At 41.4% G+C, this 115,343-nt stretch carries 123 protein-coding genes, 1 pseudogene and 1 riboswitch (1 of these 125 running past the window's edge); of the genes and pseudogenes, 9 read left to right on the top strand and 115 right to left on the bottom strand.

Features of this window, described 5'->3' with window-relative positions; all coding sequences use genetic code 11:
* From G586_RS0107325 to G586_RS0107260, 13 genes and pseudogenes are all read right to left on the bottom strand, one after another.
* Positions 1-317: the 5' portion of an AAA family ATPase gene (locus G586_RS0107325; protein ID WP_026527230.1), read on the bottom strand. Its footprint begins 172 nt before the window's first position; 317 of the gene's 489 nt are visible here — the first part of the coding sequence; its start codon is at positions 315-317; the stop codon falls past the left edge of the window.
* 12 nt (positions 318-329) lie between these two features.
* The gene (locus G586_RS22085; RefSeq protein WP_035772714.1) at positions 330-926 is read right to left on the bottom strand and encodes a GNAT family N-acetyltransferase; all 597 of its coding nucleotides are present in this window, start codon (positions 924-926) and stop codon (positions 330-332) included.
* Between the two features lie 284 nt (positions 927-1,210).
* On the bottom strand, positions 1,211-1,627 hold the full coding sequence (locus G586_RS0107315) for a GNAT family N-acetyltransferase (RefSeq protein ID WP_026527229.1): 417 nt from the start codon (positions 1,625-1,627) through the stop codon (positions 1,211-1,213).
* A 54-nt stretch (positions 1,628-1,681) separates the two neighbouring features.
* Positions 1,682-2,116, bottom strand: coding sequence for a GNAT family N-acetyltransferase (locus G586_RS24755; RefSeq protein ID WP_051204625.1), 435 nt, complete (start codon positions 2,114-2,116; stop codon positions 1,682-1,684).
* Positions 2,117-2,397: 281 nt separating this feature from the next.
* A complete protein-coding gene (locus tag G586_RS0107305; RefSeq protein WP_081674264.1) occupies positions 2,398-2,994 on the bottom strand; it encodes an L-2-amino-thiazoline-4-carboxylic acid hydrolase in 597 nt (198 codons plus the stop codon).
* 11 nt (positions 2,995-3,005) lie between these two features.
* Positions 3,006-3,767 carry a GNAT family N-acetyltransferase gene (locus tag G586_RS0107300; protein WP_026527227.1) on the bottom strand — a complete coding sequence of 254 codons (762 nt, stop codon included), beginning with the start codon at positions 3,765-3,767 and terminating at the stop codon, positions 3,006-3,008.
* A gap of 274 nt (positions 3,768-4,041) precedes the next feature.
* Positions 4,042-4,340 (bottom strand): annotated as a pseudogene (locus G586_RS22075) (DUF5680 domain-containing protein).
* A 331-nt stretch (positions 4,341-4,671) separates the two neighbouring features.
* Positions 4,672-5,070, bottom strand: coding sequence for a 30S ribosomal protein S9 (rpsI, locus tag G586_RS0107285; RefSeq protein ID WP_022761304.1), 399 nt, complete (start codon positions 5,068-5,070; stop codon positions 4,672-4,674).
* A 20-nt stretch (positions 5,071-5,090) separates the two neighbouring features.
* Positions 5,091-5,519 carry a 50S ribosomal protein L13 gene (gene rplM / locus G586_RS0107280; protein ID WP_022761305.1) on the bottom strand — a complete coding sequence of 143 codons (429 nt, stop codon included), beginning with the start codon at positions 5,517-5,519 and terminating at the stop codon, positions 5,091-5,093.
* Positions 5,520-5,797: 278 nt separating this feature from the next.
* Positions 5,798-6,541, bottom strand: coding sequence for a tRNA pseudouridine(38-40) synthase TruA (gene truA / locus G586_RS0107275; protein WP_026527226.1), 744 nt, complete (start codon positions 6,539-6,541; stop codon positions 5,798-5,800).
* Between the two features lie 72 nt (positions 6,542-6,613).
* Complete coding sequence (locus G586_RS0107270; protein WP_026527225.1) at positions 6,614-7,414, bottom strand: energy-coupling factor transporter transmembrane component T family protein; 801 nt, start codon at positions 7,412-7,414, stop codon at positions 6,614-6,616.
* Between the two features lie 37 nt (positions 7,415-7,451).
* The gene (locus G586_RS0107265; protein ID WP_026527224.1) at positions 7,452-8,297 is read right to left on the bottom strand and encodes an energy-coupling factor transporter ATPase; all 846 of its coding nucleotides are present in this window, start codon (positions 8,295-8,297) and stop codon (positions 7,452-7,454) included.
* Positions 8,298-8,356: 59 nt separating this feature from the next.
* Positions 8,357-9,205: an energy-coupling factor transporter ATPase gene (locus G586_RS0107260; RefSeq protein ID WP_026527223.1), complete on the bottom strand. Its 849-nt coding sequence runs from the start codon at positions 9,203-9,205 to the stop codon at positions 8,357-8,359.
* Between the two features lie 190 nt (positions 9,206-9,395).
* Here G586_RS0107260 and G586_RS25995 point away from each other — a divergent pair, with 190 nt between their 5' ends.
* Positions 9,396-9,572, top strand: a complete 177-nt coding sequence (locus G586_RS25995) for a hypothetical protein (RefSeq protein WP_155834048.1) — start codon at positions 9,396-9,398, stop codon at positions 9,570-9,572.
* 61 nt (positions 9,573-9,633) lie between these two features.
* Here the strand turns inward: G586_RS25995 and G586_RS0107250 are convergent, their stop codons facing one another.
* From G586_RS0107250 to rpsJ, 31 genes are all read right to left on the bottom strand, one after another.
* Positions 9,634-10,170, bottom strand: a complete 537-nt coding sequence (locus tag G586_RS0107250; protein WP_026527222.1) for a bL17 family ribosomal protein — start codon at positions 10,168-10,170, stop codon at positions 9,634-9,636.
* A 156-nt stretch (positions 10,171-10,326) separates the two neighbouring features.
* Positions 10,327-11,289: a DNA-directed RNA polymerase subunit alpha gene (locus G586_RS0107245; protein ID WP_026527221.1), complete on the bottom strand. Its 963-nt coding sequence runs from the start codon at positions 11,287-11,289 to the stop codon at positions 10,327-10,329.
* Positions 11,290-11,399: 110 nt separating this feature from the next.
* A complete protein-coding gene (rpsD, locus tag G586_RS0107240; RefSeq protein WP_026527220.1) occupies positions 11,400-11,993 on the bottom strand; it encodes a 30S ribosomal protein S4 in 594 nt (197 codons plus the stop codon).
* Between the two features lie 154 nt (positions 11,994-12,147).
* Positions 12,148-12,546 (bottom strand): 30S ribosomal protein S11, encoded by a 399-nt coding sequence (gene rpsK, locus G586_RS0107235; protein WP_022761314.1) that lies wholly within the window; start codon positions 12,544-12,546, stop codon positions 12,148-12,150.
* Between the two features lie 63 nt (positions 12,547-12,609).
* Complete coding sequence (gene rpsM / locus G586_RS0107230; RefSeq protein ID WP_022761315.1) at positions 12,610-12,978, bottom strand: 30S ribosomal protein S13; 369 nt, start codon at positions 12,976-12,978, stop codon at positions 12,610-12,612.
* 168 nt (positions 12,979-13,146) lie between these two features.
* Positions 13,147-13,260 carry a 50S ribosomal protein L36 gene (gene rpmJ / locus G586_RS0107225; RefSeq protein WP_022754357.1) on the bottom strand — a complete coding sequence of 38 codons (114 nt, stop codon included), beginning with the start codon at positions 13,258-13,260 and terminating at the stop codon, positions 13,147-13,149.
* Between the two features lie 184 nt (positions 13,261-13,444).
* Complete coding sequence (gene infA / locus G586_RS0107220; protein ID WP_022761316.1) at positions 13,445-13,663, bottom strand: translation initiation factor IF-1; 219 nt, start codon at positions 13,661-13,663, stop codon at positions 13,445-13,447.
* Positions 13,664-13,703: 40 nt separating this feature from the next.
* Positions 13,704-14,462, bottom strand: a complete 759-nt coding sequence (gene map / locus G586_RS0107215) for a type I methionyl aminopeptidase (RefSeq protein WP_026527219.1) — start codon at positions 14,460-14,462, stop codon at positions 13,704-13,706.
* An 18-nt stretch (positions 14,463-14,480) separates the two neighbouring features.
* Positions 14,481-15,122 carry an adenylate kinase gene (locus G586_RS0107210; protein WP_026527218.1) on the bottom strand — a complete coding sequence of 214 codons (642 nt, stop codon included), beginning with the start codon at positions 15,120-15,122 and terminating at the stop codon, positions 14,481-14,483.
* 92 nt (positions 15,123-15,214) lie between these two features.
* Positions 15,215-16,531 (bottom strand): preprotein translocase subunit SecY, encoded by a 1,317-nt coding sequence (gene secY, locus G586_RS0107205; protein ID WP_026527217.1) that lies wholly within the window; start codon positions 16,529-16,531, stop codon positions 15,215-15,217.
* Positions 16,531-16,971, bottom strand: a complete 441-nt coding sequence (rplO, locus tag G586_RS0107200; protein WP_026527216.1) for a 50S ribosomal protein L15 — start codon at positions 16,969-16,971, stop codon at positions 16,531-16,533. Before rplO ends, secY begins: the two co-directional genes overlap by 1 nt.
* A gap of 15 nt (positions 16,972-16,986) precedes the next feature.
* Positions 16,987-17,190, bottom strand: a complete 204-nt coding sequence (gene rpmD / locus G586_RS0107195) for a 50S ribosomal protein L30 (protein WP_022761321.1) — start codon at positions 17,188-17,190, stop codon at positions 16,987-16,989.
* Between the two features lie 32 nt (positions 17,191-17,222).
* Positions 17,223-17,732, bottom strand: coding sequence for a 30S ribosomal protein S5 (gene rpsE / locus G586_RS0107190; protein ID WP_026527215.1), 510 nt, complete (start codon positions 17,730-17,732; stop codon positions 17,223-17,225).
* Positions 17,733-17,748: 16 nt separating this feature from the next.
* Positions 17,749-18,117: a 50S ribosomal protein L18 gene (gene rplR / locus G586_RS0107185; protein WP_026511458.1), complete on the bottom strand. Its 369-nt coding sequence runs from the start codon at positions 18,115-18,117 to the stop codon at positions 17,749-17,751.
* A 19-nt stretch (positions 18,118-18,136) separates the two neighbouring features.
* The gene (rplF, locus tag G586_RS0107180; RefSeq protein ID WP_026527214.1) at positions 18,137-18,676 is read right to left on the bottom strand and encodes a 50S ribosomal protein L6; all 540 of its coding nucleotides are present in this window, start codon (positions 18,674-18,676) and stop codon (positions 18,137-18,139) included.
* A gap of 15 nt (positions 18,677-18,691) precedes the next feature.
* Positions 18,692-19,093 (bottom strand): 30S ribosomal protein S8, encoded by a 402-nt coding sequence (gene rpsH, locus G586_RS0107175; RefSeq protein WP_026527213.1) that lies wholly within the window; start codon positions 19,091-19,093, stop codon positions 18,692-18,694.
* Positions 19,094-19,179: 86 nt separating this feature from the next.
* Positions 19,180-19,365, bottom strand: a complete 186-nt coding sequence (locus G586_RS0107170; protein WP_022761326.1) for a type Z 30S ribosomal protein S14 — start codon at positions 19,363-19,365, stop codon at positions 19,180-19,182.
* Between the two features lie 18 nt (positions 19,366-19,383).
* Positions 19,384-19,923, bottom strand: a complete 540-nt coding sequence (gene rplE, locus G586_RS0107165; protein ID WP_026527212.1) for a 50S ribosomal protein L5 — start codon at positions 19,921-19,923, stop codon at positions 19,384-19,386.
* A 21-nt stretch (positions 19,924-19,944) separates the two neighbouring features.
* Positions 19,945-20,256 carry a 50S ribosomal protein L24 gene (gene rplX / locus G586_RS0107160; RefSeq protein ID WP_026527211.1) on the bottom strand — a complete coding sequence of 104 codons (312 nt, stop codon included), beginning with the start codon at positions 20,254-20,256 and terminating at the stop codon, positions 19,945-19,947.
* Between the two features lie 11 nt (positions 20,257-20,267).
* Positions 20,268-20,636: a 50S ribosomal protein L14 gene (gene rplN / locus G586_RS0107155; RefSeq protein ID WP_026527210.1), complete on the bottom strand. Its 369-nt coding sequence runs from the start codon at positions 20,634-20,636 to the stop codon at positions 20,268-20,270.
* A 33-nt stretch (positions 20,637-20,669) separates the two neighbouring features.
* Positions 20,670-20,924, bottom strand: coding sequence for a 30S ribosomal protein S17 (gene rpsQ, locus G586_RS0107150; protein ID WP_022761330.1), 255 nt, complete (start codon positions 20,922-20,924; stop codon positions 20,670-20,672).
* A gap of 23 nt (positions 20,925-20,947) precedes the next feature.
* Entirely contained in the window at positions 20,948-21,151 is a 204-nt protein-coding gene (gene rpmC, locus G586_RS0107145; RefSeq protein WP_026527209.1) for a 50S ribosomal protein L29, read from the bottom strand.
* Positions 21,141-21,578 (bottom strand): 50S ribosomal protein L16, encoded by a 438-nt coding sequence (rplP, locus tag G586_RS0107140; RefSeq protein WP_022761332.1) that lies wholly within the window; start codon positions 21,576-21,578, stop codon positions 21,141-21,143. The genes rpmC and rplP overlap by 11 nt, the downstream gene beginning before the upstream one ends.
* Complete coding sequence (gene rpsC, locus G586_RS0107135; protein WP_022761333.1) at positions 21,578-22,249, bottom strand: 30S ribosomal protein S3; 672 nt, start codon at positions 22,247-22,249, stop codon at positions 21,578-21,580. Before rpsC ends, rplP begins: the two co-directional genes overlap by 1 nt.
* A gap of 20 nt (positions 22,250-22,269) precedes the next feature.
* Positions 22,270-22,656 (bottom strand): 50S ribosomal protein L22, encoded by a 387-nt coding sequence (gene rplV, locus G586_RS22070; RefSeq protein WP_035772712.1) that lies wholly within the window; start codon positions 22,654-22,656, stop codon positions 22,270-22,272.
* 40 nt (positions 22,657-22,696) lie between these two features.
* The gene (gene rpsS / locus G586_RS0107125) at positions 22,697-22,978 is read right to left on the bottom strand and encodes a 30S ribosomal protein S19 (protein ID WP_022761335.1); all 282 of its coding nucleotides are present in this window, start codon (positions 22,976-22,978) and stop codon (positions 22,697-22,699) included.
* A gap of 33 nt (positions 22,979-23,011) precedes the next feature.
* Complete coding sequence (gene rplB / locus G586_RS0107120; RefSeq protein WP_026527208.1) at positions 23,012-23,854, bottom strand: 50S ribosomal protein L2; 843 nt, start codon at positions 23,852-23,854, stop codon at positions 23,012-23,014.
* A gap of 88 nt (positions 23,855-23,942) precedes the next feature.
* Positions 23,943-24,242, bottom strand: a complete 300-nt coding sequence (rplW, locus tag G586_RS0107115) for a 50S ribosomal protein L23 (protein WP_022761337.1) — start codon at positions 24,240-24,242, stop codon at positions 23,943-23,945.
* On the bottom strand, positions 24,242-24,865 hold the full coding sequence (rplD, locus tag G586_RS0107110; RefSeq protein ID WP_026527207.1) for a 50S ribosomal protein L4: 624 nt from the start codon (positions 24,863-24,865) through the stop codon (positions 24,242-24,244). Before rplD ends, rplW begins: the two co-directional genes overlap by 1 nt.
* Before the next feature lie 26 nt (positions 24,866-24,891).
* On the bottom strand, positions 24,892-25,575 hold the full coding sequence (rplC, locus tag G586_RS0107105) for a 50S ribosomal protein L3 (RefSeq protein WP_022761339.1): 684 nt from the start codon (positions 25,573-25,575) through the stop codon (positions 24,892-24,894).
* Between the two features lie 145 nt (positions 25,576-25,720).
* The gene (gene rpsJ / locus G586_RS0107100) at positions 25,721-26,032 is read right to left on the bottom strand and encodes a 30S ribosomal protein S10 (RefSeq protein ID WP_022761340.1); all 312 of its coding nucleotides are present in this window, start codon (positions 26,030-26,032) and stop codon (positions 25,721-25,723) included.
* 599 nt (positions 26,033-26,631) lie between these two features.
* On the opposite strand from rpsJ, the gene G586_RS0107095 reads away from it, so the two are divergent.
* Positions 26,632-27,501, top strand: a complete 870-nt coding sequence (locus G586_RS0107095; protein ID WP_026527206.1) for a class I SAM-dependent methyltransferase — start codon at positions 26,632-26,634, stop codon at positions 27,499-27,501.
* A gap of 189 nt (positions 27,502-27,690) precedes the next feature.
* Here the strand turns inward: G586_RS0107095 and G586_RS22065 are convergent, their stop codons facing one another.
* From G586_RS22065 to G586_RS0106980, 23 genes are all read right to left on the bottom strand, one after another.
* Positions 27,691-28,548: a GTP pyrophosphokinase gene (locus G586_RS22065; protein WP_081674260.1), complete on the bottom strand. Its 858-nt coding sequence runs from the start codon at positions 28,546-28,548 to the stop codon at positions 27,691-27,693.
* Positions 28,549-28,696: 148 nt separating this feature from the next.
* Complete coding sequence (locus G586_RS0107085) at positions 28,697-29,926, bottom strand: BTAD domain-containing putative transcriptional regulator (RefSeq protein ID WP_026527205.1); 1,230 nt, start codon at positions 29,924-29,926, stop codon at positions 28,697-28,699.
* A 161-nt stretch (positions 29,927-30,087) separates the two neighbouring features.
* Positions 30,088-30,780 (bottom strand): acylneuraminate cytidylyltransferase family protein, encoded by a 693-nt coding sequence (locus tag G586_RS0107080; RefSeq protein WP_026527204.1) that lies wholly within the window; start codon positions 30,778-30,780, stop codon positions 30,088-30,090.
* Between the two features lie 82 nt (positions 30,781-30,862).
* The gene (gene neuC, locus G586_RS0107075) at positions 30,863-32,119 is read right to left on the bottom strand and encodes a UDP-N-acetylglucosamine 2-epimerase (protein WP_026527203.1); all 1,257 of its coding nucleotides are present in this window, start codon (positions 32,117-32,119) and stop codon (positions 30,863-30,865) included.
* 122 nt (positions 32,120-32,241) lie between these two features.
* The gene (gene neuB / locus G586_RS0107070) at positions 32,242-33,246 is read right to left on the bottom strand and encodes an N-acetylneuraminate synthase (protein ID WP_026527202.1); all 1,005 of its coding nucleotides are present in this window, start codon (positions 33,244-33,246) and stop codon (positions 32,242-32,244) included.
* A gap of 100 nt (positions 33,247-33,346) precedes the next feature.
* Positions 33,347-33,991 carry an acetyltransferase gene (locus G586_RS0107065; protein ID WP_026527201.1) on the bottom strand — a complete coding sequence of 215 codons (645 nt, stop codon included), beginning with the start codon at positions 33,989-33,991 and terminating at the stop codon, positions 33,347-33,349.
* Positions 33,992-34,085: 94 nt separating this feature from the next.
* A complete protein-coding gene (gene rfbG, locus G586_RS0107060) occupies positions 34,086-35,162 on the bottom strand; it encodes a CDP-glucose 4,6-dehydratase (RefSeq protein WP_026527200.1) in 1,077 nt (358 codons plus the stop codon).
* 39 nt (positions 35,163-35,201) lie between these two features.
* Complete coding sequence (gene rfbH / locus G586_RS0107055; RefSeq protein WP_026527199.1) at positions 35,202-36,542, bottom strand: lipopolysaccharide biosynthesis protein RfbH; 1,341 nt, start codon at positions 36,540-36,542, stop codon at positions 35,202-35,204.
* 71 nt (positions 36,543-36,613) lie between these two features.
* The gene (rfbF, locus tag G586_RS0107050) at positions 36,614-37,387 is read right to left on the bottom strand and encodes a glucose-1-phosphate cytidylyltransferase (RefSeq protein ID WP_026527198.1); all 774 of its coding nucleotides are present in this window, start codon (positions 37,385-37,387) and stop codon (positions 36,614-36,616) included.
* A 162-nt stretch (positions 37,388-37,549) separates the two neighbouring features.
* A complete protein-coding gene (locus tag G586_RS0107045) occupies positions 37,550-38,989 on the bottom strand; it encodes a flagellin N-terminal helical domain-containing protein (protein ID WP_026527197.1) in 1,440 nt (479 codons plus the stop codon).
* 336 nt (positions 38,990-39,325) lie between these two features.
* Positions 39,326-41,404, bottom strand: a complete 2,079-nt coding sequence (locus tag G586_RS0107040) for a glycosyltransferase family protein (protein ID WP_026527196.1) — start codon at positions 41,402-41,404, stop codon at positions 39,326-39,328.
* A gap of 117 nt (positions 41,405-41,521) precedes the next feature.
* On the bottom strand, positions 41,522-42,070 hold the full coding sequence (locus G586_RS0107035) for an SIS domain-containing protein (RefSeq protein WP_242831981.1): 549 nt from the start codon (positions 42,068-42,070) through the stop codon (positions 41,522-41,524).
* A gap of 185 nt (positions 42,071-42,255) precedes the next feature.
* Positions 42,256-43,812 carry a PfkB family carbohydrate kinase gene (locus G586_RS0107030; RefSeq protein ID WP_026527194.1) on the bottom strand — a complete coding sequence of 519 codons (1,557 nt, stop codon included), beginning with the start codon at positions 43,810-43,812 and terminating at the stop codon, positions 42,256-42,258.
* A 136-nt stretch (positions 43,813-43,948) separates the two neighbouring features.
* On the bottom strand, positions 43,949-44,944 hold the full coding sequence (locus tag G586_RS0107025) for an SDR family oxidoreductase (RefSeq protein ID WP_026527193.1): 996 nt from the start codon (positions 44,942-44,944) through the stop codon (positions 43,949-43,951).
* A gap of 29 nt (positions 44,945-44,973) precedes the next feature.
* Positions 44,974-45,546 (bottom strand): D-glycero-alpha-D-manno-heptose-1,7-bisphosphate 7-phosphatase, encoded by a 573-nt coding sequence (locus tag G586_RS0107020; protein WP_051204623.1) that lies wholly within the window; start codon positions 45,544-45,546, stop codon positions 44,974-44,976.
* A 24-nt stretch (positions 45,547-45,570) separates the two neighbouring features.
* Positions 45,571-47,136, bottom strand: coding sequence for a hypothetical protein (locus G586_RS0107015; RefSeq protein WP_207640719.1), 1,566 nt, complete (start codon positions 47,134-47,136; stop codon positions 45,571-45,573).
* 20 nt (positions 47,137-47,156) lie between these two features.
* The gene (locus tag G586_RS0107010) at positions 47,157-48,071 is read right to left on the bottom strand and encodes a transketolase family protein (protein ID WP_026527190.1); all 915 of its coding nucleotides are present in this window, start codon (positions 48,069-48,071) and stop codon (positions 47,157-47,159) included.
* Between the two features lie 83 nt (positions 48,072-48,154).
* The gene (locus G586_RS22060) at positions 48,155-49,036 is read right to left on the bottom strand and encodes a transketolase (RefSeq protein WP_081674258.1); all 882 of its coding nucleotides are present in this window, start codon (positions 49,034-49,036) and stop codon (positions 48,155-48,157) included.
* A gap of 16 nt (positions 49,037-49,052) precedes the next feature.
* The gene (locus G586_RS0107000) at positions 49,053-50,168 is read right to left on the bottom strand and encodes a radical SAM/SPASM domain-containing protein (protein ID WP_026527189.1); all 1,116 of its coding nucleotides are present in this window, start codon (positions 50,166-50,168) and stop codon (positions 49,053-49,055) included.
* Between the two features lie 67 nt (positions 50,169-50,235).
* Positions 50,236-51,297: a radical SAM protein gene (locus G586_RS0106995; protein ID WP_026527188.1), complete on the bottom strand. Its 1,062-nt coding sequence runs from the start codon at positions 51,295-51,297 to the stop codon at positions 50,236-50,238.
* Between the two features lie 34 nt (positions 51,298-51,331).
* The gene (locus tag G586_RS0106990) at positions 51,332-52,891 is read right to left on the bottom strand and encodes a glycosyltransferase (protein WP_026527187.1); all 1,560 of its coding nucleotides are present in this window, start codon (positions 52,889-52,891) and stop codon (positions 51,332-51,334) included.
* A 42-nt stretch (positions 52,892-52,933) separates the two neighbouring features.
* Positions 52,934-54,736 carry a motility associated factor glycosyltransferase family protein gene (locus tag G586_RS0106985; RefSeq protein WP_026527186.1) on the bottom strand — a complete coding sequence of 601 codons (1,803 nt, stop codon included), beginning with the start codon at positions 54,734-54,736 and terminating at the stop codon, positions 52,934-52,936.
* Between the two features lie 35 nt (positions 54,737-54,771).
* Positions 54,772-56,634 (bottom strand): motility associated factor glycosyltransferase family protein, encoded by a 1,863-nt coding sequence (locus tag G586_RS0106980; RefSeq protein WP_026527185.1) that lies wholly within the window; start codon positions 56,632-56,634, stop codon positions 54,772-54,774.
* A 149-nt stretch (positions 56,635-56,783) separates the two neighbouring features.
* On the opposite strand from G586_RS0106980, the gene G586_RS24750 reads away from it, so the two are divergent.
* Entirely contained in the window at positions 56,784-58,238 is a 1,455-nt protein-coding gene (locus G586_RS24750) for a glycosyltransferase family 2 protein (protein ID WP_026527184.1), read from the top strand.
* On the opposite strand, the gene G586_RS0106970 is transcribed toward G586_RS24750, so the two are convergent.
* The 25 genes from G586_RS0106970 to dinB all read right to left on the bottom strand — a co-directional run bounded on the left by G586_RS0106970 (position 58,218) and on the right by dinB (position 88,917).
* Positions 58,218-60,050, bottom strand: coding sequence for a motility associated factor glycosyltransferase family protein (locus G586_RS0106970; RefSeq protein ID WP_026527183.1), 1,833 nt, complete (start codon positions 60,048-60,050; stop codon positions 58,218-58,220). The two genes, G586_RS24750 and G586_RS0106970, sit on opposite strands and share 21 nt — an antisense overlap.
* 34 nt (positions 60,051-60,084) lie before the next feature.
* Entirely contained in the window at positions 60,085-60,387 is a 303-nt protein-coding gene (locus G586_RS0106965; protein ID WP_155834046.1) for a hypothetical protein, read from the bottom strand.
* Positions 60,388-60,397: 10 nt separating this feature from the next.
* Positions 60,398-60,964 carry a Uma2 family endonuclease gene (locus G586_RS0106960; protein ID WP_026527181.1) on the bottom strand — a complete coding sequence of 189 codons (567 nt, stop codon included), beginning with the start codon at positions 60,962-60,964 and terminating at the stop codon, positions 60,398-60,400.
* Between the two features lie 149 nt (positions 60,965-61,113).
* Complete coding sequence (locus tag G586_RS0106955) at positions 61,114-62,520, bottom strand: flagellin N-terminal helical domain-containing protein (protein WP_026527180.1); 1,407 nt, start codon at positions 62,518-62,520, stop codon at positions 61,114-61,116.
* A 287-nt stretch (positions 62,521-62,807) separates the two neighbouring features.
* The gene (locus G586_RS0106950) at positions 62,808-63,890 is read right to left on the bottom strand and encodes a nucleotidyltransferase family protein (RefSeq protein ID WP_051204621.1); all 1,083 of its coding nucleotides are present in this window, start codon (positions 63,888-63,890) and stop codon (positions 62,808-62,810) included.
* Between the two features lie 57 nt (positions 63,891-63,947).
* Positions 63,948-64,517, bottom strand: a complete 570-nt coding sequence (locus G586_RS0106945) for a hypothetical protein (RefSeq protein WP_155834045.1) — start codon at positions 64,515-64,517, stop codon at positions 63,948-63,950.
* Positions 64,518-64,598: 81 nt separating this feature from the next.
* Complete coding sequence (gene fliW / locus G586_RS0106940; RefSeq protein WP_026527177.1) at positions 64,599-65,054, bottom strand: flagellar assembly protein FliW; 456 nt, start codon at positions 65,052-65,054, stop codon at positions 64,599-64,601.
* A 108-nt stretch (positions 65,055-65,162) separates the two neighbouring features.
* Positions 65,163-66,158: a hypothetical protein gene (locus tag G586_RS0106935; RefSeq protein ID WP_026527176.1), complete on the bottom strand. Its 996-nt coding sequence runs from the start codon at positions 66,156-66,158 to the stop codon at positions 65,163-65,165.
* Positions 66,159-66,166: 8 nt separating this feature from the next.
* Positions 66,167-66,625: a flagellar protein FliT gene (locus tag G586_RS0106930; protein WP_196811555.1), complete on the bottom strand. Its 459-nt coding sequence runs from the start codon at positions 66,623-66,625 to the stop codon at positions 66,167-66,169.
* A 57-nt stretch (positions 66,626-66,682) separates the two neighbouring features.
* Positions 66,683-67,123, bottom strand: coding sequence for a flagellar export chaperone FliS (gene fliS / locus G586_RS22050; RefSeq protein WP_242831980.1), 441 nt, complete (start codon positions 67,121-67,123; stop codon positions 66,683-66,685).
* A gap of 116 nt (positions 67,124-67,239) precedes the next feature.
* The gene (gene fliD, locus G586_RS0106920; RefSeq protein ID WP_155834044.1) at positions 67,240-68,859 is read right to left on the bottom strand and encodes a flagellar filament capping protein FliD; all 1,620 of its coding nucleotides are present in this window, start codon (positions 68,857-68,859) and stop codon (positions 67,240-67,242) included.
* A 198-nt stretch (positions 68,860-69,057) separates the two neighbouring features.
* Positions 69,058-69,534 (bottom strand): flagellar protein FlaG, encoded by a 477-nt coding sequence (locus G586_RS0106915; protein ID WP_026527173.1) that lies wholly within the window; start codon positions 69,532-69,534, stop codon positions 69,058-69,060.
* A 196-nt stretch (positions 69,535-69,730) separates the two neighbouring features.
* Positions 69,731-72,331, bottom strand: a complete 2,601-nt coding sequence (locus tag G586_RS27360) for a flagellin N-terminal helical domain-containing protein (protein WP_026527172.1) — start codon at positions 72,329-72,331, stop codon at positions 69,731-69,733.
* A gap of 176 nt (positions 72,332-72,507) precedes the next feature.
* The gene (csrA, locus tag G586_RS0106905) at positions 72,508-72,726 is read right to left on the bottom strand and encodes a carbon storage regulator CsrA (RefSeq protein WP_026527171.1); all 219 of its coding nucleotides are present in this window, start codon (positions 72,724-72,726) and stop codon (positions 72,508-72,510) included.
* A 57-nt stretch (positions 72,727-72,783) separates the two neighbouring features.
* Positions 72,784-73,248, bottom strand: a complete 465-nt coding sequence (fliW, locus tag G586_RS0106900; RefSeq protein WP_026527170.1) for a flagellar assembly protein FliW — start codon at positions 73,246-73,248, stop codon at positions 72,784-72,786.
* 73 nt (positions 73,249-73,321) lie between these two features.
* Positions 73,322-75,508 (bottom strand): flagellin N-terminal helical domain-containing protein, encoded by a 2,187-nt coding sequence (locus G586_RS24745; protein WP_051204620.1) that lies wholly within the window; start codon positions 75,506-75,508, stop codon positions 73,322-73,324.
* Between the two features lie 106 nt (positions 75,509-75,614).
* On the bottom strand, positions 75,615-77,471 hold the full coding sequence (gene flgK, locus G586_RS24740; RefSeq protein WP_026527169.1) for a flagellar hook-associated protein FlgK: 1,857 nt from the start codon (positions 77,469-77,471) through the stop codon (positions 75,615-75,617).
* A gap of 21 nt (positions 77,472-77,492) precedes the next feature.
* Entirely contained in the window at positions 77,493-79,178 is a 1,686-nt protein-coding gene (gene flgK, locus G586_RS0106885) for a flagellar hook-associated protein FlgK (protein WP_026527168.1), read from the bottom strand.
* Between the two features lie 212 nt (positions 79,179-79,390).
* Entirely contained in the window at positions 79,391-79,912 is a 522-nt protein-coding gene (locus tag G586_RS0106880) for a flagellar protein FlgN (protein ID WP_026527167.1), read from the bottom strand.
* A 154-nt stretch (positions 79,913-80,066) separates the two neighbouring features.
* The gene (gene flgM, locus G586_RS0106875) at positions 80,067-80,348 is read right to left on the bottom strand and encodes a flagellar biosynthesis anti-sigma factor FlgM (RefSeq protein WP_026527166.1); all 282 of its coding nucleotides are present in this window, start codon (positions 80,346-80,348) and stop codon (positions 80,067-80,069) included.
* A 340-nt stretch (positions 80,349-80,688) separates the two neighbouring features.
* Positions 80,689-83,136, bottom strand: a complete 2,448-nt coding sequence (locus tag G586_RS0106870) for a YfhO family protein (RefSeq protein WP_081674255.1) — start codon at positions 83,134-83,136, stop codon at positions 80,689-80,691.
* A gap of 2 nt (positions 83,137-83,138) precedes the next feature.
* Positions 83,139-85,358 (bottom strand): transglutaminase TgpA family protein, encoded by a 2,220-nt coding sequence (locus tag G586_RS0106865; protein WP_026527164.1) that lies wholly within the window; start codon positions 85,356-85,358, stop codon positions 83,139-83,141.
* Positions 85,355-86,521, bottom strand: coding sequence for a DUF58 domain-containing protein (locus tag G586_RS0106860; RefSeq protein WP_026527163.1), 1,167 nt, complete (start codon positions 86,519-86,521; stop codon positions 85,355-85,357). Before G586_RS0106860 ends, G586_RS0106865 begins: the two co-directional genes overlap by 4 nt.
* Positions 86,511-87,464 carry an AAA family ATPase gene (locus G586_RS0106855; protein WP_026527162.1) on the bottom strand — a complete coding sequence of 318 codons (954 nt, stop codon included), beginning with the start codon at positions 87,462-87,464 and terminating at the stop codon, positions 86,511-86,513. The genes G586_RS0106860 and G586_RS0106855 overlap by 11 nt, the downstream gene beginning before the upstream one ends.
* Positions 87,465-87,624: 160 nt before the next feature.
* Positions 87,625-88,917 carry a DNA polymerase IV gene (gene dinB / locus G586_RS22035; RefSeq protein WP_035772703.1) on the bottom strand — a complete coding sequence of 431 codons (1,293 nt, stop codon included), beginning with the start codon at positions 88,915-88,917 and terminating at the stop codon, positions 87,625-87,627.
* 209 nt (positions 88,918-89,126) lie between these two features.
* Here dinB and G586_RS22030 point away from each other — a divergent pair, with 209 nt between their 5' ends.
* Entirely contained in the window at positions 89,127-89,894 is a 768-nt protein-coding gene (locus G586_RS22030; RefSeq protein WP_035772701.1) for an HD domain-containing protein, read from the top strand.
* On the opposite strand, the gene G586_RS0106840 is transcribed toward G586_RS22030, so the two are convergent.
* The 4 genes from G586_RS0106840 to G586_RS0106825 all read right to left on the bottom strand — a co-directional run bounded on the left by G586_RS0106840 (position 89,891) and on the right by G586_RS0106825 (position 93,397).
* On the bottom strand, positions 89,891-91,204 hold the full coding sequence (locus tag G586_RS0106840; protein WP_155834043.1) for an MATE family efflux transporter: 1,314 nt from the start codon (positions 91,202-91,204) through the stop codon (positions 89,891-89,893). The two genes, G586_RS22030 and G586_RS0106840, sit on opposite strands and share 4 nt — an antisense overlap.
* 103 nt (positions 91,205-91,307) lie before the next feature.
* A complete protein-coding gene (gene bcp / locus G586_RS0106835) occupies positions 91,308-91,772 on the bottom strand; it encodes a thioredoxin-dependent thiol peroxidase (protein WP_026527160.1) in 465 nt (154 codons plus the stop codon).
* A gap of 131 nt (positions 91,773-91,903) precedes the next feature.
* Positions 91,904-92,545 carry an MBL fold metallo-hydrolase gene (locus G586_RS0106830; protein WP_026527159.1) on the bottom strand — a complete coding sequence of 214 codons (642 nt, stop codon included), beginning with the start codon at positions 92,543-92,545 and terminating at the stop codon, positions 91,904-91,906.
* An 84-nt stretch (positions 92,546-92,629) separates the two neighbouring features.
* Complete coding sequence (locus G586_RS0106825; RefSeq protein WP_026527158.1) at positions 92,630-93,397, bottom strand: inositol monophosphatase family protein; 768 nt, start codon at positions 93,395-93,397, stop codon at positions 92,630-92,632.
* A gap of 190 nt (positions 93,398-93,587) precedes the next feature.
* Between G586_RS0106825 and G586_RS0106820 the strand changes: the two genes are divergently transcribed.
* Positions 93,588-94,157 (top strand): hypothetical protein, encoded by a 570-nt coding sequence (locus G586_RS0106820; protein WP_026527157.1) that lies wholly within the window; start codon positions 93,588-93,590, stop codon positions 94,155-94,157.
* Between the two features lies 1 nt (position 94,158).
* On the opposite strand, the gene G586_RS24735 is transcribed toward G586_RS0106820, so the two are convergent.
* Together G586_RS24735 and G586_RS0106810 are read right to left on the bottom strand one after the other, a co-directional pair.
* A complete protein-coding gene (locus G586_RS24735; RefSeq protein WP_026527156.1) occupies positions 94,159-94,695 on the bottom strand; it encodes an alpha-hydroxy-acid oxidizing protein in 537 nt (178 codons plus the stop codon).
* Positions 94,673-95,542: a sugar phosphate isomerase/epimerase family protein gene (locus G586_RS0106810; RefSeq protein ID WP_026527155.1), complete on the bottom strand. Its 870-nt coding sequence runs from the start codon at positions 95,540-95,542 to the stop codon at positions 94,673-94,675. Before G586_RS0106810 ends, G586_RS24735 begins: the two co-directional genes overlap by 23 nt.
* A gap of 248 nt (positions 95,543-95,790) precedes the next feature.
* Between G586_RS0106810 and G586_RS22020 the strand changes: the two genes are divergently transcribed.
* The 3 genes from G586_RS22020 (at position 95,791) to G586_RS0106795 (ending at position 97,008) form a co-directional block, all read left to right on the top strand.
* The gene (locus G586_RS22020) at positions 95,791-96,120 is read left to right on the top strand and encodes a hypothetical protein (protein WP_051204619.1); all 330 of its coding nucleotides are present in this window, start codon (positions 95,791-95,793) and stop codon (positions 96,118-96,120) included.
* Positions 96,121-96,290: 170 nt separating this feature from the next.
* Positions 96,291-96,665 (top strand): YccF domain-containing protein, encoded by a 375-nt coding sequence (locus G586_RS0106800; RefSeq protein ID WP_026527154.1) that lies wholly within the window; start codon positions 96,291-96,293, stop codon positions 96,663-96,665.
* A gap of 100 nt (positions 96,666-96,765) precedes the next feature.
* A complete protein-coding gene (locus G586_RS0106795; protein ID WP_026527153.1) occupies positions 96,766-97,008 on the top strand; it encodes a GlsB/YeaQ/YmgE family stress response membrane protein in 243 nt (80 codons plus the stop codon).
* 67 nt (positions 97,009-97,075) lie between these two features.
* Here the strand turns inward: G586_RS0106795 and G586_RS0106790 are convergent, their stop codons facing one another.
* The 9 genes from G586_RS0106790 to G586_RS24720 form a co-directional block, all read right to left on the bottom strand.
* The gene (locus G586_RS0106790; RefSeq protein ID WP_026527152.1) at positions 97,076-98,803 is read right to left on the bottom strand and encodes an Ig-like domain-containing protein; all 1,728 of its coding nucleotides are present in this window, start codon (positions 98,801-98,803) and stop codon (positions 97,076-97,078) included.
* Between the two features lie 62 nt (positions 98,804-98,865).
* Positions 98,866-99,123, bottom strand: coding sequence for a hypothetical protein (locus G586_RS0106785; protein ID WP_026527151.1), 258 nt, complete (start codon positions 99,121-99,123; stop codon positions 98,866-98,868).
* A 49-nt stretch (positions 99,124-99,172) separates the two neighbouring features.
* A complete protein-coding gene (locus G586_RS0106780; RefSeq protein WP_026527150.1) occupies positions 99,173-99,556 on the bottom strand; it encodes a hypothetical protein in 384 nt (127 codons plus the stop codon).
* Between the two features lie 343 nt (positions 99,557-99,899).
* Positions 99,900-100,181 carry an MATE family efflux transporter gene (locus tag G586_RS0106775; RefSeq protein WP_026527149.1) on the bottom strand — a complete coding sequence of 94 codons (282 nt, stop codon included), beginning with the start codon at positions 100,179-100,181 and terminating at the stop codon, positions 99,900-99,902.
* Positions 100,174-101,388 (bottom strand): alpha/beta hydrolase, encoded by a 1,215-nt coding sequence (locus tag G586_RS24730; protein WP_026527148.1) that lies wholly within the window; start codon positions 101,386-101,388, stop codon positions 100,174-100,176. The genes G586_RS0106775 and G586_RS24730 overlap by 8 nt, the downstream gene beginning before the upstream one ends.
* A 234-nt stretch (positions 101,389-101,622) precedes the next feature.
* Positions 101,623-102,015, bottom strand: coding sequence for a hypothetical protein (locus G586_RS0106765; protein ID WP_026527147.1), 393 nt, complete (start codon positions 102,013-102,015; stop codon positions 101,623-101,625).
* 239 nt (positions 102,016-102,254) lie between these two features.
* Entirely contained in the window at positions 102,255-104,183 is a 1,929-nt protein-coding gene (locus G586_RS0106755; protein WP_026527146.1) for a DUF2971 domain-containing protein, read from the bottom strand.
* A gap of 113 nt (positions 104,184-104,296) precedes the next feature.
* The gene (locus tag G586_RS24725; protein ID WP_051204618.1) at positions 104,297-105,883 is read right to left on the bottom strand and encodes a BspA family leucine-rich repeat surface protein; all 1,587 of its coding nucleotides are present in this window, start codon (positions 105,881-105,883) and stop codon (positions 104,297-104,299) included.
* On the bottom strand, positions 105,880-107,322 hold the full coding sequence (locus G586_RS24720; RefSeq protein WP_026527145.1) for a BspA family leucine-rich repeat surface protein: 1,443 nt from the start codon (positions 107,320-107,322) through the stop codon (positions 105,880-105,882). The genes G586_RS24725 and G586_RS24720 overlap by 4 nt, the downstream gene beginning before the upstream one ends.
* A gap of 121 nt (positions 107,323-107,443) precedes the next feature.
* Here G586_RS24720 and G586_RS0106740 point away from each other — a divergent pair, with 121 nt between their 5' ends.
* Entirely contained in the window at positions 107,444-108,208 is a 765-nt protein-coding gene (locus G586_RS0106740; protein ID WP_026527144.1) for a hypothetical protein, read from the top strand.
* A gap of 46 nt (positions 108,209-108,254) precedes the next feature.
* On the opposite strand, the gene ybaK is transcribed toward G586_RS0106740, so the two are convergent.
* The 8 genes from ybaK to ribD all read right to left on the bottom strand — a co-directional run bounded on the left by ybaK (position 108,255) and on the right by ribD (position 114,690).
* Positions 108,255-108,740, bottom strand: coding sequence for a Cys-tRNA(Pro) deacylase (gene ybaK, locus G586_RS0106735; RefSeq protein WP_026527143.1), 486 nt, complete (start codon positions 108,738-108,740; stop codon positions 108,255-108,257).
* Positions 108,737-109,888 carry a GDSL-type esterase/lipase family protein gene (locus tag G586_RS0106730; RefSeq protein WP_026527142.1) on the bottom strand — a complete coding sequence of 384 codons (1,152 nt, stop codon included), beginning with the start codon at positions 109,886-109,888 and terminating at the stop codon, positions 108,737-108,739. The genes ybaK and G586_RS0106730 overlap by 4 nt, the downstream gene beginning before the upstream one ends.
* A 118-nt stretch (positions 109,889-110,006) precedes the next feature.
* Positions 110,007-110,552, bottom strand: coding sequence for a histidine phosphatase family protein (locus G586_RS0106725; RefSeq protein ID WP_026527141.1), 546 nt, complete (start codon positions 110,550-110,552; stop codon positions 110,007-110,009).
* 19 nt (positions 110,553-110,571) lie between these two features.
* Positions 110,572-110,742 carry a hypothetical protein gene (locus tag G586_RS0106720; protein ID WP_026496171.1) on the bottom strand — a complete coding sequence of 57 codons (171 nt, stop codon included), beginning with the start codon at positions 110,740-110,742 and terminating at the stop codon, positions 110,572-110,574.
* A gap of 404 nt (positions 110,743-111,146) precedes the next feature.
* On the bottom strand, positions 111,147-111,614 hold the full coding sequence (gene ribH / locus G586_RS0106715; RefSeq protein ID WP_026527140.1) for a 6,7-dimethyl-8-ribityllumazine synthase: 468 nt from the start codon (positions 111,612-111,614) through the stop codon (positions 111,147-111,149).
* A 119-nt stretch (positions 111,615-111,733) separates the two neighbouring features.
* On the bottom strand, positions 111,734-112,927 hold the full coding sequence (locus G586_RS0106710; protein ID WP_026527139.1) for a bifunctional 3,4-dihydroxy-2-butanone-4-phosphate synthase/GTP cyclohydrolase II: 1,194 nt from the start codon (positions 112,925-112,927) through the stop codon (positions 111,734-111,736).
* A complete protein-coding gene (gene ribE / locus G586_RS0106705) occupies positions 112,899-113,552 on the bottom strand; it encodes a riboflavin synthase (protein WP_330363247.1) in 654 nt (217 codons plus the stop codon). Before ribE ends, G586_RS0106710 begins: the two co-directional genes overlap by 29 nt.
* A 1-nt stretch (position 113,553) precedes the next feature.
* On the bottom strand, positions 113,554-114,690 hold the full coding sequence (gene ribD, locus G586_RS0106700; protein ID WP_026527137.1) for a bifunctional diaminohydroxyphosphoribosylaminopyrimidine deaminase/5-amino-6-(5-phosphoribosylamino)uracil reductase RibD: 1,137 nt from the start codon (positions 114,688-114,690) through the stop codon (positions 113,554-113,556).
* A 277-nt stretch (positions 114,691-114,967) separates the two neighbouring features.
* Positions 114,968-115,082: riboswitch (FMN riboswitch) on the bottom strand.
* Between the last annotated feature and the right edge of the window lie 261 nt (positions 115,083-115,343).

Here is a 115,343-nt window from a genome sequence, read left to right as displayed (position 1 = left end):
TCAATATAATGCCATTCATAGCTTACATCACATGATTTTAAATATGTTGAAATATCGGTTCTGTTCTCTTTAGTCCAAAATCCCCAATCCAATATAACATTGGCGCCTGCTTTACAGATCTCTGCAGCTTTCTTTTTCAGATAATTATTCACACGCTGAGCAAAAACATTATAGAATTCTCCCTGCTCATTATTAATCAAATCATACGTCACCTCATCTGTTGATAGAATGACTGCGTTGTATTTCTCTTTAAGTGCTTTCGCATAATATGTTTTTCCACTACATATTTTCCCGCATATCAAATATACTTTTCCCATTAATTCTCCATTTTAATCAATAAATTGCTGATCAAATCTTCTTACAGCATTTCGATTCAATTCATCATTATAGATGTCAGATTCATAAAATCTTCCGCCTCTAACATCTCCCAAGTATCCGGGAATCAACTCCATTCCCATAAAAGATGGGTAGTTGTATCCTTCAGAATCGCTTATCCCAAAGGTTTCTGCTTCCACAAAACCAAACTGCGGATAGTATTCAGGTCTCCCAAAAAACAAAAATGCTCCATGGCCTTGTTCCTTTGCATTCCTGATCAATTCATTTATCAAAGCCTTCCCTACGCCTTGTTTCTGATACTGCGGCAAAACACTGATAGGACCAAGATTCTGCACCGCTTTTTCATTTTCGTCGTTCTTAACTATGGCATTGCTGCAAATGACATGCCCGATAATCTCCCCTCCAACGGTTGCTACCAGGCTAAGGTCCTTCACCCCGTCTCTTTTGCGAAGTTCATTCACCATCCAATGTTCATACGGGCATCCTATCCCGCCACGCTCTATCCTTTCAGGATAGCCAAATGCCTGCCTCGTAGCCTCTTCAACCTTTCTGAAATCATTCGACGTCTCTTTTCGAATGATGATCTCCATAGGCTTCCTCCCTAAGTAAAGAAAAATTGACAACTCCCAATTTTTCCTTCTCATTTACAAATTATACTCATAATAGCTCTAATTATATTTGAAATATATTGCTTTCATCAACACTTAAATACAGAAAACAAGGGCGTTTTCACGCCCCTGCTCTGCCTGTTTGGTCAAGTCCTTTATTTCCCACGACGACCTCCTTTAGTCGCTTTAATAATAGGAAACAAAAATCCTGGTTTTCTTGAATTTATTTACTCTTCAAAATCCCTTAACAACTTCCGGTAGTTCAACTATTCTAATTCTTTTGTGTAATAATGCCTCTTACCTGTATATGGATATTCATTGAGAGAAAAGACCTCTTTATATCCATGCTTTTTATAGAATTCAGGAGCCTGGAATGAAAAGGTATCAACAAACGCATATTTACATCCACGTTGCTTAGCTTCCTTTTCTGCAGCTGCTAATAAGTCACTTCCTATGCCCATCTTCCTTAATTGTTCTGCAACAAAAAGATAATGAATACAAAGCCAATTACCAAAAGTTTCGCCGGTGAGTCCAGCTAACTTCTTGTTATTTTCATCCTCATAAAATATACCGATAGGTACATTCTTTGAAGCCTCACGATTACTGAGGTTATATTCCTTTAGCATTTCATGAATCTCGTTAATGTCTCTCTTGTCTCCATCATCGGTAATTCTAATTTTCATATCCATTCAAATTTATCCTCGCAATGTCATATGCAACCTTATTAGTTTTGTCCATCACATCATCCTTAATATATGCGCATTCATTTTGAATCCATATTTCTCATAAAACTTTATTGCATTATTCCCGTCTGCGACCTTTATTTCTATTTGATCCACACCACGTTGTTTGAATTGGTCCATTGCCCAATTCATAAGCATATCTCCGTACCCTTTGCCACGGAATTCCTTAAGTACGATCAGGTAGTCTATTTTTCCCTGGCCTTCGCAAACATCTATTTTGCAAAAACCCAGGATCTCGTTTTCAGACTCAATGACCATGATCTTTGATTTTCCGCTTTTTACATCTGTCTCAAAGGATTGAAGAGTCTCGCTGTAAGGTCTTTTGGGATATGTCCCGGGAAAATTAACAGAAACCATGTTGTGGTGATCAGCAAGTGCTTTAAGGCAGCCTTCCAGTTTATATATTTCGCTGCACGGCAGTTCTTTCATATTCCCCCCTTATTGTTTAAGCCATACGAATCCGGTTTAATACATTAGCGCACAGCAAAAAACGGACATATGACATACACGGATATAGGCCTGTTTTTCACTGCATTTCCCTCGCGTCTAGGTCACTTTTTCCATTTTTAGACCATTTTGCGCCAGATCGACAAACTCCTCCTAGACAAATGGAATTTATTGAACTCTTTTCCTAAGCTGACAGCTCGACAAATGCCGATTCATCTGTTTATCTGATGCATTTGCAATTTCATGATATTTAAGATCTCCAATTATCTTCTTTTAAAAGTATAATCGCACATAGTACCGCCGGTACCTATCTGCTGAGTATACAGAAAAGCCGCACGCGGCAGATCACTGTACAGAATATCATCCACCTTGCAGAATATCGCTGTCATCTCAGGCATACCGTATTTTTCAAATATCTGACGGAAAATGCATTTATGTGTAGTCATAGAAAACTCATCTTTGCAACTTTTCGGAAACTCCACATCCCAGCCATAGCCAAGAGATTTCTTGAACATCAAGGGCATTGTAAGCTTTAGCATAGGAACAAACCATCCATGGCTCGCAAGCTTTTTCATGGATTTGACCTGCGGCTCTAGGAACTCATACATTGCATCGGCCGCATATTGCTGTGCCTCTTTTATGGGCATGCCCTTACTTTCCAGCACCTGAACGATGGCAAGAGATGTAAGAAGATTACACAAAAACCCGTAATTCTTAGAATCGGTATACTGGGAGTTCTCCTGAATGAGGGTATTCATTCTGTCAATTAAAAGAGCTCTGTAATCCTCGTTCCATTTGTTATACAGGTCTATGAACCGGCTTTGCGATATCATTTGCTGTGGTATATATTTCTTGCTCATAAGCTCACTATCTACCCTTCATATTTGTACCACGGATGCGTTCCGGTTATTTCAAATCCGACGGAACAGGCAAGTCGCATGGATGCTTCATTTCTTGTATCACAGTCCCACACAGGGAGTTTTCCCCTTCGAAGAATTTCTTTTACCATTGCGTAAGCAACGATCTTGCCATATCCTTTTCCGCGGCACTCTTCTGCTGTTTCTACTCCGATATCCACATAATCCTTGGAGACTCCCGAAGAAAATGCGCAGGCTGCCATATGTCCGTCTTTGATCAGGCAGTATCCGAATCCCTTTTCTAAAAATGTGCGCTTATCCTCCCAGGAAAATGTAGGTATTATCTTTCCGCTCATCAGATCGTAGTTATCGGGGATTATTTCTTCCGGCTTTGATTCCATGGTGGGTGAGATGATATCTCTTTTCCCAGTGAAATCGAAAATATACCTATCATATTTAGAAACTCCCGGAGTCTTCAGTGTCATTTCCTGCAACCGGGGATCGTTTTCTGCTTGCAGCGCCATGCGTCCAGAGTGACCCTCCGGCGGATTTAGCATCATTGTCATGGTTTCTTCAATGAATTTCTCATTATAATTCCCCAGGATATTGGCAAAGCCGCAGTAGTGCCAGATTAGTGCAGCATTCGGAGCATCAGTATCATCAACATATATCTCGCCACTTTGAATCCCCTCTAATATTGAGAGCGGGTATACTTTTTCAACGCTGATCTGATCGGTCAAATGCCTGATCTTCTTGTAGTCTGTAAGTTTTTTCATGGTCATCCTCTCTTGTAATTATATATTAACGTAAAATAAAAAACAGACCAGCTCCGTACACGGATTTTGGTCTGTTTTTCACCAATTCTTATTTCTGCTCTATTCTTTTCATAACAAATCCGAAGACATTTCTTACCAGCGGTCCTGCGAAAAAGATAAAGTTCTGCATTCCGCCAACATTCAGTGAAATGTTGTAGCATATCTCATTTTTTGTCAGCAATTGCTGATTATTACAGATATTTTGTTTTCGTGTAAGTCTTTTTATTCCTCCTGACTACTTCATTATTCCCCCATGGAAATAGCATTCATAAACTCTGGTATTATTGCAATAAATCTCCTCGTATCCCTGAAACCAGCTTAATCCCCGGTAACGCAGCACTTATAAGTATATTCACCGGACTGAAAATACTCAGGTCCTCTGTAAGGCATATTCTTATCAGCTTTTCTAAGAGCTTCTTTTAAGAAATCTCCGCTAAACTGCTGATCCAGTACTCGTCCCAGATGATTCATGGCGTACTGAATCTTACCATCAAGCCATATTGCCTCTTCTCCGGCAAACTTCTCGCCGCCCACATATGTGTCATGATAGGTATACGGTCCGCTCCAAGACTAATGTAAAGGAAATCATTGCAAATAAACATCAGTCATTGGTTGCTTTTTTCTGTGTTTCACCGAGGCTGAATACAATTATAGACAAAAGAAAAACCCCAGAAACACTGAGTACAACGAGGCACCTCGTTGTTTCGCAAAAATCATCTCTTTGTGAACTGCCGACACGTAAAAAACCGTGCCAGTGGCACGGTTTTAGTGTCGGATCTTCGAAGCTATGCTGAGAAGATTCCTCAGTTCACAGAGATAATCAAAAAAATCCCTGCAGCAAGTGCTGCAGGGAATAATTTTTTGATTATCTCTTTGAGAACTGAGGAGCGCGACGAGCCTTTTTGAGACCGTACTTCTTTCTCTCCTTCATTCTAGGATCACGTGTAAGGTATCCAGCCTTCTTAAGTGCAGGTCTGTACTCATCAGAATCAGCCTGAAGAAGTGCTCTTGAGATACCGTGACGGATTGCACCAGCCTGACCTGTTGTGCCGCCACCGCGAACTGTTACGTTAACATCGAACTTATCAAGAGTATCTGTCAGTACAAGGGGCTGACGAACAATAACCTTGAGAGTCTCAAGTCCAAGATACTCATCGATGCTTCTCTTGTTGATAGTGATATTGCCCTTACCGGGTGTAAGATAAACTCTGGCGATAGACTTCTTTCTTCTACCTGTGCCATAGAAACTTGCTGCTTTAGCCATTTTCAAATTCTCCTTTCAGATTAGAATGTAAGTACTTCGGGCTTCTGAGCTGCGTGATCGTGCTCAGGACCTACATATACATGAAGCTTTGTGTACATCTGTCTGCCAAGAGAGCCCTTGGGAAGCATTCCCTTTACTGCATGCTCGATAACACGCTCAGGGTGTGTCTCCATCATCTGACGAAGAGTGAACTCCTTGTGGTGTCCAACGTAATCTGTGTGGTGCCAGTACATCTTCTGGTCCATCTTCTTACCTGAAACCTTGATCTTCTCAGCGTTGATTACGATTACATAATCACCTGTATCAATGTTGGGTGTATAAATCGGCTTGTTCTTTCCTCTAAGTACGTTAGCTACATTAGAAGCAAGACGACCGAGTGTCATATCTGTTGCGTCTACAACATACCATTTCTTCTCAACAGAAGAAGCATTAGGCATATATGTGTTCATTCTAATTACCTCCATAACAAGTTAACAGTTAAATCTCTGGTGCGAAGAACCCTTCACCTGATCCGTTCGCTTGTATATATAGATGCACGCCTCATAACTTACCGGGATTATTCAGCGATTATCGTCACACAGTCATATATTATATGCTCATTTTTGCAAATTTGTCAACCTCAAATCCGCCCCCGAATATAATAAAATTCTTATTAATTCAATACCTCAAATTTACAAATAATAATTTTTTCAAAAATAACAAATCTCTGAAAAATAATATGCTTAAATCAAAGATCCTGGAATTCATATTTTATTAAAAATAATCCCTGCGGAGGGGCTGTAGGTCCTGCCGACGCTCTGTCCTTCGCCTCGATCATGGCTTTTACATCCGAAGGTTCGCCCTTCCCTCTGCCAATCTCCATAAGAGTACCTGCAATGATTCTCACCATATTGTATAAAAAGCCATTGCCGGTGATCCTAATTACAATCTCATCACCGTTTCGATTGACTTTAGCAGAAACTATCCTTCTAACATGAGTCAGCGCCTGCGATCCCGCTGCACAAAAACTTGAAAAATCATATTCACCCACAAAATACTGCGCAGCCTCATTCATTCGCTTTTCATCAAGCGGATAGCTATTATGACACGCATATAGTCGCTTTGTAGGTACCATCGTCTTAACATTAAGTATCCGATACTCATAGGTCTTCTCAGAATGACACTTTCTCGGATGGAATCCTAAAGGAACCTCTTCGGACTTCATAATCCTGATATCTTCAGGTAATTTGTTGTTGAGGGCAGGTGCAAAGCTCTCAGGTGGAATCGTGGATGAGGTATTAAAAACCACGATATTTCCATATGCATGAACTCCTGCATCCGTTCTGCTGGCTCCGATAATCTCCGTATCCTCACCTGTAAGTGCATCAACTGCTTTTTTCAGCTCACCCTCAATAGTTTTGGTATTTTCCTGAAAAGCGAAGCCATGATATCCGCTCCCATCATATGCAACTGTCAGCATTATGTTTTTCAAGACAAATTCCTCATTCACAAACAAAATTATTACTTTCCATAGTGGCAAAGTTATATTTGATCAAAACTCACATCAGAATATTATTCCTACAGCTATCATAAGACATAAATAAAGTAAAATAACCACATAAGTGATAATGTCCTGCTGCTTGTATTTAAGCGGTTTCATCTTTGTTCTGCCCTCGCCGCCTCTGTAGCACCTTGCCTCCATTGCCATAGCAAGATCTCCGGCTCTTCTGAATGCTGAAATAAACAGTGGAACAAGAAGAGGAATCAGGCTCTTAGCCCTCTGGATCAGAGATCCACTCTCAAAGTCCGCGCCTCTTGCCATCTGGGCCTTCATTATCTTATCCGTCTCTTCCATAAGTATAGGAATAAAACGCAAAGCAATCGACATCATCATTGATATCTCGTGAACCGGCACATGAAGTGCTTTTAAAGGGTTCATGAGGCTCTCAAGACCATCAGTAAGCTGATTCGGTGTGGTGGTCAGTGTCATGATAGACGATCCTGTGATAAGGAAAACCAACCTCACTCCCATCATTATCGCAATCTTAAGACCTTCCTTCGTAATTTTCAGCTTCCAGAAAGTAATAAGCGGCTCTCCAGGCGTCAAAAACAGATTAAACACCATAGTTATCGCCAAAAGAAAATAAATAGCCTTCATGCCCTTAAAAATGAATTTTACGGGCACATTTGATCGCATAATCGCAACAGCCAATATTAGCGCCGCTATTAAATATCCTATAAAATTATCAACTACAAAAAGGGATACAATATATACCAGCGTTGCAACAATTTTTACTCGAGGATCCAGCCTATGCACATAGGAATCCGTCTGGTAATATTGCCCCAAAGTTATATCTCTAAGCATTTAAGCTCCTGTTTCATCTAAATTCGGATCTAATTTCTTACTGAAAAATCCGCATTATTTCATCAGCTGCCTCTTCGATAGTGGTAGCATCGGTATTTACATTAAAACCGGCTTCTCTGAGTTCCTCCATCACATAAGTAACCTGAGGTGCCGCAAGTCCTATTTCTTCAAGCTCCTTATAATGAGAAAAAACTTCCTTAGGAGCACCGTCGAACACGGCTTCTCCCTTATTCATTACAATTATTCTGTCAACATAGTTTGCAACATCCTCCATACTATGAGAAACCAGAATAACTGTTATCCCCAGGGTATCATGCAACTCAGATATAAGATCAAGAATCTCATCCCTTCCCTTAGGATCAAGTCCCGCTGTGGGCTCATCAAGAATAAGAACATCGGGCTTCATTGCCAAAACTCCGGCTATCGCAACTCTTCTCTTCTGTCCGCCGGATAGATCAAAAGGCGATTGATAAAAGTACTCATCAGGAAGCCCAACTTTTTTCAAAGCATCATATGCCCTTAGCTCAACTTCCTTCTGAGACAAACCCAGATTCTTAGGTCCAAAGCACACGTCCAAAAAACAGTTTATTTCAAAAAGCTGATGCTCCGGATACTGAAAAACAAGCCCAACCTTTGCCCTAAGGTTCTTCCTGTCATATTCCGGATCATTGATATCCTTGCCATCAAAATATACTGCCCCGGATGTTGGTTTCATAAGTCCGTTTAAATGCTGTACTAACGTCGACTTACCGGAACCGGTGTGACCTATAAGACCGATAAACTGGCCATCCGGAATCTGTAAGGACACATCGTTAAGTGCCACCCGGGCCATGGCCGTTTCAGCTTCATATATATAATTTACGTGGTCAAGTATTATAGCCATGCCTCTCCAATATCTAAATTACTGTCTTATCAGCAATCACAAAAATCAAATTCTCAAAATCAATATCTCAATCCCTTCAGGGCACTGACAAGTTCTTTCCTATCAAGAATGCCATCAGGTATGTTCAAACCTCGCTTCTGAAGCTCATGCGCAAGCAAAGTAACCTGCGGAACTCCAAGTCTTAACTCCTTAAGCTTATCAACCTGTGAAAAGATCTCCCTGGGTGTACCCTGCATAGTAACCTGTCCCTTGTCCATTACAAAGACCTTATCCGAGTAAATAACCTCTTCCATATAGTGAGTTATAAGAATTATTGTAATCCCCTCAACATCATTCAAAGCTCGTGCTGCGCGGATAACCTCTTTTCTTCCATTTGGATCAAGCATCGCAGTCGGCTCATCAAAAACTATGCATTTAGGATGCATTGCTATTACGCCTGCTATCGAAACTCTCTGCTTCTGTCCACCCGAAAGATGGTTGGGTGAGCTCTTTCGATACTCATACATTCCTACTGTCTTGAGACTCTCTTCAACTCGTTCCCAAATTTCTTTAGTCGGAACTCCCATGTTTTCAGGACCAAACCCCACATCCTCCTCAACAACCTGACCTATGATCTGGTTGTCAGGATTCTGAAAAACCATTCCGGCTTCCTGTCTCACATCCCAAATGTTCTTGGCATCTGAAGTATTCATTCCATCCACCCATACTGCCCCTTCGGTTGGGAACAATAAAGCGTTAAAATGCTTTGCAAGTGTAGATTTTCCTGAACCATTATGCCCAAGAATAGAAATGAATTCTCCCTTTTTTACCTCGAGATTGACACCGTTTACAGCAGTTGTTATGCCCTCAACGTTTCCTTCTTCATCTCTTCTAATATATTCAAATGTCAGATTCTCCGTACGGAGCATAGTTTCTGAACTCATGTCGCCTCTTAATTTGTATTACGGTTTATTGCTGTATATCTTATCTATTTTATTATATGAACTACTGAAAAACAAGCGCAGCTGCGCGCTTTTTTCAGTCATACACTTATTAAAAACCGTAAAAATGTAATCACTTTTTGTTTTTTTCATTTTCAAAGTCTGATACAATGTGCATATGTCTAAAGAAAACCTTAAACCATTTATTATTATATTTGCACTTATTATTTTATGCGCCATTTTGGCTCGATTTGTCGGAGGCGGCGAAACATTGGCCGAGTATGCCTCCAAACACCCTGATAAGGCATATGGAACAACTACAGAGGCCGTCTCTGATGATATTTCAGATCCATGATTAATAATTAAAAGCGATACGACCTAAATCGTACCGCTTTCTTTTTTGTTAATTATAAGACTTATACAAGCTCAAGAACAACCATCATAGCTGCATCGCCCTTACGCTGACCGATCTTAACGATTCTTGTGTAACCACCGTTACGGCTAGCATACTTAGGACCATACTCTGTGAAAAGCTTCTCAACGAGGTCGATCTGCTTTGTGTTCTTCTTTCTTCCAGCGCCTTCCTTCGGAACCTCAGTTACAGGATAGAGGGTCTTGAGGATCTGTCTTCTAGCGTGCATACGTGAAGGCTTATCCTTTTTGATCTCCTTCTGAACAGTATCATAAACTGTTACCTTCTTGCCATCCTTAACTTCCTTAACGCGCTTGCCGTCCTTATCTTTGCGAGCAACCTTTGCCTCAACAGTAACTGTCTCGTAGTTGTCTCTCTCTTTAGCTGCAAGAGCGATGATAGGCTCAACGATCTTCTTTACTTCCTTAGCTCTAGCCTCGGTTGTAACAATCTTACCATTGTAAAGAAGCATTGTTGCCTGGTTTCTGAGGAGTGCTCTTCTAGGCTTTGTTGCCTTGCCTAACTTTCTGTACATTGCCATAATAATTTACTTCCTTTCTCAATCGCAGAGTTCCCTCTGCTGTGGTGCATACCGGAATACTCTTTGGCTTTACTTCCGATATGTTGTATTTTTACCTAATGAGAATCCGCATCCGTACACATTGGATTTACCATCAGCGAATACTAACTAATTTGATCAGTTCTGATCTTCACCTGTTCTGAGTGCAAGTCCAAGCTCATCAAGCTTAGCAAGAACTTCCTCAAGAGACTTACGTCCAAGGTTACGAACTTTCATCATATCATCGGGAGTCTTATTTGTAAGTTCCTCAACGGTATTGATTCCTGCTCTCTTGAGACAGTTGAAGGAACGAACGCTGAGCTCAAGCTCATCGATGCTCATCTCCAGGACCTTTTCCTTCTCATCATTGTCCTTCTCTACCATAACTTCTGCAGTCTTGGCATTTTCAGACAAATCGATGAAGAGGCTAAGATGCTCACTAAGAACTTTTGCTGCAAGGCTTACAGCCTCATCGGGAGCAAGTGTTCCGTTTGTGTGAACATCAAGTGTCAGCTTATCATAGTCAGTTACCTGACCTACACGTGTATTCTCTACACTGACATTTACACGTTCAACAGGTGTATAAATAGAATCCACTGCAATAACGCCGATAGGAAGATCTGCAAGCTTATTTTTATCTGAGCTTACATATCCTCTGCCCTTTGTGATGGTAAGCTCCATGTAGAGCTTTGCATCCTTACCGGACAGTGTTGCGATCACCTGGTCAGGATTTGTGATTTCGATATCCTGATCAACCTGAATATCCGCAGCTGTAACTACACCCTCGCCTGAATACTCGATGTATGCTGTCTTGGGCTCATTAGTCTCAGAATTATTGCGAATAGAAAGATTCTTGATATTCATTATGATCTCAGTTACATCTTCCTTTACTCCGGGAATAGAACTGAACTCATGCAGTACACCTTCGATTTTGACCTGACTTACTGCTGCTCCAGGCAAAGAGGAAAGCATAATTCTTCTGAGTGAATTACCAAGAGTAATTCCATAACCTCTCTCGAGAGGCTCCACAACGAATCTGCCGTACTTCTTGTCCTCTGAAATCTCAGCAACTTCAATATTTGGTCTTTCAAAATCAAACACTGACATACCCTCCTTATGGTTTTATGGTGTTTCTAAAATATCAAACAATTCAGGGCCACACTTGAAAATGCATGCATCCTCAAGTAATGGCTTCTCTGAATCATTTTAAATTACTTAGAATACAACTCGACGATAAGCATCTCGTCTACAGGAACGTCGATGACATCTCTTGAAGGGAATTCTTTAACTGTACCGCTAAGGTTATCCTTGTTAACATCAAGCCACTCAGGAACGATTCTGCCTGCTGTGATCTCTGCGATATCCTTGAATCTCTGGATGCTTCTGGAAGCTTCCTTAACTTCGATAACATCGCCAGCTTTGATGAGGTAAGAAGGAATATTAACTACCTTACCATTTACAGTGATGAACTTATGAAGAACAACCTGTCTAGCTTCTCTTCTTGTTCTTGCAAAGCCCATACGGAAAATTACATTATCAAGTCTGCGCTCAAGAAGGACCATAAGGTTCTCACCGGTCTGTCCCTTCTGACGATCAGCCTTGTCGTAGTAGTTACGGAAAGGCTTCTCAAGAACGCCATAAATGAATTTTGCCTTCTGCTTCTCACGGAGCTGAAGACCATACTCACTCATCTTCTTGTTTGCTCTGCTGTTTGTTCTCTTGGACTTCTTGTCATATCCAAGGAATGTAGGATCCAAATCAAGTGATCTGCATCTCTTAAGTACTGGAACTCTGTTTACTGCCATTATAGGCTCCTTTCTTGTTCAGGATAAATCCTGACTGTTGTTTACAGCGCGACACAAATGCGCCTTCTTCCAACGAGTAAATGTTAATAGTGTCTATATACTCCATCAGAGCCAGACGTAAAAACGCAGGCTCTGAGTGAATATCATAATAGGATTATACTCTGCGGCGCTTGGGCGGGCGGCATCCGTTATGAGGTACGGGAGTTACATCCGTAATACTGGTAACAGTAAGACCACTTGCAGCAAGAGCTCTGATAGCAGCTTCTCTTCCTGAACCCGGTCCCTTTACAAAGACATCAACAGTCTTAAGGCCATGAATAAGTGCAGCCTTTGTTGCTGTCTCTGCAGCCATCTGTGCAGCATATGGAGTAGATTTCCTTGAACCTTTAAAACCAAGACCGCCGGCACTTGCCCAGCTAAGAGCGTTTCCTGCAGCATCTGTCAATGTAACGATTGTGTTATTGAAAGATGACTGGATATGTGCCTGTCCGTGTTCAACGTTTTTCTTGACACGCTTCTTTGTTTTTGAAGCACTGGATTTCTGATTTGCCATTTTAAACTAACCTACTTTCTTCCTATGAATTATCTAAAGTTACTGTTTATATAATAAGAATAATTACTTCTTCTTATTAGCGATTGTTCTCTTGGGACCTTTTCTTGTTCTAGCGTTGGTCTTTGTTCTCTGACCACGAACAGGAAGTCCTCTTCTGTGACGGATTCCTCTGTAGCATCCGATTTCTGAAAGACGCTTGATGTTCATAGCGATCTCTCTTCTAAGATCACCTTCTACGTCATAATCGTTACCGATGATCTCAGCAATCTTCTTAACCTCATCATCTGTAAGATCACGAACACGTGTGTCGGGGTTTACATTTGCAGCAGCAAGTATTTTGTTTGAGCTTGTTCTACCAATACCATAGATGTATGTAAGACCAATCTCAACTCGCTTATCTCTAGGTAAGTCTACACCTGCAATACGAGCCATTTTAAAATTCCTCCATTTAATAAAAAAGATTTGTTTGCGGAAATCAAATGTTTCCGAATTTAATGTTACTTGTTTGATTGGGGCGAATACTCAGCCCAATCGGACAGTAGTTAATCCGATCTTTCCAATACGCATTGGTATCAAAAAGTAATGTCAAAATGACTCGAATCAGCCCTGTCTCTGCTTGTGCTTAGGGTTTTCGCAAATTACACGAATAACGCCTTTTCTCTTGATAACCTTGCACTTTTCGCACATAGGCTTAACAGAAGACCTAACTTTCATTTGTAACTCCTTTCTGGTATATACGCGTATAAAAGGGCATACTTATACCCTTTCAAAAACGACCGCATTCAATAATAACATATATAGAGTTTATTTACAAGTACTATTTTAAAAGAAGTTTTGCTTTCGCTTCACTTACTAAAATCAAGTAATACAAAAGGCTCGAAAGGACCTAGCCAAGTGATTACTTATCTCTCCAAATAATTCTTCCCTTTGTAAGATCATAGGGTGAAAGCTCAAGTGTTACCTTGTCTCCGGGAAGAATACGAATAAAGTTCTGTCTGAGCTTACCACTGATATGAGCAAGAACGATGTGACCGTTCTCAAGCTCAACTCTGAACATTGTGTTAGGAAGCTTCTCAACAACTTTTCCTTCAATTTCAATTACATCTGCTTTAGACATCTAATTTAACCTCATTTCTGTATCACATTATTTACATGGTTCATTTTAAAATTGTCAGTATCTCGGGTTCTCCATTAGGAGTAACTGCAATAGTATTCTCATAATGTGCTGCCAAAGAACTGTCAAGCGTTACAACAGTCCACTCATCATCAAGGAATGCAATATTTCTTTTTCCCATTGTGATCATTGGTTCAACGCATAGAGTCATTCCAGGCTTAAGAAGAATTCCTCTTGTCAGTTTCCTGAAGTTTGGGATATAAGGTTCCTCATGAAGCTCTCTGCCAATCCCATGGCCGGTAAGTTCTCTTACTATTCCATAACCATGAGGCTTGATATATTTATCAATCGCCTTGGAAATGTCATATAGATGATTACCTGCCTTGGCATATTTGATGCCTTCAAAGAAACTTTCCCTTGTGACATCTATCAGCTTCTGAGCTTCAGGAGATATTTGTCCTACTCCCCAGGTCCTGGCCGCATCCGAATGAAATCCTTTATATATCAGCCCTGTATCAAAAGAAACAATATCTCCTTCTTTTAATATTGTTTCCGCTTTGGGTATTCCGTGTACGACCTCGTCATTCACAGAAATACATACTGAAGCGGGATATCCTTCATAATCTTTGCAGTTTGGTATTCCACCAAGTTTCCGAATAGCTTCTTCACCGATAGCATCCAGCTCCAATGTGGAAATCCCGGGTCTGAGCGCATTATGCAGTTCTTCATGAACCTGTGCCAGCAGCTCACCTGCTTTTCTCATGAGGTTCAATTCTTCGTCTGTTTTAATAGTAACCGGCATTACTTGCTACCTCATCGGTTAACCGAGAATACCTGTAATCTCATTAAAGACTTCCTGCATATCCTTAGTTCCATCGACTGTCTTAAGAATATTCTTCTTTGTATAGTAGTCAATGAGAGGCTGTGTCTGCTCATGATAAACGTTAAGACGGTTCTTAACTGTCTCCGGCTTATCGTCATCTCTCTGAACAAGCTCACTTCCGCAGGTATCACAAATTCCTTCCTGCTTCGGAGGAATGTGCTCAATATGATATGTAGCGCCGCACTTAAGGCAAGCTCTTCTACCTGACATTCTACGAATAATGTTCTCATCCGGAACATCAACATTTATTGCAAAATCGACCTTGTCGCCAAGCTTTGTAAGCTCTTTGTCAAGAACATCAGCCTGAGGAATTGTTCTCGGGAATCCATCAAGAACATAGCCATTCTTGCAATCATCCTGAGCAACTCTGTCAAGAAGAATCTCAACAGTAAGTTCATCCGGAACAAGCTGACCCTGATCCATATATGACTTAGCTTTCTTTCCAAGCTCAGTTCCGTTTTTGATATTTGCTCTGAAAATATCACCTGTAGAAATATGCGGAACCTGATACTTGTCGGCAATCATTTTTGCCTGTGTTCCCTTACCTGCACCGGGTGCACCTAACATTATTATTTTCATACTTTAGATTACTCCTATAATTGTATTTTCTTAAATGTACAATAAGAGGTTAGGAGACACACCTTTCGGTATGCTCCAAAACCTCTCAAGTTTTAATCATCTAAAAAACCTTTATAATTACGTACCAACATCTGTGATTCAATCTGTTTCACCGTTTCAAGAATAACACTTACAACAATGATAAGGCTCGTACCACCGAATGATACGTTTGCTCCAAATACACCATTGAAGAAAATAGGAAGGACACCAATAATTGTAAGTCCTACAGCTCCTATGAAAATGATGTAGTTGAGAATGTTTGTTAAATAATCACTTGTGGGCTTTCCGGGACGAATTCCAGGAATAAAGCCACCCTGCTTTTTCATATTATCCGCAATCTCAAGTGGATTGAAGGTAATTGATGTATAGAAATAAGCGAAGAATATAAGTAGTAATATGTATACAACAAGACCTACTGAATACTTAAGATTTTTGGTATCGCACCAATAACCCTGATTCAAGAATTTAAGGATCTCACTCCATGCACCTGTTCCCTTATAACCAACAAGCTGGCTGATAACGATAGGGAACTGGAAGAGAGACATCGCAAAAATGATAGGCATAACGCCTGCGGTGTTGACCTTGAGCGGAATCTCTGAATGATTACCACCATAAGTCTTTCTCCCCTGAATCTTCTTTGCATACTGTACCGGAATCCTACGCTCTGCGCCGTTCAGAAGAACAACCAGAACTACCATTGCTACAATTACTGCAATGATAATGATTACTGATACCACTCCTCTAGCAATATTCTTACCTGTTACGAACTGTGTAAACAAACTGCTCAGATCAGAAGGCATTCTTGAAATAATATTGATAGTAAGTACGATAGATATACCGTTTCCTACACCATTATCTGTTATACGCTCACCGATCCACATAAGGAATGCACTACCGGCAGTAAGCGCTGCAACAATCTCTACTACATACAAAGGTGATTTCTCAATGAGGAATCCACTTCTGTAGAAGCCGATAGCCATAGCAACTGACTCAATAAGAGCAAGTGCTACAGTGATATAACGTGTGAGTGCTGCAAGCTTTTTTCTCCCATCCTCTCCGTCACGCTGCCATTCCTCAAACTTAGGAATAGCAATCGTGAGAAGCTGGATAATAATAGAAGATGTGATGTAAGGTGTGATATTGAGTGCCAAAATTGACATATTCTCAAATGATCCACCAGTGAATCGATCCATAAAACCAAAGGCATTGTTTTTGGACAGTTCAGCAAACCACTCCTGGAAGACACTAACATTCATTCCAGGTACAGGAATTGCTGATCCAAGTCTAATCACCAAAAGCATTGCAAATGTGAATAATAACTTTAATCGAATATCTTTGATTTTGAATGCGTTCTTAATTGTTGTGAACATCAAATCACCTCTGCCGTTCCCCCAAGAGCCTCGATTTTCTCTTTAGCAGATGCACTGAATGCATTTACTTTAACCGTAAGCTTTTTGGTAAATTCACCGTTTCCAAGTATCTTTACACCATCATACTCATGTTTGATAATGCCGTTATCCTTAAGAGCCTGAACGTCTACAACGGTACCGTTTTCGAAACGCTCAAGTGAACTTACATTTATAGCTACGATCTTCTTTGAATTGATGTTTTTGAATCCTCTCTTAGGAAGACGACGGAAAAGGGGCATCTGTCCACCTTCAAATCCGGGTCTCGGAGCACCTGAACGAGCCTTCTGTCCTTTGTGTCCCTTACCTGCAGTCTTGCCATTTCCTGAGCCATGACCGCGGCCTCTTCTGAAATTGTCACTCTGAACAGAACCCTCAGCAGGTCTCAAATTAGATAATTCCATGACTTTCCTCCTTTATTAGTTCAGTTCTTCGACCTTAACGAGATGTCTGATCTGCTGGATCTGACCTCTGGTTGCAGAGTTATCCGGCAGTTCAACACTGCTGTTAAGCTTCTTAAATCCCATTGATTTTACCGTAGCAACCTGCTTCGGAACAGCACCAATAGTGGACTTAACCAATGTGATTTTAAGCATCTTTCCACTTTCTTTATTAGCTGCCATTGATTTTCTCCTTTACTAGATGTTGCCTTAGATTAAGCGATAACTTCTTCTACAGACTTACCACGCTTCTTAGCAACTTCTTCCGGTGTCTTAAGGTTTGCAAGACCATTGATGGTTGCATAAACTACGTTCTGCTTGTTGTTAGAACCAAGAGACTTTGTACGAATGTTCTTGATTCCGGCAAGCTCACATACAGAACGAGCAGGACCACCAGCGATGATACCGGTACCTTCAGGAGATCTCTTAAGCAGAACCTCTGCGGAACCGAACTTACCAACGAAATCATGTGTGATACTGTTGTTCTCATCAAGCGGTACACAGATGAGGTTCTTTGTAGCATCCTCCTTACCCTTGCGGATAGCATCAGGTATTTCGGTTGACTTTCCAAGACCTACACCTACGTGACCATTTCCGTCACCAACTACAACGAGTGCGGTGAACTTCATGTTACGTCCACCCTTTACAACCTTAGTAACTCGCTTGATGGTAACGACTTTATCTGTTAATTCAAGCTGACTTGCATCAACGATTGTACGCTTCATTATCTTTCTCCCTTCCTTAGAATTCTAAGCCTGCTTTTCTAGCTGCCTCAGCCAGTGCTGCTACCTTACCATGGTAGATGTAACCGCCTCTGTCGAAAACAACAGCCTTGATACCCTTCTCCATTGCTCTCTTAGCAACAACATCACCAATATATGCAGCGGCTTCAACATTATCTGTAACCTTCAGAGCTGACTTAATGTCCTTCTCAAGTGTGGAAGCAGAAACGAGTGTCTTACCGGCAACATCATCGATAACCTGAGCATACATATGATTATTACTTCTGAAAACTGCAAGACGCGGTCTTTCAGCAGTGCCGCTGAAACGATTGCGAATTCTCAGATGCTTCTTTTCGCGACTTTTCTGTCTGGATTCTTTACTAACCATTTTTTACTCTCCTTATCTCTTACTTCTTACCGGTCTTACCAACCTTGCGGCGGATAACTTCATCAGCGTACTTGATTCCCTTGCCCTTATACGGCTCAGGAGCTCTCTTCTCTCTGATGATTGCTGCATGCTGGCCAACCTTTTCTTTGTCTATTCCCTTGACGATAATAGCGTTACCTTCAACAACTGTCTCGATTCCTTCTGGATCGTCAAGCTCAACCGGATGTGAATAACCAAGTGTTAAGGTGAGTTTCTTACCATTCTTAGCTGCTCTGTAACCTACACCATTAACTTCAAGCTTCTTCTCATAACCGCTTGTTACACCAACAACCATGTTATTAAGAAGACTTCTTGAAAGTCCGTGAAGTGCTTTGGTCTTCTTCTGATCATCAGGTCTCTTTACTTCGATCTGACCGTCTTTTTCCTCAAACTGCATCTCTGCAGGGAAAACTCTCTCAAGAGTGCCCTTAGGACCCTTAACAGTCACCTTATTATTTTCTGCGACTTCAACTGTTACACCAGCAGGAATCGCGATTGGCATTTTTCCAATTCGTGACATGCCCGTACCTCCAATTTACCATACAAATGCAAGAACTTCGCCACCAACCTGGAGCTCTCTTGCTTTTTTATCAGTTACAACACCCTGGTTTGTTGAGATGATAGCGATACCGAGACCACCAAGTACTCTCGGAAGCTCCTCTCTACCTGCGTATACACGCAGACCGGGTTTGGAAATTCTCTTCAATCCGGTGATAACCTTATCATTTCTGTCAGCACCGTACTTAAGTGTGATGTGAAGATTCTTGAAACCATTCTCTTCAACAACGTCAAGTTTCTTGATATAACCTTCTTCAAGAAGAATGTTTGCGATTGCAAGCTTCATCTTTGATGAAGGAACGTCAACTGTGTCATGCTTTGCAGTATTAGCATTACGAATTCTTGTAAGCATATCTGCAATAGGATCATTCATTGCCATTTTTGAAAAAGCCTCCTTAATTTTCTATTATTGCTCCGCCTTACTGTGCCCGTCTGCACAGAGACACGAAGCCGCAATGTTTTTTATTACCAACTAGCCTTACGTACACCCGGGATCTCGCCCTTGTAAGCTAACTCACGGAAACAAATTCTGCAGATTCCGTATTTTCTAAGATAAGCATGGGGACGACCGCAGATTCTGCAACGGTTGTATGCACGTGTAGAAAACTTCGGTTTCATCTGCTGCTTTACCTTCATGGATAATTTAGCCATGTGTTCGATTCCTCCTTATTACTTAGCGAAAGGCATGTTGAAGAGTGTTAAAAGCTCACGAGCCTCTTCATCAGTCTTGGCAGTTGTTGTGAAGATGATATCCATACCTCTTGTCTTATCAACCTTATCGTACTCGATTTCAGGGAAAATAAGCTGCTCCTTGATACCAAGAGCATAATTTCCTCTGCCGTCGAAAGCGTTAGGGTTAACACCACGGAAATCACGTACACGAGGAAGTGCAAGGTTTACAAGGCGATCCATGAACTCGTACATCTTCTCACCACGAAGAGTTACTTTACATCCGATCGGCATACCTTCTCTAATCTTGAAGTTAGCGATGGACTTCTTTGCCTTTGTATAAACAGGCTTCTGACCGGAGATGATCTGCATATCGTTTGCAGCATTCTCAAGAACCTTAGCGTTCTCCTTAGCTTCACCTACAGCCATATTGATTACGATCTTATCGAGCTTCGGAACTTCCATGACGTTCTTGTAACCGAACTTCTTTGTCATAGCGCTCACGATCTCGTCTTTATATAAATCTCTATATCTACTCAAAGCTCCTTACCTCCTTTCCTATCAGTCAATGACATCACCAGTTGATTTTGCAATGCGGACCTTCTTACCATCCTCAACCTTGAAACCAACACGTGTTGCCTTTCCCTTATGAACATACATAACATTGGAGATGTCCATGGGAGCTTCCTGCTGAACGATACCGCCGTTGGGGTTAGCTGCTGAGGGCTTTGTGTGCTTTGTAACCATGTTAGCACCCTCAACTACTACCTTACCATTCTTTGTGTCAACGGAGAGTACCTTGCCTTCTTTATCTTTGCTCTTACCAGCGATAACCTTAACGGTGTCGCCCTTCTTAATCTTACTTGTAGACATTCGGTGCCTCCTTATAATACTTCCGGAGCGAGAGAAAGAATCTTCATGTATTTCTTATCACGAAGCTCTCTTGCAACGGGTCCAAAAATACGAGTTCCCTTCGGGTTACCTTCATCGTTGATGATAACTGCAGCGTTCTCATCGAAACGGATGTAAGAACCATCCTTACGGCGAGTCTCCTTAACAGTACGTACTACAACTGCCTTAACAACATCACCCTTCTTTACAACGCCGCCTGGTGTTGCTTCTTTAACCGAAGCAACAATCACATCGCCGATTCTCGCATATCTTCTTGTAGAACCGCCCATAACACGGATAGTCAAAAGCTCTTTTGCACCGGTGTTATCAGCAACTCTAAGTCTGCTTTCCTGCTGAATCATGTTATTTCTCCTTTATAATCAACTATCAGCTAATTACTTAGCACGCTCAATAATCTGAACCAGTCTCCATCTCTTGTCCTTAGAGATCGGTCTTGTTTCCATAACCTTGACTGTATCACCTATATGGCACTCATTGTTCTCATCATGAGCCTTCAGCTTATAGGTTCTTTTTACGATCTTCTTGTAAAGAGGATGCTTTACATGATCTTCGATGGAAACAACGATGGTCTTATCCATCTTATCGCTTGTTACTTTACCAACACGCGTTTTTCTTAAATTTCTTTCCACGATATACTCCTTTCAGGATTCCATTACTGTGCTGCTTTCTGTGTGATCACAGTCTGAATTCTAGCAATATTCTTTCTAACCTCAGTAATTCTTGCTGTGTTATCCAGCTGGTTAGTTGCATTCTGGAATCTCAGATTAAAAAGTTCCTTTTTAGCTGATACAAGCTCCTGGCTGAGTTCCTCAGCAGACTTAGCTTTCAGCTCTTCTACATACTTATTAGTTTTCATTGGATGCACCGCCTTCCAAATCAGCCTTTGAAACGATCTTGCACTTGCAAGGAAGTTTGTGTGTTGCAAGACGAAGTGCTTCTCTTGCAACTTCTTCATCGACTCCGCCGATTTCAAACATTACACGTCCAGGCTTAACAACTGCTACCCAGTAATCTACAGAACCCTTACCGGAACCCATACGAGTTTCAGCAGGCTTTGCTGTAACAGGCTTGTCAGGGAAAATCTTGATCCAAACCTGACCACCACGCTTGATGAAACGAGTCATAGCGACACGGGCTGCCTCGATCTGATTTGAACGAATCCAGCAGGGCTCAAGCGCTACTATTCCATACTCACCGTATGCGATTGTGTTGCCGCGTGTAGCCTTACCAGCCATAGAACCGCGGAACTGCTTACGATGCTTTACTCTCTTCGGCATTAACATTATTTATCGCTCCCTTCCTTATCTGAATTCTCGGATGCTTTGGTGGGAAGTACTTCACCCTTATAGATCCATACCTTAACACCAACCTTACCATAGGTTGTATCTGCCTCAGCAAATCCATAATCAATATCTGCTCTAAGTGTCTGAAGCGGGATTGTGCCCTCGCTGTAGAACTCGCTACGAGCGATATCAGCACCACCAAGACGTCCGCTGCAGCAAGCCTTGATACCCTGTGCGTCTGTCTTCATAGTTCTGCTCATGCAGGACTTCATAGCACGACGGAAGGATACACGATTCTCAAGCTGCTGTGCAATGTTCTCTGCAACAAGCTGAGCGTCCTTATCTGGCTTCTTGATTTCTTTAATATCAACAAGAACCTTCTTGTCTGTAAGCTTTGAAAGCTCTTTCTTTGTAACTTCGATCTCAGCACCACCCTTACCGATAACGAAACCGGGCTTAGCTGTGTAAACGATAACCTTAACGCGATCGGATGCTCTCTCGATCTCGATCTTGGAGATACCAGCTGCGTAAAGCTTCTTCTTCAGAAACTTTCTGATCTTGTAATCTTCAACAAGGTTGTCTGCGAACTCATTGTTCTCTGCGTACCATTTGGAATCCCAATCTGCAATGATGCCGACTCTGAGGCCATGAGGATTAACTTTCTGTCCCATTGAACTTACTTTCTCCTTTCTTATCTCTCATCCAGAATTACAGTCAAATGGCTTAATCTCTTCTGAATTCTGTAAGCTCTACCCTGAGCTCTAGGCTGAATTCTCTTCATAATCGGGCCATTGCTTGCATTGCACTCTGCAATGTACAGATTTGCTCTGTTCATGCCGTTGTTGTTCTCAGCATTTGCAATTGCAGAATTAAGTAACTTATAAATAACGCTGGAAGCGTATCTCGGATTGTACTCCAGGATAGCAAGTGCTGTCTCAACGTCTTTACCCCTGATGGCATCCATTACGAAGCATGCCTTCTGAACAGGGATTCTTGCGTAAGATAATTTTGCTGAAGGTCTTGAATCCTTCTGAGCATTTCTCTCTCTCTTTACTTGAGATCTATGTGCTGTTGCCATAGATTTGCCTCCTTTCAATGTTGAACCAAGTCACACGGACTTAGCGAACTCCGCCCTTCTTCTCGGCGCCTGCATGACCTCTGTAGGTTCTTGTAGGAACGAACTCACCAAGCTTGTGACCAACCATATCTTCCGTTACATATACCGGAATATGCTTTCTTCCGTCATGAACAGCGATTGTGTGTCCAACGAAGGAAGGGAAAATCGTGGAACGACGGGACCATGTCTTAACGATTTGCTTCTGATTCTCTGCATTCATTGCATCGATCTTCTTAAGCAGACTAGCATCTGCGAAAGGTCCCTTTTTAAGTGATCTAGACATTGTCATTCTCCTTTTCTATCAATCAGGCATCAATTACTTGATAGCCTTACCATCTCTTCTTCTAATGATCATCTTGTTAGAAGCCTTTTTCTTCTTACGTGTCTTGTAACCAAGAGCAGGCTTACCCCAAGGTGTGCTAGGACCAGAACGACCGATAGGTGCTCTACCTTCACCACCTCCGTGCGGGTGATCATTCGGGTTCATAACTGATCCACGAACTGTAGGACGAATGCCCATGTGACGCTTACGACCAGCTTTACCGATGTTGATAAGGTTATGATCAATGTTACCAACTGTACCAATTGTTGCACGACACTCGATCGGAACAAGTCTCATCTCGCCAGAAGGAAGACGAAGTGTTGCATACTTACCTTCCTTAGCCATAAGCTGAGCGGAGTTACCAGCTGAACGAACAAGCTGACCGCCTCTTCCGGGATAAAGCTCGATGTTGTGTACGCTTTCACCGACAGGAATGTTTGCAAGAGGGAGGCAGTTACCAATACGAACCTCGGCTGCAGGACCATTCATGATTGTCATGCCATCCTTAAGTCCCTGAGGAGCAAGGATATAAGCCTTTGTGCCATCCTCATACTCAAGCAGTGCGATGTTTGCAGTTCTGTTAGGATCGTACTCGATACCGATAACCTTTGCTGTGCACTCATCTTTGTAACGCTTGAAGTCGATGATTCTGTATTTTCTTCTTCCACCGCCACCGCGATGTCTTACAGTGATTTTACCCTGGTTGTTACGTCCAGCCTTAGAATTCTTAGAAACAAGGAGGCTCTTCTCAGGTGTTGTCTTTGTGATCTCTGAGAAATCAGAACCTGTCATATTTCTTCTGGACGGTGTATATGGGCCGTATTTCTTAATTCCCATGATTCTTCTCCTTTTAGATATCACGCACGGTTATAAACCCGGATCCGGACTTTGCATTGATCCTGTGCGTATAGTTAATTAGTTGTTATCAAAGTCCCTGGAAAATCTCGATGTCCTTGCTGTCTGCAGTAAGCTGAACGATTGCCTTCTTGATCTTAGCAGTTCTGCCGTAGGTCATTCCGCGTCTCTTAAGCTTGCCGTTTGCGTTAAGTGTGTTTACCTTAGAAACCTTAGCGCCATCGAACATCTTCTCAACTGCTTCCTTTATCTGAGTCTTGTTAGCTTCAGGATGAACGAAGAAAGTGTATTTCTTTTCGCCCATGGCATTCATGCTCTTCTCTGTAAGTACAGGCTCAAGGATTACGTCATAGTACTGTAATGCTGCCATTATGCATACACCTCCTCAATCTTTGCAACTGCGTCCTTTGTAAGAACGAGTGTATGAGCGTTTACGATATCATATACATTGATTGTGTTTGTAAGCGCTGTCTTAACCTCAGGAAGATTGCTTGCTGACTTAACAACCTTAGCATCGTTGTCTGCAACAACAACAAGTGCCTTACGTGTAGCCTTGAGGTTGTTCATAACCTCTGCAAACTTCTTGGTCTTAAACTCATCCATCTTAAGCTCGTCAAGAACGATAAGCTTACCTGTCTGAACCTTATCTGTGAGTGCAGACTTAAGAGCTGCTCTCTTCTCCTTCTGGTTCATCTTGAAGGAATAATCTCTCGGAACGGGTGCGAATACTACACCGCCGCCTGTCCACTGAGGAGATCTTGTTGAACCCTGTCTTGCATGACCGGTTCCCTTCTGTCTCCAAGGCTTACGACCACCTCCGCTAACTTCGGAACGTGTCTTTGCCTTCTGAGTACCCTGACGATTGTTAGCAAGCTGCTGAACAACTGCCAGATGTACAAGATGTTCATTTACTTCAACTCCGAAAATGGCATCATTAAGATCGATGCTGCCAACTTCTTTGCCTTCCATATTGTAAACAGATACGTTAGCCATCTGTATGTTCCTCCTTTCGTGAAAAGTTATGCCTCAACCTTTGTGGTTTCCTTGATTGTTACAAGTCCCTTCTTAGGTCCGGGTATTGCGCCCTTTACAAGGATCAGATTCTTGTCAGCGTCTACGCGAACAACTTCAAGATTCTGAACAGTTACCTTTACGCTTCCCATGTGACCAGGCATTCCTTTTCCCTTGAATACACGGCTCGGATCAGAACTGGATCCGTTAGAACCCTGATGACGGTGGAACTTAGAACCATGAGCCATGGGTCCTCTGTGCTGACCATTCTTCTTGATGGCGCCCTGGAATCCCTTACCCTTGGATGTTGCTGTAGCATCAATCTTGTCGCCTGCAGCGAAGATATCTGCCTTAATCTCACTTCCAAGCTCGTACTCAGCTGCGTTCTCAAACTTGAACTCGCGAACGAATCTCTTGCATGATACGCCAGCCTTCTTGAAGTGACCCTGCTGAGCCTTATTTACACCATGTGCATGTACGATTGTCTTCTTGCCGTTCTTGTCTCTGTTGATGATCTTTTCTTTCTTATCAACATAGCCAACCTGAACTGCACTGTAACCATCGTTCTCAACGGTCTTGATCTGTGTTACTACACAGGGGCCTGCCTGTAAAACAGTTACAGGAACAAGTGAACCGTCTTCGTTGAAGATCTGTGTCATACCGATCTTCGTAGCTAAGATAGCCTTCTTCATTGTATTTACCTCCTTATTACATCTACAGCGGATGCTTAAATCGTTCGAAATGTCGCTTTAATTGCACATTGGCAACTCTCCAGTTTTCACGGCATCATTCGTCTCGCATCATACTAGTAGAGGTTTAACATTAGTTATCGATGAATTATTTCATCTTGATGTTGATGTTGACACCTGCGGGCATCTCCAGTCTCTGAAGGGCCTCAACAGTCTTAGGTGTAGGTGTGATGATGTCGATCAGTCTCTTGTGAGTTCTCTGCTCGAACTGCTCTCTGGAATCCTTGTACTTATGTACAGCACGGAGAATTGTAACTACTTCCTTCTTTGTCGGAAGCGGTACAGGTCCGCTAACCTGAGATCCGTTCTTCTTTACAGTCTCAATGATCTTCTTAGCAGAAGCATCAACGAGCTGATGATCATACGCCTTCAATGTAATTCTCATTACCTGATTTGCCATAAAAAAAGTCGCCTCCTTTTCGCACTTTAATTAGATAAGTACGACAAGCGGTGACTGTACACTCTCCCGTGTGTGTCATGGACCCGAACCATTCGCATCCCGTTCTCACACGTCGTTTCTACTCGCTAAGCTTCGTAGACAATTTGTTTGTACAGTGACTTGTCGTCAGATTGTCTGACCTTGCGGTCTCTTGACATTCGCTCCACGGAAAACCTGCCTCACTGGATAAGGCAGCAACCTCACGCTTCACAGCTATCATGTCACAGCATGGATAACTATATCCTATTTTTTCATTTCATGCAAGCGTTATTTTCAAAATTAATCACTTTTTTATAAATATAGGCAATTTTAGCAATTCCGACTTGATGTTTTTTAATCTATTTTATGCATACGCTAGCATTTTATGCATTTTCGGATACAATCTATATTTGTTTCTTCTATTATTAATAGAACAAACCATATACTTTTATCAAAACAAACGTGGTACACTTGTTTTAACATTTAAACTATTGCATTATACCACGTCGGATCTAAATGGCAATCCTATTTCTTCTATATAATAGGAAGCCGACACATAAGCAGATAAGGAGTCACAATTTATGTGGATTGCAGAAAATTGGAAAGATTACGAAGTAATAGATACTTCAGGTGGCGAGAAGCTCGAGAGATGGGGCGATTATATGCTTGTTCGTCCCGATCCCCAGGTAATCTGGAATACCAATAAAAAACACATGGGCTGGAAAAAGTGGAATGCCCGTTATCAGAGAAGCAACAAAGGTGGCGGCGAATGGGATTTCCGTTCACTCCCTGAGGAATGGGCAATAAATTATAAAGACCTTACTTTTCATTTAAAGCCCTTCAGTTTTAAACACACCGGTCTTTTCCCTGAGCAGGCAGCCAACTGGGATTGGTTTTCAGAGCTTATCCGCGGTGCAGACAGACCGATAAAGGTTCTGAATCTCTTTGCTTATACCGGTGGCGCTACTGTATCAGCAGCCAAGGCGGGTGCTTCAGTAACTCATGTTGATGCCGCAAAGGGCATGGTACAGTGGGCAAAGGAGAACGCTGCTGCATCAGGTCTTGCGGATGCTCCAATAAGATGGCTGGTTGATGACTGTGGCAAATTTGTTGATAGAGAAATCAGACGAGGCAATCACTATGACGGAATCATCATGGATCCCCCTTCTTATGGAAGAGGTCCCAAGGGTGAGATATGGAAAATTGAGGACTGCGTTTACGATCTTATATTAAGAAGCGTTCAGCTCCTTTCAGACAAACCTCTTTTCTTCCTTATTAATTCATATACGACCGGACTCCAGCCGGCTGTCCTTTCCTATATGATCCATACAGCCATTGATCCGCTTCATGAAGGAGTGGTTGAGGCTGACGAAGTTGGTCTTCCTGTTTCATCGAACGGACTTGTTCTTCCCTGCGGTGCCAGCGGCAGATGGACAGCCAAAAACGATTAACAAAAAAGCTTCATATATATCATAAGCGATTGTCATTCACTGCAGTTTTCGCTATATGATTATTAAGGAAACAAATAAGCCATCCTAAGATGCCGTTAATCGACTTTCTTAGAATGGCTTTTTTCATTTTAATAATCTCTAACAATAATCCTTTTATATAGAAGAAACATTACCTTCTATATAAAGTAGTTACTGTGCCTTTTTCTTGCGACGAGCATTAGCTGCACTCTGCTCAGCCTGTATCTCTCTGCGGATTATCTCCATAGTCTCGCAGTCAGCTCTCTCTTCCTCCTCGGTGGGAGTCATGCCATATGGCTTTCCATCCCCGGCATCTATCCTTTCACGGATCTGCTGCATTCTTCTATCGAGCTGATTTATAAGGTCTGCGCTGAACTTAAGATCTTCGGAAATAAGCTCAGCATTCTCAATATCCTTCTTGTACTTCATCTTATGCTCAAGACTTGCCCAGAAATCCATCGCTATTGTCCTGAACTGCACCTCAACCTTCATGTACTCTTTTACATCTGTCAGGAATATTGGTGTCTCAATTATAAGGTGAAGACTACGATATCCGCTATCCTTAGGTGTTGCAATATAGTCCTTCTCAACCAGAACATTTACATCATCCTGCTTTTTCAGACAATTAGCAACCATATAAATATCATCAACAAAGGAACAGATAGCACGGCAGCCGGCGATATCTGAAATATTACTCTCGATATTTTCTATGGAAAACGGAACACCTTTGCGAGTAAGCTTTTCATATATACTTACAGGTGTCTTGATTCTGCTCTTTATACTTTCAAAAGGATTGCGGTTATTCTTAAGGGAAAGTTCCTTATTGAGTACTTCAAGTTTGGTTCTAACTTCAGATAATGCGCAATCATACTTCATCATCATCATCTGGAATTCCTGCACCTGCCCTCTCATGATAAGCAGCTGCTCTATTTCCTTCTGTGATACATTGCTAACGTTCAACAATGACTTCTGCTCATTGGTCATAAGTGTTCGGTCAAGTGAAGTCAAGTCAAGGTTTCCAATAGCCATGGGCATTCCTCCAAACTACAATATATGCCCCCTCCATTACAATTATATCACTTAGATTTATCTATTTATAAACTAATTCTAAAGCTTTTATAATGTTACGGGTAAAACATCACCAAATTATAAAAAAATCGAAAATAACTTTCACAAGTTACTCATTATCATTTTCAGCGGTCATATCAGCATAAGAAATTATGCGATAATTGAGCGTTGCTCTGGGACCTGCGAGCACTTTAAGTCTGTCCTGAAGTCTTCTGTGCACAAGCATACATTCCTCAACACCAGTTCCTGTGAGAAGAACAAGATACTGAGTTCTGGAATATCTACAGAACGCATCACCGTTTCTCAAAGTCTCATTTATTGCATCTCTAAGAGACTCCATTCGTCTCTCAGCTTTTTCTTCCTGCTTAATCTCTTTTCCTTCGTAATCAGCAATTGTAAGAAGAAGCAGATAAACAGTAAGACCATGTCTCTCCATATTTCTGCTGAGAATATGATATGAAGCACTCATCTCGGGATAAAGACACTCATAAGGACCGCCCTCTTCCTCTTCAACAAGGCCGTTCTTTAAGCTATTTTCATTATTCTCATCCTGCGCACTCTGGTCTCCGGAAAAAGCGGCATCCTGGAGCTCCTGGTAGCAGCGCTGCATATTCTCAGTCGGTGCAACACCAAGCTCCTCGGCATAATATCTTATCATCTCTTCATAAAGAGCATATGCCTTCTTATAATCCTTCATCATCCTGTATGAATCGATCTCGCCTACCTGCCACTCGCAGTCAGGATCAATCTCAGATGCACTGTGAAAGACCTTGGCCATAGCTTCATAGTTCTCAGAGTTCATGTAATATTCAGCAAGAAAATCCACGCACTCCTCATAAAGAGTTCTTAAATCTTCGCTCTTCTTAGATATCCAGTAAAGCTCATTGAGCTCCGGAAGGAAATTACCTTTATAAATATCAAATGCCTTCTGATAATTCTTTGCCTTATCAGCCTCTTTTGAAGCATTTCTGGCACTGTTTATAAAAGATGTAAACTCCACATTATCAGCCATAGCGTCTACTCCGGGATCAGCCTTGTAGACACCATCAGCAAAAACAAACACATTACCACCTGGAATGCCGGCCTTTTCAGCCACCTTCCTGAACTGATAAATAAGATTGTTCATACTGTTATTCAGATTGCTCTTTACGTTTAAATCCTCTGAATATATATCATCCTGAAGATCCTCTTTCTTTACACCGTCACCACCGGCTGAAAAAACCCTTGCAACAAGCTGAATATACTTTGATGCACGGTTTCTTCCAAGAGTTATCTCCTTACCATTACATTCAATTCCGAACCCACCTAATGTTTTGACATATAATTTTGTTTTTTTCATGACCTTTTCTACTCTACTCCCATACCCAAAATGACTGTTTTTACAATGCCCCCGAAACACATTGTATCATAAAATTATTGTACAAGGTACCATACATCACCTTTTATTATTGCCAATGCGACAAATTTGTTGATATATGCTCTGTAATACCCACAGCCCTTTTAGTTCCCCAACCTGCGTGCTAACAAAAACTCCGCATATTCAAAATCTTCAAGATTATCAATATCCACACTGGAACGATTATCCATAATGTACGCATAACAGCCATCTCTGTAAAAAAAGTGGTCCTCTGCGAATTCGTTTATATCCGCTATATAAATTGCACCATTCAGACGATATGACTTCTTTACCTTTTGCCTCTGTTTTGCACCGGCGCGCTCCACAAATCCGCTCAAGCTCAAATCCTCAGGAAGCCCCCCGCACCAGGAAAGCGGGTGCTCCATCTCACAGACTGAAACGATGAACTTTGCCTTTTTTTCATTAAAAAGATCGTAAGCACCTTTGATATCTTCAGCTGATCTTAACGGTGATGTAGGCTGCAGAAGGCAGAAGGTGTCAAATTCCGTTCCCATCTCTTTATATCCATCAATGACTTCCAAAACCGCATCCCAGGAACTGGCTGTATCAGACGCTGTCTTCTCACTTCTTAAAAAAGGTACATCAGCGCCAAGCTCCCTAGCTATTTCAGCATATTTTTCAGAGTCCGTCGAAACCATAACGGTATCAAAAACGCCTGCATCAATTGCAGCCTCAATGGTATACCCAATAAGAGGCTTTCCTCTAAGCAGCCTTATGTTCTTGTCAGCGAGTCCCTTCGAGCCACTCCGGGCAGGGATAATTGCAAGATTCTTCATAAGCATTCCTTCTAATCAGCCAAAAAAGCAGGCCATACTGTTATAATCGCACCAAATCACGATCATAATTTCTTTTAAATATTTAAAAACTTATATCATAAAAACTCTTCATTATATTCAACTTATTATTAAGCAAAAAATCCTCTATAGTATCTGCAATCATCTTGGATGTTCCGGACTTCTCATATGGATTTTCAGCTTCCGCTATCATAGCCTTGAAATCATTGCTAAGAGCTTTTGTAATAGCTGCATCTATACTCTCCCTTTCAGGCTCGCAATTAATTACAGACGCTCCAGCTATTCTGCCCTTCTGCCTGGCACCTATGTTTATGGTGGGTACATGGAAAGAAGGCACTTCAATAAGCCCGCTTGAAGAGTTTCCTATAACAAAAAGTGCACCTTTTACTGCGCTTAAATATCTGCGCATTCCAAGTGAATCAAAGAGATAGAAATTATCATTCTCCTTAGCAAAATCAACTAAGAGTTTATTTACCTCCCTACCTCCTGCGTCTGCCCCGGCTTTAGTAAAAATCCATGTAATATCATGGTGCTTTTTTATCACAGCTATTAGCTCCTCAACCTGTTTCCGTGCACTATTATCCTCAAGAGTTACAGGATGGAAGGTTCCTACTGCATATCTGTTTTCCAGATCAATTTGTCGATTATTTTTATTCTCTATACCTGTCTGCTTCACGATAAGATTTTCATCAAGCTTCTCACAGGTCATAAGCTTCGCATTCAGGCTCTCCTGTAGTTCCGCCCTGTTCATAAGCTCTACATTCAGAGCATTTTCAACTCCAAGAGCGCCACAGTTAAATACTGTTTCAGGATTTTCACCCAGCTGAATTACACGCTTTCTGTACGCTTCGGTGGATGTAAAATGCAGGCAGCTCATCTTTGTTATGGAATGCCTGACAGCCTCATCTATCGCACCCTCTGTAGTCTCGCCTCCGTGAATATGTATTATCGGAATGCGTGCATTCAGGGCCGCACTGCAAACCGCAAGCATCTCATACCGGTCTCCAAGAACAACAATGGCATCCGGTTTTTTCCTGTCAAAATACTCACCAAATAGTATCAGTGCATTCCCCATTATTCTCGAAATATCTACAGGCTTATCTCCTGCCATATGTATATCTATCTTTTCATCTATTTCAAAGCCAAACTGCTTAGCATCTTCCTCGATCTCGCGACCGGTCATTCCAAATTCCTCAAGGAGATGCGCGCCTGTAACAACAACCTTCGGGCACACTTTTCCATCATCAAGAAGCCTCTTGATAAGAGGCTCTAGGAGTCCGTATTCAGCTCTCGTGGAAGTAATGATAGCAACTTTTTTCATGAAATGCCGATTCTCCCTATAGTACTCTCCGTCTTGCAGCAATTTCATAGATTGGCACTGCAATATCTCATTCCGCCCGGAAAATCATTCATAGGCGTCAATTATCTCATTCCGCAAAAAAATCATTTAAAGCCATCAATCATCTCATCCTCGTCATAATCTCTGGCCGCCTTCATCCCTATAATCTCATTCCATTTCATAGGAGATATCCCGCTTCCGGGTCTCTTGGTCGTGAGGTTCTCTTCTGTAAAAATCTCACCCTTCTTTATCTTTCTTGCAGCGATTATGCTCTTTCTGGCCACAAGGCGGTTCTTAAGCTCGGCTTCTGTCGGCTCCTTAATTCCATCCCCCAGGGCTATTTCTATATTCCTGACAGCTGCGACCATATCCCTCAGCTCGGAAGGTTCAAGACTTGCCTTATGATCAGGCCCCTCCATATTTCTATCCAAAGTAAAGTGCTTTTCAAGGACAGTTGCGCCTAAAGCTGCTGCCGCGATTGGCACTTCAATACCTCTTGTATGATCGGAGTACCCGACATCAAACCCAAACCTCTCCTTAAGGGAAAGCATTGCCCTGAGGTTCACATCCTCCATGGGTGTTGGGTAATTTGTTGTACAGTGAAGAATTGTTATCTTCCCGCATCCATTGTCGCGGAGCACCTTCACCGCATCTTCAACCTCGCTCATTATGCACATTCCAGTGGATAATATGATATCCTTTTTGGTCTTTGCAATTTTCACAAGGTAAGGATAGTTTGTGATTTCACCGGAAGGAACCTTCCAGATATCAAGAAGCGGATCAAGAAATTCGATACTATCAACATCAAAGGGAGTAGATAAAAAGCGTATTCCGACTGTTTTGCAATAATCAGCGAGAACCTTGTAATCATCAAAAGGAAGAAGGAGCTTTGACAGCATATCCTTCTGCGATTCTTCCTTTCCGGTATTAGCTTTCTGATACTCAGCCATTGGTGCGCTCTTTGAAACAAGGCTTGAAAGCTTTGCAGTCTGGAACTTTACAATGTCAGCACCGCATTCCTTCGCAGTATCTACCAATTTCTTCGCCAGCTCCAATGAACCATTATGATTAACACCGGCTTCAGCTATTATAAGAATTCTCTCAGACATAGGCACCCTCAATAAAATTGCTTATTCGCATGCAACCTGAAATTGCTATTAGTAATCGTTAATTACACTATCCACAACCAGGACCTTCCGCACCACACATTCAATTCCAGCGCCTCAGTATCCTTGCCGGTGCCCCAACCGCTGTACAGGATGCCCCTATATCCTTTAGCGCTACTGACCCTGCACCAATTATTGCATCATTTCCGATTTTGACACCCTGAAGAACCGTTGCTCCTGCGCCAATAAGTGCGTTTGCACCAATCTTTGCTTCGCCGCAGACCTTGGTACCGACTGCAATGTGAGCAAAATCCCCCACAACCGAATCGTGATCCACGATTGCACCTGTGTTAATTATCACGTTATCGCCAATTCTTGCTCCCGCGTTTATCACAGCATTTTTCCCTACAAAAATGCCTGTGCCAAGGGTTGCATGTTCGGATACCACAGCAGACGGATCAATAATATTCGGGAAAGAGAACCCGATATCCTTCGCCATAAAAAAGAGCTTACTCCGAAGGCCACTGGGCTTTACAAAGCCAACAGTGATAAAGGCATTCTTCACTCCATCCGCAAGTAGTTTTGGAAGAACATCATCCGTGCCGGCAACCTCACATCCAAAGATATTATCCCCGGGTTTTAAATTTACATCTGTTATATAAATTTTCCCAAATTTCTTCGACCTTAGCGCAGCATCAATGACCGATTTACAATGTCCGCCACCACCTAACATAACGATGTTTTCCATATCACATTCCCCCGTAAAAACACATGTTTCAGTTCCCTTACCACGTATAAAGTTCTGTAGAATGAATCAAAACTTATTGCCACTTACTATAATGCTAGTCACAAAATGAATTTATCTGAGAATCCGTAAATTCCCTCATATTTTCCCCTAAATTCCACGCCTTATACCAACCGGCTGTCGCATCAACTGCCTGTGTAATATTCCACTTCGCTTCCCAGCCAAATGTCCTCTTAAGCTTTGATGAATCAAGCCTCAGGAATGCCGCTTCATGCGGTGCATTCTCCTCTGATAAATCCTTCCAGGATGCACCGTTACCCCAGCTTTTTACAAACATATCCGCAAGCTCACCCGTGGTCACGCAGCAGTCAAGGTCAGGTCCCACATTATAATATCCCGATAGCTGCGGCTTATTATCCTGCTCCATTGCGATCATAAGATATACGAAAATCGGTTCCAACACATGCTGATAAGGCCTTGTCGAAAAAGGATTCCTCACCCCTATACTATCTCCGTTTATTACCGCTCTCACACAGTCAGGAATAATCCTGTCTACCGCAAAATCACCGCCTCCAATTACATTTCCCGCTCTGGCAGTCGATATCTTTATATCTGTTTTATCTGCAAAAAATGATTTCTTATATGAATGCGTAACCAATTCAGAGCAGCTCTTGGAATTCGAGTAGGGATCATACCCATCGAGCTTCTCATCCTCACTAAATGCGTGATCCATGATATCCGTGTTTTCATAGACCTTATCAGTAGTTACATTCAAAAAGCTCACCTTTTCCGAATAAAGTCTTATGCATTCCAATATATTCACTGTACCCATTACATTTGTCTCATAGGTATAGCGAGGTTCCTTGTAGGACTCGCGAACTATCGGCTGGGCAGCAAGATGAAAAACAACCTCCGGCGACGCCTCTCTAAAGGCATTACTAAGCCTGTCAAAATCACGAACGTCACCTATAGTACTTTTTACCTCGTCATCTATTCCAAGTATTTCATAAAGACTAGGATCACCTGATGGCTCAAGAGAATATCCAAACACATCGGCGCCAAGATATCGCAAAACAGCGCACAGCCAGCTCCCCTTAAAGCCCGTGTGTCCTGTAACAAACACCTTTTTTCCGGAATAGAACTCCTTAAAAACTTCCTTATTTTTCAAATCCATAATCTCACCCTGAGGTCTGATCCATCAGTCCCCAACACATTAGCCAGCGCTTACTGCCTGTAAAATCACCTTTGCCATGTACGAAAGTTTCTCATCTGTCATGCCGGGATAAAGTCCTACCCAAAAGCTGTCGAGCATGATTTTATCAGTATTTTCAAGAGAACCCACAACTCTGTACCCATCTCCCGATGCCCTTAGCTCATCAAAACAGGGGTGCTTAATAATATTACCCGCAAAAAGCATCCTGGTCTGAACTCCGCAGTTCTCAACATATCTTACGACTTCTGTCCTGTTTACGTTCTCCTTACAGGTCATCAAGAAACCAAACCAGCTGGGATCAGAGTTATCCGTGGGCACAGGCAAAATCAGCTTATCCTCTGCACTGCCCTCGATCAGCAAGTTTTTCAAAAACTCAAAATTGTGTTTTCTCTTTTCCACAAACCCGGGAAACTTATCAAGCTGTGCACATCCAATAGATGCCTGAAGATCAGTGGCTTTCAAATTGTATCCAAAATGAGAATACACATATTTGTGATCATATCCCTGCGGTAATTCACCGTACTGTCCGTCAAACCTATGACCACACATATTGTCTCGTCCTGAAGGGCAGACACAATCTCTCCCCCAGTCCCTGAGCGATCTTACTATCTTGTGAAGCAGCGGATTGTCAGTGTATACCGCACCACCCTCACCCATTGTCATATGATGAGGCGGATAAAAGCTTGATGTCCCTACGTCGCCGATAGTTCCGGTAAATTTCATTTCCCCGTCTATCTCATATCTGCTTCCGAGAGCATCGCAATTATCCTCTACAAGCCATAGATCGTGCTTTTTACAAAAAGCTTTTACCGAAGCAATATCAAACGGATTACCGAGAGTATGCGCTATCATCACAGCCTTAGTCTTATCGGACAATGCTTCTTCAAGCATTGTGACATCAATATTGTATTCAGGAATCGTAACATCCACAAAAACAGGAACCGCACCATATTGAATAATAGGTGCTATTGTAGTGGGAAATCCCGCAGCAACAGTTATTACCTCATCTCCTCTGCTAACTCTTCTCTCCCCAAGGAGAGGTGAAGTTAGAGCCATAAATGCCAGAAGATTTGCTGAAGATCCCGAATTAACAAGTGAGCAGAATTTTACTCTGAGATATTCAGAAAGCTTCTTTTCAAACTCATCGGTAAACCTCCCGGAAGTAAGCCAGAACTCAAGTGCAGCGTCAACAAGATTCACCATCTCCTTATCGTCATAGACGCGGGATGCATAAGGGATTCTGTCTCCCTCATGGAAATCCTTAGATCTGTTGTGATATTCCCTAGCATATTCAGCTACCAGTTCAAGTATCTGTTTCTTAGCCTTATCCTGATCAGACATAAGTCCCCCATCAAAATCAAAACAAATTTCTCCGGACTTTACATTTCTCTCCGGGCATTTCTATCAAATGATTACCACACAATCCAAGGCGCTTTTCCTTTTGCAATCAAACCCTCAAGCGCATCTCTTTCTCTCTTGGTATCCATGCATTGCCAGAAGCCTTTATGATAATACGACATCAGTTCGCCCTTTTTTGCAAGCTTACCGAGAACATCCTTCTCAAGTATGGTTTTATCATCTTTGAGATAATCAAATACATCAGGTTCAAAGACCATATATCCGGCATTTATCGCAACAGCATCCTTAATCTTTTTTTCTCTGAATGCCCTTACGGAATTATCTTCTTTAATATCCAAAACGCCTTTGTCCTGTCCAAGTGTGACAGATGTCAATGTAGCTATTTTTCCATGCTCTTTATGAAACTCAAGAATTTTCGACACATTCACATCGCATACACCATCACCATATGTAAGCATAAACGTCTCATCCCCGATGTATTTCTGAACGCGCTTTATTCTACCGCCGGTCATGGTTTCAAGCCCCGTATCCACAACAGTGACCTTCCAGGGTTCAGCATGTTTATCGTGAAAAGTAACGTTAAAATTATCCGCCATGTCAAAAGTGACATCCGATGTATAAATAAAATAGTCCCTGAACCACTGCTTAACTACGTGCTGCTTATAGCCGGCACAAATTATAAAATCATTAAATCCATAATGGGAATATATTTTCATGATATGCCAGATGATTGGCATTCCGCCTATTTCAACCATAGGCTTGGGTCTGTATCCAACCTCTTCAGATATTCTTGTTCCCTGACCACCTGCAAGCAATACAACCTTCATCTTTTCCCCTCTCTGACTGATTGCAAAACTGCGTAAACAAAAGAACTTATATACGTTAATTATACCAAAATTTTTGTTGTTTTACCTAATATAAAGTGAAGCGCCCTCCATCCTGGAGAGCGCTCCCTTTTGTACCTATCATATGGATTTTGGTTATCCTTATTAGCCTTGGAGTAGTGACATAACACCCTGTGTGCTCTGATTTGCCTGTGCCAGCATTGACTGTCCTGCCTGTGCGAGGATGTTGTTCTTGCTGTAGGTAACCATCTCGTCTGCCATATTTGTATCTCTGATTCTGGATTCTGCTGCTGTTGTATTCTCTACTACGTTATCCAGGTTCTTAATTGTATGCTCTAATCTGTTCTGGATAGCACCGAGTTCTGATCTCTGCTCTGATACAACCTTAAGTGCATCTTCGATAGCGTCGATTGCATATGTTGCTGAGACGCCAAGGCTATCTGTTACTGTCAGATTCTGGATACCAAGGTTAGCTGCGCTCATAACCTGAACGTTCATCATAATCTTGTTGGTCATGTCTGCATCTGATCCTACATGGAGCTGAAGTCCGAGATCCTTAGCAACCTTAGCTGTTCCCTTTGAGATTGAGAATTCATATCTTCTCTCATCATTGGTAGCACCTGTAATCCGTGTTCCGTTGAAGTCGCGGCAGGATACCTGAACCATATTTACTTTATTACTATCAACACCGATCAGATTAGCCTGTTTGAGGGCTTCATCCATCTTTCTGATTGCTGTAGATACCAAAATATTCTTATCAAGACTGACATTTACTGCAACACGTGTGCTTCCTGTAGCATGAGTTACTCCGGCAGGGATTCTTACCTGTGCTCCATCAACTACTCTTGCCTGAAGTTCTTCACGAGTGTATTCCTGATCACCAACCTTGAATACGTCTGTTGTGCTGTCATAAGAGCTTAATGCCCATACATATGTCGTACCATTGATGACAACTGATGTATTTGCTGCAAGAGCCTCGGATATTCCAGCCTGAAGGTATCCGATTGTATCCATTGTGTTGTCGTACATGTGATAGTTCTTACCGGCTATCTTGATGTCATCGCTGGACTTAAGGTAGCAAGTGAATGTAGCGTAAGTTCCAAGATCTGCTACTGTTCCTGAAAGACCTGCATCATGAGCAACCATGTACTTGTTATAATTTCCGGTGCCGCCTCTAAGAAGGTAGGTCTCGTTGAATTTTGTAGTCTCTGCTACTCTGTCAATCTCTGTTGTAAGCTGTGTAATTTCATTCTGGATGGCATCGCGATCGATCTCGCTGTTTGTGCCGTTTGCTGCCTGTACTGCAAGCTCGTTCATTCTCTGAAGCATATCGTGTACTTCTGTGAGTGCACCTTCTGCTGTCTGTACTGCACTTACGCCATCGTCAGCATTTGTTGATGCTCTATCAAGACCTCTCATCTGCTTTCTCATCTTTTCACTGATAGATAATCCTGCTGCATCATCTGCTGCTCTATTGATTCTATATCCTGAGGAAAGTTTTTCAGAAGATTTTGCCTGCTGGCCTGTTGTAATGCCAAGCATTCTGTTAGAATTCATCGCCGTCATATTATGCTGGATAACCATATTATACCTCCATGTGGGTGCAGTCTCTCCCTCTAATCCGTAGAGCCCGAGCCTGCTGCTTGATACTTTAAATTCAAAATAATAGTTACTTATTAAGTTGAGTGCGCTCCCACATCGATCATCCTTGACGATGTTTTTTATTCTTTACACTCTATATATCGTTCCGATTTTCATTTACTTAACCCCTTTTTTGAATTTTTTTGTTTTTTTGTTTCAAAAATTATCATTCTTCCATCTTAAAAAGCTCAAAAGCAGCGTATTTATGCAGCTTTTGAGCTTTGATATTTTTTGAAATTTTATGATAAAAAAATATCAGAAAAAGGTATTCACATTTACTCAGAGTCGTTCCGGAAGGATATTTAGAACCTTTTCCATAAGCGCTTTAAAGGTCATTCTCTTTAATGCCTCTTCCCTACATTTATTAGCAACCGCTTTCCTTTCTTCATCGTGCTCGATGAAATAGTGCAGTTTTTCAATCAATTCATCTCTGGTTCTGAAGTACTCTACAGTCCCCTCAGGCATAATCTTTCTTATATCACACCAATCACATTCCGGTGGGATATAATTCGAAAGATAAAATGCTCCGCTAAGCATACTTTCCCATGCTCGAGCAGCTGATGTCGTCATAATGTTGTTTCCAACAACAACCTTTGATGCCTGGTAAATTTTAGAAAGTGTTTCTCCATTCTCAGCCGGTCCCATAGCATAATCTGCATACTTAGGATTTGATTTCCAGCCATTCCCCCATAATTTCAAATTTGTAAATCCGGCATCTATTATCCAATCAACAATTGTTTGTCTGAAAACACGTTGATTAAACCAATTAAATGTTTCCTTCGCCATTATCTCTAATCCATCTGAGTTTATTTGATATCCTTTTTCTAAAAATGTATTTCCAATATATTCCTCGAATTCCTTCTGTGAGAAAAAGAACTCACCCTTAGCCGCAAGTTCCATATAGCCCAAAAGTAAATCTCTGAAAACATCACCTACTTCACCATGAACATTTAACCTGTCCATCGTATCATCAATCCATTTATCTGCATCGCTAGCATGACATACAAAGCAGATATCTGCTGAATACTTTTCTATTTCTTCGTTACTAAGCTTATATGGTTTATAAATCTTTTCATTTGCAGGCACCGGAGCGTCCACAAGCATTCCGGGGTATAATTCCCTCATTTTATCCCAAGTAAACATATGGTTAAGCACCAAGTCTCGCCCAGTAAGCTTTTTTGCACTCTCCGGATCCATAATATGACTCATTGGGTCTTGTATCCATGTAATGAAAGGTATTATCTCAGGAAAAATATCACCATTTTCGTACCGAAAATGATCCAATAAAAACAACACATCCGGATAAAACCGTTCCAACTCTTCTGCTATACTAAAGACAGATACTATCTTCACATTACCGGATTCAATCATCAATTCACATTCACATCCAAGCTCAGTTGCAGCTTCCATCGCATTTCTACAATGATATTGCAAAACAGTTGTAAACCTAGATGTCATAAAAAGGATCCTCGGGCGATGTTCCCTTATACGGCTCTCCATATCACTGATGTGTTCTTTGTTTGAATAGTATTCTTTTATCCTTTCTTTAGCTGCTTTGTACGCATTTTTGTTTTCCCGTAAAACTTCATCAACCAGACTCATATAGTCCGCATCATTATGAAGTACTACATATTTTTCAGGAATGGCAGCTGATAAATCACAAAAGCACTTTTTTATTCCTTCTTCCCCAAAAACAAAAACATAACGTTCATTATTGTACTCATCTTCAATGAGTGTACTCTGTAAAAAAACATCAGATTCCCATTCTGTAAATGCAAGATAAATAGCATTTTGGTCACCATTCACCCCATTTTCTTTACGAGAAGTCTTAGCAATCTCAAGAATCTGCCTATTAAATGCCACTCCTTCCACAAATACCACTCTGTTATTTAATTCATCTATATCAATTGTTCTTCTCTTAACTCCCTTGAATTGTCTGCTCTTCCTGTTTAATGAGATAATAAGACTATCAGACAAATAAAAAACTATCCACTCAGGTTTTTCACTTATATTTCCATAGCTTTGTTTACTCTCACACAACCATTCCCTGTTTTTTATATATAGTGATAATCTCTCGTCTATACAGTTATTTACGAATTCTTCCAGCAAAACAGAATATGCATCCTGGTCCTGATAAATCTCGAATAATTCTATTAGCGTAACTATAACCTTCTCCACATTATCGGTTTTGCTATACAATTCTGTCTTTTCCCAAAGCAGTTTTCGCCTCATGTCAGGGTATGCTTTTTCTAATGCGTTTATCATCTGAAGTGCTTCATTTGTATACCCGGTATTCAAAAATGTTCTGACAGATTGTATTGACTTCTCAAATAAATCCAATTCTTGTTGGTTTCTCATATTCCCCCATCTATCATTTACATAGAAAAAAGCACATGATCACAGGCTCAAGTTCAGCACCTTAAATCTTTACGATTGTTATTGGTTCAGCAATGTCATAATCAATGGAAACAACATTCATAATTGCATCTCATCCACAACTTGTTGCAGTATCAATTCATGAAGTGATTCCACCATCCCATATTTCTCACATGGAATATATACATTAACATCACCCATCGCTCTAGCCCTGTTATCAGGTTTAAATCCAGTAAATGTTACAACCGTACCGCGTAAGCTCTTCACCACTTCTATAGCATTGATAATATTTTGTGAATTGCCGGAACTACTGATTGCCACAAGAAGATCACCACGTTCCGCCATCATATCAAGCTGTTTTGAAAAAACATGCTCATAACCATAGTCATTGCCAAGACATGTAAGCACCGGGCTATCATACAGGCTGACTGTGCGCATATGTCCGTTTTTTAAATAATCCGCTGTCATGTGCTCTGCTATGGCGGCACTTCCTCCATTACCTGCAAAAAAAAGCTGTCGGTGAGCTTGTCTTGTAGCCTCCATTACCTGTATGAGTTTCACGATACCTTCATCATAAGAAAGTTCTTTTGTGCCCTGTGTGATTTTTATCTCATCTAATAAGTGTTTAATTTCTTCTAAGTATCTCAAAATTTAACCCCTCATCCGTCAGCTTCGCTGACACCTTCTCCCCAAGGAGAAGGCTTTTATATTAGATTTCACTATATAACTCCGTCTGCTATCTATAAAATTTCACTGTATAACTCCGTCTGCTATTTATAAAATTTCACTGTATAACTCCGTCTACTATCTATAAACCACTTTCAACTAAATCTCTACACATTTAGAACTGTGCTTAAAAACTTCATTAAATCTACCTTATGAACAAAATCCTTATTACCAAGCACATTTGTCTTAAGAGCAGCTGCAACATTAGCAACCACTGTGGCCTTATCGATTGGAATATCTGCCTCAGCACACATCATTGCAAGTGCAAAGAATGCATCGCCAGCACCAACCGTATCTTTAACCTGCAAAGTAAGTGCCGGACATAGTGCTTTTTGCTTTTCTGAAGGTCTAAATCCAATAGCTCCGGATGCTCCGATTGTAACCCAGCCTGTTTTAGCATTCATCCTTTTTATAAGCATTCCAAGCAGCTTTTCTCTATCAGCAAGATGCTGTCCAAATGCCATTTTCAGCTCTCTCTCATCCACAACAAAAGCATCCGCTCTGTCATATTTCGTTATCAGATTCATTCCCATGTTTGCGGAGTTCGTCTGAACATTAAGAGCAAGGAACTTAGCTTGTTCCTGAATAATCTCTCTTGCATTCTGATCTATGAGCCCATGTCCAAAATCTCCGATTATGACCAGATCATAACCCGGTATCAGCTTCTTTAGCTTTTTATAAAAGCCACTGTAATCAAAGTCCCTGATTTTACCTCTCGTCATCAAAGTATTTACGGAAAACAGCTTGTCATAATCCTCTCTTTGTTTGTTTGCCTTTATATACCGGTGTTTGACAGGGGTAACAAAACCTTCAGCCTCAATGATCTCCAGCCTAACCCCATTCATCGAATCCTTTACAAACTGGATTTGATCCGGATCTGTGCCCATCATAGAGCAAAGGGTCACCTTTCCAGCAAACTCGGAAAGATGTCTTGCTATCGCAAGGGCTCCTCCGGCATATCTCTCACTGCTCTCAAAGAAAGTTGACAGGCTTCCATCCTTCATGGTTACACCCTGAACATTTACAAATGAATACTCATCAAAAATGATATCTCCTATTACAAGAACTTTCTTCTTGGAAAAGGCGTCAATATCAGCCTTTATCTGTTCAAGTACATCTTCTCCATATTTTTTTCTAAGCTTTTCCGAATACTCGATAACATCCTTTGGAAGTGCGGAGAAGAAATTGTTTAGCAGCTTTGTGGAACTGAAAACCTTTCCTTCTGTGTAATAAACTGTCCCGCCATACTCCTTTACTATTGCCTCTTCACTTCCTATGTTTCCTGTCAGATCATTTTTTGCATCAGCATATTCTTTCCCCTTTGCATAAACATCAGGCTGAACACACTGTACAATATTATGGACAGTAACTGCTTCACTAAGAAGAACGTAATCTACTATTTCAAGATTCGAAATAAACTTTAATCTTTCAGCATCACCAAAATAAGGCCTTCCCGGGCCTTTATTAACATATTTGGCCGCGGTGACCGACACCACAAGAACATCTCCCTGACGTTTTGCATCTTCAAAATGTTCAAGATGACCTTGGTGAAGAAGATCAAATACGCCATGGCAGAGTACAACCTTCTTGCCTTCTTTTCTGAGTTTTTCCCTTATCTTGGGGAAAGCTTCCCTGGATATGATTTTGTTTTCTGGTTTACGCATATGCCCCTCATCCGTCAGCTTCGCTGACACCTTCTCCCCAGGGAGAAGGCTTTAATTGTTTAATGATTCTTGATTAGTATTATCGCCCCATACAGTGCCCACTAATTCCCAAAATGCTGAACAGATTTCTACTACTTTACTTTCCGAGATATTTAAACCAGTCAGCTGTTGCATCTTTAATTGTCTCGGGTGTCCACACAGGTGCTTTTCTCCAATAATCGATGTTATCAAGGATATTCTGAACTCCCTGCTCAAGCGTTACCTGAGGATGCCATCCAAGCATCTTTGCTATTTTAGATGTATCAGCATAAGTACAGTCAGGCTCTCCGGGCCGCTTTGGGATATGAACAACATTTTCTTCCGTTCCGCCAAGAAGCTCCACAAGTCTGTTTACAGAATATGTATGCTCACTTCCCACATTGAAGCGCTCTCCCACTACATCAGATTTTGCTGCGGTGTAAAAGGCATCCACAATATCGGTCACATATGTAAAATCTCTTGTCTGCTCGCCTGTTCCAACAACAGTGAATGGCTTTCCAGCAAGCTTCTGGCCGAGGAACACTCCAAAAACCGCGCCATAAGTTCCCGATGTCCTCGATCGAGGTCCGTAAACATTGAAAAGGCATAGCGAAACAACCGGCAATCCATACACCTTGGCGTAATGAAGAGCCAGCTCTTCTCCTAATCTTTTTGTGAGAGCATAAGGATATTCAGGCCTTATGTCCGCATTTTCATCAGTTGGAAATTTGTCAGGAATACCGTAGCATGATGATGAAGCGGTATACATAAATCGCTTCACGCCTGCTGCCTTGGCAGCCTGAAGAACAGAAAATGTTCCATCGACGTTTGAATGAAAATATTCGTCCGGGTGCTGGATGGAAGGCACAATATCAGCAAGTGCTGCAAAGTGGAACACCCAATCTATGCCTTCAAAGAGTGGCATTATCTTATCCGTGTTACAGATATCCTCTACAACCACCTTAAGTGAAGGATTTCCCTTTTGATGCTCAAGATTTTCAAGTCTTCCTGTACTGCAATTATCTATCACAGTAACTTCATGTCCTTCAGCAAGAAGTCTGTCCACCATGTGCGATCCGATAAAGCCACAACCTCCGGTTACCAGTGTTTTCATATTAAGATTCTCCCCTCATAAAAAACCCATCATAAAAACTTCAGTTTTTCAGTAAACTCTATTAAATTATTCATTACGTAATCAGGCTTGCATTCCTGTTCGAGATTCTCTTCTCCATATCCGGAATTCAGCAGCACTGTTTTTACTCCAACTTTTTCTCCAAGCAATATATCAATAGCTCTGTCACCCACCATAAATGAGTGGCTAATGTCTATATCAAAATCTCTTAATGCCTTCTCTATCATCCCTGTCTTAGGTTTTCTGCAGTTACAAACCTTTGTATATTCAAGGACCTTTCCATGAGGATGATGAGGGCAATAATAAATTGCATCAACGCCCGTTTCAAGCAGCAGCTTATCATTCATCTCCAAAAGTTCAGCTTCAGTAAAAAGCCCTTTAGCTACAGCGCTCTGATTAGTGATAACAATCGTCAGATACCCCATCCTTTTCATGGCTCCCACACAGTCGGCAGCGTATGGAAACACTGCCATTTCTTTTATCGATGAAATAGAATATCCTTTTTCAACTGTTAAAACGCCATCTCTATCGAGGAATATTGCAGGTTTTGAGACCTTGTTTTTAGTGTACGTATTATTACACACCTATAGAATCATCCTTTATTATAATTATGAATACTGTGCTATCTCTATTGCTCTATCTACAACTCTTCGAATTTCCTTACGCATATCTACATCGAAGCACTTACTATAGCGGATTGCCGCTCCTTCCACTTGTTTCTTATAAAACTTTCTATCGTCAACATATCTTATAACCATCTTTATCATCTCATCATAATCATCAACAACAAAACAGTCCCCCACTGTATTGGCAACATCGCAGTCCTGCAGTGTAACAATTGGAATCATATTCTTCAAACACATTTTTGCACTAGTCCCCCCACCATTCCTTTTTGGATTGACGAAAAGATCTGCCATTCTTATTGCCGATTCCAAAGGCTCACAGTATCCACAGTAAATCACATCTGCTTTTATTGAGTCTGGGATTACACCATTATACTTTCCAATAAGAATTACTTTAATATTATCCTTTTGTGAAATTATTCTTTCTAATACTTTCCAAAAATCTTTGGAGATTTCGTCATTGAGTCTGTTACCGACAACTGCCACAACAAAATCATCATCGTTTATATTATAATCTGACCGCCTATAATCTCTTTCTACAGCGCACGGATCCTTAAATTCAATTTCTTTAAAACTCATATGCATAGTACTTGCGCCAGTTGATTGAATAATGTTCTCTACCTCTGAATCCGTCTCAGCCTCAAGGCATTTTATCATCAGATCTCCAATACAGGGATCGTAACCTTTAGCACATGGAAGCGTCACATACGTAGACATTTTCGACCATATGTGATCCATACTAAATCCTCCTCCTATTTTCCAAACAAACTCCGGGCGCAAGCTATATATAGCCTCAATAGCCTTTATTATTTCATTATGCGAGGATTGATTTAGATTAATCTGGTAACACTGCACCTTCTTATCATTTATATCGAGACAATATGTCCCATAGTTATATCCATACTTAGTATAATATTTCTCACCTATCCAATATGCGCATATAGATTCAGGAGTAATAGGCTCCCCTTCGATTACGATCAGTACCTCATAGCCCAATTCCTGTAAAATATATGCTACAGAAAGCACCCACTTTGTCGGCGCATGCTTTATATTCAGTAATGTATGTGTTGTCAATACTACAAGATTATGGTTTCTTTTGGGGTATTCAATATATGGTATATCTATATTTAATTCTCTATAGAATCTATCCGCAAGATTATCATTTAAAATTTTCTCAGAATTGTAGTCCCTGGCAATTCCCATTTGAAAACATCTTACACGTATCTGAAATGCGATAGCACGAGTGATAACAAGTGATAACCTGTTTTCCAACAAAGCATCCCGAATCATATCCAGACACACTATCTCTTTTGTAGCACAAAATATTGCCGATAATGACAATATATATAATTGAACATCGTCGAATTCCAATTGCTCCTTGAGTCCTGTCAGCAGTTCTTCAAAATACCTCCCCTTATCTATATTTTCCTTCAATAACAGAATATTTTTAGAATAATCCGATTGATTATTATCAATATCAGCACTTATAACATCCGTTATCAAAGAACACGTATATTCAAACTTATTAGGCATAAATACTGTTAACCTCATGAAATAAGCATTGTCAATCGTTAATATCCAACTCTCATTACCGCATCAACAATATCCCGAACTCCTATACCATTAGCTGCCTTCAACTCATCATGTTTCCCATAACCATGCACAAAATCATTTAGTCCAATGCGACCAAATCTGACATTTAAATTGTTCTCGGAAATAAGCTCCGCCACAGCACTTCCTAATCCACCAATAATGCTGTGTTCTTCAACAGTTAAAATGGCATTAGTTTCACGACATGCTTTAATGATTATTTCTTCATCTATCGGAGTAATAGTATGTATATTCACAACCCTTGTTGACACCCCTTGCTTTTCCAACTCTTTTGCAGCATATAGAACATCATATACAATACTTCCGGTACTTATCAGGGTCACATCACTTCCGCTCTTAAGCTCAACACCTTTGCCAACTTCGAAGCCATAATCTCCTTCATAAACTTCAGGCTCACGGTTTGTCCCAAGCCTTATATAAACCGGTCCGTTTATCTCATATGCAGCCTTTACGCACTTCTTCACTTCCATCGGACTTGCAGGTGATAGAATTGTGAGGTTAGGAAGCGGCCTTAATGCAGCAAAATCAAATATCGTATGATGTGAAGCACCAAGAAGGCTGTATGAACAGCCTTCTCCAATTCCAACCAATTTTACATTTTTATTCATCATACAGACGTCATTCAAAATGAACTCATAGGCTCTGTACGCAAGAAACGCTCCTATCGTATAAGCAAAGGGAATCTTTCCTCTCTCGGCCATGCCTGCTGCCATGGCAACCATATTGGCTTCGGATATTCCGGCGTTTATAAACTGCTCCGGGAGATCCTGTCTGTACTTGTCATAGACAATAGCGCCGTTATCAGAGATAACCGCGTAAACATTTTTATCTTTTGATGCCAATTCATATAAAGTCTCAAGATAAGCTGTTCTCATAACCTGCTCCGGGCATTAAACTTAATCACTTAACTATAAATTCCGTATGTGAATACCATGCCATGGCCCAATATTCACTCTTGTCAGATCACGTTTCTGTATGACAGCTTCTCGTAATCTCCAAGATCCTCTTTTGTCATCTTCAACTCTTTTAATGCAATCTCAAGCTCCTGTTCATTGGGGATCCTGTAATGCCATATAGGCACATTTTCCATAAACGAAATTCCCTTCCCCTTAACGGTATGAGCTACTATAGCCATTGGCTTTCCAGATCCGCTCTGAGCGTTTCCCTTCGCTCTTAAAAGTGCCTCTTTAATCTCATCAAAATTGTGTCCGTCAATATCAGCAGCATCCAATCCGAAGCTCCTAAATTTCCCCGAAAAATCTCCAAGAGACATAATATTCTGAAGACTATCCATAGCCTGTAGCCCATTGTAATCCACAATTATCGTCAGATTATCAAGCCTGTTATGCGAAGCAAACATCACCGCTTCCCATACAGAGCCTTCTTCGCATTCACCGTCACCAAGGAGTGCATAAACCCTGTTTTTCTTATTGTCCTTTTTTAGCGCAAGTGCTATCCCGGCTGCGTATGAAAGCCCGTGTCCCAGTGAACCTGTTGAAGCTTCAACCCCGGGAACAGAGTGCGCTCTTGCAAGACTACCAAGCTCTGAGCCTACCCTGCCGAATGTATAGAGCTTCTCCTCAGGAAAAAAACCGGCCATACTAAGCGCTGCGTAAAGCGCAAGAACTCCGTGGCCTTTACTTAGAATAAAATAATCCCTGTCTTCCCATTCCGGTTTTTTGGGGTCATATGTAAGAATATCGTCAAAAAACAGCTCCGCAACAATATCAGTCATGGAATAAGAAGGTGCTATATGTCCGCCGTTTGCCCCCATGGACATTTTCAATATCTGTTGCCTGATTTTTAGAGCCCTATCCTGGATTGTCATTAAATCACCCATATGTTTCGTTTCCCAATCAGATAAAGTTAATATGTTGCGGCAATTTGCTCATATCCACTTCCGGAATCTTCCCTGCATTTTCTTCAACTATCCGCCAAATCTCTTCATTCGTTTTATGTTGAAGGCACAGCGTTCCGCAATCTCTGTTTGTGTCAAAAGGAGGTGTTGCAATTTTCTTCATAACCTCCCAGTATCTGTCGCTCTCCCATATTTCCTTGAAACGCTTTTCTTTGATGTTCCCAATATGGTATTCCTTGTACTTATCATTGAAAAACATTCCGCAGGGTGCAACAAGACCTGAGCCCGACATCTGAATTATAAAAGGCGCGCCATAACAGAGTTTGTAACACTTATGCCCATGACTCTGGATTTTTGACCACTTAACGCTGACCTGATAATGCTTGGTACTGTAAGTCTCTGCTTCCTTCATTGTTTCAATCATCCTGTCATATGCACCGTAATCCACTCCTAAAGTGTGCTCTTCATCATCGCTGCAGTGTTTTATAACAAGATAATCAACCCCAAGCTCTTTACCCAGTTTTGTAAGAGGAATGATCTGGTCTTCAAATTCCGGCATCAAAACCATCTGAAGACCTATCGTTACCGGTAGTCCCTTTCTGTTTTTTATCTCAACAGCAGTTTTAATATTCCCTATAGTTCTCTCGTAAACTTCTGAATTAACTCCATGAATCTCCATATATCTGTCCTTCTCTCCGGCAGATATATTGAACCTAAGATAAGTAAGACATGGCAGGATCTGCTCCAGCGACTCCTTCGTAAGAAGAAACCCATTGGTTCCAAGGGCCATATCAAGCCCCTTATTCTTGCCATGAACGATTGCATCAGCATAACACGGATTGCAGGTAGATTCTCCATCACTCACAAAGCTGACAGCTTTAACTCCAATCTCCGCAGCATCATCAAGAAAGCCCATCACTATATCCCGTTCAATGCTCGGAAACTGATTGATAAGCTGCATTTTTCCATAACAATAAACGCAGCGATACGTGCACTTTGTTGTAAGTGCACAGTCAATCGTGATTGGTGCTATCCTCTCACCGCGAAGGTATGCATCGATCCTGTCCCTGTGATAGAGTACCTTACTTCCGTCAAGAATTAGTTTCTCGCCCATCATTACTCTCTTTCCTAGAAAACTACGATTTGCAAAGTTATGGTTCATTACACGTGTTGAAATACATTCAGATAAAATTTACATGTGCTCCGGGAAATCTTATTTCATCTAAATACTTATTCATCTCATCTAGTCTGCAATTCTTCCTGCAATTCTTTTTTATAAACTCCTCGCAAAAAATGCCTCTTATATCCTTTGCCCTCTCAGATTCCCATATTGAATCAAAATCTTCTTCGTAAATATTTCCATATATGTACTCATCTTGTCCCATGTACACTATACAAGGAAACACATCCCCTGCAGAATCCATATATGCCATAAAATGAAGTCCACAGCAATCATGATATGGCTTCTCCATACCAAGATTCTCTATCGATTGTGAACGGAAGTATATTTTAAAGTCATCTGTTTGCAGCCATCTAAGCTCTTTTCCAACTTCTTCCGCCTCAGAATAATCCACCTGCAGCTTTGCTTTACTGGAAGGATGCTGTGAAAAGGGTTTTACCGTAAAATAATCAAAACCTATCTCCCGCATCATCTTTCCCAGCGTAACAACTTCATCTTTGTTTTCCGGCAAAAGAAGCAGCTGAGCCCCCAGGGTTGTTGAAAGCTTCTGATCTTTTTTTACCCTGACTGCGTCCTCCATATTTTTCAAAACCACCTGAAGATCGCCTTTTTTACACTGATGTATATATTCATATGTTTTATCGGTCGCTCCGGCAATGCTGTACCTGACCCAGGTAAGGGATTTCAGACACTCACCTGCCTTTTCCCCAGTAAATAATACCCCATTGGTGGACATAGCCGCATCTATACCAAAACCTTTTGTAGCATTGATAATTTCAGCCGCATCGGGATGTGCCATTGGCTCGCCTTCTCCCGCATAGATTATGCTCTTTAGTCCATTTTTACCTAATATCTTAAGATTCCTTATTAATACATCGGCTTGTAGAATCCTAGGCTGATATTCCATATAATCGACAGCACAAAAAATGCAGCGATGATTACAAGCGCCACTAATTCCAATCTCCATTTCGATGGGATAGATGAGCTCGCCCCTCTGCCATGCTGCCACCCTGTCCGGATGATATATTAACTTATGAGAATCCATCCTGATTTTATCTGACATTATCCCTCTTTCCATCAACGCTATACTTCTATCCTCATAGCCTGCTTTCCAATTCATGAATTGTATCCATAAAGCGATTTTTAGTATCACAAAGATACTCTGCCCGTTTTAGTGCTCGCTCGGACATAATTTTATAATATTCTTTATCACATGCCAGCTTATTTAATCTATCGGCCATTTCTTTGTAATCCTCAACTATAAAATCTTCTCCGATATTATAAGCAACATCTCCAAAATTCAAAGAAACAGGAACACATCCTTTACTCATAGCTTCGACACATGATGTTCCTCCACCAAGTCGTCTTGGGTTCAAATAAATATCGCATAACTCAATATGAGACAAAATATCCTCAACATAACCAATACAGACTGTATGTTCTTTAAACCAGTTGTCCTTCTCACAAATTTGCCGATACTTATTTAATTTACCTATAAATGCAACTATCATATTGTCATCAATGCACTGTTTCATGCAGTATATGAACTCATCATCGACCTCTACTTCAAGTCTTCCCCCAACAACACACACTACAGCTTTGTCATTAGGAATACCATATTCTTCCCTTGTGTGATGCTCCGATTGCACTTTTAAATCTGATGTGAAAACTGAGGGTATGAGCGACATCCTTGTTCCGCCAAACTTCGAAAGCCTGGTGTATACATCTTCTGTCAATCTCATAGAATAAGTAAAAAAGTCACTATAATCATATTCCATCTGACTTGGTCCCATGCCAATGCAAAGAGTGGGAACCATTTTATTTGCCAGACTGGCTGTTATATTAAATCCTCCAATGCTAACTATAAATTTTGGTCTTATCTCCCTTATATTCTGAAGCAAAACATCTATTACATCAGCTCTTGGCATATCCTGACCGCACTGAAAAAATGACATACTAACTTCATCATCGCTTACTGTACTAAATCTCTCATATTCAGGTATACTGCCATGTCTATATGCTCTAAAAAGTGGTATTTTCCCTGATGCAGGCATAAGATCATTTGTGTTTATTATCAAGACATCTCTTCCATCCTCCGAAAGGACTTTAGCCCTATAAAAACAGCTCTTTGTTGGCCCATGTTGAATCTGGACAAATTGAGAAGTAATAAATACTACGCTTTTGTGGTCACGCTCATTAAGCGGTATCCTTTCAAGTGATGTTGTCATCACTTGTCTGTAATCCTCAAGTATTCCCTTATATATCCTCATCCATATGTCATATGCTTTATCAGAATTAATCGAAGGCATATTGAACTTCATATTCCTACACTGCGCCCACAAGTAATACCTTGCTTCTTTAGAAAGCTGATCACTATCTATGCAGACGAGCATATCTTCAAACATTTCAGGACATGGATCAAGCAGCACTCGTAATTGCAAAAAAGCAATCAAAACAAAAAGATCTGCCCCCTCCTTACATAAATCAGGTAGATAATCATTATCCAGCATAACTCTGAGTTCACGGAGTGTATCCTTAGTCCCCTCGAATGTCGCAATAGAGTCGTTAACCGCCCCCATCTCCTTAATATGTTCATAAAAGACACCTGTCTTAAATATTTGATCTATAGATTTTCTAAGTTCATCTATTGCCGTCATGATAAAACCTCAGTAGTTATATTCACAACAATTCTCAAAAGCTTATTGTTCAGAAATAGCTCTTTCCATTTCTGCTTTTAAAGATCTGCAATCCTCTGGAAAACTCTTATAAAATTCTACTGCATTTTCAAAAACCGGAATTGCTTCCTCATTATTCCTTACCATGAAAGTTATATCAGGAATGCTATATAAGTCTTTTATCCAGAATTCTTCCATCATGATACACGTAAGAGACATTACTATTGGCGCTCGCAGCTCATCCAGTTTTCGCAATTTTTTTGCCACTTTAGGATCACCGATATCCTGATATTTACTTATTTTTAAAAGCTGACTGCACAAATCAGCTACCTTTAACGATTCTTCAGCAATCCTATCAAGATCTTCAATCCACCCCTTTTGCCTTTTAACTGACTGTTCATATTCTTCATCTGTTTGAGCTTTAGGAATACTGCCAAAAATCCCCTTGAGGTCATAGCTTTTATTCTCTACCATATCAGCAACTTCTGAAAGGGTCATAATCTTTGTTCCTTCTATCTTAGCCCCTCCTTCTGTAGCATCGATAACTGTAATATCGGGATTTAATCTTATTTCTCTTTCATAAAAATCCTTAAATGATAGCCACATGTCATTAGTCTCAACCATACTGCCATCAATGCCTTCCGTCTTTCTGGTAATCATTTCACCGGCACCTTCGCTTTTTCCATCTGCATGGTGCTCGCCATTAAGATATGCAAGATCCTGACCTATCAGTATAATTGTTTTTATCCCAAGTAATTTACATACAACAAACGACCCCCCGGCTACATTTCCTCCCTGGTCAAGTCCATTAATAGCCTCTATTTTATCTCCCAAAATATATTTCTCATATTCAAGTTGATGATAAAATATGCATCTCCCTTCAAAAAGTTTCTGGGTCTCAGAATTTACCTGATGGGAGCAGATAAGAGGAACATCCCTGGTAATATCAGCTTTTAAATAAGCAGGATCTTTCTCTGCATCAAGACTGGTAACCGCATCCGGAATGATTCCATACTCATTTAGAACACTGACAGCCCTGTCCGTACATATGATCAATGCATGTCCTTTAATTCTATTTAGTATCTCAACGTTTTTGCGAAGAGATGGACCTGCAGCCACAATCACCGCCGGCAGATCAGGTGGGAGCTCCTTCTTGAAGTCTGAAAGAAGATAATTCTCTCTCATATGATTCCATGAATATATTCTGCATTTTAGAGCATTTCTCCCTCTTTCTTCCTGATAATTTTTGGTTGCGTCAGTAATTCTCTCAATCTCTTTGCATAAATCAGTGAAAAAATCACTTCCTGCATAAAATGGTGTTATTATCCCCCTTGCTTCAGCCCTGAACGTCACTATATCATCTATCATAGTAGCCGAAAGTGACCCATACTGTTTCTCACTTATATACAACCTGATATCCTTATCATCGATTATGTCTGAATAATCCACAAAACCACATACAAATGAGAATAGTCCTTCTTCAGGCTCATATACAAAAAAGACAGTATCCGGTCTGAGTTTTTTTCTCAAAGCTCTTAAAAAAACACCTGTAGAAAACCCCAATAGGCCAATAGTTGTTCTCCTATTAAGAATATCCTGCTTATCCGCCCATCTTTCTGCTTCATATCCCGGATCATACACACTATTAAGCCTTAAATCTCCGGAAGGCAATGCATTTCTGATATATAAGACAAGTTCAGAATTTGCGGATGCTTCAGCCCGATATTTCGATACTTCTTCAGGATCTACTAAAGGCCTGAAGCCATATCGTCTTTCAAAAGCATCAAAGTTTTTCTTTCTGATATTTTCATTTATTATCAAATCCATTTTGCGCACCTTTAGTAATTGTTGCACTAATAACTCTAAAACGATGTATCACCAAAATATTCCCTGCAATCTCTTAATCCTGCTTTTATAGCTTCGTCTAATTCGTTTTTAAGACTTTGACAATCCTCAGGAAGTTTTTCGTAATATTTTATTGCTTCTTCAAAAACACTTATTGCTTCCTCTTTGTTTCCAATAACCAAGGCCTTCCCGGGTATGCTGTATATGTCCTCAACCCAATAGCTCTCAAGAGCACTGTTGATCACCATTCTTACAATTTCTGTCCTAAGCTCATTCATTTTCCTCAGCTTTTTATCGTATTTACTATCATTCATATCCTGATATCTGCAAATTTTTATAAGCTGTCCGAAAATCTCAACAAGCCTTCCCGAAATATCTTTTATCCTATCAAGATCTTCCATCCAGTCATGCATAATCTTAACCGACTCCTGATATTCCTCTATCGACTGTGCAGCGGGAAGCTTTTCAAATATTTTATCCAGATCATATTCTTTGACGCAAATATTATCAGCAGCTTCGGATAAACTCATTATTTTGCTTCCCCGTATAAGAGCCCCTCCTTCAGTTGCATCGATAACATTCAGGTCCGGATACATAGCTATTTGTCGTTCAAAGAAATTTCGAAAATTAACCCACATATCACAAGTTTTAACCGGATTTCCATCTATTCCCTGAACCTCTCTGATTTCTGTATCGGGAACACCTTCTTCTATATCGTCAGCGTGGTGCTTTCCATCTAGATAAGCCAAATCCTGTCCTATCAGAATTATCGTTTTGATCCCCATAATTCTGCAGATACTAAAAGTGCTTCCTGCTACGTTACCTCCATGGTCAAAACCATTACCATTGTCGCATTTATCGCCAAGCAGCGCTTTTTCCCAATCATATCCGCAATAAAAAATACACCTCCCGTTGTACATTTTCTGTGTTTCCGTATTCAATTGATATGTACACAGCAAATTCTTATTACGAGCTACTTCAAAATCCAGATAAGCCGAAGACTTCTCAGCATCTACAGAAGCAATCAGATCAGGTTCAATTCCCCGCTCATCCAAAACGCTTAGCGATCTATCTGTACAAATAATCAATGCATGATTTTTGATTCTTTGCAAAACATCAACATTTTTCCTAAGTGATGGACCCGCAGACACTATTACTGCAGGTATATCTTCTGGTATCAATTTCATGAAATCTACAATCGTTGAGGATTTCCACATATGATTCCAGGAGTACATCTTACATCTAAGCGCATTACGTCCTCTGTTCCTTTGATAATTTCTAAGTGAGGTGGCATAGATGCGCATAGCGTCACACATACCTGAGAATTCTTTATTATCAGCATATCCCGGAGTAATAACACCTATTGTTTCCGGTCTGTAAGTTGCAACATCAAACAGCAATGCCTGCTGCATCCTGCTTCTCTGTTTATCAGTTATATACAGATTAACCCTCTGATCGGCAATAATATCCGAAATATCAAGAACCTTGCATATATATGAAAACAGTCCTTCTTCAGCTTCATATAAAAAGAAATTAGTATTTGGGCGCATATGCTTCATCAGTGCCCTTAAAAATACGCCCGTAGAAAACCCAAGGATAACAACCGAAGCATTTCTGTTAAGGACTTCATATTTTGATGCCCATACTCCAGCCTCATGAGAAGGTGAATACAAGCTATTCATCCTTACTCCACTGCCAGTTGTCTTATCTCTTACAAATAAAACAGCTTCATTATTTTTAGCTTTCTCCAGGAGATATATCTCGTTTTCTCCGGGATCTATTAACGGGTATTCCCCATATCTCTCGAAAAAGGCCCGAAAATTCTTGTCCCTTATGCTACTATTTGTACTAATAATTTTACCTTCGAAAGATCCACTCATATGCATATCCCGCTGATAAAAAATATCTACACTATATCGCAGACTTCTTTGCCGAATTATTAATTTGTACGTCAGCTATAACACGTGATAACATGTAATTATAAACTAATTACTGTATATTTGATTATATCATTAATGGAGCAGTTAGCATGGATTATTCTAAATACATCACCATTTTAAATGAAACAATACAGGCGGCCTGGAGAATGATTTGGTACGCTCAAAACAACTATCAAAAATACTCATCCTGGTGGATACGACGCACCTTTTCAATGATAAAAAACCACATATCTGAAATCTACACAATCGCCCATTCTCTGAATGAAAACTGTCCAAACGTCTCAACTTTGATATCCGGTATTGAACTGATTAATACTGCTCTTTCAGCCAATAACTACGAAATAAGTTCCAGTTGTATGGAATCGGTAATTATTCCGGTCATCACCTCTTATAAAAGCATTCTTGAAGCGCATTCATCAAATAATCAATGCCTTTTTACTGAAGACAGAACCTCCGTTGAAGGGAAGCTATCATCATTTACCGCCAAACTCAAAGAAAGCACTATTTCTCCTTCCCAAAAAATCCTCAGCGTAATCATCCCTTGCTATAATGCACAAAACTACATAAATGGCATATTGTCAGATTTATGCAATCAAACCATCGGCATAAATCCGCTGGAGATAATCCTCGTTGATGATGCCTCCACAGATGATACTCTTGAAGTTATAACCTCCTGGAAGAACGATTACCCGGAAAACATCTCCGTTATCCACCTTGATGAAAACGGACGCCAGGGACGTGCCAGAAATATAGCAGTCAAAAAGGCTACTACAGAATATGTATTGTTCCTTGATGCCGATGACTCAGTAACGGAAGACCTCTGCGAAGTCACTCTGGAAATCGCAGAAACAACAAACGTTGAAGTCGTATCTGTAGACCTTATTTCCCATAATATGGATGGTACCTATAGTGATCCCGAAGGATATAATGGAGAAACTGAGCACATAGCATTGGTTCAGGGGATTGAAGACCGCATTAAGCTATGGCACGAGGGTCTCCGAGGAAGCACCATAAGTAAACTATACCGTAAAAGCATTTTTGAAATGTATGATATTTCCTACCCGGAAAAAAAGTTATACGAAGACAACTATTTTGCAGTGCTTACCACTTTATCAATTCATAGCTATTACATTCTTGATAATGTCTGTTATATTTGGAATATGCATGAATCCTCATCCTCTCATAGGATGAATAATCTGTCTCATTTTGACAGAGTCGATGTTCTCGACTTACTGCTCAGAGAATTGAAAAAGCGAGGCATTTACTATGAATTAAAGTCCGAACTCGATAAATGGTTTCTGGATATATATTTCTTTGCCACGCTCCATATTGCATTTACCAGGTTTAATCCAGTCCCTTACGACAAGATGAATGAGTTTACGGCAAGATTTTGCAAACAATTTCCCGATATCAGATCTTCATCCCTATATTCCTCATTAGAATATAAATATCAGAGGGACTTTATTGACTTTGCCTTTTACAAACTTTCAAATGAAGACTGGGATTCACTACAGTCACAGTATCTAAGCATTATTGATAAGTAAATGTTTTGTTAATGCTTCATTAAGGCTTGCTGTATCCGAAGGTAAATGATCAAAAAATGTAATAAGATCCTCCAGCACAGGAATGCTCTCTTCATTATTCCTTAACATCAGATATTTAGAAGGCACTGAATACATATCCTCTATCCAGTACTCTTTAAGCATATCCCAGCAATCTGTACTGTATATGTCTTTTAGTAATGCCTCAAGCCTTACCAGCTTATTTTTCACCTTAATATCGGTAATATCCTGGTATTTGCAAATTTTGACCAAGGCTCTGCACAAATCCGATATCTCTACACTTTTTTGAGCAATCACAGAAAGTTCCTTAGACCATTCTTTCATGGTTATAGCTGCCTTTTGCAGCTCACTTTCGGATAAGCGTGGCAAATTCTTTATACACTCCCCGAGATCTAACGTTTTGTTGCAGATCATGTCAGCCACATCTCGAAGTCTCATTACCGTTGTACCCTCTATAAATGCGCCTCCTTCTGTTGCATCAATTACTCTAAGTTCAGTATTTAGCGCTATCTGCCTTTCGTAAAACTCTTTAAAAATCAGCCACATATCCAGGCTCTTAACATCCCCACCATCTATGCCCTTAACAGTACGAAGTTCTGCATTTGGTACACCTTCGTCAATCCCGTCTGCATGGTGCTGTTCTCCCGAAAATGCAAGATCCTGTCCGACGAGAACTATGTTTCTTATGCCTAGCATTCTACATGCCACAAAGCACCCTCCTGCAACGTTTCCGCCAAGGTCAAGACCCATCTTCCTGCTACCTGCCCTGTCACCAATAAGCTTGTTTTCGTAAGAAAGAGCATGCATATATATTATTCTGTTTGAAAACATTTCCTGAGTCGCAATATTGGTCTGATATGAGCATAGTAGCGGAACATTATCAAGAATATTCACTCGAAGATAATCTTCACTCTTCAGCGTATCAAACGAAGCAACCAGATCCGGTACTATTTCATGCTTATCAAGAACACTGGCCGCCCTGTCAGTGCAGATTATAATCGCATGATTCTTAATTCTTTTTAATTCCTCAACATTTCTTAGTAATGATGGTCCCGCAGCAACTATTACAGCATAAGTGTCATCTGGAACAAGTGTTTTAAGATCCGGCAGAAACGTAGCATTTTTTAAATGATTCCATGCGTATATTCTCGCCAGCAGCGCCGCTCTGCCTCTCTGTCTCAGATAATTCTCATTGGCTCTCATAATCCTTCGTGAAGCCTCACAGGCATCCTCGAATTCTCTACAAAAACCATAATAAGGAACTTTTATTGCAACAGCTTCTGATCTTGAAGCTGTAATATCATTACTTAATAATTCTGAATAAAACCTGTATTGATCCTTACTTACAAATAGAAAAACTCTGCCAAGTTCTATCAAATCAGTAAAGTCGATATATCCACACAAATATGAGAACATGTCCTCATTGGGCTCATAAACAAAAAAGCATGTGTCAGGCCTTAGCTTCTTAACAAGCGAACGTAAATATACTCCTGTTGAAACCCCAAGAAGTGCAATAGTAGCCCGCCTTTGTGAGACTACTATTCCCTCGCTCCATTTCATAGCTTCATATGAAGGATCATAGCTACTGTTCATTCTTAAATCAGAACCTTCGCATGCACCTTTTATATAGAGTATAGGTTCACCATTTTGGGCTTTCCCCATTCTGTATTTATCTTCCTCATTTTTAACAATTTCTGGTATTACGCCATATCTCTTGCTGAACGCATCGAAATTCTTTTTCCGGAGATTTTCATCAACCTTCGGAACAGATATAGCGTCATTAAGATTCGTCATGTTTCCCCCTCAACCGAATCCAAAAACATCTAACTTATTTAATCCATTCTTCTATTTCCCTGTTAAGGTCATGGTGAAGAATATCTGCTACAAGGATATAATCTCCCTGACCGTTTGCTTCTGCAAGTCTTGAAAAGTTTGTCTGCCATTCCTGCATTTGCAAAGAATGATCCGCATCCACTTTTCCGCTCTGAACCAATAACTCAGTAAATGTCACGAGCATTTTCATAACCGGTGCAACCATTTCAGGTCCTCCCGGTTTTCGCTGATATATAGTATCCGCAGCCTTTTCGTTATTCTTTATAACCTGTCTTCCCATGTCCTGTAACTGTCCCATATTTCCCTCTTTATTCACTAATTCTCAACATAATCTCCTTAAAATCAATGATCAGATCATCGTAAATACCTGCTTTTATACTTTCATCAAATGTGTATGTCTTAATACTATGATTTCCATTATCAAAATTGTACACTGTAATCATTTTATCATCCGGATTCACAATCCAATATTCACGTACACCCGCCTTTTCATATAAACTCAGTTTTCTCACATAATCATGGGTCGTATTACTTGGTGAAGCTATCTCAATAATCCAATCAGGTGCTCCGTTACATCGTTTTCCATCAAGCTTATCTCTGTCACACACCACAAAAATATCCGGTTGAACAATATCATCTTTTTTTTCATAAAGCTTAACATCAAAGGGCGCGTGAAACATTTCGCATTTTCCTTTTCTACTTCTTATATACTCAGCAATGCAAAACTCAAGCTCTCTGGATATCTCCTGATGAATCTGACTAGGTGATGCCATATCATAAAATTTTCCATCGATTAGTTCCACTCTGACATTATCTGGCAATGCATAATAATCATCTAATGTGTAGTGCTTTTCCCTTTCCATAGACGACGGCATAGGAACACCTCCAAATAGTCATACAATTCAAATAATATATAGACAATTATACCATGACTTGTAATTAATTGAAAAGAGCTCTCCCTTTCGGGAGAGCCCTTTCTATGGTTGTACCAAGTAATCTACTCGAAGTCTTCTTGCTAAAAGACTTAGCCAAGAAGTGAAAGAACACCCTGGTTGGACTGATTAGCCTGAGCAAGCATTGACTGACCTGCCTGAGCAAGAATATTATTCTTGCTGTAGCTAACCATCTCTTCAGCCATGTCTGTATCACGGATACGGGACTCAGCTGCCGTTGTATTCTCTACTACGTTGTCAACGTTCTTGATTGTGTGCTCCAATCTGTTCTGAACAGCTCCGAGTGCGGATCTCTGCTCTGATACAGTCTTGATAGCATCCTCAATAGCGTCAATTGCATATGTTGCTGCAACACCTGTGTCATCGATAACGTTCAGATCCTGGATACCAAGATTCTTAGCATTCATAACCTGTACGCCAACCATGATCTTATTGGTCATGTCTGCATCAGCACCAACGTGAAGCTGAAGACCAAGGTCTTTAGCAACCTGAGCTGTTGACTTGCTGATTGAGAACTGAACCTTTGTCTCGGATGTACGTCCGGTAACTGTGTTTTGTGCAACAGCTGTTACCTTAACATCACCGATCTTGTTGGAATCAACACCAATCTTGTTAGCCTGAAGAAGAGCATCCTTCATCTTAGCTATTGCTGAATTAACAACGATGTTCTTGGAAAGACTTGCATTAACTGCTGTACGGGAACTCTGCATGTCATTTCTCTTAACCTTTGCTCCGTCAACAATCATGCCCTTGATTTCATCTACAGTATACTCACTGTCACCAACCTTATATACTGTGGTTGTGTTATCATAACTGCTGGTGCCTCTCTTGTACTGTGTACCATTAATATCAACTGTACTGATATTCTGTGTTCCAATACCAGCCTGCAAAGCGCCAAGAGTATCAGTAGTATTATCATAGATATGATACTCTTTTCCAGCTATCTTCATATCTGAATCGTTGGTAATATAAGTTGTGAATTTAGCAGATGTTCCAAGATCTCCGAGCTTACCGTCAAGACCTGCATCATGAGCATTCATGTACTTGTTGTAGAATCCGGTGCCGCCCTTAAGAAGATATGTCTCGTTGAACTTTGTTGTCTCAGCTACGCGGTCAATTTCTGTTGTCAGCTGGCTAATCTCTGCCTGAATGGAATCACGGTCTGTATTAGAGTTTGTTCCGTTAGCAGCCTGAACTGCAAGCTCATTCATTCTCTGCAGCATATCGTGTACTTCTGTCAGTGCACCTTCTGCTGTCTGAACTGCGCTTACACCATCGTCTGCGTTGGTGGATGCACGATCAAGACCTTTGATCTGCTTTCTCATTTTTTCGGAAATTGAAAGACCTGCTGCATCATCTGCTGCACGGTTAATCTGATAACCGGATGAAAGCTTCTCTGCTCCCTTAGCCTGCTGGCTGGTTGTTACTCCGAGCATTCTGTTCGCGTTCATTGCTGATAAATTGTGTTGTACTACCATATGTTACCTCCTTGTTTGTGTACGCCGCAAATCCTTTTGCGGTAGTTATAAAAATGAATTTGTACCGATTCGGATACACATCTGAGCAGGTTCCTAGGCTACTTCTCAATGTCTATCCTACTATATAGTCATGTGCATCGATCTGCGTTCCGTGCCACAAACTACGTGCACCTTGACTTCTTACATTCATTATATCGGAAGGTTAATCATAAAGTTAACCCCTTTTAGCAAAATAATTCTAAATTATTTATAAACTATTAAAGTCGCCTCTAAAGTCACTGTAATTCTCACAAAACTTCGCTTATTCTATCCTCCATTCTCTTCATTTCCTGAAATTCTCCCATATCCAGGAATGACATCTCACTGATTGGATACATTCCCACCCGGCCACCATTTTTCATAAGATCCTCTGCCAGGTCTGTCATGTGATACATCTGATCTACAGGTATCATCTCGAAGCAATCAGGGTTAACCACATACATTCCGGTATTAACAAAATATGCAAGATGAGGTTTTTCGCGAATAGCCTTTACCATTCCCTCTTTCTCTGCATCAAGTACCCCGTACGGAATTGGGAAATTTTTAAGTGATGATACAATTGTAATCCCATTTTCAGCAGCTACATGGTGCTTAATTATACTGTCATAATTTGCATCGATCAGAATATCACAGTTTGTTACAATAACCGGTCTGTCAAACTTCTCCTGAATAAGCCTTATGCTTCCTGCCGTACCAAGAGGCTTATCCTCTTCGACATATTTTATCTCATAGGGCAGCTTTTGCTCAGTGAAATACGACTTAATCATTTCCTTCTTATAGTTAACTGTCAGGTAAAATGATTTGGCCCCATATTCATGGAAACGATTCATTATTCTCTCAAGTATAGGAATTTCGCCGATTGGAATAAGTGGCTTTGGCAATATCTTAGTGTAGGGATACAGTCTCGTTCCCTTGCCTCCGGCCATGATAATTATCGGCGTATCGGACAGGGATAAATCCGCCCCTTCCATATATCCGACTTCCTTCCTATCCCGAAATCTTATTTCAACTATTTTATTATCCTTGTCTAATATGGGAATTGACTTAAGAAGGGCGCTATCCATAAGAAAGTCACATTTATCTGCTTCCTCCTCATGCAAGCATCTTGTATGGGTGAAGGTTGCCGCCTCAACTCTTGCATTTAGATCCCCTGAATTCAGGATCCATCTCCTCACATCACCATCAGTAAGACTGCCAAACAAAGAACCGTCTTCATTAATTATATAGAGAATGTTTCTGGCATTCTTATCAATTTTCTGCATAGCTTCAATAATAGTAATATTTCTGGGCGCTATGTATTTTTCCAACTGTTCTCTGTTTTCATCCGGCATATTTTACCCCCTCAAGTAAAACGAAACCCTTGTCCGATATGATACGAATAAACTATTTCACTGTTCTTTCTCTTTCGCAATATCCTCTACTAGCTGAATGACAATATCCTTTGATAACCCTGTATTCTTAACAACATTATCCACACTATCGCCATCCTTTAAATAGTTTTTAGCTATATCTTTAGCAGCGTCCTCGTAGATCAAACACTCAACTTTTGTCATCATAAGTACCTCCTTAATGTGCCTGGCATCCTCTTGTCTGATAACTTTATCAGAGAAGACCATCAAACACTTTAAAATAAACACTACCTTTTTATCATCTTTTAGTCCTTTTGCAACCTCAATTACCCTTCTTATTGCTTTCTGCTTTCCTTCTCTATCTTTAAATGCAAGCGGATATACAATCAATTGCATCATATCTTCAGGAGATATATCTTCTCCTGTCTCAATCTTATCTAATATCGTCCCATAAACTTTCTCAGAATCAAGCTCTGATAAAAACGCTTCAGTAATTGTGAACTTCAAGCTATTCATGTCTATTTCAGGATTCGTGGTTCCTCTTACAACATCCGCTGTGTATATTACAATCATTCTTATCCTGGGAAATACTCCAAGATTATTATTCATTCCTGTAAAGCCATAAATAAAACCATCAAAATAATCTTTCCATTATTTTGATGGTCTTAAATAATTGCATTATGCACCAAATTAATCCCTATTACTATTGAGATAATCATAAATAGGATACTTTGTGACATATTCTTCTTTGCCCCATATGATCTCAATCTGAGCTGCCTTGCACGTATCAGTATTAATAAGGATAGGTGCATTAAGATTAACTGTCATCTGAGTAATGTCCTCAGGTACAGAAATAGTAACCAGCATAAGAAGATTCTTGTTTGTAAGAGGTTCCAAGAGCTCAACATCATCCTCTTTAATCTGAGGATTGTAATCAGGCTTTACCGAAAGAGGATCTATTACCGGAAGTGCAATATCAGGATCATCCATTGACTGCAAGTACCACACCGAACCAACAGGCTTATCCTTGTCGTGGATTAGTGCAAATTTTTGAAGTTGCGGAAAGCCTACAAGTCCAAAAGGCATTGTTAGTATCTTTTCATCCTCGATGTCTACTTCGCCAAAGATTCTGGTATTAAGTTTCATTGTTTTTCTCCCTTCTGAAAACCCTCATCCGTCGGCTTCGCCGACACCTTCTCCCAAAGGGAGAAGGCAAATACTATGCAACATTGCCTAATATTATTTCATAGAACATCAGTGCTTTGCTTCCTGTACCTTGAATCTGACCTGCCAAAATCTCTTTTCTTCTATCATTCTTCTGTAATCAAGGAGATTCTCCCGAATCACCTGCGGATCGTCAACCGGTGCTATCTGGTAACCCGGTATCACCGGAACAATCCCCGCTGCCATTGATGCCGTTATCGAATGGTCACCGCAGCTTATTATATATTCAGGTCTCACATCCTTTATAGTGCTCAGAATAATGTGCATCTCATCCTCAGATGGCATCCTGTCATCACATTGGAAATATGGTACCGACAAGCCTCTTACAAAAACATTATTAGCATTTGCAAGATACTGCATGGAATTATGACCTTCTATTCCAAACAGCGGAACCACATTTGAGACCGGTAAAAGATCGTTCGTATTAATAATAAATGTATTCTGACACATACTAACCATGATCTCCTGCGCGATGAGATTGGTCAAATGCGTCTCTTTATGCGTATCGGTAAGATACTGCTGTGTAAGTATGATTGTCTGGTCGGCTCTTCTCTGTGCAAGTTTAATAAAGCCTCCGACTTCTCCAAGCCTGCCCTGATAATATTTCTTACTTCTCTTGTAAATCTTATGAAATAATCTATCGGATTCTAATGTTATTATATACGGTTTTTGGTAAGAAAGATACCGCGCCTGCATTACCAGGAAAAATCTGTATCTCTCATCAATGCGCATTCCATCAATATAAGTAAGAAATTCAGTATAGAAATCCTTGCTATCCGTAAGTCTTACCATCAAATGAAGATATGCCACATGCCTTAACATATCAGGTGTCTCTTCATTAGGGAGGAAATAAACGCTCTTTCTGATTCTTTCAGCCAGCTCCCGCTTGCCCTCAGGTGAAAGAGCACCGCTTATGATCCTTGCCCCTATCTGAAGCATCTCATCAAAGCACTCTGTGATATCATCACATGATAGTATTTCAACTATTCTGTTTTCATATTCCTTTACAATCGGAAGTTCATTCACATTATCACCTAGTTCTTCGTATCATAGAACTGAGGCGGTGTAATCTTGGACTTGTTCATTGTAAGATAGTAATCAAGGGCTGCCTGCGAAGATTTTCGACTTTGATTTATCTGACCTTTTGATGAACTGAAATAGCTCTGTGCGAGCGCTTTATTGCGCTTTTCGCCTGCTTCTATAGAATTAGATAAATCCGTTATCTCCCTGATAAGATCCTGGAAAACCTTTATTTTATCCCGGTACTTATCCTTATTACCTTCCAGCTCCTTCTTTACTCTTTCATACAAGCTTTCAAATCCGCCATTTAGATTCTCAACCCGCCTGATCAGTTCGCCTTTGCGACTTATTGCTTCATCGAAGCCATTCCCATCAAATTCTTTCGTACTTTCAAGTATCTTTTTCTGAGTCTCATTTTCCTTTACGATTTCTTCCAAAACCGTAATTTTATCCCTGAGACTCTCCTCCATCATATCCAGGTATGATTCCGTCACGTTCTTTTCCCCACTTTCTTCATAGTAAATATCTTATTATGCCCCGGCTTGAACACTCTGCGGTGCAGGTGCCTGTCCTCTGGCAATCTTTATCGCCTCAGCCCAGGTATCTCGCATCGTATGAATGTGTTTATTCACCTCATTCATAATTTCAAGAGATTCATCCCTGTGAAGATCTGCTTCTACAAGTCTCTTCATAAGATAGTTATATACGTTCTCAAAATCCTTTGCTACGGGATATTTCATATCCAGAGTATTATTGAGATAGTCTATAATATTTTCCACCTTGAGAAGATATGTTGTAAATTTCTTCTCATCATTCTTCTCAAGTCCCATTATCGCAATATTGCAGAACTTTATGGCACCATCATAAAGCATCAGTGTAAGCTCCTCCGGCTTTGCCTGCTGGATCTTGGTATTCTGATACTGGTTCATCATATTGCTCTGTCTTGCGTAAGGATTTCTTGCTACCGGCATAACCTACCTCCGTGTGTTGTGTTGATAACCCTCATCCGTCAGCTTCGCTGACACCTTCCCCCTAAAAGGGGGAAGGCATTAGTTTAATCCATCAACTAGCCAATCAAGCTTGTTCATCAGCCTGTTCCAAGCATTCCGGCCAGGGAATTAGTCTGCTCATTTAGCTTAGTCATAGCCTTTTCCATCTGAGCAAACTTGTCATAGTACTTATCTTCCATCGCACCCAGTTTATCCTGTGCTTCCTTGAGCTGTGTCTTATAAGTATCAACCTGTTTTTTCATCTGCTTATCCTCATAAAGAGTATATGCACTTGAAAAATCAGTGGACTTCATGAGATCACCAAGCTTAGAATACATATCCTTAGATATATTTTTGAAGAAATTCCTTACCAGTTCAGGATCCTTCTCAATCATGGCCTTAAGACGATCTTCCTTACCACTGGTCTTTTCATCGTCCTCATCACCGTGAATATGCCACTTTGCTCTATCACCTTCTTCGGATTCAAAATAACCTAAAGTAGCAATTCTAAATGACCACATTGAAGTCTTTACTTCTTTCCCGGTAGACTCATCAATCTCTCCAAGGTCATAGGTATTCATCATGATATTCTTCATTTCTGACATAACTCTGAAAATTGTAGGATCTTTCGCAAGAAGACTCTCTTCTATCTTCTTGTTCCAATCCTCTATTTCATCATCTGTCATCTCATCCTTCTGCTCTTTTGTAAGGATATCATATTCCTTGGCATCGTCAGCATTGTATAAGGTATACATCTCTCCGATAAGGTCGTTATACTCACTAAGGAAATTCTTGACCATATCATAAATTCCACTGGTGTCATCAGCTGTCTGAAGGCTGATATTTTCAGCTACCTGCTTTGCCGTGATTGTAAGCCCATTGATCTCGAAGGTATTGTTCTTGGATGTATAATCAACTCCGTTAAGAGTAATTTCAGCATCACTGCCGCTCTGATATACAGCTCCGTCTCCAGCTTCGTAATCAAGCCCAAGCGCAGATATCGCCCTGGCATCACTAAAACTATAATCAATCGAGAAGCTATCTTCAGCTCCCGACGAGCTTGCACTCATGTAAACACGCCCCTGTGTTGCATCAAAGCTTGCATTTACACCAAGTCCGCTTTCACTTTTTGCTGTTTTAAACTTCTCAATAGCCTGAGCTACCGTCTCCGTACCCTCAAGCTGAATATCAATATATTCCCTGTTATCAATTATCTGACCTTGATCATTTACCTGAGGCGGATCCGGCAATTGTCCAAATCTTATTCGAATTTTCCCGTTTAGATTTTCATCAGATGGCGCATTTTCAGTTGAACTGAATCCTGAAAGACTTTCTAGCGTAGTCGTATTCCTTACGGAATCTCCTTCGGAAGCAGTTAGCTTCTTACCAGTAAGATATGCGCTGCTGGCAAGCTTGTTTACAGACATAGTCTGATTACTGTTCATAGCTGTGCTTGCTGTTGTAACACTTACGGCATCAGAATTTGATACACTTGTTGTCTTCTTTATATAGGATGAATCAAAACGCAGATTACTTAAGGTCTTGTTGTAGAAGTCCACAACCTTCTTGTTGAGTTCCTTCCACTTATCAAGCTTCATATCATGCTTTTTCTGATCACTCTTAATTTTGTCTACTTTTTTGGACTCTACTTTCGTAAGCTCTGTGATGATACTCTCAGTATCAAGTCCGGAAGCGAGTCCGGTTATTCTCATGGTCATATTGTGCTCCTTTCTTATTAAGGGATCATCTCCTAAGATGAGATTTCGCTTGCGAAATCTCTGCGCGCTCGCTGAATTGCGAAGCAATTATCTCCTTATCAGCGAGCTGTGCATCCCACGGAGTGCTCTTTTTCCCGGAGGGGAAAAGAGCGCAGACTACCCCTTGCACAGTTAAAACAGTCCTTCCAGAAGCCTTAATTAACCTCTTTCATCGACCATAAGACCAGCTAATTCCCACGCCTTTGCAATCATATCCAGAGTCTTCTCAGGCGGCAGTTCCTTTATGGTTTTACGTGTTGTTTTATCCACGATCTTTATAGTGATACGGTTTGTATCCTCGTGGATTCCGAACACTGCCTCAGAATTATTGAACATTTTCTTGTTCATCTCACTGATTGCATTCTTTATGCGTTCATTCTCAGCGTCAATCTGTTCCTTAGTCCTCTCCTGGCGGGTAGGCACATTACTATGCGCATTTTCCTGGACCTGAGCCTCTGCCTTAGCTGCCTGTGCAGCTGCGGCCTGACTGCTACTGGACTCAAGGGAAAAATCCGGTTTCTCCTGGCCCTGCCCGGTACCTCCTTCAGGGGATGTGACTACGCGCTCTGCTCTTTGAACATCTTGAATCTGACTTGCGCCTACGGCACCGACGTTACTAATTGCATCCATAGCCATCTCTCTCACCTCCTTGTGTTATTTTCAGTGGCTATCCTTTTCCACATTTGCTTATAAAGCATATCTATAAATAGTCATAGATATACTTATAGTTTCCTCTATCCATTATATCGGATGTAAATGTCAAACATTTAGGTTCTTATACTTTTTTAATAAAATATTTATACCCTGTAAATAATTGAAAGCCGCATATTACCTAAGAAAGAAGGCTCATGACCGACTCACTTGTTTTGTTAGCCTGAGCTAGCATCGCCTGTCCGGCTTGTGCCAAAATATTATCCTTGCTTAAAGCCACCATTTCATCTGCAATATCAGCATCACGCAGCCTGCTCTCAGCACTCGTGGTATTCTCAACTATATTGTCGAGATTCCTTATTGTGTGCTCCATCCTGTTTTGCACCGCACCGAGCTCGGATCTTTGCGATGAAACAATAGCTATTGCATCGTCTATTGCGTCTATAGCATAGGTCGCACTTATTCCAATATCATCCACAAGGTTCAAATTCTTAAGTCCCAATCCCTGCGTGCTCATGGCTTGTATATTAATGCCAATCTTATTATTCATATCAGCATCGGTTCCGGCATGAATATTGAGGTACATATCTTTCACCACACTCATGCTGCCCTTATCTATCTCAAATCTGACAAGTGAAAGAGTATTGTTGGGGTCCTCAATAAAATCTGCCGCCATTGTAACTCCATCAACAATTGCATTATTGTTTTTATCCTTAACAACTGCAGGAGAATCTGTAGCCCCTATGCTACTGGCTCTCTCCAGCTCCTTAGCGATAATCTTATAAGCTCTTCCCTCAGTAACAACAAAGTGATCATCATCGTCGTATCCATCATTATCTCTGTCCAGCATTAGTTTGTATGTGATGCCCTTAAAGGTTACTGTTCCGCCTCCCTGTATAACATCATCATCTCCTGCGCCGAGCGCAGAAACATCCGTCTGTTGATCCTCTCCGTAAGCAATGCATATAGCCTGCCTGAAATACTCTGTTTCAGCTGTATACTCAGCCCCATCAACACTTATTACCTTTCCGACAGTTGTGGAATCGTCGTATTCAGATGTTCCGTATCCATTTACTCTTGACTTAACTGTATTCAGATCATAATCCCGAAGGGCATATGTATTACCGTCTATGGAAACACTTGTAGTTGCCCGGTCACCTGCTCCGACACTTGCTCCGGATATATAACCTCTGACAGTAGATGCATTGTAATCTCTGACTGTAAAGCTGCTTGTACCGGAAGGTCCTGTTATAGAAACATTTGTCCCGAGACTTGTTGAAGATGCATTATTTATTTCGCTTTGAAGCTGTGAAACACTTTTAACTACCGATTCAGCAAGATATTTACCGCTTCCGTTCACAAGCACTTCCGTATTGTCAGCCACGGAAGCAAGCTGTGAACTGACAGATGCCGCATTATAATTTTGTACAGAGTATGTATTCGATCCGATTTTTACTGTGGAATTATTAGCAAGACTTCCTATTGCACTATTCATATTGCTCAGATTGATCTGCTGGGGAATTGCGGTAGAATCCACCGTATCACTATCACTTATCACCTGATATAAAGACATAGTATTTGCTGAAGCATCCGTTATCGTTATAATTGATGGAAGTGATTGTGAACTGAGATTACTTTGTATATTGCTTTTCGTCTCAGCTACTGCGCCACCACTTCTCAAAGTATATGTATTGCCACCAAAACTGATAGTGCTTGCCGAGAACGCCATATTGGCAATGTCACTTTTAAGTGTCGCAACATATCCGTTAGAATTTTTCAGATGATAAGTCGTGCCACCGATAGTAACATTATAGGTAGAACTGCCTATTCCATTTGCAATATTTCCTCTAAGCTCTGCTCTATATCCACCGCTAAGAAGTGTATATGTCCCATTATGCCCATTATTATCTCCTGAAATTGTGACAGAAGAAGTAGTACCGGTAACCATATTTGCAACTGTTCCGGCCGTCTTTGCAGTTCCATACCCATCTATAAGACTATATACTTCTGAATTCCCATCTATGCTGACTTTTCTTGTTGAGGAATTGATCTGGCCCGCGATTTCACTCGCCTGCTTCGCAGGCGCAACCTGTCCACCAGGACCTGTTGCAGGATCAATAATGTGATATGTAATATTGTCATTGATAACTACAGTATCGCCTGCAACCCCTGTTGTATTTATCGCATTCTGAACATCAGCCTTACCTGATCCTAAAGTATAGTTCCTCCCGGCAATCATGAACCCATCGCCTTCCTGCAGCCTTTTCATGACAAATGCTCCATGCCCGGGTCCATCTGTTGTGTTCGCAATCACGCCGGATAGCCCTGCATCATGGATGTTCACATATCTTTTTTCTGTTCCTGTTCCGCCCTTAAGTAAGTATTCCTCATTAAATTTCGTTGTTTCCGATACCCTGTCAATTTCAGTTAAAATCTGATCAACCTCAGCCTGTATAGCCTGTCTGTCGCCTCTTGAAAGTGTCTCATTCGCCGCCTGTATAGAAAGCTCACTCATTCTATGGAGCATATCATGCACTTCAGCAAGGGCACCCTCCGCGGTCTGAGCAAGCGATATTCCATCGTTGCTGTTTGTGGATCCGCGATCGAGTCCCCTGATCTGTCTTCTCATCTTTTCACTTATGGACAATCCTGCAGCATCATCTGATGCTCTGTTTATTCTGTACCCGGACGAGAGCTTCTCAGCTGTCTTTTTCTGCCTTGAAGCGGTCATTCCCAGCATCCTTGCTGCATTCATAGAAGCCAAACTGTGCTGAATGATCATGCTTCTACCCTTTCCCAAGGCGAATGGTTATAGTATCCATTCTCTATATCGACCAAAAGCAAAACTTATATTAGCTTAGGAAAAATCAACGAATTTATAACAAAAAAGAGAGCCTCACACCATTTTGGGTATGACAACTCTCTGTAACTTCGCATACAATAGCACTCTTTTAAGAATTATTTAAGCAGATCTGCCAATGCGGAAATTCCATCCGTATTTGTTGCAGCCTTGTTCTCCTCCTGGATCTGCAGATAAACCTCTTTTCTGTAGATCGGAACCTCCTTCGGTGCGGCAATTCCTACCTTCACCTGATCTCCCCTGATGTCTAAAATTGTAATCTCAATATTATTGTTAACGATGATAGACTCGTTCTTTTTTCTCGATAATGCTAACATAACTCTTCCTCTCTCTCCTTTTTTATACCGAACTCCTCACAGAAGTACCTCATTACGTTATTTTCCCTGAGCTGCTTCCTTCTGTTTCTGAAGATAATCATAAATAGGGTACTTAACAGGATAGTTATCATCGTCGATAATGATCTGACAAGCTTTGCAGCTACTCGAATTGATAATAATAGGTCCTTTAAGATTGACAGTCATCTTGGTTATATCCTGAGGGACAGTAACAGTTACGAGAACAAGAAGGTCCTCATCCTCGAGAGGTAGAATGTCCTTTATATTTTCCTCCGGAACCACAGGATTAAAATCCGGTTTAACATAAAGAGGATCCATAACCGGCATCGCAAAAACCGGGTCATCAAGTGACTGAAGCCATCTGATGGCATTAGATTCCTTATCTTTATCATGCATGAGCGCAAATTGCGTCATGTCCGGAAAACCAATAATACCCTTCGGAAACTCTATGATCTTGCTATCTTCAATCTCAATCTCTCCGAAAATTCTGGTTGTTAATTTCATTCTGGTACCCCTCCATATGAAAATACATCACTACTATTCATTGTATGCAAATATACGTTATTTAGCAAGCAGTTTAGATATAATTCATAAGTGTATCCTTACCTATCTTACCGGTTGCCATAAGGGCTGCCTGGTAAGTCAGCTGTGCGGTTGCAAGATTAGTTGCCGCCTCTGCAAGATCAGCATCCTCATTGTCAGACTGAAGTGTTTTAAAGGTCGTATTCTGGTCCTGAAGTCTTAAATTTATAAGCTCAAGTCTTTTACTTCTTGTTCCGTTATCGGTAACTGCCACATTAGCCTTATCAAGAGCCTCCTGAATACTTGTGATTTTGTGTTCAAACTCTTCCTGGATATTCTCTCTAAGATAATCATATGCTTTTTTACAAGCATCAATCTCATTCTTAACGATTCTTATCTCATCCTCATCCGTAAGAGATGAAAGTCTGTCTTTAAGAGTTTCCAATGTAGTATTTACAACATTGATCTTGGCTGCCAACTGACTTAAATCGTATACATTTCTTTTCATTGTTGTAGTGAAAACAGCTGAAGCTGTGGTATTTACTGTGATTTTCTGCGCATATCCAACATCATACTGAATATCGTGAGCAGCATTACCACCGTTGTAGATAACTCCATTGGAGTCCACACATCCAAACAGGTTCTGAGGTCTGATATCACCCTGCTCCCATTCTTTCTTGTCATACACTACATCTATAGTATTTGCATTACCGATGAAAGAAAGTGATGAAAGTTTCTCTGAAAGATAATCGTTTAAAAGTATTTCTCCTGTCTTCGCATTCAGATAGACCATGTTATTAAGAGTTTTTGAATACTCATTATAGGCCAAGTCCTCTTCGTCCTTCGTAGTATTTCCACTATTAAATTGAGATCTCAACGGTGCATATTCACCCTTCAGCTCTTTGTATGCCTTATCAATCTCGTCATCGGTTGATGTTGAGTAAAGAATGTGACCACTATCAATTCTGATTGTTGTCTCAGTATATGAGGAATGGATACTTCCATTGGCTGTTACCTGAAGAACTGTCTTGGTTGCATTTTCATAGTCATCCTCGTCAGTATCCTTCTCCAGCTTATAGGTTCCATCACCACTTACTGTTGCAACAAAGCCATTATCGACTTCCACCGTGTACTGCTGTCCAACAGGTCCCAGAAGCGGCATTGTAACCTCTGTATTTTCTCCATCTGAAAATGTAAGAGTAGTTACACTGGTCTCATGTCTTGATACAATTGCACTCTGAATTCCGGTAGGAATGTCGAACTGTCCATCTCCGTCATTATCTGTGAGAACGCCATCCTTACTAACCTCAAACTGATATAACTCATAAGTGGTAAGGTCCTCAACGTTGAGCAAATATCCTCTTTCAGGATGTGCTGCGCTGACAAGTTCAGCTGAATACCGATAGTTTCCTACTGTTACCGAATACTTATTTGAAAGAGGAACATATGCCTTCTGTTCCACACCTTCTTCGTTCAAAAAAGTAATATCAAAATAGGTGAGAGCGGTATCAGTAATTGAAGATGTTGCTTCCTGTTCAAGGTTTTCCCTGAACTTTAATTCCGCATATTTTCCGTCCTCCTCAGTGTAATCAAGATTATCATAAGAGAGTCTGACTCTTCCTATATCAATCTGTCTGATATCATCTTCCTTTGTCTCATAGACATAGTTCCCGGACACACCCTTATTAAGTACTGTTCCGGCATCGAGATACTGCGTATTTAATGTACGACAGGATCTGCTGACATCTAATGCATTGAACTCATCATTTATATCCGTGAAGTTCTCGGTTGTAGGCTCTCCGTATGAGAGTGCAGTGTCTGTTCTGAAACCTGTAAAAATATAGCGACCTGCATAATCAACATTTCCTGTTGAATAATACTCAGCTGAAAGAGCCTCAAGCTGCGTAACTATTGTATTAAGGTCAGACATTGTGAGATCCTTGTTGGCACCTCTGTTAGCCTGTTGGATTGCATCCGTGAGAACATCGGTAATCGTAGAAAGGGCATCCTCAGTTACATCCATCCAGCTCTTTGCATCTTTTGCATTTTTTTCATAGTATTGGTCGAGCTGTGAAACCGTTGATCTGAGTCTTAAAGCTCTGATAGCAATAACCGGGTCATCCGAAGGTCTCGCAATCTTTTTTCCGGTAGCCATCTGAGTGTTGACTTCATCCTCAGCCACCTTATTATTATTGATGTTGTAAAGTGAGTTGTTGTTCATTATCTTGTTGGTAATTCTCATGGTAAATCCTCTCGCCGGGTCTTTCTGAGTCCTTTCTGAAAAATTGCCCGATTAGCGAAGACTTATTGACCATCCCTGTCACGTCTGCCTTTTTATTCTGTTATCGTCATACACCTGTCTCAAGAATCAGTCTGTCGTAAACCTTTGACAGTGTATTTATCATTTTTGAATTAAGAGTGTAGCTGTGTTCGAACTGAACAAGGGCCGAAGCTTCTTCGTCTTCATCCACGCCCATTACGCTCAGCCTTTGATTTCCGATTGTCTTTTCAAGTGCGGTATAGGTTGACTCAAGAGTTTCTGAATTGCTGGTATTAAGTGCCACATCTCCAAGAACCTTATCAAGGAACTCTCCACTGGTGGCTCCTCTGAAAATATCTTCCTTTGAAAGGAACTCATTCAACATTTCAATATTCTTATACTCCGACTCACCTTCGGTAACATCCATCTTAGTTGCAAGAAGATCTGCATTACTTCTGAGTTCCCTTGTTACAACAAAGTTACCGGCTGTAACATCGTAGTAGCCTTTATTATTGGACAGGCTGGTCAGCTGCGGATATGAAAACTGTGCTTGTGAATCCAGCTCACTTGTACCGGTCAGGATGTACCTGCCCTCAATAGAGTCAGCGGTATACCCCTTCGCCATTATGTCGTTAACTCTTGCCGAAAAACGCCTTACCCATTCGTTCATCTGCTGCATGTAATAAGGAATTCCCTGATATTCGAAGCTTCCGCCTACTGACGCGGTTCTTTCCTTTGGAGGTGTAGTTGATCTGGTACTCTCAGCTGTAAGTACGAAAGTATATGTATCACCACCGTCATACTGCCAGTCCTCATAGGAATAAATCTTACTTGCCACTTCAATCTTTCCTGCCTGGGGAAGTGTGCACTTTGTCATATCCATAAGCTCCGGATTTGAAACCTTAATGGTAACTGTTGTAAGTCCGGTGTTCTTATTTTTTATCGAATCCACAACCTCTCCATTGAAGTAGAAGCCGTTATTTCCATCTCTCATATCAATGAGACCCTGAAGTTCACCGCCTATAAGCTTACTGTCAAGCTTAAACACATCCAGTCTGCTTGGATCATCGCCTTCCTTATAGTTTGTAGGTGCCCATTTGATATCATAAAGTCCGACCAGATCGCTTTGGTTGACATTTTCATTGGATTCTCTTGCTACGCATATCAGTTTTCTGTATGAATAGCTATCCAGGAGCTGCTGTCTTCCTGCTATATTTACAATAAGTCTTGTGGCACCGGTTTCACGCTCGGGATTGTTCACATCAACAACCTTTGTCTCGCTGACCTCTATATCCACTATTTTTGAGAGCTTATCCAAAAGCTCATCTCTTTGGTCTCTCAGCTCATTAGCCCTTGAGCCCTGCATTTCGATGATATTTATCTGTTCATTCAAGGAGCAAATCTGCTGCGCATATGAATTTATCGTATCGCAGTCCATTTTTATCTCCTGATTGATATCGTTCTGAAGCTGCTTTAGTGATTCCGACATATGATTAAAGTAGTCGGTTATCTGTGACAGAGATGATACAAAGGTAGCCTTAGCTTCAGTAGTTCCGGATGCCTTCATAACATCCTGCAGTGCTGACTGCATCTTTGCAAACAGACTTGAGAATCCTGTGATACCATCGTCCTTAAAATACTCCTGTGTCAGCTGATTGAAGTAATTTCTCTGAGTAACTCTTCCAAGCAGAGTCTCATTTGTTCTATACTTCACGTCATAGAACTCATCCCTTACTCGTTCTATCGCGATGGTATCCACACCCGCACCTGCGCATCCGTAGGATGTAAAGACGCGAAGCGCATCAGATGCCCTCTGATCAACCTTCTGTCTGCTATACTCATCAGTATTGGCATTGGCGATATTATTTGCTGTTGTGTTGAGTGCTGCGTTCGCCGCCCTAAGTCCCGATGCAGCTATGTTTAATCCGAAAAATGTTGAAGGCATATGGTAATCCTTTCTAATGAGTTATGAGCCAAGTGCTGTCACTACATGCTCAAGCATCTCTCCTACTACATTTATATATCTGCTGGAGGCATTAAATGCATTCTGGAACTTGATCATGTACTCAAGCTCTTCATCACTTGATACTCCAACTATCTGCTCTCTTGCATTTTCTACTGCAGCAACTGTGATTTCCTGATTGGATCTGATTCCCTTATACACGTCACCCGACGTTGCAACCTGTGATACAAGCATGTTGTAATACCCTACAAAATCCGTCTTAGTCGCTACATTGGGGTTTATGAGATATTGTGCTGTAGTAAAAGCTGTTTTTAAATTCTCGACTGTGGTGTTGTCTTCACTTCCGTCTTCAAGAATGAACTTCATGGCAGTTGGCTCTTCTAAATAAATCGAATTAACCGCCAGATTTGTGATGATGTATTCCTTTCTGACTGTTCCTGCTTTATGATTTTCATCGATGTCGTAGTTAAGGCAATCCTCTTCGTCCATAACCTTGAAAAGATCATAGTCGGAAGTTTTTCCATCTACCTCACCAAGTGTAACTGGGTTACTTCCGGCTTCCCTGTATACCTGGTTGATAGCGGTACAGATATTCTTGATCATCTGATCGAACTCTGCCTCTACATTCATGATTACTGACTGTGCGATGTTTTGATTGTAATAAGCTCCTGTTCCGTCTTCTGTGATGTCATGGTAGTTAGCGTGATGATCACCTCTTGCCAAAAGAGTTGACCTGAGTTCACCTATATCAGTATTCATTGCCGTTGATATTGTCTTAGTAAGGTCAAAAACTTTAGCGCCTCTGATATCTGTAACTACCCATTCTTCCTGGACTTCGTCGTACTCTTTTTTCGCTGCAAACTCCCAATAAGGAGTATTATATCCAACAGGGCTTCCACCCTTGTCTGAAGTAAGCACGTTATCACATGCCATATGATTTACATGATCTGTTGTAACAAACTGTGTTCCCTCGAACTGAACAAGTACATTTCCAAAAATATCTTCATAGTAGCTGATTTTTCCAAGTTCTCCGAGCTGGTCGAGAAGAAGATTTCTCTCGTCTCTAAGATCGTTTGCATGTTCCTGCTGCCCTGATTCTATCTCAACGATCTGAAGGTTAAGCTCGCTTATTCTGTCACCTATCTTGTTGATCTGCTCAACGAGATCAGCCACCTTAAGATTCATGTTGTCCTGATAATTCGTAAAGCCCTCATAAACACTGTTCGCTCTTGTTATGAATTCATTTGCTCTTGTTACAAGAGTGCTCTGATTTACGGCTGAGGTAGGATTCTTACTCATCTCCTGAACAGCGACCCAGAGATTACTCAAAGAATCAGCGAACTCTGTTCCGTTCATCTCCTGAAGCTGATCTTCTATCTCTTCAAGAGTAGTAACAGAAACGTCATAAAAAGCCTCTCTTCCGGTCTCCTGCCTGTAGCTCTGATCCAGGAAAAGACTCCTTACCTGCTTACAGTTGTTGTAAGCAACGCCGAGTCCGGTCTGCTTCCACGATATAACTCTGAAATCCTTTTCAGTGGTGATATAGGGGCGAGTGCCCTGCGAAACCTGTTGCCTTGTATAGCCTTCCGTGTCTATATTGGCCATATTGTGAGCTGTGGTATTCAGTGCATTGTTAGATACCTGAAGTCCGGATGCTCCAATATATAAACTTCCCATTAAAGATGCCATTTAAATACCTCGAATATATGTATATGGGCCAATTATCAATTGTTTTCATATTGTTTATCGGCATAATACGCATATTTCTTAGGCGCATATATAAGAAATCCGGAGGAATTTCTTAATTTAATCGAAAAAAATATCAGCAAATTCTATAGAATCTGCTGATATTTATACTGTTTTTCCATATCAATTAAGCGGCAGGTACCCCTTACGCTTTATCATTGCTTGGCATCAAAGCGTCCCATGGGAGCAACACCAATGAGATCACCTCTTGTCCCGGCCCTCCTTGTGTAATTCGCGGTTTCCGGGGCACGCCTTGCAGCCTGAATTATATTCATCTCATACTGAACCATCTCAAGCGAGCTCTGAAGAAGAATCTGGTTCTGATCATTAACTCTCTGCACTCTTTCTGCCAATGATTTAAGCTTATCTCTCTTCACAGCAAGGCTTCGCTGTTCATTAGGTCTTGAATCAAGCAGTTTAATCAGATCGATCAGCTTGAGATTATTGCCTTTCTCACCTATAACATCTGCAATACTATTCATTACTGCTTCTCTCTCCTTATCCACTGCCAGGATCAGAGAAACAACCGCCTGCTCATCTGCTGAAATCTTTGAAAGTTCAGGAAGATTCTGCTTTACGATGACCGGTGTCTTCTTGTCGGACAAAACCAGAAGTCTTTCGTATAATGCACATTCTCTGTCAAGAGCATCAACAAGATTCTGTAATAAGCTTGCCATGATTTTGTCCTCCTGTAACTCTAAATAGGATTTCACTTGCAAAATTCAGGTAAAAAAGGGCAAAGTTATAGAGCCTGCCTAATAGCCATCGGAGCTTTAACCGTTTGATTAAGCCGGCTCTAATAGTTTCATTATTATTTTTTACCTTGATCTATTAACCAATCGATTCGCTGAGTTTAGCGAGGAGCTTATCTGCAAAGTCCTCTCCGCTAACGTCATACGTTCCGTTCTTAATTGCACTCTTTATACGTGCCGTTACGTCCTCCCTGACATCCGGAGCCTCTTTCACAGCCTGCTTAGCAACCTGAATATCCTTTCCGATTGAAGAAATCTTCAGAGAATCAGAAACAGTATTGGGTTTCTGAGTCTTTGCGGTCTTATTCACTTTGCTGGCGCCATACACTTGCTGAATCTGGCTGTAAGCTTCTATACGCATATCGTTTCCTCCTTCCTTGGAGAATTTCTTTAGTTCTACTACATTTATCGGCGTATTCCACATTTACTTTAGAGGTTTTTGAAAAATATTTCAATTATTTCCATTTTCCTCTTATGAATCTCCCCAGATCACTTTATCTTGTGGACAATTGATCTCTTATACCCGATATTGTGGTCTCACTTTAGAAAACCCAAGGTATTGTGCTCTTTCTTCCCACCGTTAATAATATCGGACAGTCAATTCAAAAACTTAACCCCTTTTACATAAAAAAATTTAATTTTTTTTTTAGAATTTTGAAGAGTATGTGTCCGTATTAAAGCAACAATATTCTTTGCGTTTTTTACTCTACTGCCTTAACAAGTGCCTCTATCATCTCTGTAACAACCACCGGCTCGGAAGGAAGGCCTTCAGGACCGTCATCCTCCTTGATCATGAGACTTATCTCCTCACCTTCGGTGTGATATCCAAGATCGATAACCTTCTGACAGGAGGCATTTCCATAGCTGCTTACAAATTCTCCGTCACACCATATCTCCAGCGACCTCTCATTTGTATTATCACGATTCATATAAAAATACAGCTCGCCGTCCTTCGATGCGGTCACCTTATAGCTGTGTGAGCCAAGATCATTCCCTTCACTGTTTTCAGAAGCTCCATTTAATTCATCTGCAGCCTGGTCAAAAGAAACCTCACAACTCTCACATTCATTCCTTACAAATACATCTCTATCCGAGCCTGTGAACTTCTTCCAAAGAATTTCCTGCGCATCAAAGGGATTCTCAGCGGTATCAATATCCTTTAAAAGCTCAGGAATATCCTCTGCCGTCACATAATCTGCAGAAAGAACATACTTGTTTCTGATAAGGACATCTGTCAAAAACTCCCGCCCTGTATTTTCCAAAACATCTTCCACGCATCCATCATCATTCGTTTCAGAAGCTTCATCATCTGCAATCAAATACCTGACACCAAGGATAGCATCTGCACATCTGGTATTACCTGCCTCATACATGGTATAAAGTCCATTATCATTGAACCCAAGCTTATACATAAACAGCCTGTTCTCAACCTTCAGGAGACTGTTATAGGTAGTAGTTCCTCTGTATCCATACTGAATACTGTCATTGGGCGTTCTGGGGCTAAGTGACTCGACTCTATAAATATTCTTAGCCGTTCCATCCATATCACCGGCGCCGTCAGCTTCAAGGGCTTCCTGCTCTTCTATCTCCTCAAGTGCAAGCTCAGTCTTTTCATATTTTGCCTTATAGCCTGAAACCGTCTCAGCATTCATGGAAGAATTCCTGTAAATACATATGAAATTAAGTGAAAGATCTGCGGCAAGAATTAAGCCTATAACAGGTAACACATACTGCTTCACTCTGATTTTTGAATCTGTCAGTAATGCGATAACAAAGCCGCTTATTACGACCAACAAGGTATTTACAAGAAGTGCTTTTCCGGACAAAAATCTCACCTTGCTAATAACCACTATTCCAATGACAGCGCATGTGATAAGCTCTGCAGCCATCACCTTGTACGCGCTTATTCCTGATATGTTTGATACGCACAGAAATACCATAATAATGGCAGTGAAGGAAAAAACAAACGAGTATCTGTACAGATATCCATATGCCTCTGTCCCGCCATGTGCCAAGGTATTAAGTGGCTTAACGCAGAAAAATGCGGTCACAACTGCAAGAAATGCTCCAAACAGTGCTCTGACCCTTACACTTATCCTGTCATTCATAAAGAACAATATGCAGGGAATCAAAAGGGCAACACCGAAATATATATTAGGCAGACCCTCCATAATCTCCATGGTGTCATAGCTCATAGTAAATAGCTTTGGTAAAACACTTAAAGTAGAAAGACTCCTGCCAATTGCTTCCGATGAAGGAAGATATTTATTGAAGGCCTCAGCCATAGCCTCTGAGTGATCCTTATTACTTCCAAGAAGTGAAATCACTGTAGGAATCAGGAACCACAAATCTAAGAGTAGCGCGACCGCGCTTCCTGCAATAAATCTGCCAAAAGCCCTCACTCCGCTCCTAATTTCTTCTGTCCTGTCAGCGTCTACGAAAAATACATTTGAAGCCATATTAAGCACAGCAAAAATACCAAGGAATATCAGAACCATTGCTGCAATATAGTAATTAACTACCACCATTGCCATAACAGAAATGATATATAACGGCCATCCATGCTTTTCACGATGCATAAGTCTGTCAAAACCAATAATAACTATTGGCATTAAAATGACAGCATCAAGCCACATGATGTTAGTCATGTTGGAAACAGTCCAGCCACAAAAGGCAAAAGCAACTGATAAAGGTATATTCAGCACTTCCTTTTCGCAATATCTCTTTGAAATATGTGATAAGAATAAAGACATGCAAAATGCCATGGCAGAGAATTTCATCATAATGAGAAATGTCACCGCCGTGGAATAAAGCTCAGCCGGAAGAACTGCGAACATAAGAAGGAAGGGACTCATCAGATAATATGCCCATATTCCGAACATACCTGAGCCCAGCCCGCAATTCTCAGAAAACAAAAATCCATCTTTTCCATGCCATACATTGTGATAATAGGAAAAGAAATCCACATACTGCTGCTTCATATCCTCATAAAGGAACGTCTTATCTCCAAAGGGAGTTATATGAAGCACAAAACAAAGCGCAAGAAATAAAAGCGCTGTCATAAACGCCGCAAACAGTGCAGTAAAAAAGCTACTGCCTGCTGCCTCGTCCTTTTTCAAAATCCCCAAATTACAACTTTTTACTAACATACCTAACCTGTTACATACCTGTCCCAAAACTGCCTGACAGCTCTTCCTTGGAAGAACTTACGGAGCCCTGCAAATCTCTCCTCCATAAGCTTACGCTCATCCTCGGAAATATCCCTCTCGGAATACAAAATCTCCTCATAAGTTCTGATAAAGGAAACCTGTTCCTCCGTCAGATCTTCTCTAAGCCTTTCGCTATACTCGGAAAGAGTCTCCTCCGCACGTCTCCCCAGATGCTTACGCCTTAGAAGTTCCATACTGTTTTTGCAAAGCACAGCTGCCTTGCCGCGCTCACTCAGCTTCAGATATTTTCTTCTCTTTAACAATCTGTCTATTGCAAATAGAAGCAGAGTAAATGTGACGCCTGCCGCCACGGGAATGACAACCTTATACCAGTCAATCACGATAACCTGCGGCTGCTCCTCTTCCTCCAACTGATTCTCAACTTCACCCTCAGTAAGCGAAGCGCGATAGGCCGCATATTCATCCTCTACTACTTCTGCTATATCTTCTTTTTCAGCGTCGATTGCCCATACCACATCCTTACGCATCCCCGGTGTGGGCTCAAAATTAATCCAACCGACTCCTTCAATATACGCCTCCGCCCATGCATGTGCAAGAGAGGAACTAACTTCGTATTTTCCGTATCTTCCCATAGGAACACAAAAGCCCTGAACATACCTTGCAGGGATGCCATATTTTCTTGCCAGAAGAACAAATGCAGTCGCAAAATAACTGCAATAGCCTTCCTTTTTCTCCAATATGAAGTAATCAAGAAAGTCCGATTCGTCAGCGATTGTATCAGGAAGCGCTCCCGGACTGTTCGTATATTTAAAATCCAAAAAGACACCCTCAAGCCTTCTTAGCTTTTCGTAATTGCTGTCAGCTCCATCCATCAATGCATCCATGCGGGTCTTAAGCTCCGCAGATATGGAAACCTCAGGCAGATAATACTTATACACAGCATCGCGATAAGTAAGATAATCACTATAGCTCACATCGCTCTTTATTTCGCATTCCACCTTCGCAGCCTCAAAACTATCCTCGGTCACCTCATGGGCATTCCTGACAAGGGCATTAAAGCTGGCCGAGTCCTTGTTAATTCTATAAAAGACCACATCATAAGGATCTCTGGCGCTTCTCTTATTAGGAAATAGCACATCTCCGCCTTCAATCTTTTTCTTATCCCATGCCTTACCTACAGGCAGATACTTTTCAGGTAAAAAAAGGCACTGAGTATGCATATCCTTATATTGCACAGTAAGGGCTACCCTTTTCAGGATATCTGTCACAGGAGCATCTCCATTCTCATCAAGAACAAAGCTCATGGTCTCCAAGGTGTCCATAAGGCGCTCATCTGCTTTATTATCATCTTTTTTAGTCCAACTATGACCATCAAAGCTGTCAAAGCTCTTTCCAGAAAGATACAGCCTCGGGTCATTTTCACTTCTTGATTCAAGCCTCATGACCGTTCTCTCCGACTTGGCAAGATCTCCTCCGATCTCACCTCTGTTAGAGAATCCGATAAGCGGAGACCCTGAATCCCATCCGTTCTGTCCAAATACATTCTCACTGAGCATTATGTATTCGCTGACAACAAACTCGGATATACTTCTGGCTATCCGCCAGTCATAGGGCTTCTCCGGAACCTCTATATATCCGATCAGAACAAAACCCACAATAATAAAGGGTGATACTGCCACCAGATGCTTTTTTGGCTCTGTATCTCCTTCCTTTGTAGACAACCTCTGAATCTCATCAATAGCTATCAAAAGTGCAAATATCATGATCATACAAACGCTGATTTTGCCAACTTCCACATTTCTAATAAGAAGAACCACAAGTAAGGCAATACCGCCGAGCACTTCAACAATTCTAAGCTTCCGATATTTTCCTGAGACCATACCGACCGCAAATGAAACTACAGAAAGTGCAATCTCTCTTAAAATCCAGATATTCTCCTTTATCAGATCAAGGCGCTCCTTAGAAGGAATAAGCAGCCAAAGTCCCAGTAAAAAAGCCAGTAATATCCCTGCAAGCACAGCTCTGCCCTTCAGCTTAAGATGCTTCATAAGCAAAAGGAATGCCGTGGTAAGAACCGTTATCACTATCCATGTATATTTAAACTCAATCTCTACAGGCTCAATATACCCATAAACAAACGATGATACTCCTAGTGAAAATGGCATTATAAATAACAGATCATAAAGAATCTCTACAATCATGCCTTTGCCTCCGCAAGAGAATTCTGTCCTATCTTCACAACATCAAATCTGCCGCTGACCGTGTCAGTAACATCACTTCCTGTCTCACACTGGGCAAGATAAACTCTTATAGATGAGAAATCTGCGTTTATCCTGTCAGCCCACTCACTATCCTCATGTGACCAGTTCTGCGCCACAAAAATAAGCATGCGATATCCAAAAAGTCCCGATGCTCCATAAAGCTCTTCAAACAGTTTTTCTTTATTGTTATCCTCGCGGAATGAATATCTGCTCATCTCGCCATAGAGAAGCTCGAAATCACCTGCACCTCCCACAGCAATTTTAGCTACAGAACTAGTTCTGTATATCACATCCACGGGTATATTGTTTTCCATATAATAAAGAGAAAGTGCCAGCACCCACTCTATAACCTTGTTCTCAGGCGGAAGATATTCCTCCATACTACTCTGATATCTCCCCGGATCCATTACGATCGCTATGCCACTCTTCTCCTCTCCGCGGCGCTGTCTCACCATAAGCTTTTGCGTGATTGCGCTTGCCTTCCAGTTCACAAAACGCATATCATCGCCGTCGGCATACTCTCTGACCGGTATATCCGGCTCAGTCTTCCTGTTCATATTGTCACGATCAGCGTCCGATAAAAGTTCGCTTCCCGGAAGCTCCGAAAACTGCACCATAGCCGGCACTACAATAACGTTAAGAGGTTCCTTTATTTTATAAGTAACCGAGAATATCCCAAGAAAATCACCAACTACAATCTTCTTGATCCCAACATCATAATTACCGCGATATTTACAAAGAAGCTTTGTCTTTCTCACGATAGAAGAATGAGGCGGGAGCTCGTAGACTGCCCCGTCGTCAATATCCGATATGGTCGAAAAAGAAGAATAGAAAATAATCCTGAGAGACGAAAAGGAAAACCAACCTTCATTCTGCAAAGTGATATAAAATTCAGAGGGCGTACCGCTTACCATATCACGCCCCTCCGTCCGCTGATAGATCTTCAGCGAGATAATCACACACAAAATATACAGATATGAAACTATGGGGATCATAAGCACTGTCCAGAAGAACACATACGTAACCGGACCTCCGTAGAAGGAGATCCCAACCAGCGAAAGTATGAACAGCGCAGCAAGAATCAGAACCCCTTTATTTTTCATGGTCCGCCTCCATGGGAATATTGACCTTAAGAATAAGAGCTTCAAGAAGAGCCGAAGCTTCTTTCTTCTGAAGCCTCATCTGTGTGGTAAGAATCAGTCTGTGTGACAACACCGGAACAGCCATCTTCTTCACATCATCCGGCTTAATATAGCTACGTCCCTCAAGGAAGGCCTTAGCTCTGGCAGCCTGCAGAAGATGAAGCATAGCTCTCGGGCTTGCACCAAGTGAAAACGCCCCGTCACTTCTGGTTGCAGCCACAATCTGCTGAACATACTGAAGCATTCCATCACTTACATGGACCTCCGCAACCTTCTGCCTGAAACAGGTTACATCCTCCGCATTCAGCACAGCTTTGACATCCTTAATGCTTCTTCCTTCCATGTTGTCCCGCGCAAGTCTGAGCTCCTCTTCTGCGGAAGGATAGCCAACAGAAAGCCTCATCATAAAGCGATCCAGCTGAGCCTCCGGAAGCGGATATGTACCTGAAAAGCTTATGGGATTTTGTGTTGCGATAACCATGAACGGCTGAGGCAGCTGATATACCTGACCATCAACCGTAACCTGTGACTCAGCCATTGCTTCAAGAAGCGCTGACTGTGTCTTGGGAGATGTACGGTTAAGCTCATCCGCCAGAACAATATTGTTCATAACTCCGCCGGGACGAAACTTGAATTCGCCGTTTTTCATATCATAGACGGACATACCTGTCACATCACCAGGCATAGTATCCGGTGTGAACTGAATACGTCCAAAAGATAGTCCAAGTGACCCGGCAAAGGTTCTTGCAAGAGTAGTCTTGCCAACACCGGGCACATCCTCTAATAAAACATGTCCCCCTGCCAAAAAACAGCAGAGAACATTATCTACTGTGTCACCTTTCCCCACAAAAAACTCATTCATCTGCTCGCGAAAAGAATCGAGAGCATCTGCCCCTAAGTTCATACATTTCCTCCTCTATATTCCAAATCGTGAATCTTATCTATTATATCACGCCATAACACTAAATACTCATATTTTTCACGATAAATCGTATATTATCTCCGCTATAATTCCGGAATTCCAGGCTCTGTTTTTAACTATCCTTAACACTATAATGCTGCTCCTACTTCTCATTTTCCCCAAGAACATTGTTGCCATTCTGAAAATATGCGACAGGATGGATCATGTGATCATCAGCCTTAGCATCCAGCCCTGAGAGAGCCTTGTCGAAATACATAAGCCCTCTTAGAATCGATTCGTATCCATAGCGTCTGCGTATATCCGTCACTGCAAGATCGGCCTTCAAATACTTCTCCCGTATCTCCTCACTCATGAAAAGATCAGTCTGATGAGGCATCGTATCCGGTACCAGATTCGACACCCTCACTCCGACACTTCTTATCGGATGCTCCCAGTTGTAATTCTCCAGGAAAAGCTGCCACGCATACCCTGCGATCTCCTCCGAGATATTAGTCGCTATTTTCACCCTATGCTGTCTGGTAAAGCTGTATAGCCCGTTATCCCTGATGCTGATTCCTATAACATCGCCTATAAAATGGTTCTCCCTGAGCCTTGCAGCTACGCTCTCGGACAACAAATAGATCACCATTCTCACATCCTCGTTGGTCACAAGATCTCTTGGTGTTGTCGTGCTGTTCCCCACACTCTTGATTGGTGCGTAATCTCCTGCTGCCGCAACAGGAGTCTGGTCCTCCCCCCTGGCAAACGCCGACAACACATAACCTATTTTCCCAAATACCGAATGTAAAAACTCAGGATCTGCTTCCGCCAGGTCTCCGATGGTCAATATCCCATATTTTCGAAGCTTCACTGTTGTGCGTCTCCCGACATACAAAAGGTCAGATACAGGACTTCTCCAGACAATATCTCTGTAATTCTCCCTGGATATAAGAGTTATAGCATCCGGTTTCTTATAATCCGAACCAAATTTTGAAAAAATCTTATTCCATGACACACCTACTGAAACCGTAATTCCAAGCTCAGTCTTGATACGATTCGATATCTCCCTTGCTATGGACATGCCACTTGATGTTCCAAGCATATGGGCTGAGTCGGTTATATCCAGCCAGGATTCATCAAGTCCATAGGGTTCTACCAGATCCGTATAATCGCCGTATATCTTCCTGGCCTTCCTTGAGAACCTGATATATTCGTCATAATTGGGCGTCACTATAACTATATCCCTGCATACCTGCCTTGCCTCCCAGAGAGCCATCCCTGTCTTTACTCCGCGCCTCTTGGCAATATAATTCGCAGTGAGAATTATCCCATGTCTGGCCTCCGGGTCTCCTCCGACCGCCATAGGAACATCCCTGAGCTCAGGATTATGAAGCATCTCAACTGCTGCATAGAAGCAGTTGCAGTCCGAATGGAGTATTATCCTATCACTAACCATACTATTCACCTCCTCGAACAATTGTTCCCGCGGTGCACCCATTATACGAACCTTTGTTCCTAAAATCAACCCCAATATCTTGTGGTGAGAAGTTTATTGGACAGTACTGACTAATCACTCACCAGACTCAATGTTTATCCTTTACAACAACTTTGTCCCTGTACTATTATGATGAAAATTGACAGCTTCAATCGGGAGTTATTACACACATGAACATAGATAGAAAGCGCGTGCGAGAGCAGTTCGCAGCATATACAAAAAATTATGATCCTGATAATACTCTGATAGCACTTAAGATTATCCACACCTATAAGGTAGCTGACAACTGCGAGTGCATTGCAGAGTCTCTTGGTCTTTCAGATGACGATATTGAATTTAGCTGGCTTTCAGGAATGCTCCATGACATAGGAAGATTTGAACAGCTAAGAAGATACAACACTTTTGTTGATGCAAAGTCGATCGATCACGCAGCATTTGGCGCTGATCTTCTATTCGGAGAAGAGCGTCTTACAGACCTCTTTACAGATGACAGGTCTATAGATGACATGCTCGAAACAGTAATAAGGCAGCACAACAAATATAGAATAGATGAGAATATCACAGATAAAGCTCTCATGTTCTGCAACATTTTAAGGGATGCTGATAAGATTGATATTTTCAGAGTTATAGTCGACACTCCGCCTGAAGAACTATTTAATGAGCCGATGGAGCAGCTTGTCACCGCAGAGGTAACACCGTCTGCTCTCGAGCAGGTCATGGCGCATCAGGCCGTTCTCAGGACGCCCACGCTCACAACTGCCGACCGCCAGATCGGGCACATCGGAATGGCATTTGAACTGGTATACCCAAAGAGCCGCGAACTCACAATGGAGCAGGGGAATCTGTACAAACTGTTCGATTTTCCCACCCAAAATGAGTCCATGAAAAATGCTCTTACGGTTATCAGAAAAGAAATTGATTTATTTTTTGAAGATTAGTACTTGAGCCACTTTCCTTTGAAATAATAAATAATAAAAATTATGGTACTAACAGACCATGTAAGCGGATAAGCCCAGAAAATCACGTTGACTACGGGAATAAGCTTCACAATTATGGTAATATAGGTAATTCTGAGCAGACACCAGCTGGAAAGCATGACAATCATCGGCACTGTAGTTTTTCCGGCACCTCTGTATATTCCGGCGAGGCAATGACTAAGAGCCAGAAGGAAAAAGAACAGGCTCTCTGTCCTTGCCTGAGTTGTACCAATCGCAAGAACTTCAGGTTCACTTGAGAACATTCTAAGGAAAATCGGTGCATAAGCAAAAATCGCCACGCCAATAAGCTCCGCACTTCCCACACCTATAGCACTTCCAATGACAGAACCTTTCCTTACTCTTTCGATTTCACCGGCACCAATATTCTGACTTACAAAAGTTGTCAGCGCCATACAAATACATGTAATTGGAAGAAAAACAAATCCTTCCAGCTTGGAATAGCTTCCGCAACCTGCCATGGCAGCCGATCCAAAGGCATTTATATTAGACTGAACCACAACATTTCCTATAGCAATCACGCTGTTCTGTATTCCGGTCGGAACACCTATCTTCAGCTCTTTTGCCAAAATATTCATATCCATTTTGAGCTTGTTCAAAAATATTCTATGGGGACCATCAACTATTGTGAGCTTTACGAATGCCATAAGAGCACTGATAAACTGTGCAATTACAGTGGCAAACGCCGCTCCTCCAATTCCTAATCCCAGATATTTTACAAACACAATATCAAGCACTGTATTGATTACCGTGCTGACTATCAGGTAATACAGCGGGCGCTTAGAATCTCCCACAGCCTGAAAAACGCCGCAACATGCGCTGTAAAGAATATTTCCAAGCCCGCCAAGAAAATATATCTTGAAATACAGAACGGAATTGTCCATAACATCCGCAGGTGTTCCCATCCATCCAAGGAGAACCGGCGTAAAAAAATAGCCCCATACAGTCATCACGAGTCCCATTAGAATCGCGAATGCAATTCCTGTATGAGTCGCTATCGATAATTCTTTATAATTCTTCGCGCCATAGCTCTTACCGATGATAACACTATTTCCCATGAAGAGGCCGTTGATAAAACCAACCATCAAAAAGATAAGGCTTCCCGTAGTACTAACAGCTGCCAGTGCTTCCTTTCCAAGGACATTTCCGACAACCACAGAATCAACGATGCTATATAACTGCTGAAGAAGCTGCCCAAGAAAAAGTGGAACAGCAAACAGTATTAAATTCTTTGTAATAGAGCCTTTAGTCATGAAAATTATTAACCATCCTCCTGTATCCATTTCATTTCACTAATTAATAGACACAGAATTCTGTTTTATCACTTTTTTCAATTTTGCGCAATCAATACTTTAATTACTTAATAACCAGAATTTCCCCAAGCATCTTCTCCGGATCCTCAGCTGCTTTAACCTTGTCGTTAGCTCTGATGATGATTCCGTCTTCATCGATTAGGTAGGTGGTTCTTACCACGCCCATGGAAACCTTGCCATAATTCTTTTTCTCTTTCCAGACATCGTAGGCTTCTATAACCTTGCGCTCCGGATCTGCCAGGAGTGTAAAGGCAAGGCCATATTTTTCCTCAAACTTCTTATGAGATGCCACTGTATCCTTGCTTACGCCAAGCACAACCGCACCCTTCTCGGTGAACTGCGGATATCTCTCCGAAAAGCCGCAGGCCTGCTTAGTACATCCTGAAGTGTTGTCCTTTGGATAGAAATACAGGATAACCTTTTTTCCGCGGTAATCCTCAAGCCTATGCATATCGCCGTTCTGATCGGGCAGTTCAAATGATGGTGCCTTTGTTCCTACTTCTAACATATGTCCTCCTATATATGAATCCATATTATCTTTTCAAAAAGCTCCGGAATCACTTCCGGAGCTTAAACTAATTCTTTTTCCAGTAAAACTTCTCTGATTTCTTCCTAAAAAACATGCCACTTTCACATCTATCAATCAAAATACTCGATCTTTTCCACAACCTTCACCGGAGGCTTCACGTTTTCCTTAAATGCTACAGCACATTCCGGATTTCCGGCTATTTTCCCATAGTGAGTAGGAATAGCATACTCGGGGCGAATAATATTGATAAGCTCAGCCGCCTTTTCAGGATTCATGGTGAACTTCCCGCCTATAGGCACCATTGCAACCTCGCACTTAACCTGCTGATTGTCCTTGGTAAGGCTGGTATCACCTGCAATGTACACACGCTTATCAAGCCTTATGATATATCCTACCCATCCCATCACCTTTGGATGGAACGGCTTAAGATTGTTGTACGCTGGAACGGTCTCAATCTCCAGCCCGTTTATCTCCTTATATACACCCGGCGCAAGGGCATACACCTTATTATTTTCGCCGGCAACCGAACGAAGCTTATCCTCCATTTTTTCAGGTCCGACAATAATGGTATCGCTCTTAATAACCTTTGCGATATCTTCAGGTGAAAAATGATCATAATGATCGTGCGTTATCAGTATGAAAGCCGCATCATTAAAGCTCTCCTTAAGCCCGAATGGATCCGCATAAATTACTCCGAATCTGCTCTCAATCCTGATACTGCTATGTGTAAAAACTCTAATACTATCCAGCAATGTTTCTCCCCCCACATTTCTTGATACATATAAACCCTTATTCCATTATAATACTGATATTCGCTAAAACATATAAAAAAGTGCTTATTTTTCAAAACACTCCGGTATTTCCTTAACACCTCTCGCCATACAGAGTGCAGAGGTTGGTCCCGTGTATGAAAGCGGATTCCCTTCGATATCAGTAATTCTGCAGCCTGCCTCCTTGGCAATAAGCGCTGCTGCCGCATAATCCCAAAGCTGAACCCTCATCTCAAAATAAAGCGCACATCTTCCGAGTGCCACGCAGCACATATCCCAGGCAGCCGTTCCTGACCTTCTTAGATCAACACATAAAGGAAGCAGATTTCTTGCTATTTCAAAGGACCTGTCCCTTAGCTCTGTATAGTACGGAGCCGTTCCAAATACCGCCAGCGAATCGGAAAGCGGCGCATCGGAAGACATGATCTCCTCTCCGTTCATATAGGCACCCTGACCATCTATAGCTGAAAAAAGCATGTCATCATAGGGATTATAAATCACTCCCATATGTGCCTTTCCATCCTTAAGAAGAGCTATCGAAACAACTGATGGTCTGTACTCATAAATAAAATTTGAGGTGCCATCTATTGGGTCAATAACGAAGCAATACCCTTTGCTCATCTTTTCAGTAAAAACATCCTGCCCGTCCTCTTCACCCAGAAACTGCGCTTCCGGCAAAACCTCATGAAGCTTTTCCATCAAAAATCTCTGGACCTTTTCATCTGTCTCCGTGCAAAAATTGGCATGCCCGGATTTTTCCATAATCTTCGGACGCACGGCATTTACCATGATCTCTCCGGCTTCTTTTGCAATCTCTTTAATTCTATCTATCATTTCTTCTCCTAATCCTATCCTTTAGCTTATTATTTTTGTTCATACCTTACCATTATACACCTCAATAAGCAGAGCACTGTTTATCTTATTGGACTTTTTGCTAAAGCAATAGTACCATCAGATTAAGAAAACAAAGCAAATATGCCTTCTACTACAAAAACAAAGCTTACAGAAAATCGAGGGAATTTATATGGGACAACTTAAATTTGGACAAGGACTTTTGATAGTGTGCTGCATTTTCTATCTTATCTGGTGGGCGGTAGCTTTTCATCCATCACAGGGAGATGGCCATACAGCAGGAAAAAATGGAATATTGCTGATAATCACAGCCGTGTTTGGTCTTGCAGGCCTTGCTATGACTATGCTGGGCATAATAAACAAGCCCCCGGCAAACGGTTTTGCCACAAGGACAGGGCTTGTTTCAGGAATCACGATCATAGCTGTTGGAGTGATCGCATATGTAGTTCTTTTATTGGGATCCAAAGTTCTTCTGCACAGAATGGTGACTTCAGAGCTTTTCCTAATTGTCGGATGGACCATGCTTGAGATTGCCGCCATCAATAGAGCCTTCACCAAGAGCGGTGTCTCTTATCAAAATGCAAAGCTTTTCATCGCCATTGTCGCAGTCGCAGCTGTGCTTAGTCTGTTTTTCTATTTGCAGTATTACAGAGTAAAACCCATGACCGGTTACATATTCGGCATGATTCCGCTTGTGACTGAGGCCTCAACAATGGTGGTATTTGAGCTGATAGTCAGATAGTCTAATATTGGTACAATGCCGAATCATCAATCTCGGATACAGTCTTAAAGCCAGTGTTACTCATTATAAATCGAAGTTCATTTCTTATTCCTTCAAGGAATTTTACCACTCCCGGTGCGCCGTCTTTTTCAAGGGAAGGAAGCATTGGTCTTCCCACAGCGGCAGCATCTGCCGCCTCAGCAAACTGAAGCTGATCGCGCACCTTTCCATTGTCCGCATAGGGCTTTACGATTCTTACCGTTTTTGCTCCGGTATCCATTATCTTCTGAAACATGTCATTTTCCATCATTCCACAGAAATTCAGGATATTGCTCTCTTTTGCTGCAATAGAATACTCCTCAAGTCCCGTGTACTCACGACCGTTATAGTTTGAGAGATGTGAAAATGCAGGTGTAAGCACCGGCATGGAAAACTCTTCGCCAAAGAGGGTTGCCTTTGTATCAGCTACCACCGAATCGATAAGACGTTGTTCAATCAGTAGAGAATCCATGTATCTCTCAGTAATTTCATTAGCATCAGACAGTCTTGTATAAGCCATTGAGTTCCTCCTTTAGGTATGACATGTATTTTATATATTGTTCGTCGGTATCCAGATGTTCGAGGATTATCGGCATATCGGGATCAATCTCATTCATTTTTGTGACGTAGTGCCTAAGCGGGAATTCCCCTGAGCCCGGACCGCACTCCTCAAGCCTTAGTGTGTAACGACTATCCAGGTGGACGTCCTTAATGTGGCAGCTCCTTATTCTGTTTCCAAGAAGTTCTGCGCATTCATCTACAAATTCCTCCGGATGAAAATATCTGTCGGCTGAATTTATCATGTTGATGATATCCATGTGTACGGCAAAATTATCGCGGTCAACCGCATCGATGAGCTTTAAGTATTCTTTGGGACCTGTGGGAATCATCCACGGCATGGGCTCCAACGTGAAATATGTGTTTTTAACATTAGCTGTATCAATTATCTCACGAACCATGTCTACCGTCATCGTCCATGCTTCATCTGAGAAGTTTTCTCTATATCCTCCATCCCATACGGGCCCAAGAGCTCCTGCCACATTAACTGCACATCTCGCCCCAAGAAAATCGGCAAGCCGCAGCTGCTCGATACAATAGTTGCGATTAGCCTTTCGTTCATCGGGATCGGAAGCCAGAGCATTTCTCCAAATGCCAACCTCCGCAATTGTGAGTCCTGCTTTTTCGGCAGCATCCTTGTAGGCGATTATCGTTTTTTCGTGCTCACTATTTTCTTTTGAAGTGAGAGGCTGATCGGGATTATAGCTCTGTATAGGAAAAACTACAGTTGTACAGCCAAGCTTTATTTGATTAGAAGCCCATTCTTCCGGCGATTTATGTGCTAATGGGGATGAAGTACCAAGTCTCATAGATGTGCCCTCCGGGGTGTTTTTTATAAATATTATAGTGCAAGCGGAATGCTGCCTACTTAATATTTGATATGGGATATACCATTTTATGGAATTCGAGGATAAAAACTCTTTAACATTTGAAAATTATGTGATAATTTCAAAATTAAGACACATTTATTTGTTATCGTTATGAATGTGTCAGACCAATGATATTTTTAAAATGTGACTGATCACTTTATATCATTTAATGTTGGGAGGAGATAAAAATGAGTCAGGAAAAAGTTGACGCGTACAAAAAAGAAAAGAAGGGCCGAAAGGAAAGACTTGCTAAGCAGAAGAGAAACCGCAAGATCATGAAGGTTGTTTGCCTTCTGGCTTTGCTCGGAATCGTTTCCTTCGCTTCATGGAGAGTATATGCATCTAAGCACCCTGCTGAAGTAGCAGAAACAGAGGCTGTTGAGGACGTTGTTCCTACAGATGAAGCTGAAGACAGCCTTGAAGTTGAAGCAACAGATGCTGAGGAGACTGAGGACACTGCTGAAGAAGCTGAGGACACAACTGAAGAAGCTGAGGCTGAAGCAGATACAGCAGAGTAAGCCGCTGAGGATTAGTTTTGTCCGGAAATAAATATAGTGATGAGTTAAGGAGTAATCAGCTGGTTACTCCTTTTTCTTTATATATTGTTTATGATTGAAATAACGACAATTTTGTTATAATAAGACAAAAATATGGCACAGATAAAATCGCTTATGAGGAGGGGAAAATCATGCGAATTTTAACTAACATTATTTGGATTATTCTTGGAGGCTTTGCCAGCGCACTTGGATGGTGGATTACAGGCATACTATGGTGCATCACGGTAGTCGGTATTCCGGTGGGACTTCAATGCTTTAAGTTATCATCCATTTCACTTAATCCTTTTGGTAAGGAAATTATAGATGAGGGCGGAGCAGGTTCCTGCCTTTTGAACGTTTTGTGGATCATCTTTGGCGGAATCGAACTTGCTTTAGGAAATTTCCTGTTGGGCTGCCTCCTATGCATAACAATTATTGGCATACCCTTTGGCAAACAGTTTTTCAAGATTGCAAAGATAGCTATTGCGCCATTTGGAATGCGTATTGAAAGGACCCATTATCTTTAAGTCATCGCTTTTGAAAAGTCCATAGTTTTCATTTGCCTTAAAACGGGAATGATTATAAAATAGTGCAATAGAAAAAGTTTTGGGAAATGGAGGAAGAACTATGGGACTTATATGGGGAATCATATTCGGTGCAATCGCCGGTGGCATCGCAAGCTACATCATGAAAGAATCTTCAAGCACAATTAAGAATATCGTTCTTGGACTGCTTGGCGGTTTTGTTGGCGGATTCTTTTTTAATCTTGTTGGATTATCAGCAACCGGATTTATCGGACGCCTTATTGTTTCAGTAATCGGTGCATGCATTTGCATCTGGGGCGGAAGAGCACTTTCATCAAAAAAGTAAATTGAATAAGCTACATTTATATGTGCAAAGAGGTCGCCATGAGGCGGCCTCTTTATTATTGTTCACCTTATTTTATCTTAAATTTCTTAACCTTGCTCCAGGCTCCGAATTTTCCGAATCTGTCTATACCTCTAACCCTGATATAAACCGTTCCTCTCTTCTTGTACTTGATAGAAGCCTTCTGCATATTTCCCTTAACCTTTGCTTTCTTAAGATTATTGGTAAACTTCTTATCTGTAGCAATCTGCACTTCATACTTGTCGGCGCTGTTTAGCTTTTTCCAGGTAACCTTGACCTTCTTGCCCTTTGATGAAACCTTCTTTATGGTTGCCTTCTTAACAATGGATGATTTCTCTTCTGTGGCAGGTTTGTCTTTTACAGTGAATACCATTGATCCCACAGCTTCACTGCCATCATTCGCTTTAGCCTTAACAGTCGTGGTTCCGCTCTTTATACACTTTATGACGCCGTGATTATCAATCGTCGCAACTGATGTATCACTTGATGACCAGGTGACAGTTTTATCCGTTGCATTCTCAGGTAATACATAGGCTGTGAGCTGTGCACTCTCGCCTACATATGCACCTGTGACTCCCTTGATTTCAATACTTGAAACCGGTACTGCCTGACTGACCTTAAGCTTATAATTTACGTCCGTCCAGCTTGTGCTTCTTACTTTAATGTAATAAGTTCCGGCGAATAATCCCATGTTAGGGGTAGAGTTCTCATTGGGATCATTTCCATAGTAGTCCCAGTCCGAAAGTTCTCTTAGACTTGAATCCAATAGATATGCCTCCCAGCATGAGCTTCTGGTATCCTCATAATCATGCATAAATGACAGACTAATATAAGCGTTACTTGGCAAAACAATCTTGTAAAAATCAATGTCATCAGATGTCATTGTATTGCCGTTTATATAGGTGTCTATAGTCAGGTCACTGGCCGTATTAAATAATTCATTTCGCTCTTTTTCCCATGCATCTGACGCTGTATATGAATACTTTATCTGATAGTTCTCATCATAGGCACTAAGACTGCTTACCTCTATATAATAAGTTCCGGCAGGTAAACCAATGCCTGGCTCTACGATCGTTTCAATAACATTTCCGGCATATTCCCAATCCACAAACTCATGTAAATTGGCATCATACAGCTTCACTCTCCAAATATAGGATCCAGTCTCAATATATGTGTGCCCAAAGGAAAATTTCATGCTTCCATCCTGAGGCAAAACTATCTTGTAGAAATCCTTGTCTTCGGATTTCATAAGATTACCATTCATGATTGTATTGTTGCTCATCAAGGTGGCTTCATCATATCTCTCATTAAATTCCTTTTCCCACTCAGATGATGGCATGTATGAATACTTTATACTATAGGGGTTATCATAAAAACTCAGATCATCAACTTCTAAATAATATGTCCCCGCAGCAAGTCCCATGTTTGGTGTCGTGATCGTTTCAATAACATTGCCGGAATAATCCCAATCTGTATACTCATGTCTCTGGGCATCATACATTTTCACATTCCAGACATAGCTCGATGTATCTATATATTCATGCTTAAAAGAAATATTAACACGACCATCCTGCGGAATGACTATCTTATAGTAATCTACATCATCACCATCCATAAGATTCCCACTGGTAAAGGCATCATTCACCAAAAGCGTCGCTTTATCCATTGTATTATTCGGCTCAACCTCACCACTGTTGGCCGATGCATCAACCTTTGCGAACAAAATCAATGCCGCAAACAACATCCCTATAAAACACTTGTTAAACACTTTTTTCATAGCTTCCCCCTTATGAAAGCAAAACTTCCCCTGCATCTACTCTCATAATTATTTAGGACTTATTATTCTTCATCCCCTTCATAAACTGTGAGAACCTCAACCTCAGTAAATGAATCCCAGACTCCGGCCTCAGCAAGGTTCTTCTCATCAACCTCACCGACAGCTAAATCATGGTCCTTGAGCTCATCGTCTGACATCTGCTCAAACTTCTCCTGTGCAAGCTTGTCAGCCTCTTCCTTTGTGTCAAAGAAACCAAGAGACTCAGCCTCATCAAGCTCCCCATCCTTGAATGTTTCGTAAAGAACTACATATTTTGTCATTACCCATTCCTCCTTAAATATATCTTTTGTAATCTTTTAATGTTCTCTATCAGTCTTTTCTTTTCAGATAAACATGACCCTTTGCGTCTTTACCTGAAACAGTCAGTGTATAAGTGCCCTCTTCTCCGATTCCAACCTGAAAATCTGAGGTTTCCACATCGCTGCCACGATAAGCAGGTTCTTCATCTCCCTTTTGAATCGTGATGGCTATCTTACCTTTAAGGCGCTCCACCGAGACATCGATTTTTTCGCCTTCCTTCATTTCAAGCTCGTGAGAATACTCAGTATTCAGAGTCTCAAAATCCAGGTTAAACTGATCCGCGTCACCGGTTTTACTTCCATCAAAGGTCGATGCCTTCCCGCAGGCACACAGCATAATTCCGGCTAACATTATTCCGGCAACAAATCCCGCAAGTCTTTTCTTATTTTTCATCCAGTACCTCCTATCAATTCCCTCACCGGCATTACTGAAGGAATTATCTCTATCTCTATGGTAAATTACAAAAACATACACATTCCCCTATAAGACTTTAGTATAAATCATTATGCGTCATTTTCCTATTCATATGTCGTTTGTATTTACCGGCACATTAACCCTTATTAATATACTCCCTGCTTCTTAAGCCTTCTGAGAAACTCCCACACCCGCGGATGCGATCAGCCCAATTGAATTAACTATATCCAATATCACAAGAAAAGATATTCCTACCAGAAAATCCTGCAGCGCAATTGGCGCACCGATGAACAGGATTTTTCTGATATGCTCCCCACATATTTTAAAGCAGCTCCTGGTAATAGTGAATGGAAGCCTCCACAGGGGCATTCATCAATGATGCAAGCCCCGACGCAAATACAGGAATGAGTATAGTCAGCAATACTCCTATGCTAAAAAAGAGTATTATGCCGTTCGCTACTATATCTCCACCTACATCCGCCTTTTTCTCACCAATCTTCTGCCCAAGGAACACCGTCATTCCCATAGAGAGCGCGCTCACAAGATTTGTCAGCGTCATCACCGATCCTTTAATAGTATTTATGAATATTGAAAATTTACTCATTCTCCCCATCATGTCTGAACACGATCTGAGCGAAATTGAAGAATCCCTGGTACCAGATGTGGAAATCGTGTCCACCTGACATTTCCTGCCACATGAAGTTCTCGCCATCCACAAATTTGTCGCTAAGTGCAGGCAGAGTCTTTGCTGCTGCAGATGCACTCTGGTATGCAGTTCTGTCCTCGGTTCCGCAGATGTTGTAGAAGAAGTAGACAGGGTATTCGCAATCTTCCATCATGCTAGCTGTCTTGGTTGCATTGTTACTTGAAGGAGCTGCGGAAAATGCTCCGAAGTATCCAAAGAGATCTATACATTCGCCAATACCGATGTTTATTGTCTGCATTCCTCCCATGGACAGACCTGCGATGGCACGGTGTGCTCTTGAGGCTGTCATATCATATCCATCCTCTGAGTAATCTGCATATGTGCTATAGTGAGATTCAATGTAAGGAATGAGGTCATTCCTGAGTTCCTTACCAAAAAGATAGAAAGCATCAACCATTGAGCTGTCCTTCTTATACGGCTCACAGGCTCTTCCGTTGGGAGTAACTACTATAAATCCGTCAATGTCACCATAGTAGGTGAGATTGTCCATAATCGCCTTTACACGGGAATTAGATTTATTGAGGCCCCACTCATTCTCATTTCCACCGATACCATGCAGCAGATAAACCACGTTGTACTTCTTATCTTCACTATAGCCTGCAGGAAGATAGACGTTAGCTTCCTTCGTGATCTCACTCTCGTCTCCCGCATAGTCGTGGGCAGTATAGGATATGTGTTCAACTGTGCCGCCATCCTCTGTGCGAAGACTTGTGTACTTCGGAGGTACATGCTCACCAATTTCTGCACCCGGAGTCTCTTCCTTCTCTGCTGATTCCTCGGTGTCTTCTGCAGCCGGTTCGTCAGCATCCTCCTGATATGATGTTTCCTCTGCGATCGCCTCAGCTATACCATCCGGAACCTCGCTCTCAGACGTTTCCTCAGCGGATTCTTTTTCTTCGCTCTCTTCAGCCCCATCTTCTTTTTCAGAAGCCACATCCTCAGAACTCTCCTCTTTTTCTGATGTCACTTCCTCATTTGAAGTTTCTTCTGTTGAAGATTCCACGCTGACAGCTGAATCCGCCTCAGAGACATTAGCCGCACCCTGTCCGCAGGCTGTAAGCATCGCTGTCACCAAAATGATTCCCAATAAAGATTTTCTTTTCATATAATTCCCTATTCCAATCTTATATATTCAATAAACACATTAAATTATCCTGTTCGCTCTCTCTTAACGCTACAAGATAATTGCGAAAGACTCCCCTGATATTGCGTTATATCAAAAATTATAAAAACAAAAAATCCCCAGAGAGATGTTGGTGATTCCCATCATCTCTTTAGGGATTTAATATTCCATATAAAACGCGAGGTCAGAATTCCATGTTTACTTTGGAACCATTAATCACTTCGGATTAACAACCATGTTCTCAAGCATCTCCATGGCCTTCTTATAAGACTCTGCCATTTCTCCGGGGTTCTTTACCGAAAAACCTGCATCCTTGAGCTTTTTTCCGTTATCGCTAAGAATACCAACAAATGTTGCATCCTGCTTTGATCTGTTCATCTCGCTACAATATTCCAGCGCAGCATCCGAAATATCCTCATCCGCTATACTGATACTGTCGTCAAAAAGCTTACTGTTTGCATCAAGTGTCTTCTTATCCTGATCGTTCTCAACCATAAGAACCACAAAGGACTTGAACCTCTCCTTCATCATCATAACCTGTGTCATCAGGATATCCCTGTCTGCACCACCGAATCTGATGAAAATCGTCGAGTACTTATTCCCTGCCATTTTTTACCCCCTCTCTTGACGGTACTTCCAAACAGTCAGAACAACCTGTACTATCGAAACTATCGCCCAGACACCAGCGATAGGCTTGTTGCCTAACACATAACATACTGCTGCAAGAAATAGGCAAATGCATGTCCACAGTAGCTGTTTTCTTAATCCGTTATTATTCCCCATAAGAAGCCTCCCATAAATTTTTATTTCAAACTTACATCTATTTTACCATTTCTGAGAGTTTTATGCTAAATATACTCATTTGATGATACTTTAATATTTATCTCATCCATTTCCAGTTCTTTGCTGAGGAAATGACATCTGTACTGAAGGTAAGGAACCTTGTCCTCGACGTTCTCAGCCTTAGGCCCAAAGATCAACTCACTAATGTATGTTCTCTCCTTGCCCTGAACAAAAAGCTTTCCTCCCTTTTCGGAAGTAGCCCATATTTCGTCGCTATCGACGTCTTCCATTCTCAGGATTCTGTATTCGTCCTCGTGTGCATATGAAGCATTCTTAAACAGATAAGCTATCGACTGCATAAGAGGGATAATTTTTTCCTTATCGCCGCCTCTTTTAATAAAGCCTGTGTACTCCTCGGCAAGCTTCTCCAATATGTCGTTAATCATGGACATCGTAGTAGCTGACATGGAGTCGTTATCCTCCATGTATGCCTTGTAGCGCCCTGCGTCATTTCGCAGATAGCAGACCTTCTTTAAGCTGTAATGTGCAGAGGTTCTCGCGCTGTCCATAACAACACAAAGTCCTGCTGCCCTGTCGCCATACATCTCCCACATGTGAAGGTCATCGACCTTTGTTGTGAAGCTCTTTAAGAACACGTAGGGATACTCGATCTTTTCTCTGCTATCAGGGAATATCTGCTCATTTGTTATAGCCTCAAAGATGGTCTTGCCTTCCATGGGCTCGTTCATGTGGCCTATATTCATTATGGAAAAATGGCCCGCCTCCGCTGCAGTGCATGAGCCCGGAAGCAAGTTCTCAAGCGTCTCAAAGGCTGTGTAATAGCAGAGCTTTTCAGGCCACTCAAACTCGCTAAGACACATCTCCATAAGCTTCACATAATAATGTATTGTCGCAAGACATTTATTGAGTATTCTGAACTTCTTACCTTCCGTGTAGAACACCTTCTTAAGATCCATGAAAAATCTAAGCTCAGGGTAATTTGCCAGAAGTTTTCCGAATTTAAAGGTTTCACTGGGCTTTGTCATGTGATGGAAATAAAACCCATTAATAAGTGCGTGATCAAGCAGAAGATTCAAAATGACCACTTCATTTCGAAGAACAGAGAGATGTCTCTTGGTGTAACCCTTGATCTCCGTTTTTCCTGTCTCGTAATACTGGTTTGCAATATTCCACAGCGCCAGTTTCTGCTGGGCATCAGTATCCTTACCCGTTGTGCGGAGCCTGTTAGCTTGAATATAGGATGACAAAAGCTCTAAATGATCGAACTGAATTCTTCTGCGGAAGTTCGCAACAGCCTCATAGAACTGCTTCATTTCAAGCTTCTCATCAAGCTCCAGATACTGAGATGTAAGCAGTCTTATGTTGTTAATCTGAACAAGGTCATCATGTGAAATATCCTCGCCATGTTCAAATGTAATCTCTTCCTTGCTGATCGCCGCCACTTCCTTATAAAGCATAAGTGCATGGCGGAACCTGTTATATTTTAGAAGATGGTAGTCCGCGGTTTCGAAAATGATCACGATCATCCTGTGGAAAAGCTCGCTCTTTAAGGGCGTTTTGCTCTCCTTACAGGACTGCCTGAGCTTTCTGAAAAACTCAATCACAAGATCATCTATCTTAGGATCCGCAACCAGAAGCTTTAACCTGAAAAAAGCCTCCAGATCTCCTACTATCTCTTTATTATTTACTTTTATGTTTGGTGGTAATTCATCAATAGATTTTAAAAGATAATCCAGACCAACTCTTAACTTAGGCGCATATATCGGATGAGTAATGTTTTGATCAGGCTGCAGGTATATGCTTCGCTTCAAATTATTGACACATACCGTAATGAGAGGCGCTTCATAATAGTCAATATCGCATTTTTCCTGACTCGGCATCTCAAGCTTGATCTCTTCCAAATGATTCAGATGTGCCTCAATATCTTCATTGTATCCCCACTTTTCCCTCAACACATAATCCAGTATTGGCATACCTTCTCCTTCTAAATACCATATACACCCCCCGAATAATTATATTATCAAAAAAGCCCTCCCATTTGGGCATAATAATACAACTTAATTTCTTAATATTTTCTTAAGATTCTCTACTTCTTAAGTGACTTCAAAAGCTTCTTCTTTGCTTTTCCCTTAACTCCCTTGATGCTGAATTTCGCTTTTCTTCCGATTTTCTTAAATGCACCCTTTCCAACCTTGAGAGAGCCGTCAGTATTTACCTTGATCTTCTTAAGCTTCTTCGAGCCATAAAAAGCCTTCTTACCGATTGACTTTACATTTGGTCCGATGCTCACACTGGTAAGCTTCTTATTATTCTTACATGCACCTGCGGCAATACCGGAAACAGGATATGTCACTCCATTTACGGTCACGGTATTGATGTCTGCCTTCTTCATGGCGGAAATCTTTGTTACCACCACCTGGCCGTCATCACCTATTGAGTAGGTTATGCCCTTGACCTTAACCTTGTTTTTTGAAGACTTAGGCTCCACTTCCGGTTCAGGCTCCGCTACAGGAGTTTCAGGTTCAGGCGTAGGCCCGGGCTGCGGCGTAATAAGCACTGCCCCTCTGTCCACGAACAGATATCTGTGGCTCGCAGTGGCAGGAATAAAGTATGAATAGACTGTACTTGAATCCGCAACCCCATCCCTATTATCATCAATTACTACATTTCCTATCTTGCAGTTAGTGACATACTTTGAATCTGCATCATAGCTAAAATTATCTGTTATGGTTTTTGGCGCATCCACTGATTTAAGGCTGGTACAATTTCCAAGAAAAGCTCCGCCATTTACAGCAGTCACCTTTGAAACGTCAAATCCGCTAAGATCAAGAGTTGTCAGATTTTCACAACCTGCAAACATTTCAGAAATGTTAGTGACATTAGGAGTCCTGAAGCTGCTTGTATTAACACTTGAAAGCTCCGAACAGTAATTGAACATTCTGTACATTGAGGTAACATTTGATGTATTAAAGCTGCTAAGGTCAAGAGTTGTGAGTGAGCTGCAGTTCTGGAACATCTGATACATGTATATGACATTACCCGTTTTGAAATTGCTTAGATTAAGGCTTGTAAGTGAAGGGCATGTCAAAAACATCGCCTGCATTTCCGTCACCTTGTCGGTGTTAAATGAATGCAGATCCACCTTCTCAAGATCATAGCAGCACTCAAACATTCTGCCTGCCTTGGTAAGACTTGCCGTATTGAACTGTCCAAGATTCAATTCCTTTATGCTCTCACAATTTCTGAACATGGAATCTGCGTTGGAAACAGAGACAGTACTTATTATATTCGTACCAAAGTCAATACTCTCCACGGCTGCAAGACTTCTGAACATCATTTCACTGTTTGCATTAAATGATATTGTCGAAGAACTGCAGATGGATACCGTCTTACTTGCTGCATCGTAGTAAGCTAAAACGCCATCTCCGATTTCCGCGCTTGCAAGAGCTTGGGCTTCGCCCACAGGTTCCCTTGCAAAAACGATTTTCTTAACGGTTTTATCTTCTGTTGTCCAATTGGCGTTTGCATTTACAAGCTGCTTTATAACAGTATTGCATGTCTTTCCATCAAACAACGTTCCTGCCGCATGGGAAGTGATTTTTCCCATTCCAAACAGTAAAATGGAACACAGTATTGCCTGCCCAAAAAATACATAATTTTTCCATTTTCTCATTTCACTTTTACCCCGATAGCTTTAACAAGCTTCTTTCTGGTCTTCCCCTTCACACCTTTAAGACTAAGTCTTGCCTTCTTATTGATCTTTTTAAAAGCTCCTTTTCCTACCTTAAGCTTCTTATTTGCTTTAATGGATATCTTCTTAAGTTTCTTACAGCCATAGAAAGCTTTCTTGCCGATTGACTGCACATTGGATCCTATCTTAACCGATGTGATCGTCTTGTTATTCTTGCAGGACTCGTCGGAAATACTTGTAACGGGATAAGTCTTGTCGCCTATTTTCAGTTTGTCTATCGATGCTTTTTTCACAGCGCCGATACTCGTAACTGTTGCCTTACCGTCAGCTCCTATCTTATAAGTAATTCCGTCCACGATAATCCCTGAATTGTTGCCGGCTGCACTCACAGCAGCAGAAGCACCATAGCCGGGAAGCTGAGCAGGAGTAAAGGTACTTCCATAAACAGCTTTCGCTCTCTCTATCGCATCTAAAAAGATATATCTGTGGGAGCTCGTAGAGGAAATGAAATAGCCGTAAGTATCTGCAGAATCAGCGACACCGTCTTTATCGTCGTCCACAACCACTCTTCCGATACTGCAATCCCCAAGATCTCCGGGATTGTCATCATATCCGAATTCTCTATCGATTATTGAAGGTGAATCAACATATATCAGGCCCTTGCAGCCTCCAAGGAATCCATAAGAATCCTCCTCCGGCACATTACGAATGTCAAAGCTTGCAAGATTAAGTCCCACAAGACTGCTGCAATTGTAGAACATGCAGCTCATGTCTCTCACATTACCCGTTGAAAAAGTTGTGACGTTAAGAGCTTCAAGCTTTGAACAATTGCAGAACATCCTGTTCATTGAAGCTGTATTTGCCGTGTTAAAAGTCCCAAGATCAAGGCTTACAAGCTCTGAGCAGTTATAGAACATATATTGCATATCATAAACAAGCATTGTATTCAAAGCTGCTACATTAAGCTGCTTTAATCCTTTGCAGCCGCTGAACATACTGTTTGCATCTGTCATTCTGGAAGTGTCGATTATGCCTGTACCAAAATCAATCGACTCAAGAGCAGCAAATCCCTTAAACATGGAAGCACAGGATTTATCCAGATAAATCTTTGATGTGCAGCAGACATAGACCTCTTTGTCGCTTTGATCATAGTATGCTGTCACCTCATCACCTACATTCTTACTCTTAAGATTTATGAGAGGTTTTCCCGGCTTAGTCGCAAATATGATCTTTTTAATAGTGTTGTCCTCTGAATTGACATTTGCACTACTTCTTATAAATGATTTCAAAGTGGTATTGAAGGTGCTTCCGGCAGCAAGCTCACCGGTTGCTGCGTGAGAAGTAAACCCGAAGATTACGGGTGCCACAAAAAGACACAGCATAGCTGTGATGAACAGTGAAGTCCTTCCCCATTTTTTCATATATGATTCCCCTTAAAAACTTTTTTCTTTTTTCGCGAAACAAACGTCCCTCGAATAGTCATTATAATAGAAGCTGTGGTAAAATTCTATATAGTACCTTTGATGAATTCGGAGGCTCAAAATGTATATAACTTCTAAGAAGCATATTCTCTCAAATGCAATAATGATGACCGCCATCACAAAGATCATCGCCGCTCTATGCGAAGGTGTGCTTCGCATTGTCTTCCGAAAGCAGGATTCGCTCACTCCCGACATGCTCGATACCATGATGTGGTACTCTCAGCTTACAATTTCTGCACTTCAGATTGCAGCCGCAGGGCTGATATTCTTTTTCGCGTGGAAAAAAGTGAATCACTACATAGCCATAGTGCCCAAGAATGACAGACGTCAGATGGGTGCGCTTCAGGAAGAAGTCTTTGGAAAAGATATTGCTTCTTTGTCAGTTACATCAATAATTCAGCTCATAGAATTATGGGCCGTAATCTTCGTCGGTGCTGAACTCATTTACATTTTCACATCTATCATGTACAGAAAATTCATCTCCACTCTGATGAATGCTCTGCCAAAAGACGCAGATTCATCAGGTAGCGCTTTCGTTATTCTCTATAACATGACTCATGGTTTCAAATATCTTGAGATACTCTCCGCCATTTTACTCGGTATCGTAGTGACCGCAATTTTCCTAAATGACCAGTTCTTAAAACTGGCTTCTCTTGGAGTACTTTTGCTTTTCCTGATACCCTTCGGTGCGCTTCAGATGCACACCGTATACTTCTTTGGCAGAGAAATAGGCATCGTGTGGTCATCGGTTGTTTATCATTTCACCGAGACCGCAGGGCTATTCCTTTTGTCCTTCTATCTTTCAAGGGTATACAAAGGGATGTGAAAATCCGCTTTGCATACGCTATCCAGAAAGATGCTTTATAGTCAGGTCAATCTGAAATCACTACAATATCTGCGAGACTACATCTGACAACGCTCATAAGATCATCGGGTGCAAGCTCAATCTGAAATCCAACTTTTCCCGCACTGACAAAAATGTGCTCATACTGCTGCGCTGTCTCATGAATGAAAGTCGGAAACTGCTTCTTCATTCCGATTGGCGAACATCCACCGTGAACATATCCCGTAAGCGGAAGTAATTCCTTCTGCTTTATCATGCTTACAGCCTTTTCACCTGCTGCCTTTGCCGCCTTCTTAAGATCCAGCTCCTCCTTAACAGGTACCACGAAAACATAGTAAGCCCCGGATTTTCCCTGGGTCACAAGTGTTTTGAAAACCTTCTCAGGATCCTCTCCTAAGATGCCCGCAATCTCTTCCCCGGTCATAGTTGCATCCGGCTCATATGCGTGACTCTCGTATTTTATTTTCTTACCGTCAAGCACACGCATGACGTTTGTCTTATCTTCTTTTTTCATAAATTCCTCAGCTCTGTAATCTTTTCTGCAAGTGCTTCTGCTGCCTTCTTGTGCGCGGGAAGTCCCGGGTGGAACTTTGCTCCAAACTCTCCTTCAAGAGTGACAGGAAGCTGAAAATACCAGACATTTTCATCGCCTGATGCTTTCACATAATCATCCACAGCACCTGACAAAATCTCAGGCATCTGCTTGTCTAAAACTTCCGAATTCTGAAGAAGCATTCCATACACCCATAGTATCTTGGCATTCGGGCGCTTTTCCCTGATGTGCGTAATAAAATCTATAGCACCCTTTCTTAGAACTTCTACATCCTCTGAAGGTATAGCACCATTTTCATCAAGGACATGTTTATTCTCAAACTTCATGGCCTTTGCTGATTCATGCCCATTCTCAGAATAAGCTCCGACATCGTTGGTTCCAAGATTAATCACCACAAAATCCGGCACAAAATCAGAAAAATTATAAGGCTCAAGTGCACCTGTATCAGCTGCTTTTCCCTTGGGCAACAGTCCGCAGATCTGATCGTAATATTTCGGTAAGCTATCGTTCTGATTGCCGTACCAGTTCCACATGTATCCAAAACCGCTCTGACTGAAGGATTCGTAATCTGCGCCTAATGCCTCTGCAGTCAGATATCCGTAATTATTCACAGCATCAAAAATTCCGCTGACCCAGTCCTGCTCCGTGACGGGCCCCATTCCTCCCTCTCCGGAGGTGATGCTGTCACCTATAAATTCAATCCTAAGCTTGGGCTCCTCAACTTTTTCAAAGGTTCCATCAGTGATGATCGCTTCTATCTGTACGAGCGTATTGGGATCTCCCGGCATAGCAGGTGTATCCCTGATGATTTTAATATTCCTTACAGGAACATCCTTTGCAGGTGTAAACATCGATCCTCTCCAGATACTGATCTCATGTGTTCCCTTCTCAAGTGGCAGCTTCTGAAAGCGCACGCCACCTATAACAACATCTATCCAAGGCTCAAATGCCACATAATCCGCATGATATCTGATTCTGACTTCAAATGCCTTCACATTCATCTCGATGCCTGAACCGGTCCAATACAGATTAAGCGGGTCCTTTTTAGCAGTTGTCCTTCCATGTACCTTTAAAAACTCTATCTCTGATGGCTTGTATTCTTTAAGCATTAGTAACTCCTTTTAACTCCCCAATTTACTCTTATTTTCTGCAAAAATGTATGTTCATCTTGAACGAAAGATTCAAGAAATCATGGTATTCATAATACATCGAATTGCAAAATAAAAGCTAGTCAAACTCATATCTCACGATCTGACAGTTCTTAACCCCAAAGCTTGAAAACTCCTCGTTGTCCATCTCCCTGAAATAAGACTCCACAATTCTGGCAATACCATTATGGGCTACAAGAATATATACCTTGTCATCTTTTCTGATATCATCCAGGAGATTATAGATTCTCTGAGCAAGCTGCATCATGGACTCACCTGTTGAAAAACGGCTTGCCATATGCTTCTTAGCTTCGTGAAACTCCTTGCCGTCTCTTGGAGTAGATTCGTATCTTCCAAAATTCTGCTCTATAAGCCTCTGCTCAACTCTCATGGGAATTCCGGTGATCTCGGAAATATGTCTTGCGGTCTCCGATGCCCTGATAAGCGGAGAAGTCAAAATCTCATCAGCTTTGATTCCTTCAGCCAGGATCTTTTCACCTGTCTCAATTGCCTGCTGATGTCCTCTCTCTGTCAGCGCAATATCAGTTGCCCCACAGATCTTATTCTCCACATTCCATATGGTCTCACCATGACGCACGAAATAAAAATGCCCGCTTCCGGCCATGTTGTTCCTCCTTAAGCTATCAAATAATTGTATATTGCATAAGCTCATACTTAAGCTGTGTTCCCTCCGCGATTCCATCAGGAAGGAGCGCTCTCGCAACAAGCTTTAAATCATCTGACTCAATATCTGTTCTTCTTAAATTGGCATAATCGCCGTCAATACTCTCAACTACGTAATACCATGTTTCCATAATGCCTCTCCTTATTTTTATATTTCTTTATTTTATATTTCTTTGATTCTAATATTTTAGGAAGGGTTTTTCCAGCATCTAAAAGGTAGTTATTGGTATTTAAGTGGGTATTTGAGTTGCTCGGTTCACATTCCGCGGCCGCAACCTATTATTTTCCCCATTTTCGGCCGCTAATTTGACCATTTTTCAATTAGTTAGAAAAGAATTCATGCTAGTATTTTCAGAAAATTAGTTTATATTATGTATGTTTAACGAATACTTTTGCTACATATCATTTTTGCTTGATATTTCATAAAATTGTCAGAAATAATTTGCGGCCGCAACTGCCTTCTTTAAGCAATTTCGGCCGCGTTTTTCATCTTGTTGACCTCTTATTGACCATCACACAATCTCTGACTGCAAAATCAGCCCTCAATCTGTCTGATCACATTAACCATCTCAATAGCACCCTGGCCGCACTCGAAGCCCTTGTTACCTGCCTTGGTGCCTGCTCTCTCAATTGCCTGCTCGATGGTGTCAGTTGTAAGAACACCGAACATTACCGGAAGACCTTCATTAAGGCTGACCTGTGCGATGCCCTTTGAAACCTCAGCGCACACATAATCATAGTGAGAGGTTGAACCTCTGATAACTGCGCCAAGACAGATGATAGCATCATACTTTCTGCTCTTTGCCATCTTGGAAGCAACAAGCGGAATCTCAAATGCACCGGGAACCCAAGCTACATCGATATCGTCCTCACTTACATTCTCTCTTTTAAGTGCATCGAGCGCACCGCCAAGAAGCTTTGAGGTAATGAACTCGTTGAACCTCGCTGCTACAATACCTACCTTAATTCCCTCAGATACTAACTTTCCTTCAAATGTCTTCATGTTTCTCCTCCAAATTTTATTTTTCGTAATTTAATATATGTGTATTTTTTATACCTACACTTTCAATTGCCTGTTCCTTATCTATCGCAATCAAAATTTTTATTACTCTCTTTCTCGCATCACACCCTGAGCAGATGTCCCATCCTTGCTCTCTTGGTCTGAAGATAGAACAGGTCAAAAGCTGTGGGTTCAATCTCGATTGGAACTCTCTTATTTATGCTGATTCCGTAGTCCTTTAACTGGTAAACCTTGTCCGGATTATTGGTCAAAAGATTAAGAGACTTCACTCCGATTTCTCTGAGAATCTGAGCACCAACGTAGTACTCACGAAGATCTCCGGGGAAGCCCAAAGCGATGTTCGCATCCAGGGTGTCCATACCCTCCTCCTGAAGCTTATAGGCCTTAAGCTTGTTAACAAGTCCTATGCCTCTGCCTTCCTGCCTCATATAAAGAAGAATTCCTCTGCCCTCTTCCTCGATCATCTTCATGGCACCTTCAAGCTGTTGCCCGCAGTCGCATCTCATTGATCCGAAAACATCTCCTGTAAGGCACTCTGAATGAACTCTGCAAAGTACGTCCTCACCGTCACCGATATCACCCTTAACAAGTGCAACATGATGCTCTCCGGTTATCTTGTTTACATAGCAGTGAGCCATGAATTCACCATACTTTGTGGGCATCTTCACGATGGAAGAGCACTCAACTATCGTGTCAAAAATCTTACGGTACTCCTTAAGATCAGCGATGCTTATCATCACGATTCCATGCTCTTTTGCAAACTCCAAAAGCTCTGTTCTTCGCATCATGGATCCATCCTCGGCCATGATCTCACAGCAAAGTCCACACTCTTTGAGGCCTGCAAGTCTCATAAGATCAACGGTTGCCTCAGTGTGTCCGCCTCTTACAAGCACTCCGCCTTCTCTTGCAACAAGCGGGAACATGTGCCCGGGCCTTCTGAAATCTGCTGCCACAGCGTCCTCCGACACAACCATGCAAGCTGTAAGTCCGCGCTCCTTTGCTGAAATACCTGTTGTGGTATCCTTGTGATCAATTGAAATTGTAAAAGCCGTCTCATGGTTGTCGGTATTCACCTGAGCCATGGGATAAAACTGCAGCCTGTCAGCGATCTCGCTACTCATGGGCATGCATATAAGTCCTTTAGCTTTACTTGCCATGAAATTTACATTTTCTGTTGTTGCAAACTCCGCAGCACAGATGAGGTCTCCCTCGTTCTCCCTGTCCTCGTCATCAACCACAAGAATCAGCTTACCCCTCTTAAGCTCCTCAATAGCTTCCTCTACTAATTTTTTCATAAACGTTTTCCCTTCCCTTTTCGTCTTTCACAAACTGCTTTATATACTTTCCGATCATGTCGGTCTCAATATTCACAATATCGCCTGCTCTTTTCCCCCTTAGGATCGTCGCATCCAACGTGTGCGGAATAATAGAAACAGCAAAGCTGCTACTTGTAACCTTAGCAACCGTAAGGCTGATTCCATCAATCGCAACTGAGCCCTTCATAACAATTCCTTCAAGAAGCTCCGAGCCTACATTTATCTCGTACCACTTCGCATTGCCATCATCAAAGGCTGCCTTGATTCTTCCTGTTCCATCGATGTGGCCGCTCACAATGTGGCCGCCAAATCTGCCGTTCGCCGCCATCGCTCTCTCGAGGTTTACCTCCTCGCCGATCTTAAGGTTCCCAAGACTGGACCTCATAAACGTCTCATTCATGACATCCACAGTGAACTCGCCTGATGAAAAACTGACAACTGTAAGACACACCCCATTTACAGCGATACTGTCTCCTATATGAACGTCCTCAAGAATTTTCGTAGCTCCGATGATCAATCGGCTTTCTTTACTGTTCCGTTTAAGGGACTTCACTTTTCCTATCTCTTCAATAATCCCGGTAAACATATCCTCTCCATTTCTCATATCATGCATTCTCACGATTGCGGTATATAACCTCATTTTCGATGAAAACATCACCGTCAAACATCTCGACTTTGACCGGATTTAGCATCACAGCCTCATCGATGTTTTCAATTCCTTCTCCCGCAACCGGTGACTTTGCATTTCCTCCGAAAATCTTAGGCGCCATGTATATCTGAACCTCATCAACTATCTGAGCTTTTATGGCGCTGAAATTCAGCTCTCCGCCGCCCTCTAAAAGGATGCTGTCGATTCCCATTTCTCCGAGCATCTTCACCAGTTTTTTAAGGTCAACCCTGCCATCAAGGGCATCAACTCTTAGCACCTCGCTGCCCATCTCTTCATATGCTTGTATCTTTTCGGAATCACCTGAAACAGTAGCGATAATTGTTCTGATCTCTTTTGCTGTGGTCACCACCTTTGCATCAAGCGGGGTTCTAAGGCTGCTGTCACAGATAATTCTTATTGGATTACTGGGAGCTTTATTGGTCACTTCTTCAGCCTTCCCAAACTCCGGCAACCTCACATCCAGCATCGGATCATCTGCGATCACAGTTCCGACTCCAACCATGATTCCCATCATGGCATGCCTTGTCCTGTGCACATTCTCGCGGGAACTGCTGCCTGTGATCCACTTGGACTGACCTGTAACCGTAGCAATTTTCCCGTCAGCGGTCATGGCATATTTCATTGTTACGAAAGGAATTTTTTCAAGAATATATTTGATAAAAATCTTGTTCAGCTTCCGGCACTCCTCTTCGAGAACTCCCACGGTCACTTCAATTCCGTGTTCTTCAAGAATCCTCACGCCGTTACCTGCAACAACTGGATTTACATCAAGCATTCCAACAACAACTCTTTTAATACCATTCTCAATGATTGCTTCCGTGCACGGAGGAGTTTTTCCGTAATGACAGCAAGGCTCCAACGTCACATATATAGTCGCGCCTTCAGCACTTTCCGTGCAGTTCTTAAACGCATTTCTCTCAGCGTGGAGTTGTCCGTATTTTTCGTGATAACCCTCGCCGATTATTCGCCCCTCTTTTACGATCACTGCGCCAACCATGGGATTGGGATTCGTGTATCCCCGCCCCTTTACAGCGAGCTCCAGTGCTCGTCTCATATACTCCTCGTCGTTCATACCTCCACCAGACTCAGTCGGATTCAAACCCGCCGAGTGCCTTTCCAACGTATTCCTATTGCGCAATGTGCAGATCACTTAGCGAGATATCATACACAGTATTGCGCTTCCTCTTGGGGCATTCTTATAAGTAAAAAAAGATGCCCCGAAACCATTCAGGGCATCCGCATTACTTCTTCACATTTTTATGACTTATATCAAAATCCGTAGTCATCTTCTATAAAACAAAAATCCCCGAGAACGAAATATTCTCAGGGAAATACATGCTAAAAAAGTATTACATCTTCTTCCATCCAGACTATACTGTCGGCCCCGGAATCTCACCGGATCATGCCTTACGGCTCGCGGGCTTTACCGCCGGTAGGGAATCACACCCTGCCCTGAAGATCGTTTATTCAATTAAGAAAAATTGTAATCAATCAGTCTCTTGTTGTCAACGAAATATTTGACTGTTTCCGAAAACTTTTCCCGGCAACTTGTTATCATATGCAAGCAACAATAAAACCGGATCAATCTTTTTCCAAATTAAGAACCGCATTCATGCTTCCCATCTTGTAACCCGGAAGTTTGACACCCAAAATCCTTGAAACCCAGTAATGGGTTATTTTTTTGCGCAAATTACAAAATCTTGTATACCGTAATGCCGTATTGTG

Origin of the sequence: Butyrivibrio sp. VCD2006 (genome assembly GCF_000423925.1) — a bacterium.
In the GTDB taxonomy this organism is placed as follows: Bacteria; Bacillota; Clostridia; order Lachnospirales; family Lachnospiraceae; genus Butyrivibrio.
The sequence above is the reverse complement of the archived record's forward strand: the minus strand, read 5'-3'. Positions and strand labels throughout refer to the sequence as shown.

Bases quoted from the DNA above. Each gene is read 5' to 3' on its own strand.
- G586_RS22085 (WP_035772714.1), bottom strand. From the start codon at position 926: ATGGAGATCATCATTCGAAAAGAGACGTCGAATGATTTCAGAAAGGTT.
- G586_RS0107315 (WP_026527229.1), bottom strand. From the start codon at position 1,627: ATGAAAATTAGAATTACCGATGATGGAGACAAGAGAGACATTAACGAG.
- G586_RS24755 (WP_051204625.1), bottom strand. From the start codon at position 2,116: ATGAAAGAACTGCCGTGCAGCGAAATATATAAACTGGAAGGCTGCCTT.
- G586_RS0107305 (WP_081674264.1), bottom strand. From the start codon at position 2,994: ATGAGCAAGAAATATATACCACAGCAAATGATATCGCAAAGCCGGTTC.
- G586_RS0107300 (WP_026527227.1), bottom strand. From the start codon at position 3,767: ATGAAAAAACTTACAGACTACAAGAAGATCAGGCATTTGACCGATCAG.
- rpsI (WP_022761304.1), bottom strand. From the start codon at position 5,070: ATGGCTAAAGCAGCAAGTTTCTATGGCACAGGTAGAAGAAAGAAGTCT.
- rplM (WP_022761305.1), bottom strand. From the start codon at position 5,519: ATGAACACATATATGCCTAATGCTTCTTCTGTTGAGAAGAAATGGTAT.
- G586_RS0107270 (WP_026527225.1), bottom strand. From the start codon at position 7,414: ATGCTTAGAGATATAACTTTGGGGCAATATTACCAGACGGATTCCTAT.
- G586_RS0107265 (WP_026527224.1), bottom strand. From the start codon at position 8,297: ATGGCTATAATACTTGACCACGTAAATTATATATATGAAGCTGAAACG.
- G586_RS0107260 (WP_026527223.1), bottom strand. From the start codon at position 9,205: ATGCTCCGTACGGAGAATCTGACATTTGAATATATTAGAAGAGATGAA.
- G586_RS25995 (WP_155834048.1), top strand. From the start codon at position 9,396: ATGTCTAAAGAAAACCTTAAACCATTTATTATTATATTTGCACTTATT.
- G586_RS0107250 (WP_026527222.1), bottom strand. From the start codon at position 10,170: ATGGCAATGTACAGAAAGTTAGGCAAGGCAACAAAGCCTAGAAGAGCA.
- rpsD (WP_026527220.1), bottom strand. From the start codon at position 11,993: ATGGCAGTAAACAGAGTTCCAGTACTTAAGAGATGCAGATCACTTGAT.
- rpsK (WP_022761314.1), bottom strand. From the start codon at position 12,546: ATGGCAAATCAGAAATCCAGTGCTTCAAAAACAAAGAAGCGTGTCAAG.
- rpsM (WP_022761315.1), bottom strand. From the start codon at position 12,978: ATGGCTCGTATTGCAGGTGTAGACTTACCTAGAGATAAGCGAGTTGAG.
- rpmJ (WP_022754357.1), bottom strand. From the start codon at position 13,260: ATGAAAGTTAGGTCTTCTGTTAAGCCTATGTGCGAAAAGTGCAAGGTT.
- infA (WP_022761316.1), bottom strand. From the start codon at position 13,663: ATGTCTAAAGCAGATGTAATTGAAATTGAAGGAAAAGTTGTTGAGAAG.
- map (WP_026527219.1), bottom strand. From the start codon at position 14,462: ATGCCGGTTACTATTAAAACAGACGAAGAATTGAACCTCATGAGAAAA.
- G586_RS0107210 (WP_026527218.1), bottom strand. From the start codon at position 15,122: ATGAAAATAATAATGTTAGGTGCACCCGGTGCAGGTAAGGGAACACAG.
- secY (WP_026527217.1), bottom strand. From the start codon at position 16,531: ATGTTCACAACAATTAAGAACGCATTCAAAATCAAAGATATTCGATTA.
- rplO (WP_026527216.1), bottom strand. From the start codon at position 16,971: ATGGAATTATCTAATTTGAGACCTGCTGAGGGTTCTGTTCAGAGTGAC.
- rpmD (WP_022761321.1), bottom strand. From the start codon at position 17,190: ATGGCAGCTAATAAAGAAAGTGGAAAGATGCTTAAAATCACATTGGTT.
- rpsE (WP_026527215.1), bottom strand. From the start codon at position 17,732: ATGAAGCGTACAATCGTTGATGCAAGTCAGCTTGAATTAACAGATAAA.
- rplR (WP_026511458.1), bottom strand. From the start codon at position 18,117: ATGGTTAGTAAAGAATCCAGACAGAAAAGTCGCGAAAAGAAGCATCTG.
- rplF (WP_026527214.1), bottom strand. From the start codon at position 18,676: ATGTCACGAATTGGAAAAATGCCAATCGCGATTCCTGCTGGTGTAACA.
- rpsH (WP_026527213.1), bottom strand. From the start codon at position 19,093: ATGGCAATGAATGATCCTATTGCAGATATGCTTACAAGAATTCGTAAT.
- G586_RS0107170 (WP_022761326.1), bottom strand. From the start codon at position 19,365: ATGGCTAAATTATCCATGAAGGTAAAGCAGCAGATGAAACCGAAGTTT.
- rplX (WP_026527211.1), bottom strand. From the start codon at position 20,256: ATGTCTACAAGTAAGATTAAGAAGGGCGACACCGTTAAGGTTATCGCT.
- rplN (WP_026527210.1), bottom strand. From the start codon at position 20,636: ATGATTCAGCAGGAAAGCAGACTTAGAGTTGCTGATAACACCGGTGCA.
- rpmC (WP_026527209.1), bottom strand. From the start codon at position 21,151: ATGAAAACTAATAAGTATGTAGAAGAGCTGAAAGCTAAGTCTGCTGAG.
- rplP (WP_022761332.1), bottom strand. From the start codon at position 21,578: ATGTTAATGCCGAAGAGAGTAAAGCATCGTAAGCAGTTCCGCGGTTCT.
- rpsC (WP_022761333.1), bottom strand. From the start codon at position 22,249: ATGGGACAGAAAGTTAATCCTCATGGCCTCAGAGTCGGCATCATTGCA.
- rplV (WP_035772712.1), bottom strand. From the start codon at position 22,656: ATGGCAACAGCACATAGATCTCAAGTAAAGAGAGAGAGAAATGCTCAG.
- rpsS (WP_022761335.1), bottom strand. From the start codon at position 22,978: ATGTCTAGATCACTTAAAAAGGGACCTTTCGCAGATGCTAGTCTGCTT.
- rplB (WP_026527208.1), bottom strand. From the start codon at position 23,854: ATGGGAATTAAGAAATACGGCCCATATACACCGTCCAGAAGAAATATG.
- rplW (WP_022761337.1), bottom strand. From the start codon at position 24,242: ATGGCAGCATTACAGTACTATGACGTAATCCTTGAGCCTGTACTTACA.
- rplD (WP_026527207.1), bottom strand. From the start codon at position 24,865: ATGGCTAACGTATCTGTTTACAATATGGAAGGCAAAGAAGTTGGCAGC.
- rplC (WP_022761339.1), bottom strand. From the start codon at position 25,575: ATGAAGAAGGCTATCTTAGCTACGAAGATCGGTATGACACAGATCTTC.
- rpsJ (WP_022761340.1), bottom strand. From the start codon at position 26,032: ATGGCAAATCAGGTAATGAGAATTACATTGAAGGCGTATGATCATCAG.
- G586_RS0107095 (WP_026527206.1), top strand. From the start codon at position 26,632: ATGTGGATTGCAGAAAATTGGAAAGATTACGAAGTAATAGATACTTCA.
- G586_RS22065 (WP_081674260.1), bottom strand. From the start codon at position 28,548: ATGGCTATTGGAAACCTTGACTTGACTTCACTTGACCGAACACTTATG.
- G586_RS0107085 (WP_026527205.1), bottom strand. From the start codon at position 29,926: ATGAAAAAAACAAAATTATATGTCAAAACATTAGGTGGGTTCGGAATT.
- G586_RS0107080 (WP_026527204.1), bottom strand. From the start codon at position 30,780: ATGAAGAATCTTGCAATTATCCCTGCCCGGAGTGGCTCGAAGGGACTC.
- neuC (WP_026527203.1), bottom strand. From the start codon at position 32,119: ATGAAAAAAGTTGCTATCATTACTTCCACGAGAGCTGAATACGGACTC.
- neuB (WP_026527202.1), bottom strand. From the start codon at position 33,246: ATGTCTGAGAGAATTCTTATAATAGCTGAAGCCGGTGTTAATCATAAT.
- G586_RS0107065 (WP_026527201.1), bottom strand. From the start codon at position 33,991: ATGGAAAACATCGTTATGTTAGGTGGTGGCGGACATTGTAAATCGGTC.
- rfbG (WP_026527200.1), bottom strand. From the start codon at position 35,162: ATGGATTTGAAAAATAAGGAAGTTTTTAAGGAGTTCTATTCCGGAAAA.
- rfbH (WP_026527199.1), bottom strand. From the start codon at position 36,542: ATGTCTGATCAGGATAAGGCTAAGAAACAGATACTTGAACTGGTAGCT.
- rfbF (WP_026527198.1), bottom strand. From the start codon at position 37,387: ATGAAGGTTGTATTGCTTGCAGGTGGTCAGGGAACAAGAATATCTGAA.
- G586_RS0107045 (WP_026527197.1), bottom strand. From the start codon at position 38,989: ATGGTTATCCAGCATAATATGACGGCGATGAATTCTAACAGAATGCTT.
- G586_RS0107040 (WP_026527196.1), bottom strand. From the start codon at position 41,404: ATGAGAAACCAACAAGAATTGGATTTATTTGAGAAGTCAATACAATCT.
- G586_RS0107030 (WP_026527194.1), bottom strand. From the start codon at position 43,812: ATGCGTAAACCAGAAAACAAAATCATATCCAGGGAAGCTTTCCCCAAG.
- G586_RS0107025 (WP_026527193.1), bottom strand. From the start codon at position 44,944: ATGAAAACACTGGTAACCGGAGGTTGTGGCTTTATCGGATCGCACATG.
- G586_RS0107015 (WP_207640719.1), bottom strand. From the start codon at position 47,136: ATGAGGTTAACAGTATTTATGCCTAATAAGTTTGAATATACGTGTTCT.
- G586_RS0107010 (WP_026527190.1), bottom strand. From the start codon at position 48,071: ATGAGAACAGCTTATCTTGAGACTTTATATGAATTGGCATCAAAAGAT.
- G586_RS22060 (WP_081674258.1), bottom strand. From the start codon at position 49,036: ATGGGTGATTTAATGACAATCCAGGATAGGGCTCTAAAAATCAGGCAA.
- G586_RS0107000 (WP_026527189.1), bottom strand. From the start codon at position 50,168: ATGGGCGAGAAACTAATTCTTGACGGAAGTAAGGTACTCTATCACAGG.
- G586_RS0106995 (WP_026527188.1), bottom strand. From the start codon at position 51,297: ATGTCAGATAAAATCAGGATGGATTCTCATAAGTTAATATATCATCCG.
- G586_RS0106990 (WP_026527187.1), bottom strand. From the start codon at position 52,891: ATGACGGCAATAGATGAACTTAGAAAATCTATAGATCAAATATTTAAG.
- G586_RS0106985 (WP_026527186.1), bottom strand. From the start codon at position 54,736: ATGGATTTGATAATAAATGAAAATATCAGAAAGAAAAACTTTGATGCT.
- G586_RS0106980 (WP_026527185.1), bottom strand. From the start codon at position 56,634: ATGAGTGGATCTTTCGAAGGTAAAATTATTAGTACAAATAGTAGCATA.
- G586_RS24750 (WP_026527184.1), top strand. From the start codon at position 56,784: ATGGATTATTCTAAATACATCACCATTTTAAATGAAACAATACAGGCG.
- G586_RS0106970 (WP_026527183.1), bottom strand. From the start codon at position 60,050: ATGACGAATCTTAATGACGCTATATCTGTTCCGAAGGTTGATGAAAAT.
- G586_RS0106965 (WP_155834046.1), bottom strand. From the start codon at position 60,387: ATGGGACAGTTACAGGACATGGGAAGACAGGTTATAAAGAATAACGAA.
- G586_RS0106960 (WP_026527181.1), bottom strand. From the start codon at position 60,964: ATGCCGTCGTCTATGGAAAGGGAAAAGCACTACACATTAGATGATTAT.
- G586_RS0106955 (WP_026527180.1), bottom strand. From the start codon at position 62,520: ATGGTAGTACAACACAATTTATCAGCAATGAACGCGAACAGAATGCTC.
- G586_RS0106950 (WP_051204621.1), bottom strand. From the start codon at position 63,890: ATGCCGGATGAAAACAGAGAACAGTTGGAAAAATACATAGCGCCCAGA.
- G586_RS0106945 (WP_155834045.1), bottom strand. From the start codon at position 64,517: ATGAATAATAATCTTGGAGTATTTCCCAGGATAAGAATGATTGTAATA.
- fliW (WP_026527177.1), bottom strand. From the start codon at position 65,054: ATGAAACTTAATACCAGAATCTTTGGCGAAGTAGACATCGAGGATGAA.
- G586_RS0106930 (WP_196811555.1), bottom strand. From the start codon at position 66,625: ATGATGGAGGAGAGTCTCAGGGATAAAATTACGGTTTTGGAAGAAATC.
- fliS (WP_242831980.1), bottom strand. From the start codon at position 67,123: ATGCCGGTAGCAAGAAATCCTTACGCAAGACAGAGCAATATGATGAAC.
- fliD (WP_155834044.1), bottom strand. From the start codon at position 68,859: ATGACCATGAGAATAACCGGACTCGCTTCCGGACTTGATACTGAGAGT.
- G586_RS0106915 (WP_026527173.1), bottom strand. From the start codon at position 69,534: ATGGCTATGGATGCAATTAGTAACGTCGGTGCCGTAGGCGCAAGTCAG.
- G586_RS27360 (WP_026527172.1), bottom strand. From the start codon at position 72,331: ATGATCATTCAGCACAGTTTGGCTTCTATGAATGCAGCAAGGATGCTG.
- csrA (WP_026527171.1), bottom strand. From the start codon at position 72,726: ATGTTAGCATTATCGAGAAAAAAGAACGAGTCTATCATCGTTAACAAT.
- fliW (WP_026527170.1), bottom strand. From the start codon at position 73,248: ATGAAATTAACAACCAGAATTTTCGGAGAGATTGAGATTGAAGATAGC.
- G586_RS24745 (WP_051204620.1), bottom strand. From the start codon at position 75,508: ATGAGAATTACCAACAAGATAATGAACAACAACTCACTTTACAACATC.
- flgK (WP_026527169.1), bottom strand. From the start codon at position 77,471: ATGCCTTCAACATTTTTCGGATTAAACATAGCTGCATCGGGACTTAGG.
- flgK (WP_026527168.1), bottom strand. From the start codon at position 79,178: ATGGCATCTTTAATGGGAAGTTTATATATTGGAGCATCCGGACTTCAG.
- G586_RS0106880 (WP_026527167.1), bottom strand. From the start codon at position 79,912: ATGGCAAGCTTATTACAGAATCTTGTTGATGCTCTTGACAGAGAATGT.
- flgM (WP_026527166.1), bottom strand. From the start codon at position 80,348: ATGCGTATAGAAGCTTACAGCCAGATTCAGCAAGTGTATGGCGCCAGC.
- G586_RS0106870 (WP_081674255.1), bottom strand. From the start codon at position 83,136: ATGTTAGTAAAAAGTTGTAATTTGGGGATTTTGAAAAAGGACGAGGCA.
- G586_RS0106865 (WP_026527164.1), bottom strand. From the start codon at position 85,358: ATGATTGTAGAGATTCTTTATGATCTGTTATTTATAATGCCATTTTCA.
- G586_RS0106860 (WP_026527163.1), bottom strand. From the start codon at position 86,521: ATGAAAAATAAAGGGGTTCTGATTCTTGCTGCGCTGTTCATACTTTCG.
- G586_RS0106855 (WP_026527162.1), bottom strand. From the start codon at position 87,464: ATGAACTTAGGGGCAGATGCTCTCGATTCTTTTCGCGAGCAGATGAAT.
- dinB (WP_035772703.1), bottom strand. From the start codon at position 88,917: ATGGTTAGTGATAGGATAATACTCCATTCGGACTGCAACTGCTTCTAT.
- G586_RS22030 (WP_035772701.1), top strand. From the start codon at position 89,127: ATGAACATAGATAGAAAGCGCGTGCGAGAGCAGTTCGCAGCATATACA.
- G586_RS0106840 (WP_155834043.1), bottom strand. From the start codon at position 91,204: ATGACTAAAGGCTCTATTACAAAGAATTTAATACTGTTTGCTGTTCCA.
- bcp (WP_026527160.1), bottom strand. From the start codon at position 91,772: ATGTTAGAAGTAGGAACAAAGGCACCATCATTTGAACTGCCCGATCAG.
- G586_RS0106825 (WP_026527158.1), bottom strand. From the start codon at position 93,397: ATGATAGATAGAATTAAAGAGATTGCAAAAGAAGCCGGAGAGATCATG.
- G586_RS0106820 (WP_026527157.1), top strand. From the start codon at position 93,588: ATGGGACAACTTAAATTTGGACAAGGACTTTTGATAGTGTGCTGCATT.
- G586_RS24735 (WP_026527156.1), bottom strand. From the start codon at position 94,695: ATGGCTTATACAAGACTGTCTGATGCTAATGAAATTACTGAGAGATAC.
- G586_RS0106810 (WP_026527155.1), bottom strand. From the start codon at position 95,542: ATGAGACTTGGTACTTCATCCCCATTAGCACATAAATCGCCGGAAGAA.
- G586_RS22020 (WP_051204619.1), top strand. From the start codon at position 95,791: ATGAGTCAGGAAAAAGTTGACGCGTACAAAAAAGAAAAGAAGGGCCGA.
- G586_RS0106800 (WP_026527154.1), top strand. From the start codon at position 96,291: ATGCGAATTTTAACTAACATTATTTGGATTATTCTTGGAGGCTTTGCC.
- G586_RS0106795 (WP_026527153.1), top strand. From the start codon at position 96,766: ATGGGACTTATATGGGGAATCATATTCGGTGCAATCGCCGGTGGCATC.
- G586_RS0106790 (WP_026527152.1), bottom strand. From the start codon at position 98,803: ATGAAAAAAGTGTTTAACAAGTGTTTTATAGGGATGTTGTTTGCGGCA.
- G586_RS0106785 (WP_026527151.1), bottom strand. From the start codon at position 99,123: ATGACAAAATATGTAGTTCTTTACGAAACATTCAAGGATGGGGAGCTT.
- G586_RS0106780 (WP_026527150.1), bottom strand. From the start codon at position 99,556: ATGAAAAATAAGAAAAGACTTGCGGGATTTGTTGCCGGAATAATGTTA.
- G586_RS0106775 (WP_026527149.1), bottom strand. From the start codon at position 100,181: ATGAGTAAATTTTCAATATTCATAAATACTATTAAAGGATCGGTGATG.
- G586_RS24730 (WP_026527148.1), bottom strand. From the start codon at position 101,388: ATGAAAAGAAAATCTTTATTGGGAATCATTTTGGTGACAGCGATGCTT.
- G586_RS0106765 (WP_026527147.1), bottom strand. From the start codon at position 102,015: ATGGCAGGGAATAAGTACTCGACGATTTTCATCAGATTCGGTGGTGCA.
- G586_RS0106755 (WP_026527146.1), bottom strand. From the start codon at position 104,183: ATGCCAATACTGGATTATGTGTTGAGGGAAAAGTGGGGATACAATGAA.
- G586_RS24725 (WP_051204618.1), bottom strand. From the start codon at position 105,883: ATGAGAAAATGGAAAAATTATGTATTTTTTGGGCAGGCAATACTGTGT.
- G586_RS24720 (WP_026527145.1), bottom strand. From the start codon at position 107,322: ATGAAAAAATGGGGAAGGACTTCACTGTTCATCACAGCTATGCTGTGT.
- G586_RS0106740 (WP_026527144.1), top strand. From the start codon at position 107,444: ATGTATATAACTTCTAAGAAGCATATTCTCTCAAATGCAATAATGATG.
- ybaK (WP_026527143.1), bottom strand. From the start codon at position 108,740: ATGAAAAAAGAAGATAAGACAAACGTCATGCGTGTGCTTGACGGTAAG.
- G586_RS0106730 (WP_026527142.1), bottom strand. From the start codon at position 109,888: ATGCTTAAAGAATACAAGCCATCAGAGATAGAGTTTTTAAAGGTACAT.
- G586_RS0106725 (WP_026527141.1), bottom strand. From the start codon at position 110,552: ATGGCCGGAAGCGGGCATTTTTATTTCGTGCGTCATGGTGAGACCATA.
- G586_RS0106720 (WP_026496171.1), bottom strand. From the start codon at position 110,742: ATGGAAACATGGTATTACGTAGTTGAGAGTATTGACGGCGATTATGCC.
- ribH (WP_026527140.1), bottom strand. From the start codon at position 111,614: ATGAAGACATTTGAAGGAAAGTTAGTATCTGAGGGAATTAAGGTAGGT.
- G586_RS0106710 (WP_026527139.1), bottom strand. From the start codon at position 112,927: ATGAAAAAATTAGTAGAGGAAGCTATTGAGGAGCTTAAGAGGGGTAAG.
- ribE (WP_330363247.1), bottom strand. From the start codon at position 113,552: ATGAGAAATGGAGAGGATATGTTTACCGGGATTATTGAAGAGATAGGA.
- ribD (WP_026527137.1), bottom strand. From the start codon at position 114,690: ATGAACGACGAGGAGTATATGAGACGAGCACTGGAGCTCGCTGTAAAG.